Source organism: Ruegeria sp. K7 (genome assembly GCF_056531785.1).
Window position 1 is genome coordinate 1 of record NZ_JBQFMJ010000007.1, and the last position, 115343, is coordinate 115343.

Consider the following 115343-nt stretch of genomic DNA (forward strand, 5'->3'; position numbering starts at 1 on the left):
CTTCGGTTCGTGCGAATTGCGTACTCAGTTTCGCGTTCAATGAAGCAGATAAATTGTCAGCCTGCTTCCCTGAGATCGTGTCTCGCGGGTTTGCGGCTAGCACCAATTGATTGTCCTGAACCTATCACGGCGATACAGCGGAAGACGGCTGCCTCCGCTTAGCCAGCATTCGTTTCATACTTTGGCTTTTGACCGCCCGCTTTGATCCAATAACGGTCATCCACTTACGGTTTGATAGTGTTCTATGACGCTTCAACTCTCGCCAGCGGTCCGGGTTCTTCCCGTATTGGAAGATGAATGAGCCCTGCTAGCAAGCCAAGCGCGACTGCCGACCACCACATTGGCGTGTAGTCCTGGTTGAGGTCATAAATGCGGCCACCGAGCCACGCCCCCACGAAGCTGCCGGTCTGGTGGCTCAGGAAAACAAGACCAGCCAACGTTGACAAAAATTTCAACCCTTGTGTTTGTGCGACCAGCCCCATGGTCAGCGGAACTGTAGACAACCAGAGCAGGCCCATCAGAGCAGAAAAGACCAGAACGCTTGTCTCGCTAATTGGAAACAGAACGAAAAGGGTGATGACCAGGGATCGCGCAAAATAAATACCGCTGAGGACCTTCTTCTTTGAATATACTTGGCCAGACCAGCCCGAGAGAAACGACCCGGCGATATTGAACAATCCAATAAGTGCCAGCGACCACGCACCAACCCAAGACGCAAGGCCGAGATCCACGACATAGGCTGGCAAGTGCGTTTGAATAAAAGCCACGTGAAATCCGCAAACAAAGAACCCGAAAAAAAGACAAATATAACTGCGTTCGGAAAAGGCCATTGATATGGCGGTTCCAAAATCGCCTGCACTGCTGCCGGCGGCGCTGGGAACGGAGACGCGAGAAATGAAAACGAGAAATGGCAGGATCAGTGCAAAGCTGAAAGCGATCAAAATCAGCGCGGTTTGCCATCCGACCCCGCCAATCATGGCGGTGGCTGATGGCGCGGCCACGAACATCCCCAGAGAGGCAGCGGCGGTGCCCAGACCAAGAATGAAGCTCCGCCGCTCTGGTGTTACGACTTTTCCCAGTGCCCCGATGACAATCGGAAAGGATGCCGCGCCCGTTCCAATCCCGACAAGGACACCCGTAAGGATAAACGGAATCGGATCAGTAACGAGGCCCCTCAAAAGGAAACCGATCCCAGCGAAAACAGCTCCGAAACCAATTACGCGCGCTGTTCCATAGCGATCTGCAAAAGCGCCTGCGACAGGTTGAGCGATCCCCCACATCAAAGCCTGAACAGCAACCGACAACGAAAAAACTTCGCGACCCCACCCAAGTTCGGAAGACATAGGTGCCAAGAACACACCAAATGTCGCGGAGAACCCGAAGCCAAGAAAGGCAACCATGCATCCTGCAAAAACTGCGGCGTTCAACTGGCTTTTTGTAGGGGAAGTGCTTTCCACGTCGGCTCCTGGCGAGCAGTAAGAGATCTCAACTGCGAAGCTGGCACGATCCGTGCTCGCAATCAATTGCGAGCCGTCAACGTGAACAGAGTTTTCGGATCTCTAAAGCTGTCGACGCGCGGCGAAAGACGGCTTTGTGCGCAGGGATTACACTGCACCTACGAGTTGCTAAACTCCGCGTTACGGACAAAGTTGTTACTTAGTCGAAACTCGCTAAATGGAACTAAAGTTACAAAGCCGCTTTTTTTCCACGTTTCGATATTTTAAGTCGCCCAAACAGAGCCGGAGTCAGAGTAACGCCTCTGCCCGTTCGACCACCCAAACCATCGCGACCAGACTTGCACATGCCGCGACGGCGGCGCGGGAGCCAACCCAGATCCGCCCCGGCTGTTTGCGCAGAAACAGCACCAGCGGCCAGACCAATAGAACGATCATAACTTGCCCGGCCTCCACACCAACATTGAAGGCCAGCAAGCTGTGCCAAACGTTCGGTGCGTCGACGCGCAGGATCTGGTGCAGCATGAAGGAAAACCCAAATCCGTGCAACAAACCGATCCCTGTCGTGATTGCAAAGGCCTTCAGGTCACCGTGTCCCTTTTCCGGTGGCCAGACCGCCATCATGGCAGCGTAAATTATGGAAAGCGCAATCGCCAATTCAACAGTTGGGATGAACCATGCGCCACTGGGTGCGAAACCAAAAAAGCCAAGGATCAGCGTTACTGTATGGCCGAGGGTAAACCCCGTGACGCGCGCCAGCAGGCTATGAAGATTCAGAGCCCCGATGATCATGCAAAGCACGAATAGCACGTGATCGGGCCCTTCCAGAATGTGCCGAATACCTTCGACAAAGAAAGTCGAAGCCGCTGAGGTCGCTGATCCCGATACCTCGACCGGGTTATGCATCAGGCCCCTGGCACGGTAAGTCCGAACCTCCTGCCTGTTGTAGTCGAGGATCAGGTTCGCGGTGTCTTTCTGTCCCTCAAGTCCCGGATCAGAGGCATAGGACAGACTGTAGGTTCCCACTTGTCCTGTATTGAAGCGCAGATGCACGTCCACCATCACGGCACCCACATACGTCTCGTCGGTCGTGGGGAAAACATCGCCGGGTGCAAGTGCAGCCCGGGCTTCATCCAGCGTAGCAAATCCGGGCTCCTGCCCCAGCGGGTGCAACCTGATAGAAACGACATTTGCCTTTTGTTGCTGACCTTCGATTGACAACAACAGGCTGTCGGCAGCGATACGGGCCAAACCGCTTGAGTCACGACGCAAGGCGGCCTGATCCACGTAATGCATCAGCACGCCGTCTTCGATCTGATTGTATGTATAAGGTGCCGGAGCGGGCAGCCTATCGGCGCCTGTCGGTCCGACGAGTTCCGCGACCAGATATGGCATCGGCAAGCGCACGTAGACATCAAGACCATCTTCCGAGTGGGCAACATGATGAATACGGACATTCTGGTTCAGATTGAAATGCGCCTTGGCGCTTTCTGCACACAATGAGATCAAGGCTGACAGCAACGCAAAAATGAACAGCCGCACAGGTTTCACTATGTTAACCCCCTGCCTTTGCACTGATTATTGTCAACCCATCAAGCATCCATTGGTTGCCATGCCGCGAGACGTCGAGCACTCCGCGATAAAGGACCGCCTGCCTGTGAAAATGCCCCCAATGGCCGCCGCTGACACGGGCTGTCCAATTGGCGAGCGCCTGGTGTCGGTTCCTTGCATCACCGACCGCAAAGCTTTCGACGTTCAAATCAACAATTTCCTCTACGCGCGCCAGTGCGCCGGATGGTAACGTAACCGACAAACCTCGCTTCATCTCGGCTTGTACGTCATCGCGATTGCCCGCCTCAACGAATGGCTCAAGCGCTGCCGCAGTCTTGTCACTTTGCGTCTCAAGCATCGCAGTGCCAATGTTGCTCAGCAGTCCTTCCACAACCTGATGCGTGGCGATCTCATCCGGTTCCGTCGTCATCGCGAAGGGCATCGGGCTTTTTACGGGGTAGGCGACAATTGCGGCGGCCCCGAATGCACCGGTCAGGCTGATCAAAATTAAGCGCTGGCCCCCGGTACGTTTAGACGAAACCCAAGCACAAATGATACCCAGCAGACCCAGGCCAATGGCAAACAACGGCACCTGTGTCAGGCTCGCAGTTTTGACAACTACAGCGCTCGTTTTCGGGTCTGCCCAGGTCGTCAGGTGGTTATTCCAACTAACAACAGGATCGGACGCGTAAATCTGTGATGGTACCGCCCCGGCCGGATCGGTGAGGGTGATTGGTATGACGTCCAGATTGTCCGGGAACAATTCCCACGCCACATCAACACGATTGGGTAATGTCATGACCGGGTAGGACAGCACAACGCCCAGCAGCATCGTATTTCGGTTGGCTTCCGCCTCATCCGGAAGGACGCGCAAACCTTCGGCCCCAATCTGGATACGTGAGACCTGCACAGTATCAGGGTTCACTTGCTTGCCATCGATGGCGATCGGGTTTCTGTTCGCAAAAAACTGCGAAACCTCAGACTTAATGCCCGCGACCTGATCCGCCGTCAGTCGTTCTGTGTTTCCAAGGTTCAGATCTGCCCAACCTTCGAAGTCTTTCAAACGCAAGATGATCTCGTGCCGGACGACCCGCGGTTCCATGGCCAGAAACGACATCATCGGGGATTTGTGGTGACGGGTCAGATTGGGGTTTTCAAATGTGGTGAACCACGGGTCACTCCAATCCGGGATCATCGTCTCGGGCTGCGAAAGATAGCGATAGTCTGTAACCGGAACGCCCATATGTTCGGCCACCACGCCAATAGAAGCCAAAGGAATACCGTCAGCACTTAGCGGAGGGATAAACCTGATCCGTTCGGGCTTGCCATGAAACGGATATTCCATATCCACGTAGACGACGTTGTCACTACGCGGTCGCGGTCGATATTGCGCGCTGGCTGCTGTTTGCCGGGGTGTCCTGGGTCGCACATCGATCGTATTTGTTGAGCTGGTCAGATCTTCTCCGTCCGCCCAAATCTGAAGGTTTTGCCCCGTCCGCTCGGCCAAAGACAACCCCGAGCCGTCATCTGGAACGACAAATATCGGATAGTCACTCAAATCTATCTCAAGGATGACCCGCACATGGTCGGGCTCTACCGAAAGCTCGACGAAGTTTGGCGCGGTTTCGCCGCCGTAGGGTGAAACAAGATCAGCAACCGACTGGTATGCGCCGAACATAAGGCCCGCGATCATCGAGCTCAAAAAGACCCCAATGGTGCAAGCAGCGCCAGACTTAGAAATGAAACGCGACGGCAGCATAAATGCCATTCTGATCCACGTCATAGGCAAACTCCCCACCCGAACGGTTTGTGGAATAGTCAATTCCGTAGAATTGATAGCCAAACCGCAAGGACGTGTTCTCCCAACCTTTCCAGTCGAAGCCTGCAAGAAGCAGATATTGCAGGTCATCACCATTCACACCAAATCCGCTTAGTTCGGCGCGGCTGGCAAAGCTCCATTTTTCGTTGATTTCCACCGCATAGCGAAGCGCGATCATTGGCTCGAACCAGTCTTCGGTTCCGCCCAGCGTCATGCCCGGGCCAAGGCCGGAAATGTCGATCTCTTGCTTTAACCGGTTCCACTGAACACCGATTGCGGCGTCTGCCGCGTAGCGCCTGCCAGAGGCATTGACCCCGTTCGCAAATCGGTAAGCACCCTGAACATTGGCGAAGGTTTGCCGGACATCAACATCGACACCCACGCTTCCGCCGGGCAGGGTGCCGTCGCCGCCAAGCCTCACATAGTAGACCTCGGAGATGATCCCGAAATCTCCGTTCCAGCCTTCATAGCGCACCGAAGCGGCCCCTTGCAGCACATCCAGAACCTCACTCAGGCTCAGGTCCAGATCGACGCTTGTGCCATCAATGGTTGAGGTGCCCGTGGTGCTGAGAGGAAGGAACAGATAGGGCGTGATCGAGTGCCGCCAACCACCTTCATCATTCTCTGATCTGGCAAGGGACTGAGCGCTTGCGGTTTCCGCAAAACCTACGATCAGCCCGACAGTCAAGATCAATTTATTCGTGATACTTCGCATCGCAACGCCCCTGACAATTTTCAAAAAAACCGGCACGTGCTGCTCAGCACGCGCCGGTTATTCAGTTTGTTAGTTGTCGCCGGGATACGGGAACTCCTGCCCCAAGGCTTCCGAAGCTTCTTCGTAAATGGGTCTCAAGACGTCGTCGACATCATCAAAACCACCCTTTGTGAAATCGGAAAATTCCATAACCTCCGGGGCCAAGCCCACCTGCTCGGCATAAGCTGTTTTGTCTGCCGGGTCCGGCGCGATCGCTGGAGCGGCAAGCGGCGGCGACCATGTGCGTTCTTCAGTGGCCGCCATTCGAACGGTGATGTCGTCTTTAGTCACATTCCAGACCATGAAATCATCCGCCATGCTCAGGGGGCCGTCATACGTGGATCGAATTCTCTCATACACGCCATTAGCCGTGTCGAAGTCGTTAAAGAAGTGGTACGCGACAGCCATGCGAGGCTGGATATCGCTCATCACTTTGCCGAACGCCTCGGGCGCGGTGTGAACTTGTGTCCCGACTAACAAAGCCGACTCGGGCGTAAATTTCATCTTGGCGACGAGTTCTGGCACCGCAATGAAACACTCGTGGATCGCTAGATCGGCATTCTTTGCGTATTCCTTGAACCATGTGTTGGGATAGGTGTCCGAGCTGAATACGAATTTCAGGCCGTTCCATTCGAGCGCGTAACTGACTGCACCGTCGATCGAGTGAATGGCCGGGAAAGTGCGTATCTGGACTCCATTCTCGTCGTAGATAACCTCGTTTTCCAACTGGTAGTCGAATTCGTTAACTTCCATCGAATACCCACGAAAATCAATGTTACCAGCGCGACCGGCCAGATCCCAGGTCAGCATCTTCTGCATATGATCCAACGCATAGGCCGTGCCAAGTTCCTCGGCTGGCCCGCTCGGACCCCAGACGCGCAACGGCACATTTCGCCCCATCAGCGCTCCGCCTATGAACAGATCGTGCAGTGCTCCGAAATGGTCGGTGTGCAGATGCCCGATGAAGACTTTGTTCAGGTAATTGTACGGAATCTGCAGAGACGAAATCCGCTCGGCCGAACCCGAGCCAATATCGAACAGGAACTTGTCCCCGTTGCCCAATTCCACAAGGAAACACGCGGCAGCCTGCGCGGCCCGTGTTGTGGGCATTCCGGTCCCGCACGCGATGACCCGCATCTCATCTTCGGCCAGGTCTTCGGTGTTTGGATAGTACACATCCCGCGGACGGTCACGCACCATCGTCGGAGAAACCTCTTCCGTTTCCTGCGCATATGCCGCCGAAGGTGTAACAACACCAATTAGTGCTTCCGTAAACGCTTGCGGAGAAACGGCCCAGGCGCCGAAAAGCACACCAATTGCGAAATGCTTACTCAATCTTCTGTAGTTCGAATGATAGGCCATATACCGTCCTCCAATCGCTTAGCAGCGAGGTAGGCGGGCGTAGCGCAAAGGCGCACATCATCCCGCTGTTATGCTTATCAAACTGACACTTAGTGACTACGAATGTAAGTGACTCACGGTGACTATTGGCGTGACTCACGTTCCGATAATTGCAAGAATAAGAATATGGTAAGGCGTTCCGAAGAAATCCCGGATAATGACAAGCGTGCCGCCCTAAGCAGATTGCTTGCGGACGCGCACATGGATGGGTCCGAAAGACTTCAGGCCTTTTTGACCTACATTGTTGACGAAGAACTCGCCGGACGAGGCGAAAAAATTCGTGGGAAAACAATAGCGCAAGACGTCTATGGCCGCGACACCTCAGAAGGGACCGATCCGGAAAACGTTGTTCGCGTGGACGCCAGACGGCTTCGTCAATTTTTGGAACTGCATTACGAGGGCATTGGAAAAGAAGACCCGGTACGCCTGCATATCGACAGCGGCGGGTACAGACCACGTTTCGAAGCGGCCACCAGAGTGAGTTCGGCATCACCTTCGACTGACGCCAAACGTATTGGCCTTCCCATCGGCGCGTTCGCTTTTGGGGCTGTTGTTGGCGCATTGATCGCAGTCAGTCTTGTTCCGGACAGAAACGACTCGGCTTCGGCAGACTTAAGCAACCCACCTGTGACGGACACGAACGCGTATTTACAGCGCGCCGCAATTTACGAAAAATCCCCGGCCGCATTGCAAGCCTTCAATCTGGCGCAACAAGCACGGACAATGATTTTTCCGATCTTCGACCGGCAGCGCCAGTTACTGGTTCTTTCTGTGTTTGAAGGCGTGATTGAGATGGACCCTGATTACTTCGGTGGCTACGCGGGTGCAGCACAGGCATTAGCGTCGCTTTCAGTGATTTCTCCTCCATCAGACGCAAAAGCGGAATATGCCGATGCAGCCATGAAATTGGCAAACCAGGCCGTTAGCCTTGCGCCAGACCAAGCCTGGAGCCAGTCCGCCAAAAGCTGGGCCTATTTCGCCAATCGCGATTACGATGCTGCGTTACAGCTCGGCAGGCGCGCTTCACAACTTGACCCGAATGATGGCGCAGTCCTCGACTTTTCTGGGGCTGTCGCTTTGTTTTCGGGCGAGTTTAAGGAAGCAATCGCGACAGCTGACCGGCTTTCCCTTATGAATTCCAGCAACCAAAGGTTTGCCAATCGCAACATTTCAGGCGCGACCTACTTTCATCTGGGTGAGTATGAAAAAACGGTTCAGCGCTTTGAAGAGGCAAAGCAACTTGGGGATCCGCTGAGCGCACCTTCGCTGGCTTATGTCACGGCTGCCTTGTCAGCGATGGGACGCGATCAAGCTGCTCAGGCAAAGTTGGCAGAGCTTGAGCGCGCCTGGCCAAGCGCACCAATTGGTGCGATGCTGAAAAGTATTCATAGAGACGACAAAAACGCCGAAGCCGTGTTGCATGAACTGCGAAAGCAGGGCTGGGTCAGTCCCGCCGGACAGGAAGATGTTCAGCAATGAGTTGTCTCATTGCGCGTGTGGCAGACTATACTAGCGCAAGCCTTCTGAGCAAAAGTCAGTCATCATATTGTTCGGTGCGGACGGCAGGCTGGAAGTGATCAATTAACAGACAGTCAAAGGAGGGTCTGTCGCGTTTACCGTTCGAATTTGAAAGGGTGTGTTGAATGTTCAGTTTTAGTAGCCCGCGCGCCTTTCAGGACCGCTTTGCGCGTTCCATTGGCATCCCCCTATTGGTCGTTGCTGTATTGATTGCCACTGTATCTCAACCCCGCCTTACAAGCGCATGCACGGTGTGCATAACACTGCCGGACGCATCACTTGCTGATCATCTGATTTCGGCCGAAATCATTGTTCTGGCCGGACCTGCACAGGACAACCCATTCAGATTTGCTCCGAAAAAGCTGATCAAAGGCACATCTGAGGATCTTGCAGGATTGCCTGAGATTCCGTTTCTCGTCGACAGCGCCACCCGGGCAACATTTCGCAATTACCCGGACAAGAGCATTCTCTTTACCTATGGAGCGGTGGACAAGGACGCGGCCGGGCGCGGTTTCTCGCGCAGTTGGAAAAGGATATTCACTCTGAACCCGGACCGGGAACAGTTTCTGGCAAGTCTCGAGGACGCGGCAAAACACTGGTCTTTCGGCAGCAAAAACGTTGCGGAGCGTGTTGAGTTCTTCGGCGGGTATCTAAACTCTGCGGATCCCGTCCTGCGTGACACGGCGTTGATCGAACTGGATCGCGCGCCGTATCCAGCGGTTCAAGCCCTACGCCCAAAGGTTCAAACCAGCCAGTTGATGGAGGAGCTTCGTAACATCAACCGCATAAGCTTTGTTCCGATTGCTATTCGTCTCTTAGGTTTGCAAAAGGACGATGCGGAGGCGGTCGGGATCGTACGGGCACGTTACCCGCGCGCCGTAAGCAGCCGCAGCGGTTACCTTTACGATTGGGCTCTGGCCGGTTTGGAGGTGGACGGATCGGTTGCGGTGCAAACCATCGACAATGCGCTTCAAAAGTCAGGACGGAAATTGCAAGACAGGCAGAGCCTGGTACGCGCGTTGACTGACGCTGGCACGGCGTCTCCGAACCTCAGAGATCCGATCATCGACGTTTTTTCCAGAGCCCTGACCGACGACAGCGCGTTGGCATTGAACATCGCGATTGCGGCGCGTGACTGGCAGGAAAACCGTTTGGATCGCCAACTTAAGGCAGTATTGGAAAATGAAGAACCTGATCCCCTGACGCGGTTCGTCATTCAAACCAAGATTGCACCAACCGAGTGAAAATAGACGTCTTCAGTATCCAAACGAAGACGGCGTGCATGATGTCTCGGCAAAACTCATCCCTTCAAGTTTCACTTTGGTGCTTCACCAAAGTAGCCTCCAAAGAATGCAACCATTGCAAGCAATACGCCGACCAGTATTGCGATTACCCAAGGTGCTCCGCTGCCCTTGGCAAAATATCCCATCGAAAGCAGGCCAACTACGAATATTCCCACCAAGAAATACAGTATGGTATTGTCCACCTTATCCTCCCAAACGCTAAATCAATCTCGCAAATATCTATCTCGCTCGGAAGAAACTGATCCGACTGCGGTTCGAAAGGCCATGTCAAACGGCCCGCGGTGATTGTCGGATACCATTCAGCGTGGCGAACAAAACCGGGACGAGGATCATTGTGAGCATCGTGCCCACCGTCAATCCGCCCATGATCGTGACAGCAAGACCCACCCAAAACACGTCCGGCAGCTGCGGTATGACACCCAGAACCGTGGTTGCCGCGGCCAATACGACGGGGCGCAGTCTTGAGGCGCCGGCATTCAAACCTCGGTTCGGTGAAAGTAAGTCAGACGAGGGCAACACTGCTTCAGGCATGTTAAGTTCGCGCTGGCCTTGAGGTGGCGCTAAGACGGCTTAATACAATATGACGGTATGCTTCTATAATTGCGCTTTGGCTTTTTCGCAAATGCAGAAAATGACATTTTTCTGAAGGTTTTTCGCTGCGGGCAGAGGTACAAGTTTGCCGTTGGGCGCCGATGGCGGCCTGCGTTGACAAACTTCGTAAGGAGGAAACCGCGGGGTTCAGGATCAGGTCACGAGGATAGAGTGCGGACCTTAGGCAATTGGTGAGCGCAGAGTTTGCTGTCAGTCCAACTTCGTTTTCATACCTCTGTGCTCATCGACTGACCTTCTCTGCCTTATACGGGTCTAGGCTTTCCCTAAACTGTTCGATGAATTCCAAAGTCACCAGTGACGGTTGCTTTAAAATCGGGCGCACCAGCGAAAGGGTGTGCGGCAACAGTGGTTTGAATGGCCGATAGCTTAAGCCCCGAGATGTGTATTGGACGGCGTCAAGTTCACTCACGACAGATACGCCAACGCCTTTGACGGCCAACTCGCAGGCCGCCGTGAACTGCCTGACTTCAATATGGGAACTCAATTCGACATTGGCATTTTGAAACGCTTTCGAAAGCCGACCGAAAAAGTCGCTGTCGCGTCGCGTGTGGATGATTTTGCTATCTTCAAGGTCCGCAGGCGTAACTTCGGAGAGGTTTTCCAGGTCATGTCCGGTCGGGAATACGCAAACTGTCCGGACGTCGATATTTGTGCTTTCGACCGCCGGGTGACCATTAAAGCTGTCTGTGATTCCGAAATCATACTGCTCGCCGATCATCCATTCGAGAATGCGTTCTGGTCTGTCTGGTTCGATTGTCAGGGTGACACCAGGCCGATTTTCCAGAAATCTGGAGACGACATCGGGTAGGTGGCTGGTGGCAAATCCGGGCAGGCAAGCGACTCGGATGTGCCCTGCTTTGCGTTTTGTGATGTCCTGACTGACATCCGAGATTTGCCTCATAAGCTCGAGAACACGTTCGACGCTGGGCAAGAGGTAACGAACCTCCTGTGTTGGCACCAATCTACCTTCCCGGCGATCAAAAAGCTGGAACCCAAGTGACTTTTCAAGATCCGACAGCAATCTGCTGACAGCAGGCTGGCTTACCCCTAAATCGTTTGCGGCCGCTGTGACAGAGCCATTGGTGGTCACTGCCATAAGGGCTTCCATTTGCCGGACTCTCAGAATTTGACTCATTTCCGATCCTAGTCTGCTGCCTTTGTGCATAACATTGTGTTATTTTTTTATCCAGTAGATAAAGCTTGAATTATATTTCTGTAACGCTAACGTCGTGAAATCGTCATGTGTGCCGTTTACGCGTAGCGGTCGGTATTCAACGAAGCATCGAACCTGATGCATGGGAGGAATCATGAATAAGAATCTGCTAGGCGCTCTTGCCTTAACAACTGCCTTGTCCCCGGTGGCGGCAATGTCGCAAACCGAAGTTCAGTTCTGGCATGCCTTCACCGGTCGACTGGGTGAACTTGTGAAAGCGCAGGTCGAGGAGTTCAACGCCAGCCAGGATGAGTTTGTCGTTGTCGAAAGCCACAAGGGCAACTACTCGGAAACCTTGAATGCGGGGATCGCCGCATTCCGTGCCGGTGAACAGCCGCATATCCTGATGGTGTTTGAAGTGGGCACGGCAACGATGATGTCGGCCGAAGGTGCAATCAAACCTGTCTATGAAGTTATGGCTGAAAGCGGCGCTTCCTTCGATCCCGACGCATATATTGGCGCGGTCAAAGGATATTACACGACAACTGACGGTGACATGCTGTCGTTGCCCTTCAACTCTTCCACGCCGGTTCTGTGGGTCAATCGCGACGCCATGGAAGCGGCCGGCGTCGACCCGGATACGGATCTGTCCACCTGGGAAAAAGTTGGCGACGTTCTCGAGCAACTCAAGGCTGGTGGTGAAGACTGCCCGCTGGTGACTGCATGGCAAAGCTGGATCCATCTTGAGAACCTGTCGGCTTATCACGACGTTCCGTTCGCCTCGAAGGACAACGGTTTTGCCGGTCTGGATACCGAGCTGATGCTGAACGGTCCGGCGCAGGTCGCACACCTGACGGCAATGGGTGACTGGGCCAAGGATGGCAAGTTCATCTACACCGGGCGCAGGAACGAAGGTGGGGCAAACTTCCGGGCTGGCGAATGCGCGTTGTTCACGGAAAGCTCGGCCGGTTACGCTGGCATAAAGGCAGAGGCTGAGTTCGATTTCGATGTGCGCCCGCTGCCCTATTGGGAAGCTGTCACGAGCGAGCCGCAGAACACCATTATCGGCGGCGCATCGCTTTGGGTGATGGAAGGTCATGACCCTGAAGAATACAAGGGCGTCGGCGAATTCCTGAGCTTCTTGTCGTCGTCCGACGTGCAGGCCGCCTGGCACCAGAACACCGGCTATCTTCCGATCACGGCTGAAGCTGGCGAAGCCACCCGCGCTGCGGGTTTCTATGATGAAAACCCGGGGACCGACATCGCGGTGATCCAGATGACTGCGAAGGAGCCGACCGCAAATTCGAAAGGTTTGCGTCTGGGATCGTTCGACCAGATTCGCGGCATCATCGACGAAGAGCTTGAGGCCGTCTGGTCCGGTGAAAAGTCCGCTCAGGAAGCGATGGATAGCGCAAAAGAACGCGGTGACGCGCTACTGCGCCGGTTCGAATCCGCCAATCAATAAACAACAATCCGATGCGGGCTCTACAGAGCCCGCATTCTCTTTCTTCGGTGGACCATCAGGATGGAAAAACGCGTCACCTTTCGCGGCTGGCTGTTGCCATTGGCGCTGATCGCCCCTCAGGTCATCATTTCCGCTGTATTCTTTTTCTACCCTGCCGGTCAGGCCGTTTGGCAATCTCTGTTCATACCTGATCCGTTTGGGCTGTCGTCCCAGTTCGTGGGGCTCGGCAATTTTGAATTCCTGCTGAGCGATAAGTTCTACCGCGCCTCTTTCGTGACAACAGCAGTGTTTTCGACGCTCGTCACGCTGTGTTCGATGATCCCGGCCTTGTTTCTGGCGGTCATCGCGGACCGCCTGATCAAGGGATCGGGTGTCTATCGGACGCTGCTGATCTGGCCCTATGCGGTCGCGCCTGCGGTGGCAGGTGTACTGTGGCTGTTTATGTTCAACACGCGCGTAGGTGTCGTATCGTGGTACCTCGGCCAGCTTGGTTATGACTGGAACCACGTTCTGAATGGCACCGAGGCTATGGGGCTTGTGGTCGTCGCCTCTGCCTGGGGGCGCATAAGCTATAACTTCCTGTTCTTTTTCGCGGCACTGCAATCGGTCCCAAGGTCGGTGATCGAGGCTGCAGCAATTGACGGTGCGCGCTTCTGGCGCCGGTTCTTCACGATCGTTTTGCCGTTGCTTTCGCCGACGGCGTTCTTCCTGCTGGTGGTGAATGTCGTTTATGCCTTCTTTGAAACATTCGGTGTCATTCACACAATCACTGGCGGCGGACCACAGCAGTCGACGACTATTCTGGTCTACAAAGTCTTCTCAGACGGGTTCGTCGGACAGGATCTTGGTTCGTCTTCAGCACAATCTGTCATTCTGCTGATCGTCGTTGGCCTGCTGACCGTCATCCAGTTCAAATACGTGGAAAAAAGGGTGCATTACTGATGGCAGCCCAGCAACACGGAATGGTCGAAAAACGCGGTATGGGGATCTGGTTGACTCATGCCTTGATGATCCTTGGCGTCTTGATCATCTTCTTCCCGATCTGGCTGGCATTTGTCGCCTCTACTGTCACCCAGCCTGAGATCGTGTCACCGCCCATGCCGTTGGTGCCGGGTGATCAGTTCTGGGAGAACTACAAGGCCGCGCTGTTTTCCGGCGTGAATGTCCCGGTTGCGACGATGCTGTTCAACAGCCTCGTGATGGCCATTGGGATCGCAGTGGGCAAAATCGTGATTTCACTGCTCTCTGCATTTGCGATTGTATATTTCCGCTTTCCCGGACGGACGACTTTCTTTTGGCTGATTTTCCTGACGCTTATGCTTCCGGTCGAAGTCCGTATTGTTCCGACGTTTGAAGTTGTCGCCGGGTTCGGCATGCTCAACAGCTACTATGGGTTGATCTTCCCCCTGATCGCCTCGGCGACAGCAACCTTCCTGTTCCGCCAGTTCTTTCTGACGATTCCAGATGAACTTGCCGAAGCAGCCCGCGTAGATGGGGCCCGCCCGATGCGGTTCTTCATTGATATCGTTGTTCCGATGAGCCGGACCAACATCGCGGCGCTGTTCGTGATCCTGTTTATCTATGGCTGGAACCAATACCTGTGGCCGCTGCTGATCACGACTGATCCAGAGATGAATACCATCGTGATGGGCATCAAGCAGATGTTCCCGTCCGGCGATGATGTGGCCGAATGGCCAGTCATCATGGCGACGTCCATTCTGGCGATGATCCCGCCGGTCATCGTGGTGGTGTCGATGCAAAAGCTCTTTGTCCGCGGCCTTGTCGATAGCGAGAAGTAAGAAATGGCAACAGTATCCCTAGAGAATGTCAAGAAGAGCTTTGGCCCGACGGATGTGATCCACGGTATTGATGTCGATATCGCCGATGGTGAGTTCATTGTGATCGTCGGCCCCTCTGGCTGTGGTAAATCCACGCTGTTGCGGATGGTGGCGGGGCTGGAAACTGTCACGTCAGGGGAAATCCGGATCGGTGATGAACGGGCCAACGACAAAGAGCCTATGGACCGGGACATCGCCATGGTGTTCCAGAATTATGCGCTCTATCCGCATATGTCGGTGCGTCAGAACATGGGGTATGGCCTGAAAATTGCCGGGTTGCCCAAAGATCAGATCGATAAAAAAGTGACTGACGCCGCAAAGCTGCTGCAGTTGGAACCCTTGCTGGACCGTAAGCCCAGACAGTTGTCAGGCGGACAGCGTCAGAGGGTGGCGATGGGGCGGGCCATCGTCCGCGAGCCAGCGGTTTTCCTGTTTGATGAGCCGCTCTCGAACCTTGACGCCAAGCTTCGCGTTCAGATGCGTCTTGAAATCCGCGAACTTCAGGAAAAACTCGGTATTACCTCACTTTACGTTACACATGACCAGGTCGAAGCCATGACAATGGCGGACAGAATGATCGTAATGAATGGAGGCATCGCCGAGCAAATTGGAACGCCGCTGGAGGTCTACGAGACCCCTAAGACGCTGTTCGCGGCGCAATTCATCGGCAGCCCGGCGATGAATATTTTTGAAGCGCGGCGCGAAAACGGGACAATCCGAATCGGCGACATCGCGGTTGGCCCGTCTGCAGGTTCAGATGCCGCCATTAAGCTGGGCATAAGGCCAGAGCACCTGCTGCTGGATGAAAGCGGTCCGCTGGAAGCTGCGATTCAAATGGCGGAACCGCTTGGAGCAAATACGCTGTTGCACGGCCACCTTACGGGTTCTGGCAACACGATCACGATCAGCCTTCCGGGTGTTCACCCGATCGAGGGTCGTCATCCGAATATGCGGTTCTCGGTTGCACCAGAGAATATGCATTTGTTTGACCACGCAACGGGCAAAAGACTGGAAAACTAATGGTGTTCCCTCAGGTCGAAGCATTTCGCGGCGGCAAGGATTTGATCCGGGTCGTAGGTCATCGGGGTGCGCGGGGCGTTTTGCCTGAAAACAGCATGATCGGTTTTGACTTCACACTTTCCATTGGCGTCCCGCTTCTTGAGTTTGATGTCGTTCTTACGGCTGACGATGTCCCCGTCATCACACATAACCACCGGCTTCACGCGCCGACTTTTAGGGACGCCAGTGGCCGTTTCTTGGTAGGAGTAGAGCCAAAGGTTTCTTCGCTGACTGTCGAGCAGATCCAGCAATTCGACGTCGGACGGTTGAACGGGCAATCGGCTTATGGTCGTCGGTTCCCTGATCAGGCCCAACTGGACGGCATTCGCGTTCCCACGCTTTCGGACTTGCTGAAACTTGTTGGTGAACCGAGATACGGTGATGCCAATCTTATGCTGGAACTGAAATCTGACCCGGATTTGGCCCACGATTCATCTTACCGGCGGAAATTCGTAAAACGTGTGCTGCAGGAGCTTCGTACCATAGGCTTGGCATCGCGGGCTGTTTTGCACAGTTTCGATTGGAACCTGTTGGAAGAATGTCAGCGTCAGGCGCCTGATCTGCCGTCTTCCTACCTGACTCAGCTCCCGGAAAATGCCGACGATGTCGGCGAGGATTCCTCGAAAGCTGTTTGCCCGGATTTTCGGGGCCGTCGGGATGAAATTCCAAAACTGGTCAAACAGGCCGGGGGTGCGCTTTGGTGCCCCTATTTTGCGGATGTGACCGCAGAAAACGTGTCACTTGCGAAAGAACTGGGCCTTTGTGTTGCTGTGTGGACAGTCAATGACCCTGAAGAAATAAGCAGAATGATCGATCTGCGCGTGGACGCAATTGTGTCAGATTATCCAGGCCGGGTTCAAAGGCATCTGTCAGATTTGGGCATGGGATGGCACGTCGATACACCGGCACAACTTGACCGGACACAAACGTCATAGACACCTGGCAATTCTTGGATTCCAGAGAAACACAATCTGAATGGATTGGTTAGATCACCAGTTTAAATCGCCTTAGGGGCGAAACCCATATTGGCTAGGCAAACGAAACGGGCCTCAGCTTTGACCGTGCAACTTATTAGTGAAGGCCTCGAAGTCCCCTTCATCGCGTGTCGTGCTACGGAGCGTTAGATCATGCCGGGTGCTTGCCCATCAGGCGGTCGAAAAAGGCATCTTTCTCTCATTTTCAGATGATTAAGCTGGACCCAAAGCAGAAAACCCTGCCGGAAAAAGACGTAAATACAGCGCTCTAGATCAGCTTCAGGATGCGACATTCTGCCGCGCCCTTTGATTTAGGCAGGTATATCTATGGTAGTAACATTGCCGTGAGCGTTTTCATCTTAGGCGAGCGAGATAGATATGACAGATCAATCCATCAGCAGCTCGAAAGACGCAGCCAAGCGTGAATGGCTGTCCTTCTTGTTTATTACGTTGGTGTTTCTGCCCGGAATTACAGTCCTTGGGGTCGGGGCTTACGGGTTCACCATATGGATCCTTCAAATCATTTACGGCCCGCCAACTGGATCTCTCTAAACCCAGAAAATGAACCGAGGAGCACGTTCTTATGTCTCTGAAGTCTACATTGTCATCCTTCTGGAATACGGTATCCCGACCCGCCACAACGATCAGTCTGGGCGTGATCAGTCTGGGTGGCTTTATTACCGGGATAATTTTCTGGGGCGGCTTCAATACCGCGATGGAGTTTACCAACACGGAAAAGTTCTGCGTTTCCTGCCACGAGATGCGTGACAATGTCTATGTAGAGCTTCAGTCCACGGTCCATTGGGAAAACCGAACCGGGGTCCGTGCCACATGCCCAGATTGTCATGTGCCGCACGAGTGGACCAACAAGGTTGCCAGAAAAATGCAAGCGTCGAAGGAAGTCTGGGCGGCTGTATTCGGCACCATAAACACCCGCGAAAAGTTCGAGGCACGCCGCGCGGAATTGGCAAGACACGAATGGGCCCGGCTGGAGGCAAACAACTCGCTCGAATGTCGGAACTGTCATGATTACGACAGCATGGATTGGGACGCGATGTCGGCCGAAGCGCGGTTCTATATGAAACCGGCAGCCGCACTGAATACAGGCTGTATCGAGTGTCACAAGGGCATAGCTCATCACCTGCCTGACAATGTGGCCGTGGGCAGCCCAGCCATGGCCAAGCTTGAAAACAAAGCCAATTCAGGCAGCGTCTCGGTCGGCGAGGACTACTTCGCCATTCGTGACATCCCTGTTTATGACAGCGCCGAGGGTTCGGAGCCGGTGGGTAACCTGACACTCGGTGCTGCCGTCGAAGTTTTGGATGAAAGTGGGGGCCGTGTTCAAGTCGCACTTAAGGCGTGGCGCAAGGATAAGGGGTTTGGGCGCGTCATATTTGATGAATTCGGGCACAATATTCGGGTTGCCGTTTTGTCGAAGGACACGGCTCAGAACGCCGAACTGGTCGAAGCTTCCGCACCTCAGACGGATGATGCGACGGGGCTCGACTGGGCGCCTGTCACGGTAACGCTTTGGTCGGACAAACAGGGATATGTGGATGAGATTGACGAACTTTGGACGGTGGCTGAGGAAAGCTACACCGCCAACTGCTCCACTTGCCACGCACAGCCGGACCCGGATCACTTCGGGACCAACTCCTGGCCTGCGCAGTTTAACGGTATGGTCGGGTTTACCAACATGGACGAAGCCCAAGCCAATTTGGTGCTGACCTACCTGCAAAAACATTCCGCTGACTATGGCGGCTCTCATTGAGGAGAAAACCATGTCAACGCGTCGTGATTTTCTGAAAGGCACAGGAGCAACAGGGTTGTCCGCACTATTGGGGCCCAGCCTGCTTCAACCAGCGACCGCTCGTGCAGAGCAACTGACATCTGCCGGTATCTGGAAAACATCAGGCTCACACTGGGGTGCGATCGAGGCCCTTGTCAAAGGTGGTCAGGTGACCGAGGTTCGCCCGCTTGCCGACGATCCGCACCCGACCGATATGGTGAACGGCATCCAGGGCCTGATTTATTCACCGTCGCGCGTCCGCTACCCGATGGCCCGTGCAGAATGGCTGGATAACCGAAAGGACGCGGACCGAACCACAAGGGGCGACAACCGCTTTGTTCGTCTGACCTGGGATGAGGCTTTGGACCTGTTCTTCGAGGAAATGGAGCGTGTTCAAACTACGCACGGACCTTCGGGGCTTTACGCTGGGGCGACGGGCTGGCGGCAGACCGGCCAGTTCCATTCCTGCATCAATCACATGAACCGTGCCGTTTCGATGTACGGCGGCTATGTGAAAAAGGCGGGCGACTATTCAACTGGCGCAGGCCAAACCATCCTTCCTTACGTGCTTGGGTCCACCGAAGTTTATTCGCAGGGAACCAGTTGGCCACTGATCCTGGATAACGCCAAGACTATCGTTTTCTGGGCGAATGACCCGCTGAAAAACCTGCAAGTCGGCTGGACCTGCGAAACACACGAACCATTTGAGTATTTTGACCAGCTGCGGGACAAAATCGTGGCAGGCAACATCCGGGCCATCAGTGTGGACCCGGTGCGAACCAAAACCCAAAAGCACATTGGGGCCGAGCAACTCTACATCAACCCGATGACAGATGTGGCTTTCATGCTGGCACTGGCGCACACGCTCTATACCGAAGGTTTGCACGACGAAGAGTTTCTGAATGTCTACACGCTCGGGTTCGAGCCTTTCATGGCCTACGTCATGGGCGAGGCTGAAGATGGTGTCGAAAAGACGCCCGAGTGGGCAGCGCCGATTTGCGGTGTCCCGGTTGATACGATCAAAGAGTTTGCCCGATTGCTTGCATCGGACCGAACGCAGCTCGTCTTCGGTTGGTCCGTGCAGAGGCAACAGCATGGCGAACAGCCGTATTGGATGGGTGCGATCATCGCGGCCATGTTGGGTCAAATCGGGCTGCCCGGGGGCGGTATCAGCTACTCTCATCACTATAGCGGTATTGGCGTGGCACCATCTGGCGCCAGCATGCCCGGAGCTTTTCCTCTGAATTTGGATATTGGCGTTGATCCTGTACGGTCAGACGACAATTTCCTGGGTGCCAGCAGTACAATTCCTGTCGCCAGATGGATCGACTGCCTGATGAACCCTGGTGGAACAGTCGAACACAACGGGCACACAGTTACGTATCCGGACATCCGAATGGCAATTTTCACCGGATGCAATCCGTTCCATCATCATCAGGACCACAACAAGATGCGCGTGGCTATCCAAAAGCTGGAGACCATTGTTGCGATTGACTATGCGTGGACCGCTACCTGCAGGCACGCCGACTTGGTCCTGCCTGCCTGCACCCAATTTGAGCGGAACGACATAGACAGCTACGGTTCGTATTCCCGTTCCGGCGTAATCGCCATGAAGAAGCTGGTCGATCCGCTGTTCCATTCCAAAACCGACTTTGAGATTTTTTCGCTGTTCTGCCAACGCTTCGGTCGCGAGCAAGAATACACCCGTGGCTGGGATGAAATGGAGTGGGTTGAGAGCCTTTATGAGACGACCCGTAGCGCAAACGAAGGTAGCTATGAGATGCCACCTTTCGAAGAGTTCTGGGAAAAGGGCATGGTTCGGTTTGAACGGGGCGAACCTTGGGTCAGGCACGCCGATTTCCGCGAAGACCCTGAAATAAATGCGCTCGGAACGCCTTCAGGATTTATCGAAATCTCCAGCCGGACGATCGGCAACTATGGCTATGACGATTGCGGAGAACACCCCAAGTGGATGGAAAAAGTCGAACGGTCTCATGGTGGTCCTGAGTCTGACAAGTTTCCGCTATGGCTGCAATCCTGTCATCCGGATCAGCGCCTTCATTCGCAAATGTGCGAGAGCGACCCGTACCGCGCAACATATGCGGTAAAGGATCGAGAGCCTGTGTATGTAAACCCCGAAGACGCGGCCGACCGAGGAATTGAAGACGGCGATATCGTGCGGGTTTTCAATGATCGCGGTCAATTGTTGGCCGGCGCGGTTCTGAGCGATGACTATCCAAGAGGCGTAATCCGCATTCATGAAGGTGCCTGGTATGGGCCGGTCGATGCCGCGCCCAACGCTCTCGACACGTATGGCGACCCCAACACGGTCACTTTGGATGTGGGTGCCTCGAAACTGTCGCAAGCGACATCCGCAAATACCTGCATCGTCGAGATGGAGAAGTTTGAAGGAGAAGTTCCGCCGGTAACAGCCTTTGGCGGGCCCATCACCGTATGAAAGAAGCTTCTCCGGATCTGATGCGCTTTCTGTCGACGGGATTCGCGCGCGAACTTGACGTGGCAACCATCAATGCATGCCATGGCGGGGTCGCTGACGAGCTTTTGAGTGATGTCGTTGGATCAGATCAACTGATCCGGGAAATGAAAAAGTGGTCTGACCCGCAGACCACCCAAAAAGAACTCGCAATCAGTTACGGAAGCGTATTTCTGGCCGGTGGCAGGGAAGCCGCCCCACTATATGCCTCTGCTTGGCAAGGGTCGGGGAGCCTCATGTCTGCCCCACATTGCAGAATGCAATCATTGCTAAAGCAAGCCGGAACAGAAGTGGCCAATGGCTTCTCTGAACCGGCCGATCATCTGGCCATAATGCTCGAATATCTAGCTATGTGTCTGGAAGGGCGCCCCGGCGCAATAGACGCTGCGCGATTTGCTGCTGAAGACATCTTGTCCTGGTACAATGCCTTCGCGACAAAGGTTCAAGGGCATCATTTGTCTGCACCGTTTTACGTGTCGCTCGTTAGCCTCACCGAAGCGGTGGTTGAGGACTGCGCTTCATAGTCCATCCAATAATTCGACGGATTACGTAGACCTCAAGGGCCTGGTCCAAGGGGTTACTTCCGTGAGGGCAGCAGAGTTGAAAAATCCAGAGTTGGAATTTGAATATACATTATGTTGTAGTATCCTCCCCCTCAAGGGACAAATATTGATGGACGCCACGGGAGGGGATGGTGAAGTATTTTAAGTCGATGCTCGCAACGACGCTAACTGCAATGCTGTTGGTATGTCCAAACCTGAGTATTGCAAATCAAGTCTCGAAACAGATTGAAGCGTTTCTGGTGTCAAGCGACAACGCTGGTAGCGCACTTCCCAACAGCAAAAGCCTGAATGCGAAAATCCTGGTGCCGCGTTTTTACGGAGAACGGGGCTTTGCGCCGGTATGGACACGCGATGAACTGGTTGACGAACTTTTTGAAGAGTTGGATGGGGCCATTGATCAGGGGTTCAGACCCGATGACTTCAAACTAGACGAACTTCGAACCGCCTTAAAAACCTCACAGGGTGGGGATGCCTCGGATCAAGCTTACTTCGACATTCTGGCGACCGATGCCGCCGTTAAACTTGTGCACCATCTGGTGTTTGGGAAAGTTGACCCAAACGCACTGGACGGCGATTGGAACTTCTCAAAACCGGTAGTTCAACAAGATCCAGCCACGGTATTGAACCAGTTTCTTCAGGGGGAGGGCTTTAGCGCATTAATTGAACGCATCGACATCGACAACGCCCAATATGCGATGCTTGTTGACGCACTGAGAAAATACAGAGCCATCGCATCGCAAGGGGGCTGGACCAAAGTTCCCGAAGACACTGTTTTGAAGCCGGAAATGGTGGATCCGGCCGTTGCAAAACTGCGCGAAAGGCTTGTGGCAGAGGGTTATGCAGGAGCAGACGCTTCGTCGGATACCAGCCAAGATGGTGAAAACCCGGCTTGGGTTTACGACGATAACCTGGTCGAGTTGGTTAAGAGCTTTCAAAGTCGCCACGGGTTGGAAGCAGACGGGGTTATTGGCGGCAAGACGTTCGGTTCACTCAATAAACCCGTAGAAGACCGTGTAAACAAGCTGCGTCTCAGTCTGGAACGAGGCCGTTGGCTGATGCGGGAAATCGACGACGAGTTCGTGCTGGTGAACATTGCCGGCGCCCGCACATACATGGTCAAATCGGATGGTACGCTTTGGACCACCAGGTCGATTACGGGGTCAGCCTATAGAAAAACCCCGGTGTTCCGGGATGAAATCGAATACATGGAGTTCAACCCGACCTGGACCGTTCCCGCTTCGATTTTTCGCAAAGACAAGTTGTCTCGCATCCGCCAGGATCCGACCTATCTGTCGCGTAACAATTATGTGGTGCGGAACAAAGACGGGCAGACAATTCCTGCCAATATTGTGAATTGGGGGGCAAAGAACCCCGGCGTCACGCTTGTTCAGCAACCGGGCCCGGACAATGCGTTGGGTTTGGTCAAGTTCATGTTTCCCAACAAGTACGCGGTGTACTTGCATGACACCAACGACCCCAGTCTTTTTGACCGAAACGAAAGGAACCTCAGTTCCGGCTGCGTTCGCCTTGAGTATCCGTTCGAATTCGCAAGTCTTCTGATGGAAGGTGAGCCGGACTGGAGCAGACAAAAAATGCAGTCCATTCTGGATAGCGGAAAGACAACCCGCATCAACCTGCCCGAGCCGATGCCGGTTCTCCTGACTTATTGGACAGCGTGGGTTGAGGACGGGGTCGTTCACTTCCGCGAAGACCCATACGAACGGGATGCGCGCATCCTTGCGGCTTTGGACCGCTGAGTGCGCAAAGCGCGGCACAAGGAAACCTTGTTTTCGGGCCAAACAGCCAGAATGGTTGGAGATTTCCGTTTTCGAGGTAGACTGGCCTATGTGAGCGGCGACAAGAGAACGCATGAGGACTTGGCTATTTAGAATATTCGGCATTGTCGCGTTTCTCGTTTTCGCAGCAATCGCCTTTGTCTGGTTGTTGCTGGCTGCGCCGTTGTTTTCAGACATGCGGCGCGGCCTTGTTGAACAAGTTCTTTCGGAACAAATCGGGCGACCACTTTTGGTCAACGACGATGTGAGCGTCGCGCTTGGGCGTATCACGCACATCTATGTCGGCGGCGTGGTAATCCCGAGCCTGACAATGGCAGATACATCGCTTGCCGAACTAAGTCGCCTGGAACTGGAACTGGATGTTGCGGCTTTGGCCAACGGTCGAATTCAGTTTGATAATCTCGTGGTGGACGGCCTCCAGGCCAATTTTCTTACGTCGTCTGACGGCACGACAAGCTGGCAAAAGGGTCAAACGCCACCAAAGCCAAAACCCGCAAGCGATCAGTCAGAGGACAATCAAGACGCTTTGGCCGAGGTCGAGGAGCCCGCCGAGAGTGACGCGGAAGGCAGCGGAATCCTCGCATTTCTCAGCGACAAGAACGTGAGTTTCAGTTCGATAGGGCTGACCATTGATGACCAAGTCTCGGGCTTTTCGTTTGTGTTCGACCTTCAGTCGCTCGGCCTCGAACAGGTGGATGACGGACAAAGAACAAAGGTCTCAGGGGCAGGTGCCGTCAATGGCCAAAGCTTCCAGATAGAGGGCGACTATCCGCACGGCGCGCCGTTTACGACCCGTGCCAATTTCGGGGGGATGACGGTCAACTACGACGGCGAGCCATTGTCAGAGGGCGCAGGCGGAGGCTATCGCGCTGTTCTGCAGATGGACACTGGTGAATTCGGTGATTTTCTTGAAGTCATCGGGCTGGAGCGCGTTCTAGAGGGGAATGGCCAACTTGAAGCCGAGCTTGTGTCACAGGACACTCTTAAAGTTGAGAGTTTCAAGACCACGATTAGCCTCGCGGAGGGACAGCAGCTTTCGGCTGAGGGGTCCATTGAAGACCTCTACGCAGCCCAAGGCGTCGACCTTCTTTTTGACGCGCGGCTTCACCCCGAAGGACAGCCCCCGCAAGCAGCCAAGAGTATTCGGGAACTGAAGTTCACGGCGTTTGAAATGCACATGGTTGGATCGCTGGAGTCATTCGAGTTTGAAGAGCTTCTGTTTCAAACCAACGCATTTGATCAAGGACTGGACGTTATCGGGCCAGCCTCCATCGAACGCATTCGCCGTATGCCAGATGGTCGGCTTGCGATGTTGGGCATTACCTTGCAAGCCGGGCCAGTCGAGGATCCGGTTCTCAAGGCGGAAGGTGAAATCCTCGACCTGCTTCAACTTCAGGATGTGACATTTGAGGGAACCCTGGAAGGACCTGCCAGATTGATTCTGCCAAATCTGGATGAAGATTTCGTCGACCAGTTTGGTGGTATCAACGCCGACTTCAGCCTGTCCAACAAGGGTGGGCCGGTTTCTCTCGACAGGTTCAACGCAACCACCTACGGCACTGATCTCTGGGCGCTCGATCTAGAGCTGTCTGTAAACGAGATCAAAGGGTTGGCAGGTCTCGATTTCGACGTGGAACTGGATGTGGGTGACGGCGCTGAGTTTCTGACCGCGCTCAATCTGGAACCTGTCCCAGTTGGTGCGCTGGCCATTGATGCAGAAACCTCGAAACAGGGCGACGATTTCGATGCCTCGATCGTGTTTGAAGCCGGGTCGTCACACCTACTGGCCGCATTGGGCGCAAAGTTTCCCGAGGGCGCTTCTGTTGTTCGTGGCAACGTTACAAGCGAAAGGCTCGATCTTGGCGACCTGAAGAACCTGACTGCGACGCTGAACCAACTTAAGAGCCTGGTGGGCGAGGCCGCGAAGAAAGTTGAAACCGACGTACAGCCCCTGGTTCTGCCGAAGGAAACGGATGTCCAGCCGTTGGTCTTGCCCAAGGAGAAAGGCAAGCCTGCCGATCTTCTGGATGTGCAGCGGGTGCTGCAAGAGGCTGATCTTGAGGTGCAGATCGAATTCAAAGAGATTGTAGGCCAAAAAGGGGTAACATCTGTTTCAAGCCAGTTGTCCGCAAAGGAAGGGACGGTCGATTTTGGCCCGCTCCAGATGGCCTATGGTGGTGGAAACTTCAGCCTGCGGGCGGTGATGGACCTGATTGACTCACCTGATTGGCTTTCCCTGTCCGGTTCCACGTCAGGATGGGAATTCGGTGAGATCCTTGACGAACTGGGTATCGGAATCGATGCCTATGGGCGTTTGAGCGGTGAGTTCAACGTTTCGGGCAGTACGGCGTCCGGCAAAGCCTTCATCAATTCCATGCGCGGCGACGCCTCTTTGTCGATGTCGCAAGGCTATGTCAGCACCAGCCTGCTGGAACTGGCAGGGCTTGGTATTTTCCCGTGGCTGTTCTCCGAGGAGTTTCGTCAAGGGTACACCGACATCACCTGCGTGGTGGCACCGGTACGCATTGAAGCCGGGCAGGTAAGCTCGAACTCCATAGTGGTTGAGACGGGCTCGGTCCAATTGGTGGCCAGGGGGCAGGTAGACTGGTTGAACGATACAATCGCGATCAGGGCGGAGCCGCGCCGGGTTGGCAAACCTTTGTCCCGAAGCGCATGGCCGTTCGACGTGACCGGTCAGCTTTCGTCGCCAAAATTCAAACTGGATGTGGGTGGATCAAGAAGTGAAGCACCTGATGGTGCAGACGAAATGCCGGCGGACAGGCAACCTTGCGTTCCGGATATTTCCCAATTGGAATAGCTTGGCGTGGTCTTATTCGTTTAGCCGTTGCGGCTGTTCGGCCTGACACGCCAGAACGGCCTCGATGGCTTTTGCGGACCCACTCAAATCGAGTTCTACCTCGGCTCCGCTTTCACCAATGATCGTGACGCTTTGGCGCTTTCCGAATTCACCTACAAATGCAGGGTTATCGAAATAGGCGTAACCTCCGGGGACGCCATTCTTGAAAACACCGACCGCTTCGCCTTCGAACTTCGCGTCACCGAAATCGAACTTAACAATCCCCGTCGCCCCATCCTCGATCTGAACCCAGGCCGGATTGTAGGCTGCGAAAAAGCCACCACCCTGCTTGGGGGCGGCCCCTATTTCGACCGTCATATCGTTTTCAAAGGGTTTCCAGGCGAGACACCCGTTGCCTTTCTCAGGATCAATCAGGATTTTCCAGTCTCCGGACTCACCCCATTGTTCCATACCGGCAGCGAAAGCAAAGCTCCCACTAAGCACGAAAGCTGCGGACAGTGCCCACTTGATCATCTGAAACCTCAAATCGTTCTGAAGACTACATCTGTAACTCTACCTGTTGCGCGGCCCCGATCCAACTGCTCCAATAGTGGGCAAGGTCACTTGGTTTGTTCGGCTGTACTCGCGAGCTTTCCGTCCCATTCCTCTGTCGGAACTTTCGGTTCTGGCGGGTCGGCAATGTAGGACGGCGTCATTATCTGCGTTCCGTTTTCATTGAACACGTCGACAATGTTCTCATGAAGATCGGACAGTATCTTGGGCAGGCTCGATCCACGAGACGTGTATGCATTGATTTCATAGTTGATTGCGTAGTCGGCCAACTGGGTCCAAAGCACAAATGGTTCAGGGTTCTTTTTCAATCCTTGCGTGCGATGGGCTGCTTCCACAAGCATCGCCTTGATCTTCTTTGGTGGCTCTTCGTATCCAATTCCCACCGTCGTATGCACCAATATCCCGCGACCATCCACTTTTCGCGAGTAATTTATGACTTCGGAATTGAGAAGCTGCGCGTTTGGAATACTTATCATTTCGTTTTTGACGGATTTGATAAGAGTTTCCATCAGCTTTATCTCGGTGACGTCCCCGATCTTGTCGCCGACCTTAATGCGATCACCAACGTTTGTACTGCGCCTGTAGATAACGAACAGACCAGCCATCATGTTTGAAACAACGGTGTTCGAGCCAAGCGAAACCATGATGCCGGCCAGAATTGTCAGACCCTGAAAGGCACGGGAGTCAGATCCCGGAATATAGGGGTACGCAAACACAAGTGCGATCACGATGATCAATGCCCTGACCAACATGTTCGTGGGTGCAATCCAGTGATCTTCAAAGTCCTTGAGCTCGAACACGCCGCTCTCAAGGTTTTCAAAAAACAGGTCGATGCCGCGAATTGCCATCCGCGTCACAGCGGCAATGATCACAAGCATGATCAGATTTGGGATGTACCCCACGATAGCCAACACGACACTGATGAGCGGCTCGCTGATGTATTTCAAAAGGATCTGGGCGATGTCCTGTGTTTCCGCGAAAGACAGCAGCACCAATGAAAGGTAGTAGTAAAAGAAGAACAGAAACAGGACCCACATCAATATGTGGATCGAGTAAACGATGATCGAGGCAATTGCCCTGCTTCTCAAGATCGACTTGGTGGCTTCCTCGACGCCTTCTGCTCTCTTCTCCAGGTTATTTCTGATATATCTCAACAGCTTTCGCCGCTTTGCAAAAAACCCATAAGACGCAAGGGCAAAGATCACCGTCCAAGCAAATGCAGCCATCGCGCTGTCGACTCTGCCCTCATTGGACCTGGCATCCCGGTATTGCAGGATCGCAGCCTCGATCGCCTCTGCTTGCAGCCCGGCCAGGACTTCAATCGCCATCTGTTCATGCTCGGCATCCGCTTGGGTGGTTATCGTAACCATTTGCCCGTCGGCGCGGATCAGCTTCCCGAATTCAGCGTCCGAAATCAACAATTGGACAGTTGATTTGTTGGAAGCATCAGCGACCTGGGCTATCCGTTCTTCGATTTTTCTGGCTCGTTCCGTGGCAGGCAAAGCGCTTGAGCCTCGAACCACGAACAACTCCTCACCGTCGACAACGACCGGAGCTACGAATTCAGGATCTTCTCTTTCTTCCTGTGGAGTAAGTGCTTCTTCTGACTGGGCAAATGCGACACCACACACAAGTAGAAGGGACGCGAACCAAAGCGATACAGCTCTCATGACTTTGCTCCCTCTACGGGTATCAGATGAACATCCCGTTGTGGGAAGGGGATCGAAATGCCCTCTTGGTCGAACTTCTCTTTCGCTTGCCCAGTGAGGTCCCAATAGACTGTCCAATAGTCTTCGGACTTGGACCATGGGCGACAGAAGATATTGACCGAACTGTCTCCCAGCTCTCCTACAAAAACCTCGGGTTCTGGCGTCTTCAGACATAGCTTGTGCTGCGCCACCAGATCTTTGAGAACCTCAATTGCCCGGGCCGCGTTGTCCGAATACGCGATGCCGAAAACCAGATCGACGCGACGTTCTTCCGACGCGCTTACGTTGGTTATCACGTCGCCCCAAATCTTGCTGTTCGGAACCACGATAATCTGGTTGTCGAATGTTCTGATTTTCGTTGAAACCACGGACATCTCGTCCACAAAGCCCGATGAACCGCCGACCTGTATATAGTCGCCAGTGTCGAACGGTTTGAGGACCATGATCATCAGGCCGCTTGCCAGGTTGCCCAACGTTTCTTGCAACGCAAAGCCCAGGATGAAGGACAAACCGCCCAGTATTGCAAACAGGGGTGTAACGTTAACGCCAAACAGCGCCAAAACGACCAATATGCCAAGGACAAAAACAGCCCAATAAACGGTTGTGGCCACGAACCTTTTCAGCATCCTCGAAATCGTCGGAATTTTGTTTAGCCCACGCTCGGTGACGCGTCGCACCATTCGGGCGATGAACATCATGGCCCAGACGGCCAGCAAGACGCCCAGACCAGCCATCAGCAGACCGATGCCCCCGTCCCAGGAAATCAGCCAGGCCCAGGCGTTCTGGAAAAGCGTTTGAAGATCAGTTGTTTTTAGCGCGCCGGCTTTCAGAGCGAGAATATAGTCGGTGTGCGGCGTCAGATCTTCGGCCTTCGCACCTTTCAATGTCCATGCCTCGAGCACCACGCGATAGTTGTCCAAAATTTCGGATCCGGTGTCATTCAAGGATGACAACTGCGATCTCAAGCCATCCTCCTGAGCTTCGCTTGCTGACCGGAGTTTCAGATTAACCTGAGCGATGTCTTCGAGCTGAGAGCGCACATATCCCTGCCAAGTGGTTGCGACCTCGCTAAGCTCCTCAGCGGTCAAGGGGACAAGCAGGACTTCCAAGTCATCCGCCGATATTGACTGATCGACGACCTCATCCAGAAGATTACTATTTTCAACTTCAACGGTTTCCGGCTCGGCCGTCGTTTCTTGCGCGCTGGCAGGAAACGTAGTTGAGATCGCTGCGAACCAAAGGAATAGCCAAATAAGCCCGGCTCCGAGTGATCGTCTCATTTATCTGTCCCCTTCCTCTTTAACGGTTAAAAAGAGCACACAGAGACGCAACAAATCTACACTCATGTTCGAAATCGAATGTTTTGGTGTGATGAACTTGTTGCACGTGGGCCCTGTCGAACCAAAATGATGCAGCTCTGGAAAGCTCCACAAGATAGCTCCATGTGACTTCAATAGTGCTAGTTTTGGATGAGCTTCCTAGAAAGGCGTATCCGTTTGCTTTCAAACAGTAAAATTAACTGAAGATGAACGGGGCGTTTTCAGTGCGTTCAAAGCTGGTCAAGCATAGTCACCTTGAGGCTGTGAAGCTAAGTGAAATGCACGTGTTTTGAGGGGAGAAACAAAACGTTCGAAGAAGGCTGGATTGGTGGTAAGATACGGTCTTCGACCTCTGCCTCGAACTTCCAGGGGGCTAACTACAGGTTTGAACGTCAGAAGTTTCTCCGGGCCTCAATGGAAGCGAGTTCAACTGGCTAACAGAACGTTGGGCTATGAGGCTGAGCCGCGTGTCCGGTGCCATGTTTGAGTATTGAGTTTGTTGATAATGAGTAAAGTGGGCAATAAGAAACCTAAGTTCGAAAAGCTGCCCGAACGGATGTTCTGGGCTTGTCTGTTCATCACCGTTGTATTTTCTTCGGTGCTTTTCGGGATAGTCGCGCAAAGAAAGAACTGGCCGCCTGTTCCACAGCTCCGCTCAGTTTACAAAGTCCTGTTCGTGGACAAATCGCTGACACGAGAGGCGCGGGCATACCATAAACATCTTCAGCCGACGCGCAAACAAGGCAGCGGTGTTGTAATCAATCGTCAGCCGGGCCGTCAGGACACCATTCTGCTGATGGGTTTCTTTGACGGTGAGAACCAGGCCAGGCTTGTGAACCGTGACGGCAGCGTCATCCGCAAGTGGTCGTTGAATTACACTGAGCATTTTCCCGATGCCGACACACGCCCTTGCGGTCATCTCAACAACCCTTTGATGACGGACGTTCATGGCGCATTGCTGACCGAGAAAGGCGAGCTTGTCTTCAGTTATGAGTATTGCGGGGCTGTCAAGCTGGACCGATGTTCCGGGGTTCTCTGGACGCTCAACGAAAAAACCCACCACTCGATAGTTACATCGGAAAACGGAGGATACCTGACGCTTGGCCGGGACGAATGGATGGCATCTGAAGTCGTTGATCGCTTTCCACCCTTTTCGACCCCCGCAACAAACGAGACGATACTGGAAGACACCATCCTGAGACTCGATCAACAGGGTCAGGTCCTTGAGCGCATTTCGATACCAGGCATCATTATCGACAGCGGGCTGTCCGCGTTGCTGACTGCCAACGGACGGGAGATTAAGCCATCGCATGTGGCGCGTAATGAGTTGGTTCATGCCAACAAAATTGACGAGCTGCCTTTGGAATTGGCGGACAAGTTTCCATCGTTCAGCGCAGGAGATTGGGTGATCTCTATGCGGGGGCTCAATCTTGTGATGGTGGTTGATGCGACCACCCGGAAAGTAAAGTGGCACCAGACGGGTCCCTGGGTCCGGCAGCACGATCCCGAGTTCCGCTCGGACGGGAAAATTTCGATCTTCAACAACAACGCTTACCTAACGTCCTACACGCCAACCGAGAAAACCCGGCTGGATGCGCCCCGCGAGACCAATATCATGGCGATTGATCCGGTAAGCCGCGAAACGGAAGTCGTATTCGGAAGCAAACCGGGGCAGGAGATGTTGTCGGTCGTACGCGGGCAGCATGAAATTCTGGAAAACGGCGGTATACTGATCACCGAGTTTGACGCCGGGCGCGTCCTGGAAGTGGACAGAACAGGCAAGGTGATCTGGGAATATGTAAATGAATATGATGACGAATTTGTTGGTGAGATCACCAATTCAAAACTCTATCCACCGGACTATTTTGAAGTCGATTGGAAGGAATGCACATAATGAACCGGCTTAGCAAACACACGCTCGTAGGCCGCATCGCCCAGCCTATGTTGGTTATCTGCACCGTCTTGTTACTGCTGCCGAGCCCGGCACAAGCCTATATCGGCCCCGGAGCAGGGTTGGGCGCGATAGCCGTTACGGTTGCTGTCATTCTGGGTGTGATTTTTCTGATCGTCGGTCTGGTCTGGTTCCCGCTCAAGCGGTGGGTCGGGGGGCGGAAGAAAAGGGCCGGTTCCGAAAACGACTCCGCACCATGACGTCAGCGTTAGCCGTTTCTCTTTTGGCGGTTGCAGGGTTCATTCTGGCCCTGTGGCTAACAAACATTGCAGGCACGGCCCAAAACGTTGTGAGCACCTGCATGGCGGGTGTCACTGCATTGTTTGACAATCAGCTTTCGGACGACGCCAAGGAAAAGGCTGCAAGGCAGGCGGGGTTGAAGCTGTTGGCGGGTGGTCTGAATCTGACATGGCGCATCGCGCTGGCCCTGGCTGCGGCGGGTCTGCCGATTGCATCAGCGGATTGGGCGGGCGTTGTGGCAGGTGAAGCGGTACTTGGGCTCATGCTTCGCCTGGATTACATCGTTGTGGTATCGGTTGTTGCCTTTGCGGGCGTCAAGATTGTCAGCTGGCTACGTCGTGCCGATGCTTCGGAAGATACTGAAGGGGGTCAGTACTCTTCGATCGACCAGTTTGTGCATAATCTTGCATTTTCAGGCCCGGCGGTGCTGAAACTGGGCGCGCGGCTAGAAGATCGCCTGGTAAGGCGGTCTTCCACTTCTGATGGGCAGCGACCGGTATTCGTAACCTCTCTCGCTCGCGGCGGCACAACGGCAGTCCTCAACGCACTGCACGATGCGCCCGAAGTAGCTACGCATATGTACCGGGATATGCCATTTATTACGGCTCCTGTTATGTGGAACAAAATAGCCGGCGGTCAGCAGCGCGGCGTCCGGCGGCAGCGGCGCGCCCACGGCGACGGGATGGAGATCGACCTTGATAGCCCGGAAGCGTTCGAGGAAGTGCTTTGGAAAGCGTTCTGGCCAGAGCGCTACCGGGGGACTTCGATTCCACTTTGGGACGTTGGCGACACAGACCCTCGGGCAGACCAGTTTTTGCGACAGCACATGAGCTGCATCATCAGAGCGCGGAACTGTCAGGCGGGTCCAAATGACGTGCCGAAAACGCGCTATTGCTCCAAGAATAACGCGAACATTGCCCGAATTCCCTATCTGCTCAAATCCTTCCCGGATTGCCGGATCGTGGTTCCGGTTCGGCGACCGGAATGCCATGCCGAGTCTCTGCTTCGCCAGCACAACAATTTCAGCAAGCTTCAGGCTCGGGACAGTTTTGTAACCCGATACATGGCCGATATCGGACATTTCGAGTTCGGGGATCTGCATAAACCCTTCTTGTTCAAGGACTTCGATCCGGTCGGCAAAGACACACATAGTCTGGACTATTGGCTGGACTACTGGATCTGCGCCTTCAAGGCGCTTCTGAAGCATAAGGATCAGTGCATTTTGTTGTTTCAGGACGACCTGCGCAGCGCCCCACAGGCAACCATGGAAACCTTGTATGACTTGCTTGGGCTGTCACCCGCCGCCCAAAGCTTTGAACAGTATTTTCATTCAAAACCCGACCTGGTCAGGACCGATAACTTTGAACTTTCGCGACTGCGAGATGCCCATGAAATCTATGCTGCTCTTAGGGATCACTCCATCACCACCGGATCGGCAGTTGCATCCAATCGAGCTTGAAGCAACTGGTCTAAGCACCAAGGGCTAACTAAGCAAATTCGAATTTTACCCGTTCCCGTAAGCTGGACCGCCATGCTTCAACTGGCGCCAGCATGAGAACCCAATGGGATCACGATGCTGCACCTCAGACCACCGAGTTCTTCCGACCTGCCCAGATCAAGACTGGCACCATATGCCGTGAGCAGATCCACTGCGATTGCCAGCCCCAAGCCGCTGCCGGTAACGGAGGTGTCGAGCCTCCCCCCGGACCGAAGCGCTTCGCGTCGGTCATTTTCGGGAATTCCGGGTCCGTCGTCTTCGATCCGAATTTCGATAAACTTGTCCTGCCGCGTCGTTGTCACCTGCACAATCTGCCGGCACCATTTCATTGAATTGTCCAGAAGGTTGCCCAGAACCTCTTCGATGTCCTGCTTGTCCATTCGAACCCACAGGCCGGGAATGGTCGCCACCTTTAATGTCTTCTGTTCACGCTCGGCCATCAGGGAAAACAGCTTTGCAAGCCGGTCGATGGAATTTGACAGGTCTGTACGGGAATGGGTCAGTTCGGCAGTGTTCATCGCGCGCATTCGCGCCAGAGAGCGGCCAAGTTGCGCATCGATCCGGTCTAGAGATTCTTGTGCGGTTTTGATGTCCACCCCGGCCTCGGACAAACTATCCAGTTCATTCTGCAAAATCGCGGCCGGTGTCTTCAGCGCATGTGCAAGATCAGCCGCCTGCCTGCGGGACCCGGAGACGATGTCGCGGTTGCGTTGCAATAGCTGGTTGAGGTCCTGGACAAGCGGCGACACTTCCTCGGGGTAGTCTTCCGGTCTGAGGTCTTCGTCCATGTCCCAACGCTGGGCCACATCTGACCGCAGTTTGCGAAGCGGCCCAAGAATGGCCGACATCAGCAACAGCGAACCGGCGATGCCTATCAGGCCAACCAGCCCAAAAACCGGGATTAGGCTGCGTTGTGCGGCCCGGCGTTCCGCGATGAGCTTGTCGCGGTTTTCAGCGACGCTGATGCCCCAGATCGTGCCATCTTCATAGGTGATCTTCTGATATATGCCGCGGACCGCTTCATTCTCCGGCCCATCGGTGTTCCACAGCATAACTGTGTCGGGTGCATCTTGCGGCTCGGCGAGGGTTTCATCGAAAAGGGAAGCCGAGGAGTAAACTTCGCCTGCCTCGCTTGTCACCTGCCAGTATCGCCCGGAATATGGCGTACTGTATGCCGGATCGAAAATCAGATCACGCAGTGCTTCGGGATTGTCGGTGGTGACACTCAGTCCAACGATCAGTTGTGTGTGCCGGTCCCGAAGCGTTGTATCGAACTGCTGGGAAACCCGGGAATCGATGTAGGAAAAAACCGCCAGCGTGCCCACACCCACAGACATCGCTCCGGACAATATTCCGCCCAGCAATGCCCGTTGTCGCAGCGAAAGCATCAGGCAGAATCGATCATGTATCCGCGACCCCGAACCGTTGTGATCAGGTCCGGTCCCAGCTTCTTGCGCAGGCGCGTAATAAATACGGCAATTGTGTTGGAATCCCGATCCTTGTCATACTCATAGATATGTTCCGACAATTCAGTGCGCGAGATCAGGCGCCCGGGGTTATGGGCCAGATAGGTGAGGACGGCGATTTCCTGTGCGGTCAGATCAACCGGAATTCCGTCCACGGAGACACGTCCGTTTCTTGTGTCCAAAAGGACGCTTCCCATTTCGATGACCGGGTTCAGCTGTCCGCTCTGTCGCCGTAAAATCGCACGGACGCGAGCCGCCAGTTCGGGCATGTGAAAAGGCTTGGTCATATAGTCATCCGCACCTGCATCCAGACCGTCCACCCGCTCGCTCCAGCCGTCTCGGGCGGTCAGGATCAGAACAGGCGTCTTTATTCCGGCACTGCGCCAATCTCGCAAAACGGAAATCCCGTCACGTTCCGGAAGGCCGATGTCCAAAATGATCATGTCGTAGGGTTCAGTCGACCCCATATGCAGAGCATCAACCCCGCTATGGACTACATCGACGATCCGACCTTCGGCGCTCAGTAGTTTTTTGATCTGCTCGCACAGGCGCGGTTCATCTTCTGCAAGTAGGATTCTCATGATTTGAAACTACAGGCGAATTGATGACGGATCATCAGTTATTTCTTGCCACCGCCATTGCCGTTGCCGCCGCCATTACCGCCGCCGTTGCCGCCGCCATTACCGCCGCCGTTGCCGCCCCCTTTCCCGCCCCCGTTCCCGCCCCCATTACCGCCGCCGTTGCCGCCGCCATTACCGCCACCGTTGCCGCCGCCATTGCCGCCACCGTTGCCGCCGCCATTACCGCCACTGTTGCCACCGGCGTTTCCATTCCCGTTGCCACCAGCGTTTCCATTGCCGCCGCGATTGTTGCCGGAATTACCTCTGCTGTCGCTGTTGGCACTTTTGCTATTGGTATTCTGCACGCTTCCGCTACCGGAATTGGCCGAATTGCCGGGTTTCGCCCGCGCTGCATTTGTAATCTCGCGGCTGACGCGAGACCGGTTGGACACGACGACACCCGTCTGGGCGTCCACGATGACGCTGATGATCTTCCCGTCAGGTTTCTTGACCAGGATACGATAGTAAACCTTATCGGATTCAAAGGCGCGGGCGTCGACGGGGGTTCCGCCGAAAACCTTTTCAACGCCTCTGATAACCCTCTTCAGGCGAATGGCACCACCTGATGTTGTGGCGTGCCGCAATTCGGATTGTTTAAGCTCGCGCACAGCAGCGTTGCCATCACCTGTCAAAAAACAGGTAATCAATCCCGCAGTTGCAAGCAGGTTCCCCAATCCTGAAAGTCTTAGCCGCACAAACATACTCAAACTCTACCGGCTTCAATGTGAACTGGTGATGAACCAGCAGTTAGGCGTGAGTTCAACCATAATATGGTCAAATGGGGTCAAATACATTTGCGTCCAACATAGAATGTTGACGCCTGAAGCAACACTGAGCCCGTGAGGTCCGTTATGAAAACCAAATTTTCCGGTCTGCTGAAAGCCTCCGCAGTCGCGATCTCCCTGATTGGGTCAACCGCGATCGTCGCGACGTTCACGTTTCCCGACATTGCTTATGCGAAAGAAGGAAAAGGTGGTGGAAATGGCGGCGGCAAAGGAGGAGGAAAAGGCGGCGGAAACGACGGCGGTAAAGGTGGCGGCAAGGGCAACGACAGCGCCGGAAAGGGGAACAAAGGTGCCGGAAAGGGTCAAGACGCCAAAGGCAAAGTGACTTCCAAAGGCGGCAGCAGGAAGTCCGCCGGGAAGACAGGTGGCAGAAAGTCCGCTTCCGGAAGCGGGAAATCGAACACGTCAAAGAGCAGCAATTTCTCTCTGAAAGATTTGTTCACGGGCAAGAAATCCAGCGACCGAACAGAAAAACCCAAGCGGAAATCGCAGCGCGTGGCGCGGAGCACCGAGTCTACCGTGCAGGTTGCAAAATCCGTTCGGCCTCTGTCCCGCAAAAAAGACGAATCATGGGCTGAAATTCTGGGCGCACACCCCTCTGAACTGGGTGCGTTGAATGCTGCTCACGCCAGTGAGACCGCTCTGAAAAACGCCGCGCCCAACTCGCGTGTCGGTCGTATTGCAACATACCGCGATACGGTTCTGGAAGGAGACGAACTGCGCGACGACCTGCAAGATGCCCAAGATCTTCTGGACGGGCTGGAACCGCCTTCACGTCCCATAGGTGAAATCGAAGATGATCTCGAAGCGGCCGAAGCTGATGTGCGCGCGGATGAAGAGCGCGTGGCGGAATTGGAACAGGAACTTGCCGACGCCGGGGGTACAGACCCCCATATCGAAGCGCAGTTGGACGAGGCGAATGCCGAACTGCAGGAATCCAGGGACACCGCTGCCGAGCTAGCTGCCGAACAGGAAGCTGCAAGCAATTACGACGACGCTGTTTCTGAAGTTGAGGACCTGCAGGGCCAGCTGGAGGATCAGACGCTTAGGGAACGTGAGGCGTTGGAGAATGCGGCCAACAAGCCGGTCACAGATGAAGTCGAAGCGGCGGTCAAGGCGTTGCTGGGGTTGTAAATCAGGAGTTTCGCGCCTTTCCGAATTCGGAGGCGCGAGAGGTCGGGCCAGCCAAATCATTTCCAACCCCTTGGCTGGCCCATCACCTACTGAACGCCAAGACATAACTCGGATCACATCTGAATATGCAAAGAAAAAGCCCGCTCTGGCGCAGAGCGGGCTTTAGCTTCGTATTGTTCCCGGGGAAGACGACACCCAAGGGAACCGAGAGATCGTCTGCGGTAACTCAGACGTCCCTCATCGCCTCAATCAGTCGCTTGTTATTCACAATATTGATGAGTGCGTTTTCAATAGGAGGGAAGCGACCGCTGCTCGAATCTTTGTTTTTCGACACGCCGCTGCAGACGACAGCGCTGGATGATTGCTTTGCCGCGGGGGGGGTGTGCATCGCAATCGCTGTGGTAGTTTTTTCCATGCATGTTCCCTTCCATAAAACCGGACGCATTTCTTTCCGCCCGACTTAGTGAACCCACTATGGTCGAAAACGGTTGAACACATAGAGAATACATTGTTCACTTTCAGTTAATGTTGTTGTTAGGTTGTAAACAAAGAACCTGAGGTAGTTCTTTTCGCTCGCAATTTTGTTGTGCGCAGACGGCTTTTTTCGAGAAACCGAGTTCCCTTACGACTGTTACAACCCGCCCGTTAATAACTCGTAAGGGTAATTGAAACACAGTTCAGCGCGAGGTCGCCTATAGTGAAGCTATCATCTCCGACCGTGTAGTCTCCGTTTCGATAGGGGTCCGACACAGGCGGAAAGTTCCGCCAGTGCTATTGCCAGAACCGTGCCTTGGACCGAGACTCTATTCTTGACGCGTTGCCCGACTGATCAAAACCGCAGGGACAGGCAAGACATGCCGCCGTCCAGCTTGGCGCAATCGGTGTTGTCGATCTGGAAAACCTCATATCCCGCTTTGTCCAACATCTCTGCCGTGCGCGGAAAACCAGCGGCCATAAGAACAAGGTTGTTGAATCGGATAGCATTTGCGGCGGCTTCTTCACCATCGGCCACATGCAGGACTCTGTAGCCTTCGAAACAGCCTGACGCATCAAGGCGCCTGGTCGACAGGATCGTCTCGGCATCCATCAACGAACAATCCGTTTTGAAATGCAAGACGCCGTCCGGCGCGAAGACTTCGCGCAGGACGTGGCCCCATTCACTGGCGATCTCGGCCAGTTCTGCCACGCCTGCAGCATCTGTGCGGTCGGAGCGGCCGACAAGGATTTCCTGTCCGGTCACCAGAATATCGCCGCCTTCGACATGGCCGGGGCCTTTGATCTCGCGAACATCGTCATAGCAGGCGCGGATTGTCGGTGCCATTTCAGCCACCTCGCCCAGCCGCGAGGGCGCGCCGGGTCGCATCAGGATGGCACCTTGCGGCAGGCACAGCGCAGTGTCTTCGACAAACTGGGCGTCCGGGAACGCGTCGAGCGGCTCAAGCTCAATCACCTCGGCCCCGGTGCTGCGCAGGGCTTCGACATAAGATGAATGGGCAGCCAGCATACCGTCAAGGCTGGGATTGCCGATGTCTTCGGCGCGCAGACCGTCGGCAATGGTCGAGGCGGGCCGACGGGTGATGGCCCGGGTAAATTCAAAGGTCGGATTTCGCATTGGTCACTCCTGATCCGGATTGCTTCCGGCAATGTCAATTTCCAGAATGGAGGGGCAATTCTGTGCGCTGGCTACTGCCAGAGCAGTCGCAATGGCACTCGGGTCTGGTGATACGCGTGTGTAGGGTATGCCGAACGAGGCAGCCGCGGCGGAAAATTCAGGCGGGGTCGGGTCGCACCCGATCACCTTCACATCCACGGCTTCCATCGAGGTGGTGATTTCGCCGTATCCGTGATTGTTCCACAGAACAAAGGTGATGCGCAGGTTTTCGTCCACTGCGGCCATGACCTCGGGCAGCGAGAACTGAGCACCGCCATCGCCAGCGATACAAATGACATGGGCGTCCGGGGCGGCGATCGCAGCGCCGATGGCGGCAGGTATACCATAGCCCAGCGCGCCATATCCGGTGGCCGCATTAAACCAGCCGCCGGGGCGGTCGTGGTCGTAATAGAGGTTGCCCGCATAGATCGGCTGAGTGGAATCTCCAATCATCAGCGCGCCCGGCACCGAATTGCGCATTTCGTTCAGAATTTGGACCTGAGCACGATAGTTCGGACCGATCTCTTCATACGCGGCGGCGCGGGTCTTTTCAGCGCGGGCCACCCCTGCGTTTTGGTTTGATTTGCCGGGCAGGGCTTTCAACAACGCGATCATAGCTTCGTCAGCGCGGCCTTCGATAGCAATCGCGGCATTGTGACGAGCCAACTGATGCGGGCAAATGTCAACGCGTATAAGCCGGGACATGGCCGCAGTTTTCCCAGTTGCATACATATCATAATCGGTGGGGCCCAGCTCGGTCCCCACAGCGAGGACGCAATCGGCATCTTCGATCAGTGCTTGGACGGACTTCAGGCTGGGGCTGGCGGGTACGGTAAGCGGATGACCATGCATCAACCCGCGGGCATTCACGGTTTGCACGACCGGCGCATCGAGGCGTTCTGCCAGAGCCTGCAACTGCGATCCGGCCGATTTTGTTCCGCCGCCAGCAAGGATGACCACTTTCTTCGCCGCCGATAATTGGTCTGCCGCGTCTTGAACCCGTGTTGGGTCCAATGCCGGGCAGTCCTTGGCACTCGGGGCCACGGCGCTCTGCGCAGCGAGGCCTGCGACATCCAGCGGGATCTGGATATGAGTTGGGCCGGGTCGACCTGCGGAGTAGGGGGCAAAAGTGCGGTCCAGAGCGGTGCCCAGGTCGTGAGCCTGCTCGACATGCTCGGAAACCAGCGCAACAGTTTTGGCCAGCGCGTGCTGATCGGGCAGTTCGTGCAGATGGCCAAGTCCCCGATTCAAGGTGCTGCGTTCGTTAACGCCTGAAACCACCAGCATTGGGACTGAGTCCGCCCGGGCCTGGGCCATTGGCGTCAGCGTGTTTGTCAGGCCAGGACCCGTGATCACAAAGGCAACGCCCGGTTTCCCCGAGACACGGGCATAGCCGTCAGCCATGAAGCCAGCGCCCTGTTCGTGTCGTGGTGTCACGTGACGGATGCCAGAGGCTGCAAGACCGCGATAAAGCTCGACCGTATGCACGCCGGGAATGCCAAAAACACAGGAGACACCCCTTTGCTTCAACTCGGCGACCAGCGCTTCGCCGACAGTTTGGTTGTTCATGCAACGCTCCGTTTCTTGCGGTTTGCGTGGGCGACGATGCGGTCCAGTGCGGTGACAAAACTGTCGTCGTCAATGGTGAGAGCAACCCGAACCCAGTCCCTGAGGCTTTCGCCAAAGGCAGAGCCGGGCATGACCGAAACACCATGCTCCAGCAGGTCCCAGGCATAAGCGTCGCCGTCCAATCCGCTGGCCGAGACGTTGACCAAGGCAAACATGCCGGCATCGGGCCGGTGGACGGTCAGCCCGGTTTCGGTGTGCAGACGGCTTTCCAGCAGTGCAGCACGCGCCGCGAAGCGCGACGCCATACTGGCAGCCACCGATGACCCCTTGCGCACGGCTTTTTCTGTCATGTCAGCAATGAAGGGTTGGTTGCCAAACAGCATAGTTTCCGAGACTGGCAGCAGCGCGGTGCAGAACTCGGCCGGGCCCACACACCAGCCGCTGCGAAAACCGGGGGCGGCGTGTGATTTGGAGATCGAAGAGACTGCAATGACCCGGTCTGCCAGCGCCGGATCAGAGAGGGGAGAAGCAAACTCTGCACCCTCAAAGATCAGATGCTCATAGACTTCGTCGGATATTATCCAGAGATCGTGTTCTATCGCGAGTTCACCAATCTTCCGAACGTCCTCGGGCGTCAGGATAGCGCCTGTCGGGTTGTGCGGAGTCGTGAGAAGAATGGCGCTGCTGCGGGGCGTAATGTGCGCGGCAATGTCTTCTGCCTGCAACCGAAATCCGTTTTCGAGGCGTAGCGGCACCGGCACCGGCTCGGCACCTGACGCTCGGATCACGCCCTCATAGGTGGCATACATTGGATCGCCTACCAGAACCTCGGTGCCAACTTCTGCGACGCCCTGCATGACAGTGAATAGGGCAGTCTGGGTGCCGGGAAAGCAAAGGATGTTCTCTGGCAGAAAGCGGCGTCCGCGGGTTACGGTGTAGGCCTCGGCCAGGGCTGCGCAAAGTCCGGCTTCGCCGCGTCCGTTGGAATACCCTGTGCGACCCGATTGCAGCGCGGCCGCTGCCGCGTCGCACAGTTCAGTTGGGGTTGGAACATCTGGTTCGCCAATGGTCATTTCCACGATATCGGCCCCGGCGTCGACCATAGCGCGTGCTTTCAGATGCACTTCCCATTTCCCGCCGCCCAAACCGGCCAGCCGTTCGGTAATTGCTGTCAGCCTCATTGGCGCTCACTCTCCTGCGTTAGATCCAAATCAATGATGGCGGAAACGGATTGCAGCCCGATTTCGACCAGTTCGCTCGGCGCAAAAGCATCGGGAAGGGCGCCGCCCTCAAGCCAGAGGCCGTCAATAACCGCGTTGCAGGCGATGGCCAGTTGACGCAGGCGGGCGGGAGAGGGGGCGCGGCCCGCTTCGTTCATCGAAGCGGCGATCAGCCCTTCCAGTTGGTCGCGAAAATAGGCGTATGTGCGTTCGTGCGTCGCCTTCATCTGTGGGTCGCGCTGCACCTTGTTCAGAAAGCTGGCCCACAGCGCGATTGCCCTTGGGTCGACAACCGGGGCTGTCAAAGACGCCGTCACAAAAGCGATCAACCGGGCGCGTGCGCTGGCCGCCGCGCCGTTTGCCGGGGCAAAGGTTTGATCCGTCATGGTGTTCATGTGGTGCTCGTAAGCGGCGACGATCAGTTCCTCTTTGGAGCTGAAGTAATGCCGGATCAGTCCCTGGGTGACATCTGCGCGCTCGGCGATTCCCCGTACCGTCGCCCCGCGCACGCCTTGTTCGGCCACCAGCTCAAGCGTGGCCAGAATCAGCGCCTCCTGCCGGGATTCAGCCGATTTCCGGCTGAATTTTTTGCGCTCTTCGCTCACGACAGTTCCTTTTTTCTGGCGGCTATAATTATACACTTGCATAATTACTGGGTTCGCGGCTTACTGCAATCAGAATTTTGGGGTCACGGAAAATGGACACTGCCACTGCATCAGTTCAGCAGACTGACACGCGCCGCGAGGCGATCCGGGTCGAGGATTTGCACAAGTCCTTTGGAAATCTGGAGGTGCTGAAAGGCGTGGATCTGACCGCGCATCAAGGTGATGTCGTGGCGATCATCGGCGGCTCGGGGTCGGGCAAGTCGACCATGCTGCGCTGTATCAATTTTCTTGAGACGCCGAGTTCGGGCAAGATTGTGATCGGCGGTGAGGAAGTGGCGATGCGGGCTGATGGCAGCCCGGCCAGCCAGAAGCAAATTGAACGGATCCGAACCAAGCTGGCGATGGTATTTCAACAGTTCAACCTGTGGACACATCGAACCCTTCTGGAAAACGTGATCGAGGTGCCGGTACATGTCCTGAAGGTTCCGAAATCCGAAGCCATCGAACGCGCACACGAATTGTTGCGTCGGGTAGGGCTGGGCGGCAAGGAAGACACGTTCCCCGCCTACTTGTCCGGCGGGCAGCAGCAGAGGGCTGCAATTGCCCGGGCATTGGCGGTGGACCCTTCCGCCATGCTGTTTGATGAACCGACCTCGGCGCTGGACCCTGAACTTGTGGGCGAAGTTCTGACAGTGATCCGCGATCTTGCCGCCGAAGGGCGCACCATGCTGCTGGTCACCCACGAAATGAAGTTCGCGCGCGAAGTCGCGAACCATGTCGTCTACCTTTACCAAGGTCGTATTGAAGAGCAGGGGAAGCCTGCTGAGATCTTTGGCAACCCGCAATCCGAACGACTGAAACAGTTCCTCAGTTCCGTCGGGTAGCACACAAAAAACCAAATAATATCAACAGGGAGAATCCTATGAAACTCAAAGCACTTCTGACTGCGGCCTCTGCCGTGGCTGTTCTGACTGCAGGCGCCGCTGCCGCTGAACAGGTCAAGATTGGCATCGCAGCCGAGCCTTATCCTCCGTTTGCCTCGCCCGACAGCTCGGGCAATTGGGTCGGCTGGGAAATTGAGGTGATTGGTGCCGTCTGCGCTGCGGCGGAACTGGACTGCGTAATCACACCTGTCGCATGGGACGGCATCATCCCGTCGCTGACCGGCCAGCAGATCGACGCCATCATGGCTTCGATGTCAATAACCGAAGAGCGCCTGAAAACCATTGATTTCAGCGACCCTTACTACAACACCCCGGCGGTGATCGTGGCGGACAAGTCGATGGACATTGAACCGACCCCGGAGTCGCTGGCGGGCAAGATTGTCGGCATCCAGGCCTCGACCATTCATCAGGCTTACGCGCAGGAATACTTCAAGGACGCAGAGCTGAAGGTCTACCAAACGCAGGACGAGGCCAATCAGGACCTGTTCGCAGGCCGCATCGACGCGACCCAGGCGGACAGCATTGCCATGGCCGACTTCGTGAACTCGGACAATGGAAGCTGTTGCGAGATCAAGGGGGCCGTTGCGGATGACCCGGCGATCCTGGGCCGTGGTGTTGGTGCCGGTGTGCGCAAAGGCGATACCGAGCTATTGGAGGCGCTCAACAAAGGGATCGCGGCGATCCTGGCAGATGGAACCCACGAGAAAATCACCGCGGGCTATTTCACGACCAGCATCTACTAAGGCGCTGCTGTGACCGGACTGTTCGAGACACTGGGCCTCGGCGCCAGCGCCGAGTTGCTGTCGCTGTCAAGCTGGGGAGGCAACCTGCTGCGCGGGCTTGCCAACTCGCTGCAGATCGCCTTCGGCGCATTTGGGATGGGGCTGGTAATCGGGCTGTTCGGAGCTTACGGAAAGCTATATGGCGGGAAGGTCACACGCGACCTTCTCGCTATCTACACGACTGTGATCCGGGCGGTACCTGAGCTGGTGCTGATCCTGATCCTCTATTACGTCGGCAGTGATATCATCAACAAGATTTCTGAGGCGGTCGGCGGAGGCCGGGTTGAAATCAACGGTATCGCGGCAGGCATCTGGGTGCTAGGCGTGGTGCAGGGGGCCTATGCCACCGAAGTTCTGCGCGGTGCCATCAAGGCTGTACCGGTGGGTCAGATCGAAGCGGCAAAATCTTACGGGATGCCAGCTTTCATGATCATGCGTCGGGTAACGATACCCGCGATGATGGGGTTCGCGGTGCCGGGACTTGCCAATTTGTGGCTCATCGCGACCAAGGACACGGCGTTGCTGGCCGTTGTCGGATTTAGTGAATTGACCCTGGAAACAAGGCAGGCGGCAAGCAGCACCCGGGCCTATTTCACTTTCTTTCTGGCGGCCGGCTTCCTGTATCTTATGGTGACCCTGTTTTCGGGTGTGGTTTTTGCCCGAATTGAGAAATGGGCACGGCGCGGTCAACCTTCGCTGAAAGGGGACGCCGCATGACAACATTCAAAGCCCTGATGCAACCGCACCGCATCGTTATGATATTTCTGTTTGCGGCATTGGTGATCTGGTGCGCGTTGTCGCTGCGCTGGGACTGGATCCCAAAATATGCGCCCTTGGCACTGCAAGGTCTTTGGACCACGGTTTGGCTTCTGGTTGTTACAACTGTTCTGGGCTTTCTTTTGGCTGTGCCGCTTGGATTAGCGCAGGCGGTCGGGCCTTGGTATCTGGCCACTCCAGCTCGGGTATTCTGTACCATAATTCGCGGCACGCCGCTGCTGCTGCAGATTTGGCTGCTGTATTATGGGCTGGGCTCTCTGTTTCCCCAGTTTCCCTGGATCCGCGCATCGGAACTGTGGCCGTACCTGCGCCAGGCGTGGCCCTATGCAGTGCTCGCGCTGACCTTGTCATTCGCGGGCTATGAGGGCGAAGTAATGCGCGGCGCGTTTTCCGGGGTGGCGAAAGGGCAGCTTGAAGCCGCAAAGTCATTTGGCATGCCACGTTTCACCATGTTCCGCCGGATCTGGTTGCCGCAGGCAGTCCGCAACGTGCTGCCGACTTTGGGTGGCGAAACAATTCTGCAACTTAAGGCAACCCCACTGGTGGCGACCATAACAGTGGTCGAGATCTATGCAGTTTCTTCCCGGGTTCGGGCAGACACTTTCATCGTGTACGAACCACTGCTGCTGCTTGCGCTCGTTTATATGGCGATTGCGGGCCTGATTGCTCTGGCATTCCGGCGGTTCGAAGGGGTTTGAATCGCTTTGACGCTTTTCAGATAAACTCGACTTTAGGCTAGGTGAGCGTTTTGCCTGCTACAGTTTTCTTGCCAAGTCTTGTCCGTTAAAGATCTGCCAAAGAAAACAATCGCTCACTTCCAGGCGGCTGTAAAGAACCGAACAATGGTCAACTCTTTGAAGAATGACGGTTGTTGACCCAGCGGCAACACGGCATTCGAGTAAGCGTTTGGACGCAGAGCGCATCAGGGGCTTTTGTGTTTCGCGACCATTGCCGTATTGACACAACAGCCATGGCAAATTTTCTGGATTTCAGGGTCCCACATGGAACATTACGTGGCATCTGCGCTAAGGTAAGGTGTTAATTCAGTTGCTATGGATATGATCAAAATGACTATTCGCACCCAAGCCGTCGCCCTTGTCCTTGCTGCGATGTACCCGGCAGCTTCAATGGCAAGTGATTCAGAAGTTTCCCGTGTCATGGCGCCGTTCCAAAAGCCAGCTGTACTCCCTGCATCAGGCGTCGACTGGACAGGTTTTTCCGTTGGTTTGGAACTTGGTTATGCCCCCGACGTGGAAGGCTCCAGCGGTCCGATCTACGGCGCGAAATTCGGCTGGGACTACGATTTCGGCAAGGTCATAATCGGGTATTTTCTGCAATACACCCGGACGAATCTGGACATTGACCCCGGTTTCGAACTGGGTTCGTACAAGCGTTTTGGCGCGCGCGGCGGCATCGACAGCGGGTTGAACATGTACTACGCCAGCGCCGGCTATGCTGAACTCGACACGCACGCCAGCGGCGATATTAACCCTGGCGAAGGCGATGGTTATTTCGTGTCTCTTGGTTATGAACGTTTCATCCGCGAGGAGATCACGCTTGGCGCCGAGTTGGTCTATTCTGAGTACTCGGATTTTGAACGTGACTTTAAAGACTTGGGTGTAACCACACTTTCGTTTTCCTTGAACTACAGGTTCTGAATCGGAGCGGGCCACTGGCCCGTATTCGATCATGCGGCCCGGGCAGCGCGGCAAGGGCGTCGCGTGGATTTCCCATTAGTTAGGCGCGGCACATGGTATCTGCATGATACCGATATGCTTTTCTTGCCACCCGTCGGAGTGTACCATTGGTCTTGCGCATGTTGCGCGAGTCCTTCGGAGCACTTGCGCCCCACGCGTTGTCTGCAAGGAGGCGTAGCAATTCGGTGCCAATCTATCCCACGCTAAAGACCGTATTCATTCATATTCCAAAAACTGCGGGATCGACGGTTTCAACAATTTTGCGCCGCCCGAACCTCCTGAATTTTACGAAACATGATCCTTCTCCTGCGATCGACAAGCACTCGTCTTTATTTGCGCATCTCGAGCAGTTGGGGCCGGAGGCGGCAGACTATTTCAAGTTCAGTTTTGTTCGGAATCCTTGGGACAGGTTGGTCTCGGCCTATCACTATATCATCGCGCGGCGTCAGGAACTGGAACTGGTGGCCAGTCACCCCAATTTCGAGAGCTTCCTGTCTTCATTCACGGAAGAACCTTCAAAGTACCTCGACATACCCTACTTCAAACCCCAATCCAGTTTTCTCGTAAATGACGACGGTGAAATGCCGTTGGATTTCCTGGGCCGCTTCGAAACCCTCGATAAAGACTTAAAAGTCGTGCTTCGGGAAATTGGCAGCAGGCGTATGTTCTTCAAGCATCGAAAGAAATCGAAAAGGCGAGATTACCGGGAATACTATTCCGATGAAAGCAGTAAAGCGGTTGGTGAGGTTTACATCCGCGACATTGAGAATTTCGGGTATGATTTCAACGACGGCCTGGTTCGCAAGAAGAACTTCTCTCTTCGAAAGTTGTAGCCCCAAGGGGTGACTGATGGTAAAATAGAGTTGGTTTCTACCCGGGCATTGAGTTCGCGCAAAGCGCACGAATCCTCCGCCTCGATGCCTTAATTTAGGCAGGTTCAAACCCGACCGTAGTCAACACGATCAAACAAATGGCTCGCGAGAGCCTTGCGTCTGGATCCCGCCGTCATGGGAGTGCCACGAGACCAAGATGGGTCCAAACTGGTGCCATTAATTCGCTAAGCCCTGGAAATTGGTTGGCTTCAAACGACCCTCTGCAAATCACTTTTGAAACAAATCCTTGCGCAACGTCGTAAGGGCTTCGGCGTCGATCTTGGCGTGAATAACAGTTGTTGCCCCGCTGGAAAATGCGCTGGTCAGGGCTGGCCCCAGATCCTCCGGCGACTCTATCCAGATTCCTTTGCCGCCACACAACTCAGCGAACCGGTCGAACCCGGGCGAGGCGATTTCGGCACCAAGCAGACGGCCTTCGAAAAACTCCTGTTGATAAGCTTTTTCCGCTCCCCATGCCTCGTTATCCAGGACCACGATCACTATCGGCAATCCATATGAGATTGCTGTCTGAATTTCGATCATAGTGTATCCGATCGCGCCGTCGCCCATGATTGCCACGACCGGTCGATCCGGGGCGGCGGCCTTGGCGCCAATTGCCGCCGGAAGACCAAAACCGACCAATCCGAAGTCCAGCGGTGTGATCAGGGACCTGGGTGCATAGTGGGCTAGCCTGTCTGCTGCCTGAAGACACGTGTTGCCGGTATCCAGCGTTACAATTGCATTCTCGGGCAGTACTTTCCGAATTTCCGCCAAGGCGCGTCTGGGGTGCATAGGCCGCGTGGCGATCCTGGCCTCTTCGTCACGTTCGGCACGTAAGGTTTTCATGTTGTCTTGAAAAGAAATACGCCATGGATCAGCGGCGGGCTTTGAACATTTTTCGATCAACGCGAAGGCCGTTTGGCAGGCGTCTGCCTGAACTGCGATCTCAGCCGGAAAATAGCGACCAACGGCGGACCCTTCGATATCCACTTGGGCAATTCGGGTATCGGCTCCGACATAGTCATTGCTGTGAAAGGTCGAGTTGAACCCCAACCGCGCGCCCAGAACGACCATAACGTCTGCCTCTTTGGTCAGGCGCGAGGCAACGCGATTGCCACGTGGCCCCGCCTGTCCTGCGAACCAGGGATGACCATGCCGCATGACATCCGCATGACCCGTCGACGCGACCACCGGAATCTCGAGCGTTTCGGCAAGCCTTGTCAGCGTGTCACACCCGGCACTCCACTTAAACCCGGCACCTGCGAAAATCACCGGGCGCTTTGCGCCGGACAGCAGTCTGGCCATCGCGGTCACATCCTCGGGTGCAGGCGGGCCGGGGCGGGCTATTTTGACGGGCTCCGGCGCAATGGGCGGAACCTGGGCCGCGAAAAGATCGCGCGGGACATGCAATACCACCGGCCCGCGTCTACCCGAAATTGCAAAGCGGATCGCATCTTCGAGCATTGGCGCCAGTCGGCTAGGATCGGTCACAATCACCGAACGCTTGCAGATCGGAGCAAACAACGCGACCTGGTCGACTTCCTGAAACGTATCCTTGGCCTGATCGGATCGGCTGATCGCCCCTGCTATGACGACAAGCGGCGAATAGGCCAGATGGGCCTCGGCCACTGCAGTTACAATATTGACCACGCCGGGGCCGGCCTGCGCGCCAAGGACAACCCCGGGTTTGCCCGTCATGCGCGCCCAGGCATCCGCCATGTGCCCAGCTGCGCGTTCATCGCGGGCGCCGACATAGGCGATATCGCCGCCGCGATACATTGCGTCGTAAAGTTCCAGCATCGAGCCGCCGAGTAATCCGAATACCGTGTCGATCCGGTTGGCCTTCAAAACGCGATAGACGGCCTCACCGCCATTGATCGTGGTCATCATTTACTCCTCGGATCGGGGGCGCAGGTTCTTTGGGTCGAAAAGCGCTTCGTCATGGACTGTAACGGGTATGTCTTGATTCAGAATCTGCACCGAAAGCCCACTTCGCGCCGTACCCCTGCGCACGAACAGCCAGCCCAGAGATTTTCCGATCGTGTAACCATATCCACCCGACGTTGTCAGGCCGACAACAACGCTGTTATGCAGGACGGGTTCTCCGCCATGAATGTCGATACGATCTGAGTGCAGTTCGCAATAAAGCAGTTCCCATTCCGGTACGCGTGCCAACAAGGCATTCCGCCCAATGAAATCGCGCCCTTCTGCACGAACGAAACGGTCCAAACCGACATCCAGCGGACCGACATCGGTGGTCAGTTCGCCCGACGCGCGATAGGCCTTCTCCATTCGCATGCCGTTGAAGGCGTAACTGCCAAGATCAATCAGGCCGTGCCCGGCACCTGCCGCGTGGAGCGCATAATAGATTTCCGCGATCCGGTGCAGCGGCGCGTGAATCTCCCAACCCAACTCTCCAACAAAAGATACTCGCAGGGCATAGACTGGCACATCCGCGGCGGTGATTTCCTGCCCCGACAACCAGGGGAAGGCGGCATTCGACAGATCCGCGTCGGTAAGTTCACGCAGGATTTTGCGCGAGTTCGGACCGGACAGGGCCAGCATCCCCCAGTCCGAAGTTCGGTTGATCATCCGCACGTCCTCGCCTGGCCGAATGTGCGATCGGATCCAATCAAAGTCCGGTTTGGCGCGGGCTATTGCGGAGCCTGTGAAATACCGATCCCGGGCAATGCGCCAGATCGTCATCTCGGTTTCGAACCGTCCATTGGGCGTTAATAGGTGGTTCAGGCTTATGCCTCCGTCGCGGGAGGGGATTGTGTTTGCAGACAACCTGTCCAGCAGATTGTAGGCATCCGGGCCGGTAATTTCGAACTGAGAAAATGCGCATAGATCAATTACGCCAGCAGACGCACGGGTTGCTTGCGCCTCGGCCATCGCGTTGGTGTGCCATGGCTGGTGCCCCCAGCCTATCTGCTCGACCTCACCCGGCATGCCAAAATACCGTGGGCGTTCCCACCCTGCGGTCTCGCCGAAAACCGCGCCTTTGGCGGCCAACCGATCATACAGCGGATGTCGCTTGATCGGGCGAAGGGACGTGAACTGCTTGCCAGGGCAGGGCGTGTCATGGCGGCGCATGAATTCATCTTTGGTGCGTTCGACGATAAAGGTGTCACTGGCAAAATCGCCGTAACGGCGCGGGTCCATCGTCCTTGTGTTGATCTGCGTTTCGCCGTGAACCATCCAGTCGGCCAGCACCTTGCCCGCACCGCCGCCCCACGCGAGGCCGATAGACGACCCACAGGACAGCCAGACATTCGGCGCACCCGAGGGCCCAACCAGCATCCCCCCGTCGGGTGTGTGTGTGATTGCACCCCGTACCACTCGCTTGATGCCCAGATCAGCAAGGACAGGCATTTTTTCAAAGGCGATCATCAAGAAGTCGCCAATCGAGTCGTAATCGGCCTCGAACAGTTCATTTTCGGCCTTCCAGGTCGCACCCTGCGGCATTGTCCAGACGGTCGGGCAAACATGGCCTTCGTATATTCCGATCAGGCCGGACTTCTGTTCCTGTCTGATATACCCGCCAAAGGCGTTGTCGCGCATAACCGGCAGTTCCGGGCGGTTTTCGAATTCAGGCACGGCATCAGTGACCAGATAGTGATGCAGGCACGAGACCGAGGGGATTTTCAAACCAAACCACTCGCCAACCTGATTGGCATAGCTGCCTGCGGCGATCACCACGTGTTCGGCCAGTACTTCACCATTTTCCGTGCGCAGCAGCCAAATGTCCCCTCGTCGGCTTGCGCCCAGAACCTGATTGCGGCGGTCAATTTTGGCCCCACGCGCGCGGGAAGCCGCTGCCAGCGCCTGGGTCACGCCGGACGGGTCGATATGTCCGTCTTCGAACGTCCGGACTGCCGCCTTGACGTTGTCGACCTTATAAAACGGATTGCCTTTTGCAACCTCATCCGGCCCGACCAGTTCCATCGGCAGATCGAGCATCTTGCCCACACCCATGATGGATTTCATCCAGTCAACCTCATCATCGGTTGTGGCAATGCGAAAACCGCCGACTTCATGCCAGCCGATGCTTTGGCCCGTCTCTTTTTCAACCTGCTTGTAGGTTGCGATCGAGGTCTTGTTGATCCATCCCGCGATACGGCTGCTCAAGGCGTGAGCGATCTGCCCCGCGGCGTGCCAGGTCGAGCCACTTGTCAATTCCGCTTTCTCGAACAGAATCGTATCTGTCCAGCCGTTTTCGGCCAACTGAAATTGCGCAGCGACCCCCATGATACCGCCGCCAATGATGGCGACACGGGTGGTGCGCGTCACGTCCGTCACGAAAATGCTTCCTTCGCGGGTTTCAAAGTGGCCTGCGCCGAAAACCGCACACAGGCGATTTCAACTTCAACAGGCAGCGTGCCATCCGCAGTCCAGGATTTCTCTTCGAAAGACCGCTGGATATCGTGCACAACTGCCAAGGCCACAGATCGGTTGAACCGATAACTCCAGGCCGACGACGTTATCTGCCCGATGGCGCGCCCGTTCAGATAGATCGGCTCATCGTGGATCGGTATCGCGGCCGGATCATCAAACAGCAGCGAAACAATCCGTTTTGTCGTTTCCAGTTCGAGCAGCGCATCTTCACCAACAAAACCAGAGCCAAATGCGCAGAAGGCCGCAAGCCCGGCTTCAGCGGGTGTGGTGCCGGGGGTCAGTTCGTGGCCAAAGGCCCGAAAGCCGCTTTCAATCCGCAAAGAACCACTAGCAAAGAGACCAGCATGGGTCGCCCCGGCCCTCACCAGCGCCTCATGCGCGGCCATCGCCATTTCTGCTGGGATATAGAGTTCGAACCCTTCTTCGCCGGTAAAGCTCAGGCGGCCGACCCAGCTACGGGCGAGGCCGATTTCAGCGGGCCTGAATTGAAATCTCTTGAGATCGGGCAGGGGAGTGTTTGTGGTCGCTTGAAGAACATCGCAGGCCCTTTGTCCGGCGAGACCCAGGATGGCATATCCGCTTGTTACATCAGTAAACTCAACACGATATACGCCCCGCGTTTCACGCATCCTTTTCAGGTTACGCACAACTTCACTTGCACCCGTGATCATCAGGAAGGTTTGCGGGCCGTGCCGCTGAACCGTCACGTCGCTCTCGATCCCGCCACGTTTGTTCAGGATTTGCGAGTACACAATCCGACCCTCGGCAACATCTATCTGCGCCGCACACAGCCGGTTCAGAAAGGCGCAGGCATCGGGGCCTTGGATCATGATCTTGCCGAACGCACTCTGGTCCAGAATGGCGGCACCCTGGCGGCAGGCGGCCACTTCGCGGCCGACCTGCTCGCGCCATGTGGGCACACTGAAGGTCAGCGGCAAGTGGGCGGCTTCACCGCCGAAATGCACTGCACGTTCCCATCCGCCGCGGTATTCAAATCGTGCCCCTGCGGCCACCAGCCCCTCGTGAACAGGCGAGCGACGCTGCCCCCGCGCAGTCTCCATCGAGCGCCCGGGGTAGGGATTGTCGTAGTGGCGTCCCAGAACTTCGGGAATGCGTGCCTCCAGCGCGCCCAGAACGTTCATCTCCGGGCTGAACCGCCGGATATCGGCTTCGGCAAGTTCCATCGTCGGCTCGCCGGCAATGATCCACTCGGCCATTGCCATGCCCGCGCCCCCGGCCAGCGCGATACCGGTGGAGTTCATCCCACCGATCAGAAACAGTCCAGGAACATCCGGGCTTTCGCCCAACATGAACTGGCTGTCGAGGGTGAAGCTTTCGGGGCCGTTCAGCAGCATCCGCACTTCGGCACGCTCCAGCGCGGGAATGCGTCGCAGCGCGTTTTCCATCATTGGCGTGAAATGATCCCAGTCTTCGTCCAGCAGGTCGAAGCTGAAATCAGCAGGCAGGCGATCCAGCGGCAGGCCCTTTGCATGGGGTTCGAATGAACCCACCAGAAGCCCTTCGACATCGTCGCGGGCGTACAGGAACGCATCCTGATCGTTGAGTGTCGGCAGATGTGCGCCCGTCCCAAGCGCCTGCACTTCGGGCAGCGGCTTGGTCAGCATGTAGAAGTGCTCGCAGGCGTAAAGGGGCATGTGCGCGCCGGCCATGGCCGCCACTTCGCGGGACCACAGTCCACATGCGATCACCACCTCCTCAGCTTCTATCAGGTGGTCACCGACTTCGACGGCTGCAATCCGACCGCCTTTTTTTTGCAGACCCGTTACCTTGGTGTCCTCGAATATTTGCACACCACGCGCCCGGGCCCCTTTCGACAACGCCAGCGCTACATCGGTTGGATTGACCCTGCCGTCGGCGGGTGACCAGACTGCCCCCAGGACGTCGTCCACTTTGATCAGAGGCCATAGGTTGTGCGCGCGGGCCGCATCGACCACTTCGGCCTCAAGCCCGAACGCACGGCCCAGCGAAACCTGACGTTTGATGTTGGTCAGGCGATCACCGTTCGTGGCCAGCGTAAGCGACCCGGTTTGAACCCAGCCCGTCGCTTGCCCGGTCTCACGTTCGAGTGCGCCATATAGGTCAATCGAATAGTTGATCAGCTTTGTCAGAGTGGCCGACGGGCGCAAGCGACGCACCAGACCCGCCGCATGCCATGTGGTGCCCGAGGTCAGTTTGGAACGTTCGAGCACGATGATGTCTTTGCGACCCTCACGGGCCAGATGGTAGGCGACCGAGCACCCGATCACGCCTCCGCCTATCACGATGGTGCGTGCATGGTGGGGCAGAGTCATGCAGTATCCCCATGGAATGTTCTTGTTTCGAGCGCGCTGAAAGCGCCGGCGGTACGATCGGTCATGGCTCTCTCCCGATCCGGCGGCGGCTCAGTCGAATGTCGAATTGCTGTCGCACATCGCGATCGACCGCATCCGGAATGTGTGAGGGGAAGTGATTTTCAAGCAACTCACGCGCCTTGGCTTTCGCAACTTCACCGACTGGACGCGCGCCGTCTTCCTGCCAGTCAACCGGTGTGCGCCTGTCGCCAACATGAGGATAGAAATAGTCCGATTTCATTCGGTCGTAGGTATGAACCTCACCCAGGTAGTGACCCGGACCCCGACACACATCGGCGATCACCTGCGCTGCAATGTTGTCGGTCGTAACTTCGATCCCACGGATTGTTCGAAGCACATTGCCCAAAAGGTCGTTGTCGCTGACATAGCCTTCCAATGAAACGCCCAGAAGACTGGCATGACTGCCAGCGGCCTGCGTGACAATGTTCGATCCCGCATGTGCCGCCATGGCGACTGCCAGGCATTTCTCAGCCCCGTATTGGGAATCCAGTGTCTTGGCGTCGGTAATCCCGGCTATGGACGAAGTCGGCAAGTTGAAATGCCGCCCCATCTGCGCCGCACCGGCCATCAGGATCGCCTGTTCCCCTCCGCCACCAGACATCGACCCGGTGCGCAGGTCGGCGACCAAAGGTTTGGGTGCAATAATCGCGCGAACCTGCGGATCGACGAGGCGGGCAAAAACCAATCCGGCGAGCGTTTCAGCCACGGCCTGTACAAGTGACCCGGCCAAGGTGGCCGGGCTTGTGGCCCCGGCCTGTCCCGCGCTGATCAATTGTACCGGAAAACCCGCAAGAATAGCGGCCTCGAGCACTTCACAAGCCTCTTCCGCGAAGCGCATGGGCGGCACAACATGACAGACCATGACAGTCAGGAACGGTCGCGCGCGAAAGGCGGCCTCGTCACCTGCGATCCTGTAACAAAGGCGGGCAATGGCGGGGACGTTTTCGGGTCCGGTGATCGAGACGGAAACATGCTTGGACGTGCCCATCAGGCAGGCATAGGCAGTGTTGAGGTCCATTGCCGCAGCAGGGTCAACGTCACGCGCAACGACCGGACGGCTGAAATGATGGATGTTCTCCATCCTGTCGACCAGTCGGGCGGCATCATACAGGTCGGCCAGGGTTGAAGGGCGGTAGTGGCCCGTATCGATGTCGAAGACACCCGGCGCGGCGCCGCCGGTTGACATATAGACCCGCGTGCCTTCGATCCGCAGATCGTTTTCAGGAACTTGCCCGCAAAGGACGAAATTCCGCCTTGCCTGCTTGATCGACTTGCGCACAAGGGCGCGCGGAAACAACAATCGTCCGTCATCGCCCAGCGTCCCGCCCGCTGCCGTCACCTTGTCGACCATGGATGGGGTCGGCTGACTTAGTCCGAGGGTCTCAAGCAGCAGCAATGCGGCTTCCTCGGTCTGAGCGACTTCATTCGGGGACAGCGGTTTCAGGCACCCGCCAACCACACCCGGCCATACCGCAGGGCTGGCCTCGTCGCTGTTATCTTGTGTCAGACGGTCCTTGCGACCGCGCCGGCGCGTAGACATGGGCCTAATATCATGAGCTCAGCTTCATTCAAAGTCAGCCTACACAGCCATAGGGCTTGTTTACAAAAGCCGTTTTCTCAGCAATTGATGAGTAAAACTTACATTAGGGAAATTCGTGACCGCCTCTCTTCCCGCCCTTCGCGCCTTCGATGCAGCCGCCCGCCAGGGCAGTTTTCGCATTGCGGCCGAGAAATTGTCGGTCACACCCACGGCGATCAGCCATCATATTCGAGGGCTGGAAGAGCAGCTGGGCGTCAAGCTGTTTGAACGGGCCGGGCGCGAGGTCGCGTTGACCGAAGATGGCAGGCGTCTGGCCGCGGCAACGGCTCAGGCATTTGAAATTCTGGATGACGCGGTGCGTTCGGTTCGCCGCAGCTCCCGCAAGGTGGTCCGACTTGCTGCGGGGCCGATTTTCACTGCCCGCTGGCTGATGCCCCGGATCGGTGATTTTTGGGACGACCACCCCGAGATCGAGCTGGAGGTGGTTCCTTCTTATCAACCCGGCACGCTGAACCGGGCAAACATCGACATCGTGATCCGCTGGGAACGAATGGCCGAGATGCCCGAAACCGCGATCAAGCTGATCGAGCTCGCCCCCGTTGCCATAGCGTCGGAGGCATTTGTCCTGAAACACGGCCCGGTGAATGAGCCCCAAGACCTGTTGCAGCTTCCCCTGTTACATCAAAGGAACCACTGGGGTTGGCTCGATTGGTTCCGGGCGATGAATGTCACGGTCGATGGCCCTTTGCGTGGTCCGATCTTTGAAGATGCCAATGTTCTGCTGCGGGGTGCCGCAGAAGGGCAGGGCGCGATTGTCGGCTGGCTGCCCTTGATCGATCAGGATCTGGCCGAAGGTCGCGTCGTGCGTCTGTTTGATGAAAGCATCACACCCACTCATGGTTACTTCGTCGAGAGCACAGGACCTGGCCGATCGCGACGCGAGACGCGAGCCGCGATTGAATGGCTGCAGGTTCAAAGCCTGGGCTTGCAGGCTGATCTGCCCTGATCCCGCCAGTTGAGAAGCATCCTTCATGCCAGTGAAGCGTGAAGGGCGAATTTGGTTGAAATTGTTTCGACATCACCCTAATCACGGCCTCACCTCGGGGTGCGCGGAATGCCGCGCTGAGACGCCCATAGCGAACCCGTTGAACCTGAACCGGCTAGAACCGGCGGAGGGAAAGGTGACGGTTTCATCCATCCTTGCCCTCTCGCCGCAATGGAGGATGACATGAAACATCTGCTGATTGCTGCGGGAATTCTGAGCGCAACTTCGGCTATCGCCGCCGACAAACCTCAGCTGACCGTTTATACTTATGACAGCTTCGTCTCGGATTGGGGTCCGGGTCCGCAGGTCAAGGAAGCATTCGAAGCGGTCTGCGACTGCGAACTGAACCTTGTTGGTGTGGAAGACGGTGCCGCCCTGTTGTCGCGCATCCGTCTGGAAGGTGAAAACTCGGATGCAGACGTTGTCCTGGGTCTGGACACAAACCTGATTGCGGCAGCAAAGGAAACCGGCCTGTTTGCGCCCAGTTCGGTCAGCGCCGAATACACTTTGCCCGTAGAATGGAACGATGACGTATTCGCGCCTTACGACTGGGGGTATTTCGCGTTTGTCCATAATGCCGATGCAGCAGCACCGGCCAATTTCCGTGAGCTGGCCGACGGTGATACCAAAATCATCATTCAGGATCCGCGTTCATCCACACCAGGGCTTGGCCTGTTGCTGTGGGTCAAAGCCGCCTATGGTGACGAAGCCCCCGAAATCTGGGCAGGACTGGCTGATAATATCGTGACCGTCACCAAGGGCTGGTCCGAGGCGTATGGACTGTTTCTTGAGGGTGAGGCTGACATGGTTCTCAGTTACACCACATCACCTGCCTATCACCTGATCGCTGAAGAAGATGCAAGCAAGGCGGCGGCGGCATTTGACGAAGGTCACTATATGCAGGTCGAAGTAGCCGGGAAACTGGCCGGAACCAATCAGCCTGAACTGGCGGACCAGTTTTTGCAGTTCATGGTTTCGGACGCTTTTCAGCAGATCATTCCGACAACCAACTGGATGTATCCGGCGGTAACGCCTGCGGCGGGCCTGCCCGAAGGGTTTGATACACTGACCGTACCGGAAAAATCTTTGCTGCTGGATTCTGATCAGGCGGCAGCCGTGCGGGACGAGGCGTTGGCGGAATGGCTGGGCGCGCTCAGCCAGTAAATCCGACGCCGGGTATTGGCGCGGCGACACTGATTGCCGTGCTTATTCTTGGTACGCTCGCCGCAGTTGCCCTGCGCGCCGACTCCGCAAGTGGGTTCGGACCGGCCGATTGGTCAGCCCTTCGGTTCACGCTGGTTCAGGCGGTGTTGTCCGCCATTTTCAGTGCAGGGCTTGCCGTTCCTGTCGCCCGCGCGCTGGCCCGGCGGCGTTTTCGCGGGCGGGCGGTTCTGATCGCGCTGCTGGGGGCGCCGTTCATTTTGCCGGTCATTGTCGCCATCATCGGCTTGCTGCAGGTTTTCGGCCGAGCGGGCTGGATTTCAGACGTTCTAGCGGTTTTTGGGCTACCGCCGATCCGTATCTACGGGCTGCATGGCGTGGTTCTGGCGCATGTCTTTTTCAATCTCCCCTTGGCCACGCGTCTGATCTTGCAGGGGTGGCAGGAGATTCCGTCCGAAAGGTTTCGATTGGCCGCCCAGTTGGGTTGCAACGGATGGGCCATGTTCCGGCTGATCGAAATGCCTATGCTGGCGCGTATCCTGCCCGGTGTTCTGGCCGTTGTTTTTGCCATTTGCCTGACCAGTTTTGCAGTTGCCCTGACTTTGGGTGGTGGACCACGCGCGACCACGATAGAACTCGCGATTTACCAGGCCTTTACCTATGATTTCAACTTGGGTCGCGCCGCGCTTCTGTCCGGGGTGCAGCTGGTTCTGACCGCGACTGCGGCCCTGGCAGCGCTCAGGTTCTCCAGGGGTGACGGGTTTGGTGCCGGGCTGGATCGTTCCATCCGACGCTGGGATGAAGGGACGCGGGCGTTTGATGCCTTCTGGATCAGCGCAGCGGCGGTCTTTCTCCTGCTGCCGTTGACCTCGGTCGTGATCTCCGGACTTTCGGGAGTGTTCGAGATATCGGTGCTGGTGTACCGGGCGGCCTTGATATCCGTTTTGGTCGCGGCAGCCAGCACCGTCGTTCTGCTGCTTCTGGCCTTGCCGATGGCGATGACGGTTGCAACCGGGCGATACGGGATCGTCGAACTCTGCGGTATTCTTGGATTGGCAGCGTCACCTCTGGTCATCGGCACCGGGCTGTTCATCCTGATCCGCCCACTTGCCAACCCTACTGTTCTGGCCCTGCCTGTAACGGCTCTGGTGAATGCCGTCATGGCGTTGCCCTTTGCCCTGAGGATACTTGTTCCATCGACGCGCGAGGTTGTTGCGCAATACGGTCGTCTGGCACTGTCACTGGATATGAGCAGATGGAGTTTTGTGACACGCATTCTGCTGCCCCGCCTGCGACCGCAAATCGGATTTGCCGCGGGTCTGGCGGCGGCACTGTCCACGGGGGATCTGGGGGTCATCGCGCTATTTGCCGATGCACAAATTGCTACGCTTCCGCTTCAGATTTACCGGCTGATGGGAGCCTATCAGATGGAGGCAGCGGCCGGTGGCGCCCTGTTGCTGCTGGCGCTTTCGATGGGGGCATTCTGGCTTTTGGATCGAGGAGGGCGCTGGCATGCTGAAGCTTGATGGCTGTGCGATTTCAAATGGCGATTTCGTATTACGCGCGAACCTGCAAATCGAAACCGGATCACGGGTTGCGATCATTGGTCCTTCCGGTGCGGGAAAGTCGACCCTTTTAGAAGCGATCGCTGGGTTTCGCGATCTGGCCGCGGGGCAAATTTACTGGCGCGGCGGCGATATTACCGGATTACCGCCGGGGCAGCGCCCGCTGGCGATGCTGTTTCAGGATGGGAACTTGTTTCCTCATCTGACCGCTGGCCAGAACATCGCCCTGGGTTTGCATCCGAACGGCCGGTTGTCAGCCGATGAGCAGGCACAGGTGCATTCCGCGTTGGATCGTGTTGGCTTGCCCGATATGGCGGACCGGCGACCGGCACAATTGTCGGGCGGTCAACAAAGCCGTGTTGCCCTTGCCCGCGTGCTGGTACAACAGCGGCCTTTGCTTTTGCTGGACGAGCCGTTTGCCGCTCTGGGGCCGGCGCTCAAGGCGGAAATGCTGGATCTTGTCTCCGCCCTGACGACCGAGGCCGGAACGACAATGATGATGGTCAGCCATGATCCACAGGATGCAAGACGAATCGCAAGTCATTCGGTTCTGGTGGCGGATGGGCTGGCGCACCCGGTCACCGAGACATCCACACTTTTTGATAACCCGCCGCCTGCGCTGCGAGACTATCTTGGGTGACACGTCCGCCGTCAGTTGGCCCCGGCGACCAGATTCCACAGGAACAGATCCAAGGAGCGTGAAATCTTGTTGCGGTCAAAATTATCCGAAAAACTTCGCACAAGGATTGAATCGTGACCCTTGTGGATCTCGATCGTGAGCTGCTGCAGAAACGCCAAGGTGAGTTGGTCCGAACTGTTCATCTGATCTGACAAGTGGACGAAAATGCCATAGCGCTCTTCAGAATAGACCTGAGCGTCCGCACGGGCCTGACAATCCGGGTTTCTTTCAATGTAGGATTTCAATGCCAGCGTCACGATCTCAAGATCGCCAACCGAGTAATAGATTTGCCCGTCGCACAGCGCTTGCGCCAGTTTTTCATGGTTTGGGTAACTGCGGACAACATAGGCAGCGTCAGGATCTGTATCGGCCGCATCGGCGCTGACATATTTAGCAAGCGAACCCACATCCCACGTCAACCCAGCCACGGCATCCGGGCAATCGGTCAGGCGTTTTTTCTCATCGTCGCTGAGAACAACCTTGTCTACATCCGGATGCATTCTAACGATTTCCGAGAATGTCTCGCCGAAACCGTATTTTTCTGCAATCAGCCTAATAGAGCGCGGTGCCGTGGTGCCTTCCACGATCCCTGCGACCGGGCCGATACAGGGCCAGTGACCAGCCCACTGGTCACGCGTCGTCTCCGCCCTTCCGACACCAGACAGATAGACCGGCGGGGAAACAAGCACGCCGGGATAGGACAAACGCTCTTGGGTAATGGTGGCCGGATCGCAGAGAATGTTGATTTTGCCGCTTTGCAGGTCGGTGAACCGGTCCCGCGCCTCGACAGCCTTCCATTCAACGGTGAAATCGCGGGACTTCTGCAGTTCTTCAAGGACCGTGGCGCAGATATTGACCATGTAGCCGGTGAACACCTCACCCGACGCAAGAGGCGGCGTATCGCTGGTCAAACGTCCTTCGCGATCACGCACCGCGAGATACGAAAAAGGCGGGGCGTCCGTTCGCACGCCAACGATCAGGTCCGCTTCGGCCGTGACAGAAGAGGCAGTGCCTTGCCAGGCCAAAGCCGCCAAGGCGAACGCCAAAACAGCAGGGCGTGTCATGAGCGGCCATCCGATCTCTGGGGCTCGCGGATGCGGGTGCCGACAACTGACAGGATTTTCTTCATCGACCCGGTTTCAGCCAGTTCGGCGGCAATTGCGTAAAAGACCAGAAAAATGGAATAGGGAAGCGTTACCATGATTGCGATGTCCAGCAGGCCAAGGCCCGTCGCCGGGGGGACTATATTGAACAGGCTTGCGGCCAGATTTGCCACCATCAGAAGGAATGCCGATACCACCAGGGCGATACCAACTGTCACGAACCAGCGCATCCGGTCATGCTGATCCGCAACGAACAATAGGGCGCAGGCCGTCACGTAAGACAGCAAAAAGATGCGCGGCAACTGTTCGATTTCATCCTTCAGGAAATTCAGGCCTGTTGTGATCATCGCGCTGCCGTCACCGTCCAGCGCGTGTCGAACGACACCATCCGCGCCGATGCAGGTTATCGCACCATAGAGAACCGTGGCCAGGAAGGCGGGCCAGAAAGCAAGCTTGGCATAGTCCCAGAACGGAATCTGTATATCGTCACTGCGGGGCCAGCTGCCCTGATCCATCCTGAGATGCCGCAGCAGTATGGTAAGAAACGCCAGCAGGATAAGTGACGGGATCAGGGGGATCAGCATGGCGGCGCAGATTTCGCGCAATTCGGTCGCATCGTTTACGTTACTGCTGAACATGGCCACCTGTTCAACCAGGACATAGCTGAAAACCGCCCCGAAAATACTTGCAAGCGTGATGTCGTGCAGGGATTGCGCGGTGTCTTCACCAGTCACTTTTTCGATGATCTGTGCCGTTGGCGTGTTCATCAGCGCTTCGGGCACTTTGCGCGACCTGATCGAATAAAGCGCAAACAGACACTGCATCGAGTCCGCCAGTTTTGCGGTTTCATCCTGCAGGCTTTGCAAGGTGTCTTTTTCCAGCTTGAAGTTGGCAATGCGGCCCAGAATGCTGGCGTACCGTGATCGCAGGTCGTCGATCCGCGCCAGAGGGGTATCTTCGTTGAACAATTGCCGGAAGGCCGAGCTTTGCGGCCCGATGATTGGCGGTTGCAGCAAATCGATACAGCGCAACGAGCTTTCGATGCTTTGCACCATTCCATCCATGATCGGGTCAACCTTGCTTGCCGCGATCTTCTCACGAAAAGCTTTCCACAGCGGCAGGGTCTCGCCATCTCCATAGCTTCCGTAATTCAGATCTTCGAGAGATTGCAGCACCCGAAAAATGTTTCTGGGTACACCGGCAAAGAAATAGGCGATGGCGCGGATTTTGCGCTCGATGACCTGAAAGGTGGGTGAAGCGGCCCCAAAGGTGATGGCGATGGCCAGCCAGAACGGCAGAGTACGCGGATCAACGGCAGGCCCCGCACCAGCCTCCGGGTTAACGATGGATCGGGCCACAACGTTGGACCCGCCTGTCGCGGCCGTCGCTTCCTTGCTGCCCATCACAAAGGTCGCGATCAGTTCCGGCGACATCAGCATCACGAAGTAGATGCCGACAAAGAACACCATATATATCGCCAGACCACGGCGGTTTTCGGCCTTGGTGGTCAGTGCCGACATTCGGACGTTTTCAAGTTCTTTACGAGATGCCTGGTTGTTGGATTTCAAATTGTCCACGGCGTCAGAGGTTGTGTATTCCTTGTACGCCTCGAACAGCAGTATCAGCCCACCCAGGCCGATGGCCCAAACAGCATAGTTGCCCATGTTTTCGGTTCCCCGACTCTGTTGCGTCAATCAAAGAGTTTCGCGTAACCGCACTACCAGCCGCATTTTTCATATTTGGGATTGCAGGAAGTATTGGCGTAGGCCGCAGACTCTTTGATCACCGCGTTCGCGGCAACCAATATCAAAATGATAACAACAAGATACCGCATCAGTCACTCCATAAAAAACTAAAAAACGGCTGCGCCGATCAAATGTTCATACTAAATATCTAAAAACGTAACATAAAACTTGCAATTACGCAACCTGAGGGGGAGCGTTCCGCCTGATTACACCGATGCCGTCACAAGCCGCTATGGTTGTCCGCGTTCAATGGCACAGGTTGTGGAAGTGCCAAAAAAGTTATCCAGGTAGCCGGGTGGCGAATCCGGCGTGATCCCATATGGCCATTAAAATGGTCAGGAAGTACCCGGAAACCAAACAATATCAACTGCCTTGGCCGGGCGCAGGCTTCCACTGAAAACCCACGCGAATAATCCCATGATCCGTGGTTCCGCTTTCTTTATGATCGTCATGGTTCAGGTGGTCATTCTGCACCAGCATCTCGTCAAAGGCCCAAAGGCGCTTCTTCGAATTGTCGTAGAATTCCTGACTGAACATGATGTGGTCCAAGCTTTCGCGCTGTCCTTTGAACACATGCGTGTAATATACGTCGCGCGTCGAACGGTATTCCTGCATGGTTTGCGCGGTATAAAGCGCGTTGTCGGCTCCTCCCGAAGACAGAGGCGACAGGTAGGTTGGCTGTTCTGACAGAATATTAAGCGTGTTGCTTTCCTTGCCGTCATTCATATCGCCGATCAGAACCACAGGGGTATCCGTTTTCTTTGTCAGGTTGGTTATGATCACGCGCAAAGCGGCCGCTTCGGCGGTCCTGCGCACGGTCGAGATAGCATAGCCCAGTGACGTGATATGCGGGCCGTGAACGTCCCTGTCATACCAACCCCGCTCGCGCCAGATCTGGGCCGGGCGGCGAGATTTGAAATGGCAGACGAACACATGAATAACCGGTGTCCGAGGATCGGGGCGGACCTGAAAATGCATGACAGGGCGGGAAAAGCCATCCAGCGCCACGGAAATATCAGGTTGCTGCGGATCATCGCCTGTCGACTGCAAAACGCATTCCTTGGGAAAATCTTCGATCCATTCTGGTTGATCCACCAGAATGTCCGAACGCACAGCGGCGGCGCATACGATCTTCTTGTCATTGTGATCCTCGGGCACCAACAGTGTATGGGTTCCCGTCAAGGACGAGTTGTCCAGCGCCGCTTGCAGCGCGTCCTCGGCCCAAAGCTCCTGCACGCCGACCACGTCCGAATCAATTCTGCTCAGCGCCTTCGCGGTGAACGCTATCTTCTTTTCATAGGTGGCCTGATCCCATCCATCTGAGTCGCCATAGATGGCCTGACCAGGCAGGTGAAGGTTCAACAAATTGAAACTGGCAAATGAAATATCTCGCGCGGTCATTATTCCCTCCAAGGTATTTAGATAGAAATTTCTTTGGAACAGATCCCTCTCGAATACTCTTATTCCCGGGCAGTCGGGTCCTGGTGTCAACTCTGCGGCCAGCTGTCCGAAATTCGCAGGCTTCGGGTCAGTTGCACGGTTACATAGTATCAGAAGTTCTCCAATATTTTGCCAGAAACGCTTTTCTGTGGCAGATTTTATGGATTGGTTAAAAGGAGTTCACAGGATGGCTTTGTTTTTCTCCCGGCGCACTTACAACGCTTCAAAAAAGAAGTTCACGATAAAACCTGCCGCGAAAACCCGGTACGTCTCGATCTCACATACAAGTTCCGACGGGCGTATCCGGAAAGGAGGCATCATCAAGCAAAAGAAGTGGCTTGAGATGGTGCAGAAGGCAGGAGGTGACAAAGACGTCCTGATTTACGTTCACGGTTTCAACACGTCCCAGAAGGAAATGCTGGACCGGCTGGCCAAGATCGAAAAGGGTGTGAGATCACAAGGATACAAGGGTGCGGTCGTTGCGTTCGACTGGCCAAGCGACGGTTCTGTTCTCAGCTATGACAAGGATCGTTCCGACGCCAAGGCAGTGGCCCCTCATCTTGTGGGCGACGGAATACTGCCGTTGCTGGCCATGTCGCCGCGCCCAAAAGTTCATCTTATCGCGCATTCCATGGGGGCATTTGTTGTTTTGCGCGCCTTCTCTGATTTTGGTGACTCGGCGGGTTCTGGAAGCGGCAACTGGGGCGTCGATCAGGTCATGTTTGCATCGGCCGATGTGGATTCCGCCTGGCTGGAGAAAGGCGCGTGGGGGGGGCTGGTTCTTGGCAATCGCAGTAAACGCTTCACGAATTACTACAGCGGTCGGGACAAGGTGTTGGCACTGGCCGGCGGGCTAGTCCACGGCGGACGCGACCGCGCAGGCCATGTTGGGATGCCAACGCTCACTACCAAAGGCCATTGGGACATTTACTGCAATGAACAATACAAGCGCGACGTTCCGAAGCCAAAACGAACCAAAGTCTATTCCCATCGCTGGTGGTTCGACAGTAAGGGGTTTTTCAAAGACCTCACCCTGACCATTGGTGGCAAGGACGCCAAGTCCATGGCCACGCGCAAAAAAACCACCGGCCATGACCTGGCGTTACTGGCTTGAGTGAGCAGGGCATGCCAAATAGGCACATTCGCGATACAGTTTCTGCCGTCGCTGGTCGATAGAATGATGAACGACTCCTTACCAGTCCCCCGCTCATAACGTGAGTCTGTGCATCTGAATTTGTCAGTCATCAGTTTTGGGAAGGCGATCAAACCGGAGTACTTGATTGAGGCAAGCAACACCCTTGGATTTGCAGGAAGGTTCTGGAAACCTCCCTAGACCAATGTAGCCTGACCAATGCGGGCAAGATCGCGCAAAACGCCTGGTTCCGGTCTTCGTTTTCGTGAACGCGAGTCGGCAGTTCCTTGCTACTGATCACCGACTTGGCTTCCTTTCTGCTTGATCCTTTACCTTGTGGAATGCGGTACTTGGCTTTCGTGTTGAGTGTTTTTTCAAGGGGCGATCGAAATCCCACGACCGACACAGTCTGCCGCCTTGCCCAGAGTGCTCTTGAGAATTACGGCCCGCTTTCGACAGGCTTTCGTACGGTATTGCTTCGGATTTGAGACAACCAGATGTCGGGGAACGCGACGCAGACGCGCTTCGCAACCACGAATACGGTTATGTTGAGCAAACATGGCAGCTTCCATGCGCTTGGCAGTCCCTTGTCTGTTGTGAAGTCCCCAACTTTTTTCCTCCCATACCGGCGTATCTCGTTTCCTTTGTTAATCGGGATTGCACAGGTTTGCTGTCAAGCGAATGGCTGGAGATGGGGCAAAATAAGTCGCACCTCCTGCGAGTGTCAGTGTCAGGTTCGATTTGATCCTTTTTAGGAAATTTCCAAGCACCCCTATTTCCTGCTCGTCCAGCCCCGACAGAAAACAATCGCGAATGCTTTCGCCCGACGATTTCAATTCTGGCAAAAGCGCAAAGAATTTGTCGGTCGCAAGGAGGCGGTGCGCTCTCCGGTCGCCGGGGTCGGGTCGACGTTCGATCAGCCTATCAACAAGCTTTCCAGTTGCGGCTGTCTATAGTTCGAGCCTTTTTTCCAATCCCGTCTGGGTCAGTCCTTCATTCTGAGACAGTATCCTGATCGCGAACCATTTCAGGCGGGTCAAGTCATATGGTTTCAGTGTCTCATCAATCCGGAGCTGGATGAGATGAGCGATGCTGGAAAACATGGACCCGACAATATCGTCTTTCTTTCGTATCATGGGTGACATGTCAGCACGCAGGCATAATATCTGCTGGCAAATATTATGTGCTAACTTCTTATAGGGAATATGCGCCGTGCGGAGCTCGCTGCCGGTTTTTAAATGGCGTATGGTGGCTGGTTTACCAAAGTGAACTAAATTACAGGTTGTTGGCGCAATATCTTTGAGCATGGGATATTAGGTGCCATTGTCGGTGCCGCAGCATTGCTCGCCCGGCCGCGTCGTTCACGCCCTTAGAATCGATTATCGGCAACGGTTTTCTTGTGATAGGCCCAAAACCAGATTTACCGATTTGAATGCGGGCACCTTTGGCTCTGGTGGGGCTCTGTGTCACCGCGTTTTTTTTCGCTGTACATAGCGAATGGCGCAAAAGACCTAGCATCCGCTTCGCCACGGATAGAAAACACAGTCTGGGAACTCGGCGATTTCAGGATTTACCCTCAAAATTGTTGCGGGCATAAAAGGCGGCATTGCCGAAGGACCGGGGGAGCGCCTTCGACGATCCGGCTGATTTGCTCCGCCTCAACACGCATTTGGCTACCGAGGTAAATTCGCTCGCGCAAATGCTCAGAACTTGGGTCGCAAAAACTGGAAGTTTTCAGGATCCGAGGCCGGCGGCCAAAACAAAACCATCGCATAAACCGTGATCAAACCCGCCAAGATGAACTCCGTCGGTTCACAAGCCCGGTTCACCTGGGTTCTGGCCCGAAAGGTCAAACACAAAATCACATGCCTCGGCAAACTCATGACGTGGAGTTGTGGTGTTCAACCCGTGCAGTCAGAGCTCAGGTTTTCTGGGCGACATAGGTATAGTTGTTGCACGCTCCGAAGAATGTCTCCTCGTTACTGGCCCGGTGCTGCGCGGACAACCAGTCGGCGGCCTCACCTTCGCACATATCTCCATTGCGCACGACCAGCGGAATATAGCTATCGGCCAGGTTCAGAAAGAATGAACCATTCCGGGCTTCAGCGAAAACCTCGGGCAGGAAATGCGTCAGTTTCAAGCCATGCCGCGCAAGGACTGCGGGCATCCTGCGCAGGACCAGAGGATTGGCAACCACGGCATTAAGTATCATGTTGACGACTTCACTATTGCGCGCCGCATTTCCGGCTCCGAAGGTCAGGTAGGCGTAGTCGCCGTCGAAGACAGCGACCGCGCCGCCAGGGCGCACAACCCGGGCAGCTTCTGCGATCACCGCATCTGGATCGCTGACATGGCTGACAAGTGTGTGGGCGAGCACCACGTCATAACTGTTATCAGGATCGGGCAGGGCATGGGAATCGCCGGTCCGGAAATTGACCCGCCCTGCAAGGCCTTCTTCGGCGGCAAGGCGAGTCGCAGCCTCGACCAATTCCGGGCTGTAATCTATTCCAGTGATCTCAGTGACGAGCCCTTCACGTGCTGCCAACGCGCGGGCGACTACCCCGGTGCCGCAGCCAAGATCAAGCAACGTCTTACAGAACCCGAGGTCGATGTGTTGTAGATATGCTTCGCGCATTCTGACAAAGACCGGGTCGCGTCCGCGAAATTCCAGCCGGTCGACAATTTTTTGGACCCCTTCAGGGCCGAGACTTCCGATCGACTGGAAGATATCGTTGCCGCTCATAATGCTTTCATCATAGGCGATTTCTCCAAAAATGCACCCCAAGGCTGATTTTGGCAGGCTTGGAAAAGACCGATTTCCCAACGCCAGCCATGCCGGATCACGGCGTTCGGTGGGCCCGGATTAAGAGAGCGCCCTAATAGGTATGCGGCTTTGGGCTTCTGTACTGCTTGCCGTAGTGTTGACGGCCAATCACGTTACAGTCGAGTAGGGCCAAATTGTCCTGCCAAGAAGGTGCCTTTCGTGAAGCCAGGAAGGTGAACGGAAATTGTTGGGTTTGCCTGCGTACAGTTCGGCCGGTGCATAAGATGCGAGCCGGGATGATGGGTGCAAACTAACTTGTTCAGATACGCAATATCCATTACTTGGCCAAACCAACACTCGACGAGCGCAACTCACTAGGCTTTCACATACGCGCGATCAAAAAGGGAACACCCAGCATGACAGAGTCAATCAAACTACTTCTTGAAGGCAACAAAGACTGGGTAAATCGCATCAAAGATGAAGACCCTGGCTTTTTTGAGCGATTGGCCGAAGGCCAGTCACCGGAATATTTGTGGATCGGATGTTCCGACAGCAGAGTGCCCGCTACAGAGATTACAAATTCTCTTCCCGGATCAATTTTTGTTCAGCGCAACATTGCAAATCTTGTGGTTCACACCGACTCCAACCTGCTGAGCGTTGCCTATTTTGCGGTTCACTATCTGAAAGTGAAACACATTATTGTCTGCGGGCACTACGGATGCGGCGGAATCAAAGCAGCAATGAGCAATGAATCGTATGGTTACTTGGACAATTGGCTTTTGCATCTAAAGGATGTCTATTCGCGCAATCGATCTATTCTGGATGGGATTGAATCGGAAGAAGAACGCTTGGACCGTTTCACCGAACTCAACGTCAAAGAACAGGTTTCGAATCTGGCAAAGCTGTCATTCATTCAAAAGGCGCGGGAAGGTGGTGAGTACCCCCGGCTGCATGGATGGGTTTATTCGGTTGGTGATGGACTTATCAAAGACTTGAAGGTTAGCCCTGGAGCAATCGAAAGCCTCGAGCCAATTTACAAGTACAACAGTGACGCCTGAGTTTAGACACCCGCAACGTCGACGTTCACGCTGCAACAGCGGCGACTGATAGCCTGATCCTCGGCAATCAGGGTTTCACCGATCAGTATCATGACTTCGAAATCAAGGCTGGCACCGCAGGTCGCACCGCCATGCACGGATCTCGCGTCGGCCAGCGCGAAGACGGTTGGGGCGCAGCCTGTTTGACGCCCCCGCCCGAGCTACCTGGGCGGCAAAACAGGTGCGGTCTCAACCCCCACGCTTCCAGTAGGATAGGTTGCCGCAGCCGTTACTGTGCCTTAAAGCGCCGAAAACCCAACAACCCCATAAGCCCGCCGATCAGCAACAACCCGCTGGCGGGCAGGGGTACGGCGGATAAGCTGACATTCAGATTGTCTACCCAGAACTCAGAACACCATTCCTCACACCAGACCGTATCAGGCCCAACTTGGTCATAGTCGGTAAATCGAAGGGCGCTCGGAATGTTCAGCGACAGCTTCAGGCTGTCAATGTTCGCAAATGAGCTTGTGAAATTCAACACGCTCCACAGGGTAGGTCCGACCGACTGAGTAGCCACTACCGCGCCGTTTCTGATCCCGTCAAATGCTAGGTACGGAAGTGGGGCTGTGCCAGTATAAGCCCAGGCTGTGTGGGCTCGGTAGTCATCTACAGGGGCAGGTCCAGAGCCGGACTTGTTCAGCAGCGACCAGCCGCGAACGTCAATCTGATTGGGCGTAAAGGACGCGCCGTTAAGAGCGCTGATCGATGACGATAGAATCCCGCTGTCATCGTGCAAGGCGAGATGATTTCCGGTCAGGTAAACGGTGCTGTAATCATAGATGAACCCGTTTGAAGTTGCTTTGCTTCCGCCCGCACTTGGATAAGGCGGGTTATGGTCGAATGTGACGGTTAAAGCACTAGCCGCGTTTGCAAGGCACACGGCGGCAGCCGCAAATATCATTTTCATGAAATTTCCCCCCTAATAATGCAATTAGCCTAGCCGGGTTTTCTCATTTCGCAACTTCTTGGGTGTGCAGTCTGAATCCGGGGGTTTTCGTTACTTGTAACAGAAACTCTGGATTTTCGAGAGGCGCAAAATCAACACAAGTGTTTGATTTTATTGGTCGGAGTGAGAGGATTCGAACCTCCGACCCCTGCCTCCCGAAGATCGGTGCAGGTGGCCAAGTTATTGATTTTTGGTCAAAGGAGCCCTGTTTTTCAGGCTGCTTTGCCAAGCAAACCAACTAAGACACGGTTCGACAGGTTCATTGAACCTGAGAGCACTGTCTACATGCGCGTTAATCCTGCAGTTCCCGTAACAGCCGCTGCGTTTTCGGCATGCGGTCCAGGCTGGCCTCAATCCTAGAACGCCACTTGGGGCCACGAGAGAGTGCATCTTCGTAGGCGTCATTCAATTCATCAGGCCGATCCTGAGCAAGCACCTCGACTAGAAACGCGGCCTGTCGTCTGTCCTTTTCTGCTTTGAGGGCATTTTCACCGGGACGGCGACGGTCCGCGACGATCAACTTGTGGATGGCATAGCGTTCTGGCTGCGGGATTTGCACCAAAACGCCACTCCGGTAGGTTACAGCAGCGTTGATAGGCTCCGCGATGAGGTAGTTCAGATGGTGCAGTCCTTGCGCATCCACTCCCAAAGCGGGCAGTTCGCGCACATCCTCATCCTCACCAAATGATGGAGTGAGGAATTCTATCAGCGTGTCGCCTCGTGTCTGTTTCCAACGCCAGGTGCGTCCGGCCGTGAGACTGGGCTGCGCCATGAAGTCGAAATCGCGGAACACATCTTCCAGCGGTGGTGATGCAGTGTCCTCCAGCACCAGCGACAACCTGGAAAAGCTGGCGATGTCGATGTCATCCGTGTGAGCGGTCATATCCATGTCGAAACGCACACCCAATTCACCTTCGTAAAGGCGGAAGGCGTGCGTCCCCACTATGGTGCCGCCTAGACGAAATACGCCAGACGTTGCCATCGCAGAGAGCAGGCTGCCCGTGGCAGCGTCCAGACCCAGGAAACCTTCTGCTCTTAGGAGCCGCACGAGGCGCGCCCGGTTGCGGCGGCGGTCTTCCTGTTGGGCTTTCAAAGTTTTGTGCAGTTCCAGCCTGCCGTGCAGTTCCTCACAATCCTCTCCTAAGTAGTGCTTTTTGACATCGGAACCGACCCGGTAGGTGTCATACCAGTAGGTCCTGTCGTTGCGTTCGACTCGTGTGGGGGTGCCTCGGATGTCCGAAACAGAATCGTCCCGCAGTGAACGCAGGAGATCGTGATAAGCGGCATGTGCTATGGATGAATGGCGCGTGAACATCTTGGCTTCCACTGTGCTCAACGGATTTTAATTTTGTTGAACATTGCGTATGTTCAACAAAAAGTAAAGATGTTGAACACCACGCTTTTAAGGGATATTGTTTGGCTCTGTCACGCCAATTCTCAGACTACCTGCGCGCTCGTGTTCACGTTCCACTTGCTCCATAGATATCCAACAATAGGTCAGGATTCGAACCTTCTCCCGCCAGTTCTGACTTAAGGTCTTGGAGGATAGGCAAGAACTTCAACCGCCGCCTTTGGAAATTAGTATTGGCCCCACGACGGGCCTTCAGGTCGCGCTCTGTTTTCTCAATGATAGCCAAGAGGTCATCCGCCAACGGGTCGGCCCCGATCACCAATGCTGTAGGATCAACGAGACGCCATCTTACCAGGCCTGCAAGTAGGAAAGGCGCGTAGTTGAACATTGTATATTGACCGCCAATATTACGTTGGAAGTCCGCAATAGTCCTCTTGGTCAGCTTCTCTACGTCTTCTCGTTTCAAGTAAGATGGAGCGGTGTCAGAACGAGACAGCATGAACGCCATGGCCGCGCTTTGTCGGTTCCAGATCCAGTCCTCAATTGACGAAGTCAGAAGCAACCGCATTGCTCTCGCTTCGTCCTCTTCACTTCCTACGATGCGGCCAAGGCCCTGATATACGAGAACCCAACTTGCTTGATGTTTGACGAACGGGTGGTTGCGCCCGGACGCTTCAATACAGTCCATCAGCCACGTCGCGACATCGCGCGGGCATCGGCGGAACTGCCAACTCAAGAATTTGAGAGCCTCGTTGTCTTCCGTTCCGTAACCGCTTTCGCCCCTCAGGCGCTTTTCAGTAACCTCAAGCGCTTTGCTGGTCAGAATTTCAAACCGCTCAAGGGTTTCTGCCGCGATCTCAGGAGGCACGTCGCCGTCACTTGAGATGCAGTATTTGCCAAATGGACGCTGTGAAAGTTTTTGCCGAAGGGTCGCCCAATCCGTGCGGCTACGATTAGGTTCGGATTCGAGCAAAGTTAGCATACCCGCGGAACGGTCGCTGTCATGCCATGCCTCCATGCCGCAGGGAAGAACCAGACGTTTGGGAATTGATACTTGCGTATCCAAACTCTCTATGATCTCAGACCAGGGCCTTTCCTCTTCCAGTGCTTCATCCCAATCCACCACGAAATTCCGCCCCAAGTCCGGCGCTTCCATGAGGATTCGCGCTCGCCCGGCGGCCGGCTGCTGTTCTACCCAAAGCGAAACGGCGGCTTGATGCTTCAGGGGAGTTCCAAGCGATACGCTTGCCTTTCGAGGCCAGGGAGCTTCTTCTTTCCGCAGGAATACTGAGACGCTCTCCTGCCCTGCCGGAATTGCGAGAGATGCTGCTTCAGGGCTTCTGTAAATCCGACCTGCTTCGAGCGTTTCTTCTTTCCGTATAAGATCGAAATTCTTTGCGCCGTCCGATCCGAACACGATGGTGGACAACCGTGGTAGAAAGTCGAAGAAGATCGGTTCCCCGTCCCCGGCTCGGCGTGCTGCTTCCAACGCACCTTCCGCAACAGCCGTTGCGGGAAGTGAATGCACCTCAACTGGCGACGCTTCTTGGATAGCATCACTTAAGCGTTCCTTGAGCCTACCTTCCGCCAGTGTCTCAAAGAGAACGATGTCGCAATCGGCCAGACTAAGCTCTGAACACGGGATACTGACCGCTTCAGACGCATCATAATTGGTAAGGTCCAAGAGTTCCCAATCACCGTTGGGCACGCGGAGCATCTCAGGATAGCAATCCATCCCTAAGCCAGCTTTCCCGACCGAATTTGCGATCGCACGATGAGCTGTTCGCGCCGAAAAACCCTCGGTTCCAACAGCGGCGTGGCGGGCACATTGGAAAAGGGACTCGTATCCAGCGTCGCACGGTATTTGCGCAGCGGCTTCGCGTCTCTCCGGAGCGAGAACATTCCTGGCGCTTCGAATACGCAGTTTTTGAACAGACAAGCCTCGGCGCTGATGGGAGACGACGCCTACAAGATGCCCTTCAGTAACCTGATCGCGATGAATGGCGAACAACGCGGTAAGAACAGGCCGCCAGACCAATGCGCCATTGCGGAACTTCCCTCGAGCAACTGCTTCGAGAAGGTGCTCCTGGATGACCTCATCGCCATCCGGGCCCTCATCGATCGAAACGACCGTGTTTGCTGAACCGCTAGCAGATCCCAAAAATGCCTGAGCGAGTTTTTCGACACCGTCATCCTGCATTTCCAGCAGTGACCGAACGGGAATGCGTCTTCCTTCTGACCCGACATCCCCCCAACCACCACCGCGACCATGCGGAGCAATGTCAGCCTGCGGTCCTCCGATCCAACCTGCGAGGCGGCTTTCTCCGATCCGCACAATCGACGAAAGCGGGCCACTTGGGACGATGTCGGTAGGCCCAATGATTTCGTCTTCACCCGGAACAGAGTGCCAATTCTTCGCGACGAAATCCCTCCATCCGTTGAGGTCGAAACCGCATAGTTTTCGGTCGGTCATGTTGCGACCTCGTATAGCTCACTGCGAATAAAGTCGCGCACCGCTTGGAATCCCTTCGAGAGGTCTTCACCGGCAGGGCCTATGGCGATTGCCGTAGCGCTCGCTCTCCCATAAGCTGCGCTCTCTCCAGCTGCGACTCCACGTGCTGGGGTCATGATCAGCCCATTCCGTAAAATTTCCGTCTGAGCGAGGGGCTGGATTTGGTGAAGCAGTTGAGCTGCCCCCTGCACAGCATCCTTGAGGTCAATTCTACGCATCGCATGTGGCGTCCATACCGCGACCCTGCGCGGAAGGTCAGCCCGTTTTGGATCGGAAATTCTGAGGGCGACGTGCGCTTGTGCCGCGCTCAACATGATTCCTGGTCGCTCAGGGCGTGCTTGGACTTCAACAATGCGGTTAGTGTCGCGAAGCCAAAAGACGGCGATTGGCCGATCCTGATTGAACCAGCGTCCAACTGTTGCCTCACCGCTCCACGAAATCGGCGACTGAGCGACAAGTTCTGCCTCTTCCAATTCGTCGATGGCAAGGATGATCGACAGAACAGAAAAATCCGTCCAAGTTTCGGCCTGCCAAGCCCAAAGATCATCTTCAATTTTTCGGCGTAAAAGAAGCCTAAGCCATCCCTCATGAACCTCTCGATAGTTGCGATCTTGAATGAGCACATAGTTTGGCTGGACGCCGGCCGACGCGATCATGACACCAAGGTCACTGAGTGTTCGCGACAATACTCGACAGGCCTTTCTAAAAGCCTCAACCTCTTTGTAGCGAACACTGTCCTTTGCACGAGGGTGCTCACGGGTCCATTCGCGTGCAACATCTGCGGCAAGACGCGTGTAGGCATGCAGCACACGGTTCTCGAGCGTATCGAAATTCTCACGGCGAACCGTCGCAAGAATTCGTTGCGAAGAACCTGCACGTTCCGCAATGTTTCGCCCTGGCTGTCGGCTAAGCCACACCATCGAGGCCCGATCCATCTCCTGCACCCGATCAAGGGGAGTCAGCTCCCTGTGCCTACGTAGAACCCGGCGGATGCGTTTTTCCAGATCGCGAAGCACCGGAAGCATGCCGCGCGCCTGCCGAACGATCTCTGCCATTTTGGGCTCGGCTTCATCCTCGGCACGCTTCCAAGCATCCCTCAGGCGCCCCCATGTGTCGCTCGGGTCTTCAATCGCTTCTTCCAGCTCTTGGATGCGCGCAAGAACTTCGTTCATGTGCCGAAGGGCCTCTGCGCCTTCTTCTTCATCCGGAGTGGCAGGATCGTGCCCCGACCTTGGACGCACCGGGAAGCCCTTACGCGCAGGCCCGACAGCTTCCTCACGCTTTGGATATGGAAACAAAACTGTTCCGGTATCGTTACCTCGGACGTTTCCTCTCAAGAGCGTCACGTATTCATAGCCGCCTGGGTTCGCCCCTTGGTAGCTACCGATCAGACTGTCCTCGGGACCAAAGGCTTCGTCCTCTCCAAAGGCTTTTGTTGCCCATGGACGGGCCAGAAACCGCATCAACGCGTGACCCCACTCCACACGAACTGTCCGGTTGCCTCGGCGAGGGACATTGACTCACCGATCGCTTGCGCCAGGGCGTCGTCCCTCAGATCGCGTTCCACAAAGTTTATCAATTTTGAGAATTGGGGACCGGCCATATCTGTTTCCACACCCCGGAGTTTCGGGAGAAGGCGCATCTCGACCTGATCCGCGAGAGCGTCGTCGACACCACGGCCGCCTTCCACCTCTGGATAATTCGCTGCGTAAGCCATGATGGCACGTCCAAGCCGATGCCCGAAAGGCCGTTTGAAGTCCCGCATCAGATCAACCATTTGTTCGATCCGGCTTGTGACACTCCGGTCACCATCGACAGACACACTCGACCGCCCCCAGCTTTCCCATGTCTGTTGAGAAAGAGCCAACGTAGGCTCGACCGTTCCTTCTGCCCGTCCGTCCTTGATTTTCCTCGGGGCGGAAAAACGAATGATATTCGCACGGTCGACAACTTTGTCGGACAGCGACTGCGTGCTTTCATCCTCATTCATCGTTCCCGCGAACAAGAGGTTGTAACCCGGAAAAATCCGGGGTGGCCGTTCCATGTTCGGAATTTCCAGCTCGATCTCAGCGTCCTTGCGTTCGTTTGCATCGCCGACATCTTCGGGGCGGGGGCGGCTTTCCAGCCTGCTGAGGAAATCCGAGAAGTAATATTCGACCCTTGCAAGGTTCATCTCGTCCAGCAGGATCATCATCATGCGATCCTGTTCCGCGTCGTCGTTGTTCAGCTCGTCGAGCGCCCAAAGAGCGCGCGCCATGTCTGTGGGTCGGAACTTGCCTTCAATGTAGTTGTAGAAGCCCATCAGGTCCTGCGGACTGTCCCAACGAGGCTGCACCGGAACTTGCAAAAACCCGATGCCCATACCGGCCGCGTATTGACGTGGGAGCTGGCTTTTGCCGGTCCCAGAAATGCCGGCAAGGACTGCCATCTGGGTCGTCTCGTTGACTTTCATAGCTGTATGGAAGGCACGAAGCGTGCGAGCAGGATAGTCGAGACCTTTTGCGCGAAGGCGCCGTTCGACGCGTTTGATGGCATCCGCCTCGTTCTCTCGGGGCGCTTTGTCCCACGTCCTCATTGCCGTGATGACTGGTGGCGTTTCTTTGAGTTCGCGGAGCGAATCCGTTTCTCCGGTTTCCCCGTCGACAGTTCGACCTTCTCGGCGAGCTATCTCGGCCTTGAGGTGCGCCAATCGAGCGTCAAGCGCGCTCCTCGTTTCTTGGAGAGTTTCAATTTCCCCCTTGTAGCGACGCGTCTCTTGGTTCATCGCGGCTACTTCGGCATCCAACCGGGAATGTTCGGTATGGGTCGCGGCCAATACTTCGTGTTCCGATGCTATGCGGCTTTCCAATTCCGCCAACTGGCTTTCTTGAGACGCTTTCCGACCTTCCAGCCGCGCATTTGACGCCTCGAGTTCGAATAAGCGCTCTTCGAGACGAGAGACCCTTTCTTCTGCTTCTTCGAGCTTCTGCTGTTGGTTGCGAAGCTCTTCGACACGCTTGGAAATTCGGTCATGATCTCTCTTCAAATCATCAGTGCGCTCGATAAGCTCTTCTGCTTTTTCCAGACGTTCCTTAACCTCCAGATACTCCGCCCGCAGCGGAGCGATCTCCGTTTCGAGTTGCTGGCGTTCGACAACAGCGTCCTCTGTTTCCTTGCGAACAGCTGCAACTTCGTCCCGGCGTTCTCGGAGGCTCTCCCATTCTGTGAGGAGCTCCTCCTTCTGACGCCGCAGACCGTCGACCTCAGCCTGGATATCGGTGACGATGGCCATCGCTTCTCGGCGTTTCTCGACTTCTGCTTCGAGGTCGTCCATGAGCCGCTGCTTTTCTTCAAGCCGCTTCTCGTAAACGGCAAGCTCCTCAATCGGGCCTGCTGCCGTTACCGCCCGGTCGTGGCGGGCGGCCAAAAAAAGTTGAACCACGGCGAGCAGTATCAGGACACCCGCAATCGCCAGCACAAGTATTGTATTGTCCGTAAGCATTCTCGGTTACCTCATTGATCGTTGCTCGATGGATCAGAGTTGTCAGACTGAGCGTTTTCACCGGTGCCAGCGCTTTCACTCATGGTTGATACTGGTTCCTGGTCCACTGGCTGTCGGTTCAACAGTTCCGCTCGTGTCTCGGAAAGTTCATATTCGGCAGCAGCGAGAGCCTCTCTCAAACGCCTGAGGTCAGCAGTCCGCGCGTCCGAAAGTGCCTCGATTTCCTCAAGTTGAGTGCGCTCGGCTTGAAGGGAGGCTCGGGCGGCCTGCGCCGCAGTCGCGGCGGTCTGCGTCTCCATCTGGAGTTCGTCGTGTCGCTGTTTGAGGCGGTCGACTTCGGCCTTCAGACTGGAAGCTTGTCCTGTGAGATCAGCAACACGCCCGAGCTCTGTTTCCGCTTCTGTCGTGATCGAGCCCAAGTTGGCCCGATTTTCCTGAACCCGCCTCTCGAGTTCGGGCAGCACTTCCTCAAGTGTCGCTCTACGTGCTTGCAGCTGATCTACCTCAGCCTTCAATTTGCTGAATTCCGCACGTTTCTCGGAAAGTTGGGCCAGCTCTTCATCTGCCGATGCGATCTGCGACTGAAGTGTAGAAAGCCGAGCGCTTCGCGTCGATAACAGTTCCTGAGCGATGTTAAGTGCTTCCGTGGTTTCAGCGCGCTGAGCTTCAGCTCGCGTCACCGCGTTCTGTGCGACCTCCATTTCGTTTTGCAATAAAGAAAGTCGCGTCTCTGCACCCAAGACACTTGCCTGCATGTCGGCTTTTCTAGCCTCAAGGTCATCGAGTTCTGAATTCAGATTTTCACGTTGAGCTTCTGCGGATGCTACCTGTTCTTGACGCGCGCGTAGCCTCTCCTCGGCAGCAACGGCCTCGTCTACCCTGGTCGCCAATTCAGTTCGTGCACTTGCTATATCCGCATTCAAATTGGCGCGGCTCTGTTCGAGACGATCCGCGTCATTTCGCATTTGTTCGATTCGACGCTCCTGCGCACGAAGGTCTTCAACCGCGGGCGCAAGTCTATCCACTTCACGCTGGAGATCAGTCCTTCTCTCTTCAAGGCGATCGACAACCAATTGCGTTTGATCGACACCCGCAGACAATTCTTGCTCTCTCTCTTTGAGGGTCTGCACCTGGCCTTCAAGGTCGACCACCTCTGTTGCGAGGCTATTTCTTCGCTGCAAAGCCTGATTAGTTTCGCGCTCAATTCGTTGCGCATCCGCAATCGTTTTTTGTGCTTCGGCCAAACGGTCTTGCACTGCAGTCAATTGGGCCTGGCTTTCTTCGAGACGAGCCTGCGCATCCGCCTCTCTCTGAGCCGCGCTTTGCCGGCTGCTTTCGGCGCTCGCGACTTCTTTAGACAAACTTTGCTTCTGGTCAGAAAGCTCGCGAAACTGCTCACGAGCAAGAGCCAGTTGCTGTTGCGCGGATTGTAGTTCCCCGGTGTAGTAGCCGAGATTTTCCTCGATACGGCCATATCGACGGTCGAGGGAGTTTACTTGCAGGACGAGAAAGCCCGAGGCAAGGATGGCCGCCCCACCCAGCCCCAACGCAACTGCGGTGTTCCTGCTCGACTTATGATAGGTCTTGTTCGACTCGGTCAAGACACCCCTCCATATCCCTTGAAAGTTCATCCACCCAGAACCGGCGCACCCGCCAACCCATGGACTTCAGTTGATGATCGCGCCAGAGATCGGACGTCTTTCGACGTCCGTCCGGGCTTTCGTGCCATCTGCGTCCGTCGACCTCGAGGTCGAGCTTTACACCATTCGCTCCAAACAACGCGAAGTCGAGCCTTCGCCCAGCTATTTCGTGCTGGGGCTGCGGATCCAGACCGCGGTTCTTCAGAGCATGGTAGACTTTGCGTTCCCAATCGCTGTCGAAGACACCTTCGCCTCGTTTAGTTCGTGCTTCCGTCGCCCTCGAAGCGAGCTTGGCCAGCGCCTTCGATTGCCCTGAACGTGCAAAATCGAGATCGCCGAAGATCATCGCAACCGCCCGGGCCCGCGAAATCGCAACGTTCAAGCGACGTGTATCTCGCTGAAAGAAGGTCAAGCCAGATTGCGGGCTGCGTGGACCGACGCACGGCGAGAACATGATGAGATCCCGCTCCTGTCCCTGGAAACCGTCGACTGTGCCAACCTTAAGCTCGCAGGCAATGCGCTTGGGTCCATCCAGAACGGCATCGACCGCGCTCTCTATAGCGGCCACTTGGGCGCGAAACGGCGTTATTACCCCGATGCTTCCCGTGTATTTGTCTTCAACGATCAGCTTTTTTAGGTGGCGAACAATCGCGGTCACTTCCGACGAATTGACGTTGCCCATTTGCGGGACCGCGGGCGCAGGAACATGTTCCCATGCGAGGCCTGCGCGCACCCCTTCTGGCACTCTCAGACGCCTCGGGTCATACGAGGTCTGCAGCTGGTTGCCGTAGAAGTTCTCGCTGATGTAATCGACGATCGGGCCCGCCGAGCGATACTGGTGCTTCAACGTAATCCTGTTTTCGGCAACAGACACGCGCGATGCGAAATCGAATAGTGAACGGCGGCTTTGTGCGAAGCGCCCCATTTTGGTAACCGGCAGACCTTGAGCCTGCATCAGATTGCGATCCTGAGCCTGACCGAGTTGCGGGATGAATGACAATTGTCGATCGTCCCCAACAACGACCGCCCGCTTGGCGCGCGCCAGCAACGGAACGGCCGTCGCGATGTCGCATTGGCTCGCCTCGTCGAAAATCACGAGGTCGAACAGCCCGTCATCAAGGGGTATGCGTCGAGGCGTTCCCAAGATTGACGCAAGCCACAAGGGCCGATGTGAAATGAGGACGCGGGAAAGGTCTGTGGGGGGATGTCCCCGCCCACCGTCGAATGTCCAATCATCGTAGAGTTCTGCGATTTCGCGTCGCTCGTCCTCCGGGAGATGTGTCCGGGCAGACAGAATGCCAGGCAGGAGTTTCTCGGTCGCTTCCCGAATCTTCTCGCCTAAGGCGATCGGGTCGTCAGGCGTCCCAAGCGCATCGCGTTCAGATCTTTTGTCGGCCAGTGCGCTTTGAAGTTCTCTGAGGCTCATCCCGGGACGAGACGAAGCACGGTCTGTCGCCGACGTTTCTTTGGCGAGGCGCTTGGCGAAAAACGAACCAATCCAAGAGACAAAGCGGAGCAGGGGACTTTGTCTTGGTCCAACGTCTTCAGGGTCTTGGTTGTCGGGTCGCCCGCGATCCTCTCGGACTTGAATGCGGTCCAGAATATCGGAAATTTCGCATTCCAAATCCGTGATCTTGTCGATAATGCTGACCATTTCGCTTCTTGCGATCGCGTCGCTTTTTAGCTGGCCCAATGCAAAATCGTCAACAGGTGCGTTGCGCGTCACATTTTCGCTGTCGATGAGCTGTTTGAGGGCGTCCTTGAAACCCGTATCCGTCTCTTCATTCGGGTTCAGTGTCCGGATGGCGAATGGGACGTCCGGAGCAAGAGAGCCAAGACGGTCTTCCACAGCATCAAGCGCCTGATGGTTCTTGGAGGCGACGAGAACACTGCCGCCATCTGCAAGCACTGACGCGGCCATAGATACGATTGCTTGGCTTTTGCCAGTCCCAGGCGGACCGGTCACGACAGTCAAAGTTGCTTGGCACGCTGATCGAACCGCGCGCAACTGTTCCTGGTTTAGCGGAACTGCGTCGATTGCAGCAGCCTTGTCCGTGCCGTCTTGAACGTCCAACCCGAATACCGCGCCAAGCGCAGTCCTCTCAAGGCGGTCCTTCGGCCATGTCGCAATCGCATCCAGGTCACGAGCAGCCCCCGCGGTGAAAGAAGAGTCAGTCGGAAGGAAGATCGCAGCACTGTCAAAAATCCCTTGAGCCGAGGCATCGAGCTGAGTGGCGAGGTCCGCGCCGACAACGCGACCACGTATCTGACTGGCAACGGCAATCCTTACCTTCTCCACAAAATCGTGAGCCCGCAGCCCCAGCCCATCGTCCGCAAAAAAAAGGTCAGCGAGGTCGTCGCGCTTCCAACCGCTGGCACGAGCGGCACTTTTAACCCAATCAGGGTTCACGAGGACATCATCGGCATCAATTGTCAGGATTAGCCAGTCATCCTTCCGGTCCCAAGCTGCAGCGAACATGCCAACGGGTTGGAAGACAGGAATTCCGCCACGTCGTCCGACCGCCATCGGCCAGCCCACTGCGAGCGCGTTCTCGTGACCTTCCCTTCGCACCAGAGCCTCTCGAAAGACAGGATCAATCGCGTCGAGTTCGATTGAAACAGTTAGAATTCGCCCTTCTTCGGGAATGATAGGGCCACGCCCAGAGATCAACGCCCACTCGATTCCATGTTTGTCGAGAACCTGGGTCGTGGCTCCTCGTGGGTCGGCACGCAAGGCCGAGCGCCAATATCTCAGCAGCGCCTGCGGATCGGGAGCATCTGAACTTTCGTCCTCTTGATCAGGAAGTTCGACAGCCGTCGGTTCCGAGGAGAATGAAGCGTTGGCAGCGTGAATGACATCAACGAAGCCCTCAGGTCCTCCACCTTTCGAAGCCGACACGCTCTCATGTCTGGGATTGAAACCATCGACCTTTGCACGCCAACGACCGTCCCTGCCTTTCGCTATCAAACCATCGCGAAAAAGAGTCTCCAGTTCGCTCAGAGTCGCAAGCCGCTTGTCATGTGAGAAAGCCGCGCCAACGAGAACAAGCAATTCTTCTGTCGTCCGACCTCGCGGAAAAGCCCGAACCGTCTTCAAAACCAGTGACATGCTTCAGGCCTTCTACCAAGCTGGAATCCTTCGGACAACCGAGACAGGATGTTTGAATAGCGTCTGCTGCACTTAATACTACAACTGACAACGAAAAATTAGTTTCAAAGCCCAACTCTCAAACCAGATAGACATCAATTCTCAATACTTTTCAACCGACTGGGCGCACATTCACCTGAATCCGAATCAACAATCGACCGTCTCAGTTAGATTTGTTGCAGAATGCATACCTGTGTAGAAGTAACATCGCCACCGCGACCAAGTCTGTTGCGGCATACTTGGGTAGCCTCCTTGATCTCTTGCATATAAGCGACGGCGCTTTAACGGTTTCGACAACTTACTCATTTAGTTCGTGAATACACACAGAGGGGCATATATTTCTCGCGATGTCGCAGAGATGCACGTGATGAGTCAGATAGATCACCTGACCGCTTTTGCTCATCTCAGCTAGCAGGCCGAAGGCCTCGGCGGTGCGGTCGTCGTCGAAGCTTTCCATGATGTCATCGGCAATGAACGGCACTGGGCCGTTGTTGCGAGCAAACTCGTGGTAGCCTGCAATGCGTAGCGCAAGGTAGAGTTGAGCCCGGGTGCCGTCTGAGAGTTGGTCAGCCTGCTTCGAGCCGCTCCCGGCCTCCAGTGCCACCAATACCTCGCGTGAGCCATCCGGCTGTGCTGCAAGGCCAGAATAGCGGTCCCGCGACATGATGCGGAATGCCTCTGATGCGCGTTCGAGCATGCCGCTGCGGTGAGTGTCGCGATAGCTCCTGAGAGCGGCGTCGACCGCCAAGAGTCCCAACCGCTGTCGTAGGTGGCGCCGAGCTCCGTCCTCAATCTCAAGCAGTAATGTCTGGCGCTGCTCTTCCAAACGAGCAACTGCGTCATCTCCACCGACTGCTTCGACGGCGTCTTCTGCTTTGCGGAAGCCGTCCTGCGCCTCTTCCTGTGCTGTTCGCAAGGTTTTCAAGTCGGTCCGCAGACTGTCGGCGCGGGCGGCGAGCGCATCGACGTTTAGGTCACGCAATTGCTCACGAGCTTCTTCAACTGTATCGCATTGCATCCCTGCACAGAGGTCTTCGGTCAGTTCGCGCTGAGTTTCACGCAGCTTTGACAATTCGCCTGCTTTCGTAAGCGCATCGCGCGCTTCGGTCCAAACTTCGACCCCAAAGTGACGGCAGAACTCCACGGTCCGATTGCGATGAATCTTGGCCTCCCCTTCCAGCTCCGAAAGGGAATTTCTTGCCGTCGTCAAGCGTTCTGATAGGCTGGCTCGTTGAACTTCGCGGCTCTCCGCTGCGCGCTGCCTTCTGGTAATGTCTCGCCACAGATCGGTCACTGGCAGACCGGAAAGCATGTCAAGGCGACCTGCCAAATCGTAAGCCGCTTGTTCAAACCTCTCGCGGTTGGATTGCATCGCCGTTATCCGGTGGGTCAGTTCAACAATGCGTCCCTGATGTTCACGTAGTTGGTCGAGCTCTTCAAGTATCGCGCGCATCTCGTCGACAGCGGGCGGAGCACCAACCATCCAGGTGTCGGCACAGGCGGCCTCCCACTCCGCCTGCCATGCTGTGCGCGCGTCGTCAGCCTCGAGCTTGCTGCGCTCGCGCCTATTCAAGTTTTGGCGGGCTTCGGCCTCAGCCTCGCTTAAAGCCTCGACCTTGGATACTTGGTCTAACAGTGATTGAGCCGTTTCAACACAGAGGGCTAAGCTCATATCATCTGGTATTGCGCGGCCCGCCAGTGCCAACGCGTTCGAAAGATCCAAACGCGCTTTGGTAACGGCCTGCACACGCCGGGCAAGATCTCGCGCTTTGTCATCGCGCCTAATCAAAGCATTTTTTGCTGCGTCGAGCTTGGCGAGCCAGGCTAGGAAGGTAGGCAGGTCGATGTCGACAGGCAACGCAGAGGAGACCTTGGCTGCGATATCGGTAAGCTGTGTTGCTAGGTTTTCGCACAGCTCGCTAGCCTCGGCCGATTGCACTTTGGAATCGTCAACTTGTCGTTCGGCTTCGATCAACGCGCGATCAGCCTCGGAAATCTTTTCCAGTTGGGCGCGCTGATCCGCAAGGGTGGCTGTCACCTGGTCGTCGAGGCGCATCGCCGACTCGAAACGCTCTGCCGTTTCATCCGTGAGATTTGCTCGGTGATGGGACCATTCAGATTCCCGGCATTTTCGCACGTGAGCTGCCTCTTCCAGAGTAACAGCTGCGCTTGTGCCGATGGCATCGCGTCTAGTGCGCGCCTGGGCCGCAGTATGTTCCAGTTGCACCAGCCGATCATCCGCCCTGTCGGCCGCCCTTTCAGCCTCGGCCATGCTCGCGCCGAGTTGTTCCAAGTCAGCGCGATCTGGGGGTGTCAAATTCGCCAGCTTGTCCTTGTTTCCGGTCCAAGGGGAGAGCGCTGCCAAGGCCGACTCCAATTCCGCTTCCATCTCTTCGAGCTCGGTGCTTGCTCGGTCGTGCGCGCCTAAAGGGTCTTCGCGGCGAAGGTTTTGCACCAAACCGGCCAACCCACCCAAATCAGACACGCTTCCCCCTGCCTCACGTAAACGCCGCTCAGCGCGCGCTACGTCATCTTGGGCAACCTGCAATTCCCTGGTCGCAGCATCGCAAGCGGTTTCCACACCTGAACTTTGCTCGATCAATGCGCGCAGGCGCCCAAGGGTTCCTGCTTCTGGCAGTAGCGTGGTCGGATCCGCCTCGACTTGCCCCAGTCGAGACAGACAATCGTTGACTGCTTCTGTCTTGGCTTCCAGCTCTCCGCGCCGCTTGGGCAAGTCCTCCAGCGCCGAGTCATGGGCCGATTTCAACAGATCCGCCGCTTTGATGTCGTCGCTTGCATTCAGAACAGGCTCGTCGGTTGGGAGGTCGTTCAATTCAGCTTCCAAGCCTGCCTCAGTCTTTTTCGCGGTCTCGAGTCGAGTAGCAATGGCGGTTTCCGTGCGGTCTAGTTCCGGAAGCTCGGCCAGCCATCCCACGGGAGGTTCTGGTAGCGCTCCGTAGCTAGCGATCTGTGTCTCCAGGCGGTCCAGCCGCGGTAAGAGCGGCATGGCGGCGATCCGGCGGTCGGTTTCGATCACATCGGCTTGAGCGGCTTCAGACGCCTCGCGCGCCTGGTGCCAGGTATCTTTGGCGCGGTCGCGTTCAGTTGAAAGGCGGGCATACTCGGCAGCCGCAGTGTCCAATTCCTTAATCTGCCTTCCCAAATCGTCGTAGGCTGCACAAAGATCTCGCAACGCACCCTTGCGTCCGGTCCTGTTCAAGAAACCCTCCGCCTCTGCATTCAATTCGTCCAACTGTGCCGCCAAATCGGTCATCCCGGCGCTTGCCTGAAACAGCAACTCACCGAGATCCCCCTTGCTGGCGAGGATGCTTTCGCCTCCTTCGTCCAGGGTTTGCCGATTGAGCGAGAACATCGCTGCATAGGATGTGCGGTCGAGTCCTCGCAGACCGCCATGCAACAATGCTTCACCTAGCGGTTTACCGCTTGCGTCAAGCAAAGAATTGTCACGTTTCTTGACCCGAAGCAGTTCATGCGTCTGCCCGTTGATGTCTAGCACGGCCCCTAATTGCATCGACGGGTAAGGGTGAAGAAAGTCCATGCTGCTTCGAACAGGGATCTGGAAGAGCATGTCCAGCCAGCCTTCAAGCAGGGTGGATTTTCCGGCCTCGTTTGCACCGTAGATCACGTGCAGGTCGGGGCTTCCGGGTGTTGGAACGGGAAACGACAGGCTCAAATCAGTGAACTTGCCAAAACGTGTGAGGTCGAGCCGGTTCAACCGCATTGTTCAACCACCAGTCTCTTCGAGGCGCGCAAGCACTTCCATTGCACCCTGCTGCATCGCATCGACAATAGTTGCGGCCGTTTCTTCCTCGCTATCACCCAGGAGCCCTCGCAACTCGCGCGGAAGATATTTTAGCAGTCGTTCCACGTCTTCCAAAACAGCCGGATCAACCGGGGGAAGACTTCGCTGAGCGATTATCTGAGCTAGTTCCTCTACCGCGCCTCCAGTGGACGCATTGCTGGCGGCGGACAACGCAAGCTCGATCTTGTCGATCCAAAGCGACCCGATCGGCTCGGTGACATTCTGTGCTTCCGCGAGTAGAAGGTCGAGGTCACGTCCCGCTCGCCAGGCCAGTGGTGTCGCTCCAGTCAGCACAGGCCGGACAATCAGATGTTCGCCAGCATGTTCCCGCCGTGCCGAGCGCAAAGCATGCTTCAGTGACTCGATAAGGTCAGGCCAGTCAGACAATTGGTGGCAGTCCACCTTGAGCCGTTCGAACTGGGCCACCGCAATGTGACGCTCCTCCAGTTCGACCGAACCGTCATCGGCGACAGAAACTAGCGTCACCGACTTGTTGCCTGCCTCGCCGATGTCGCGCCCCTGAGGAATTCCTGGCATGACGACAGTAGTTGTGCCGGCGTCAACAGATCGTTGGTGGATGTGTCCCAGCGCCCAATAGTCGAACGCCGTAGCTTTTAGGTCGGCCAGCGTGCAAGGTGCGTATGGATCATGTCCCTGAGCCCCGCCGAGGGACGTATGCAACATTCCGATATTGAAAGCCCCCATCACCGGCGCTCCAAAATGGTCCAACAGAGTGTTTGGTGCATGGGGGTCACGAAATGAAATTCCGTGAACAGCAACTGAATGATCGTTCCAGTAAGTCTCGACGACCTGGGCTTTGCCTGGGAAAACCGTCACGTTTTCCGGCAGGGCCAGCTCACGTGTGATCTTAGATGCCGCGTCGTGGTTGCCACGGATAATGAAAACCGGAATGTCCGCTGCGTCTAAGCGCTCCATCTCTAGAGCGAGGAAACGAGCGGTTTTCATTGATGTTTGACTGCCGTCATACAGGTCGCCGGCAATCAGCAGCGCCTGGACATCTTCAGACACGCACAGATCGACCATCCGCCTGAATGTGGTTCGGGTGGCGTTCCCGACTACTTCGGCCAGTGCTTCGTCGCGCATGGCTAGAGACTTTAGCGGTGAGTCCAAATGAATATCAGCAGTGTGAACGAACCGGAAGGCCAACATATTCCCCCAATAAACACTAAACCTATGAGAGAAATTGAAACTACGACGTCGTGACCGTCAAGGCGGAAGTATTGAGCTCGCTTTCTATTAACGAGAATACGGGAACACAAACGGCGTATCGTTTCCCTCGGAATCCCCAATCATCCCTTCGCTATATCGAATACATGCAGCGAGTGCTGCGTCAATTCTGAGAGGATAGCGATGACAAAGAAACCGCACTTAGACACCCGGATGGCGATGTATGTCGAACGCCGGGTGCTCGAACTGAAGCCGACCAAGAGCCAGGCGGAGATCGCGGCGCAGGCCGGTTATGTGAACCAGAACATGATCACGATGATCAAGCAGGGCCGCTCCAAGGTGGCACTTGATCGCGTTCCGACGCTGGCTGTTGCCCTAGAAGCGGATCCTGCTTTCGTGATGCAGCTTGCCCTGGAGCAGGCGATTGGCCGGACGGCTGCCGAGGCAGTCGTCGAGGTGTTCGGTGAACCTGTCACTGCAAACGAAGTTGGTTGGTTGCAGGCGATCCGCAAGGCTTCCAGCAACACCGATCCCAGGCTGACCAGCAGGTCAAAGGCCGCGATCAACGCGATATTCGGGAGATAAGATCCATGTGTGACCAGAAAGACGACCTGACATTGAATGAGCGCGCCTGGTTGCGGTTCCTCCGTGACGTGAGCAACGGAAGCGATCCTGAGCCTACGTTGCGGCGGGTGCAGCTTCTACGTCACCTCTGTGCAGCTCGGAGAGCTTAGAGTTAACCTGTAACAGCATGGCGGCGAGGAATGGCTGGTTCGTCCTACCTCCCCGGATCCCGCGATAACATCAAAAGGTTGCATAGGGTTGACAAAGGTTTACATCGCGCCGGCCGGGATAGAAGGAATGTAAACCTTATACCTCTCAAAACAGCCGATTTAGGGCCAAAAGGTTTACACTAAGTTTACATTAAGTTGACAGGTTTCACCCGAAATCAGGATTTTTCCGGAGAAATGTAAATCTTTGAACCAGAGAAACCCAATAAAACATGGCTCTCTGAAAACAACACATCCGAAGACAGGCCAGAAAAGCGCGCGCAGTGACGAAACTCGGGCTGACGACACCTGCCACACGGAAGAGAACGAACGCAACTCAGGCTAGCGCACAGCAAGGCTCAGCATAATCCAAATAGAGAACTAACGCGCTCGAACAAGCCAGGTAGACTATTGAGCGGCCCTAGCGATGAAAAACCGACGATCAGTCCTGGAGCAAAATTACATGTCCCTAGAGAAGAAGTCGCTCAAGATGACCGGGGTATGCCTAGGAGGCGATGGTTTTTCTTTGATCCCTTAATCGGCGCGGTGATCTTTAGAATTGAGAGAGAATAGGTCGTCGGTAGGAGTGCTGGCTGCAGACGACCCGGCCACGTTCACCTGATCCTTGTGCAGGTCAAAGCTCCCTATGCCGCCCAAGCGGTTTTTGGCGAGCCGCTGAAGCGCGGTCGACGGCGTGTAACGGGAACTTCCGGCTTGAACCGGAATCTTGCGGGCTGGGTAGGTGACGCGTAGCAGCGTCCGAAGTGGTTAAAGCTCTATCGTTGCGTAACTCGGTCTAATCTTACTCTTGGTATGGCAATTCCGACTGTTTTCGACCGATCAAAAATATGCTCTGCTTACTTGTCGCGTTGCAGCCTAAATATTCCAATTATTGAGAGAATTCCAACAAATGACCTCGCTTAGAGAGATGTTTCCGAAATTCAGTCATACTCTGCCCACTACGGTTTTATGGGAGGCTGAATTTGAATGGAGCTGCGAAGCTGGTTTGCAGCTTGCGCATACTCTTTATCAAGACTCTGTTTCATCGCAGAAACTTGAGCAGAGCGTTTTTCTTGAACGTGGATTGATTTTGAGAGATGACCTTTGCGCCCTGACGGCCTCTACGAGCAGGGAACAGGATCTGTTAATCATTGACGCTATTAAATTTGCCATTTCACAACCGTTCATCCACCGCCTCCGCAACATCGGAGAGATGGCTCAGGCGTATGATTGGATACTTTGGTCAATATCACGAAACCACATAATCGAAGGTGGAGGAGGCGAAGCCGATTATTCTCTTCCACCGTTTGATGGTGCGGGTAGTGCGATAAACGAATTTGCTACGCAGTTCCTTACTGATTGGACGTCATCTGCCTACTATTTAGCGGTGAAATTCGGTGGATTGGATGAGCTTGCAAGAAATCACTTCTACTATTGCTTGGGATACGCAATGTCTGAAGTAGGCGGCCCAGATACTGCTTCCGGAATAGACGCCGCGATTTTTCTTATTAACTGGGCCGCGCATGTCGATCATGAATCCCTTCCCGATTTGATAGATACAGTCGAGAGCTGGCTGGAAATGCCGTCCACAACGGAGCAACAAAGAATTCGGTTGGCCACCTTGTTGATCGGCCCTGGGTCAAAATACGCAAAAAGGCCTCCAGAGGATATTGCGGCACACTTCCTTGCAGCCTACCCAGCAGGGTTTCGTGATCATGAGCGCCTTCAATTCTTGACGGTCGCTACAAATTGCCAAGAAAAGTGGCTGGAGAATAAAGTAGAGATCATCAACGAGATCCAGAAGTTTCGAGCCGTCATAGAGAGTGACCAAGGCAACAAAGTCAGGTCAGATATAGTGATGGAGGCGCGCATTACGCTGCTTTATCCGTTACTTCTCCTACTGAGCAAGATCCCCGATCTGGACGCAGTGATAGAGGTGCTCAGCTCATGGTATGGGAAGCCATACGATCCGAGGATGGCTCATCAAACACTTCTCGTTATGCCTAACAACGGCGACGGTGTTACCTGGGTTGGGCCTGGCATAACGTGGTCGCCAGACGACCAAGACGTTGTCTCGAGCCTTGAGCAGATGCTTTGTGTTACCTCAGAAGCGTTCAATGATTATTTTCGCGGACCCGGCGGTGACAGAAATCTAGAAATTGATTTCAGGCTCCGCGGCGCTCCAGCTCCAGAACACGGCCCGGAATTGGAGAAACAAGTCTTGGACCATTACAGGATTGAGGATGCCTCAAGGGTTATTTCCGATCACGCTAATCTCAAGTATCTAATTGCCTTCCCAAACCATCACGTCCCATTAACTCCCTTAGTGGACAGAGACGTCATTCAGGGGCTGTCTCAAAGCATTTCCCTTTCATCCCGTTTCACAGATCCCAAGATTCAGAGAGTTCTTATATGGCCTGGAGAAACGCATACAACTGCGGTCGAAGTTGATGCGATTTCGCGTATAGGAGCGGAGGTAGGTATAGATGTCCAAGTTTGGGCTAATCCTACCGACAAAGAGAATTTTCGGGAATTTTGGTCGTCCACGGACTTTGAAATCCTGTGGATAGCAGGTCACGGGAGTCATGACCCTAACGACGTGCTTAAATGTGGCCTGGTGCTCGGCAATGATCAGATTTTTAGCATAGACGATTTCTCGTCTCTTTCGGATCCAAGTGATCCTCGGGCGGTCGTTGCTAATATCTGTAGCGGTGGAGCGGCGAGAATGATTGGTGGCATCGGGTCGACCGGAATCGCCAGTGCCATTACATCAGATGTTCAGGCGACAGTTACTCATAATTGGCCTATTGATACCTATGCGGCGCTGGCATTCGGCGTCGTGTATTTCTCTTGCTTGCGTGAAAGAGGTCTGATCGGCGGCCTAAGCCAATCGCGGGAAATACTGCGTTCACAAGAAAAAATTGTATCCCATTTGAGAGAGCGCTTCCGAGACCACGACGTTGTAAACATTTTGAGTTCAGATCATGCCAAGCCGCGACTGGAAAACATAATGTCATGGGGGGCTGCAACCCTCTATTGCTGATGATCATAGCCGACTCGAGTTTTCACGCGCTGTGTCTGTCCAAGATGTAGCTACGACTTGAGGGCTATTTATTCTTGGCCTCGATGCTGCGAATGATCGCTTGCGGTTCACAACTGACAAACGGAAGGCGGGAACCGGTGATTGTGACAACACAATTCTCGGTCGCTTCTTGGGAGGGCAACTACAATGAAGGTCTGCTCATTTGCTTGATCCAGTCAGGACGAGTAATGGCTCGAGTTGTCGCAACGGTCTCTCCGCCAGATCCCTTCAATATCGAAGTCCTAGGTTTCCCCATGCATGATGAAGGGGATGGGTTCTGGTGCCACCGCGTCCGGATGTTCCAAACCTCCTGTAGCCATGGTGGAATGGTGGTCGAGCAACCAAGCGCTGAGAGCGCTCAGGGCGAGCGTTTCTACTTACGTGCTGTCGTATATCGAAAACTGCGTTGGACGCTGCCAGTGAACGCTCGATGCAGCCTGGTATTGTGCGTAGTTTTCAAGCGGTCACAGTGTGGTTCATTTCAAATTAGCGGCTGACCAACCGGTTGTTTTGTAGACCAACCATCGTTCTTGCGCTTCTTGTTTTAAAGCAACATCTTATGCGGGATTAGACGTGTTCACAAATGAGCGGAACTTACGAAAGATGCTTCGGCATTTTTCACGCAGTATCAGAAACATGTCCGAAGCAACGTTGGGCAGATCAAGGCAGGGGTAAACCGTGACAAATGACAACACTCAAGAAGACGCGGATTTCTATTTCGACATTATCCAAAGGGTAGGAGCGGAAAAAATCAACGATCTCGCATTCGGTGTGCTTTGGCGTATGCGGAAAGTGCCGTTTCAAGATCTCACAGGAGACTATTTCCCTTGGCCTTACTCGGGCGAGAAGAAAGATTTCTCCGTTGTGGACGAGCTGATCTGGGTCATGCACGAGGACGCTCATAGGCTTTTTGAAGACAATTACCGACCTGTTATTCGTCCACATTGTAAGAACGGGGTGGCAACTCTGCGCGACGGTGAAGAGGATCTCCTAATTGTTGCCACCTCAGACGGAGGTGACGATGGCCTGACGCACTTCGAGACCCTTGAGCGAGTCCAACTCGAAATTGAAGATGCAGTTTTCAGAATAGTTAAAAACCACGATCCAGCCACTCTAAATGAGGAGTTCGAAGCCCTAGGATATCAGTCGTGACGTCGAACGTTTAATGCTATTAGTAACTAAAACTAAGACGAAAAAGGACAAATGAGCAAGAAACGCATTGGCCCAAAGCGCCGCAAGGGTGGTAGTGGTATGATCGGGATGGGCAGAGGAGATTTGTCTCAAACCGGCGGCTCCATAACGCGGAAGATACCACCCACTGAGGTTGTCCAAGGCAATAGGGATAAAGTTGGGCTCAAAACCGTCAAAGTTGATCGGGCGGCTGCGTCATTTGCATCCAGGGTAAGCGTCGCAAAATCCAATAAGCCCTAAGGCTCAAGTTGAATTGTTTCTTGTGTTGTAGAGGGGTGGGTTTCTGGCGCAAGTAGCCGGTCAACACGATGCCGCTCTCTCGCTCCAACTGACCTGACGCTGGTTAAATCAAGCGCGAGATCCAAAGAAACCAAATGGTCATTGCGTCCCAGTTTGCATCCGAAGTGCATACTTTCTTGATTAGGTAACAAGTTTTTCACACTTTTTGTGACCGACACCTTTGGCCGCCGGGCGTATAAGTGCCTTTTCCACACGGCTTAGGCCGAGCGCTTCACGTTCCAGGCCTAATTACTTGTTATAGAGCTAGACCTAAACTTCTACGCCTTCCTGTATGCACCATCAAACGAACTCCATGCCCTAGATTCCCGTTCACTCAAATGACGAAGTGCTATTTCGACCTGCTTACTTAGATCGGTATAGGACAAGTATGTCGAAGTCGGCCCCAGCCCGACGCGTGTTGGAGGCATCTTCAGTTCTTTTTCTCGCAGAACGCGCCTCACCTCAGAGGCCTGGTCTTTCTTGTGTTCAGCCCAAACCTCATCTCTCTTCATCAATGCAAGAACGCCCGACTTAAGGAATATTTCCGCACGCTTTCTTTCTTCGTGCCCCCACACAGCTTGAATAGCACTTCCGGGTGCTTGTTTCGGATCTCTGAAAGTCGGTAGCATGAACTGAAAATATCTCTTTTGAAGTTTTGTGAATCTGAAGGCTTTTAAGTCTGTCAAGTTTCGGAGTTTCAGTGCGTCGAGGTCAGATTGTTTGATTGTCACCTCCACACGTGCTCGTTGCTGCCGGAGTGAGAGCTGTTCGAAGCTTCCCGTCTCCGGGTTTTGCTTGTCTCGCGTCTTATTCTGTATACGGATCATTCCGCTACTGTTTCGTTCGCCAAGATACATTGTGCCATCAACGAATGGGCTTCTGAATTCGTCAGGCTCAGGACGCACAGTCAGCGCCTTGTGGCGATCATCACCCATTTTTGGAGCCAAGTAACTTGAAACGACTTGGCTGCTAAACCCGTCCGGGACCCCTGTAACAGATCTTGGTTGGTCCATCCCATTGCGCCATCGGTTTAATGACGCAAAATACGTTCTCTGAAGCAGCCCCACCATCATGTTCCTAGCGTCCTCAGAACCGCATCTGGAATACACGTCCAAGCTCACTTCAAGCTCGTGGATTTGTGGCGGTTGACGCTCTCCCTTTTCAGCTCCTATGGCGGCGACAATTTCGGAAACTTTGGTGACGGATCCGGGTTCTTGAAACCTAATTATGAAATCGTCCGCAACATCTCCAGCACCAGCCTTTTGAGGCCAAATCTTACTGTTCCGGGTTAGAAAACTTCGGAGGACTTTCTGTATCCACTGCACCTGTGTTCGGTTCGTAAATACACGAACGTCAATAAAATCAATCTCTGCGCGAAAACGATAGTCTGACAAATCAATCTTTGGCTTGAGCAACCTTCTTCCACGAAAACGCGCTTGCTTGCGACCTGTGTCTTCTTCGGTGAAGCAAAGCCCGGCACATACGAATGAGGAGTAAGGATCATCAATTCTAATGGAAGTGGGCAAACTCATGACCGATGCTCAGGTGGTAGTATATTTGATGGCGCTGATAGCACGTCTGTCGGTCTCTGCAATGTGATCGTCGTGGACATACGACGCATCTAAGTGAAGTCCGGACAATTCTTAGTGGCTTGTTCGGGTAGACTCATCAGTATTGAACTTCTAATGGCGTTTTAATGTCGCGACCCATTCTTCTTAGTTGATTAGGGGTGGTAATATTGGCGTCTAGTGCAAACGAACGCTAAGCAGCAGCCGAGGCGTTCAACCTCTTCACGATTTGGATAATGCGCTTGGTTTGTTCGGCGGGAAACACGCCGGAAATTCCTTGATCGTCGAAATCTGTATATGGACTTTCATAAAACCGTTTGGGTTCGACGAACCCGGCTTCAGTAAGGTGGTCGATAATCAGATTGAGAAACTCCATCTGGTTCGCAGTCGGGTTTGCTTCGCCGATAAACTCGTTGAAGGCTGCTTTGGCAGCAGAGCGTTCCATTCCAATCAGCGACCTTAAAAAGATCCCAAACCCATGTTCCTGGGTTACTTCATTCAAAGTTTTCTCATCCGCGACGCCTTCGGAAAGGAACATTCGTTCAAGTTCACGAAGATCCTGTTCGGTCAGTTGTTCTGCCCGTTTTAGTTTCAGGATAGTGATGTGGTCAGAATGGTCTTCTAAAAACCTCCGGACCTTCATGTTAAAGCGTCCTTTGTCGACGCCGGAGCCGACATCTGGCAGGTTGATCGCGCTGCCATGTCCAATTTCGTCCTCGAAATCTGTCACTACAACTTTGCGTTCTGTTGGTTTGATCAGTTCTACCAATCCTCGCAATTTGAGACGCACGCTCTCAAGCATCTCCAACGTCACATCTTCCCAAAATGCTTCATCTTGAAGTTCAAGAATGAGCTCCATTTCCTTAGCTACAACGGGCACATTCGAAAGTGTTTCAAGTGATGAAGCCACCTTCTGGATCCGTTGTTGCAGAGGGGAAAATGCAGCCTCACCGTTGAGAAGACAGAGTTGCGCATTCAATAAAAGGAGGTCGAATTGCTTGGCTGGCAGATTGTCATCCTTGAAGGATGTTGGAAGTCCGGCAACTCGCTCCGTAAGATCAAGCTGCGCGTCGAGATCAAGATGTTCCCAGTTCTCAGGCTTTTGAAACTTCTCGACGGGCCTACGGTTCTGCCTAACCAGAAAGTTCTCGAGGTTCATACCCGAAACTTCGTCGATCAATCGCGTTTTGATTGCCTGGGACAGTTTTTGATGATCCTCTTCGCCTTCCTGCAATGCACTAATGAGAGACACCCTGGTCGAGAACAGTCGTTCTCCGATTGGCTTTGCAACGGCACCATCTAAAGCTTCGGGATTTTCTTTGAAGAACTCCAGATTTTGGCAGAAATCGAAGATCAGGAATTCTTGTTTGTCCTCTCCGGAACCAAAAAGATCAGGACATAGTCGCGTTCCACGCCCGACCATCTGCCAGAATTTAGTTTTGGACCGCACCACCTTGAAAAAGACGAGGTTTACCACCTCCGGAACGTCGATTCCAGTGTCCAACATGTCCACCGAAACAGCGATATGTGGTGATTTTTCTGCTTCAGAGAAATCGTCGATCAACGAGCCAGCGTAGCTGACGGAATAGTCGATAAGCCGGGCAAACTCTCCTTTGAGATGAGGATAGTTGGCATCAAAACGTTCAGTGATGAACTGGGCGTGTCGACTGTTCTTGGCAAAGATAATTGTCTTTCCTAGCCGGTCGCCGCCAGCCACCTTGATCCCGTTAGCCATCAAGTGTTCCAGAACCTTGTCGACAGTATCCTTGTTGAACAGCCACTTGTTGAGGTCGCCGGACTCAACCCGGTCAGGCGTGGAACCTTCTTCATCCCATTCTAACGCATCCCACTCTTCCTTTTCCTCCTCGGAAAGGTCGTCATAGGAGATACCATCTCGCTGGAATTTGAGTGGAACGGAAATGGTTTTAGGCGGCACGAGAAACCCATCCCGAACCGCGTCTTCCAGATCGTATGCGTCTGTAGGAACACCTTTTTCGAGTTGGAAAAGGGAATAAGTATCCCTGTCGATCTCATCGCGCGGCGTTGCGGTCAAACCAATCAACATTGCGTCGAAGTATTCAAAAATCGCCCGGTATTTTCGATAGACAGACCGGTGGGCTTCGTCGATGACAATCAGATCGAAGTGGCCCGGACCAAAGCGTTTTTCACCCTCCTTGGCCTCGTCGATCATCCCCATCATCGTTGGGTAGGTAGACAACAAAACACGCGCACCGGAATGGTCGTTGTTTGTGGCGTCATGGCGCTCTAATAGGTTCGCACTGGGCGCCGAGGACAAATGTGTCTTGAAAGCGCCATGGGCCTGTTTAACAAGGGCAACCCGATCCGCTAAGAACAGAACACGACGCACCCAATTGGCACGCATTAGCTGGTCAATCAGCGCGACGACGGTTCTGGTTTTTCCTGATCCAGTCGCCATGACCAACAGAGCCTTGCGCTGTTTGTCTTGTTCAAAGGCTTCCCCGACCCGGCGAATAGCGCGCTGCTGATAAAAACGCCCGGCGATGTCTTCATCCACGGACACGTCATCAAGCACTTTCCGAGAAGATCGGCGTTGGTGAAGGAGAACCAATTCGTCTTTTTTCAGGAACCCCGAAATCGGGCGGGGTGGATACGTCTGGTCATCCCATATCCAGTGCTCGTATCCGTTAGTGCAAAAAATAACAGGCCTGGTGCCATACATCTTTTCGAGACAATCAGCATACAGCTTCGCTTGCTGCTGGCCGACGCGTGCGTCCTTCTTGGTTCTCTTCGCTTCCACGACAGCCAGAGGTTTGCCATCGTCCCCCCACAGGACGTAGTCGACGAATCCCTCTCCGGTTTGGTTCGGCATGCCCACCACTGGAAACTCGCGGTCACGTGAGGTGTCCAGAGGCCAACCAGCTTCTGACAAAAGCAGGTCGATGAAGGCGTCCCGTGTCGTCGCCTCGTCGTAGTCATGCTCATCGGGTCGGGACTGGTTGGCGGCGCGCGCGGCGGCCATCTCAGCGCGCAGGCGAGTCAGCTCCTCTTCCAGCGCCTTCCTGCCTTCTTCAGACGTTTTGCGCTCTTCTTCAGCCTTCTTGAGCGCTTCCTGAGCGATCGCGTGTTTGTCGCTTAGCGCTTTGATCTGTTCGACTGTGCTTGCCGTGATGGTCAGTGTCTTTTCCAGCTTTCCGGCGTCGAATTTTAAGGCAGGATCTAACTTACCATTTTTGGAATAAGTGCGTGCGATCCAGTAACAGACATGGAACAGCTCACGCACGGTCGCTGCAGCATGGTTGGCTCTGATCCTTTTGCCACCCTCATGCGCTGCCCGGTTGCCTTGCACGCGGATAAAGTCAGCCTTGGCAACGATGGCTGGACCGGTGAGCGTCGCCAGCGATGGTTCTGCAATCAGAGCGTTCAGGTTTTCCGAATAGGGGCTCTTCAGCATTGGGTCGCGCCGATATAGCCATTTAAGTGCCGTTTCCAACGTCAGTCGGGCATAGAAGCAAGCGCCTCGCGGATCAGACAAAGCCGCTTGCTCGGCATTCTGGGCGTGCAAAAAGAGATCTGGAAACTCTTCAGATAAGAAAGCAAATTGGGTCAATCTCCAACAACGCTCCCTAGTTGTTGTTCCAACGATTGCCGAACTAAACCCACTGCGTAATGAAGGTCATCCGCATTCTGTAGCTTGTATTCGACTTTTCCATTGCCCCATCTCCCCATGTTGGAAACATCTCTGGTTACACTTCGCGGATCGCGAAGCTCTGATGGATCAATATTCAACGACAGCAAAAGGCCTGATGCTTGCGGAATAATGTCTACGAAGTTGGTTTCAGCTTTGTAGGCTACATACAGTTTCAAAAACTCTTCGGTAACGCACGGATCGAGCGCCATCACTTCTGTTCTTAGTTGATCGAACAGTGCACGCGCGTGACCGCCGACTAAATGGGGGTGATCATTAACGGAATACGAAGGCCTGTCCAAAATTGGTTTTTGGTAATCAGACAGGATCTCGTCGGAAAGTGTGGGTGAAACCCAAACCTGTAAGGCACGTTGTGAAAGTGCCTTTGCGCGCTGCTGAATAGTGTCTTCGTTCCATTCCGCGTGCTGGCCCAGCCCTTCGTTGACTTTCAGCGGGCTTTCCGCAAACCCGCCTTTCATGTCCCGCTTTTCGCTGAAAGGTCTGTCGCTGTATTCAGAATTGTATCCTGTCAGCGTCAGATTCCCCAAGGAGTGCAGCCATTTTTCCTGAACGCGTTTCCAGTCGCCGCCGAGTGCATTTTGCCACGACTGAGATAGGTTTTCGTTTTGGGGCATGATGTGTTCGATGGTGTAGTCATCGACGGCCACACGCTCTTTGCGACCATGATTTTCGAATTTCCGCAGCCAATAGCTTCTGTTTCTGAAGTTGTAGAGATCGCGCGTTTCAAGGTCTTTCCTAAACTCTTCGTCACCGGGAAAACGACGGTATGACGGCAGTCCTAGGAAGTGGGCCTTCACGCTCTCCAGATACCGGTTCTTGCGAAGCGCCTTGCTGAAGGTCGAAAACGTTTTGTTCATCGAATTAGTTGGAATGCTACAGACGGCTCTCCTGAAAACATACGCCTCGATAAGGCGCACGATCTCGTGAAAATCTTCGCCTGAAAGCACTTCGTCACGATAGTCGGTGTAAAGCTCGAGCAGGAATGGATAGGCAACATCCACGCGCAGCTCACGCAAATCACGAAAGGCTAGGCTGAGTTTCGGATCTTGTTCCTGCCGCAACGCAATAGCGCAAAAGGAACGGGCATAGTCTCGAACTTCTCGCACCAAAGCTTCAATATCAACGCCCTGCGCCTCACTTTTGCGCGCATAGTCTTTGTAGGCCTCGTAGACATCTCCTAGTCTAGGAATGTCGCCGGTCCTTACTGTCAGGTAGTGTCGCATGAAGCCGTCGAAATATGTGCCATATGCTTCCTGACCAAAGCTCTTTTCCATCGGCCGCCAATAGTCTCTGTAAAGCCGCGTCTGCAATTCCGGCTCCAGCCCCATCAATACGAAATTGCGGATCAGGTCTGCTTGGCTGAGCTCGCGACCTGTCGAGTTCATGCTCTCGAAAATCAGCTGTGGATTGTCGTGTTCCCTGCTTAGGGCAATATCGACAATCATCAATTTCAAAAGGCCCTCGCAAACGATCTCGAGATCGCTCTCATTGGCAGTCAGCCACTTCTTGAAATTCTCGTAGTTCTCTTTGATCCGCAGCGACGGCGCGTCTGGCAGCTCGTGTTCCCCCACAATCGCGGTCAGTGTTTCCCGATCAGTCTGAGACAGCAGCAGCTTGTAATACGCGTCCCCGTCTTCCTCGGCATTCACAAGGTAGTAATTCCGCGTTTTGCGTTCAGTAAATCCGCCAACCGGATCACGACCTTTCAGGATTTCCGCCAGCGCTCCCAGCAACAGGGTCACCGTGGTCAGGCGCTGTTGTCCGTCAATCACCAGAAGGGGCGATTGGTTGGTGACGGTGCTAAGTCCCTGTTCTACGTAAACCACTGACCCGATAAAGTGCACCGGTATACTCTGCTCTCTCCCCGCGCGCAGTATGTCATCCCACAACTGCTGGCATTCCTTTTCCGTCCATGAATAGGTGCGCTGGTATATCGGAATGATGAATTGCGGCGAGTTCTTAAGGAATGTGAGAAGCTTGGCTTGGGAAGCTTTCATGGTCTGTCTTTCAAATCAGATTGTGCGTAGATCGGGGAACACGTCGGAAAAATGGCTTTTGACTTTCTGCCACTCTTGCGGGTCAAGCGGTCGTCGGCAATGCACATTATTTAAAACATTGTATCCACAAGCCTTAAGATTGTCGGCCAGTTTCTTTTCCAACGCAGCCACAATGTCACGCAGTGGCTTGTGCGCGGCGAAGTCGTCCGCTTCATCAAAGATTGGGCCATAAAATACGAAGTCGTAAGAGGTAATTATGTCAGTTGTAAGTCCGCGAGACTCAAGATTTCGGCGCAGGGCATTGGCGTGTTTGTTGCGACCCAGATGCTGTCCAAACCGGTCATAAGGGGCCGAGGCGTTGGGGCTGCTTTCATCACCCGTGCGCCCGACATAAAGATAGATCTGCCCCTGCGCGTGAACCCGCCAGACATACAGCCAGAAACCGCGCTCGAGCATCGCCCCCGGCAGGCTGAGAGAATGGAGCACGGCGGTCACTTCAGAGTTCCCCGTGGAAAGCGCGGTGCTGGAGAGAGGCAAAAAGGTTATCCAAACACTTATGAGCATTTTCCTGAGCGATGCTCGATCGGCTCAGTGCTAGCAGCTTACTTTCAAAGAGGTTCTGCCGCTCGAGTTCTGGCAAAATTAGATCAAAATCCTTCATTATTGACGTGTTAAGATTGGGCTGTGTCCCATCTGGTGCAATCCGACGAAAGTGATCAGTCGCAAAATTGATTAGTTTCAAAAGGAAGATTTTGTTGAGCTTGGTCTCGGGTATATCTTCCAGCGCGAGCCAACCATCGTGGATGCAGCCATCGAGATCGATGATGCGCGCGAATCCAAGGCTAACTCCGCAATTTGCAAAAATTAGCGAACCTTTCTTGAGGTGAACAGTCTTGTTCAAGCCATCCGAAGAAATCTTCTCAGCAGTAGAGCGAATGTAAATCGGATCGCCCTTCGTGCCATCGCTAATCTTGATCCAAGGGATGTCGCCCCCTAGATAATTTTTGATGGGCCGAGGGGATCCTCCCCGCCGGATTTTGACTACATCTCCCAGCTTCTGCGTCGACCAACCTTTCTCATTTCGGATCGGATCCCCAAACATCTCATGAAAGATCGCCTGGCCGAGGGTGCCGAGTTTGTCCAGCGCGCGGGAGCGGAGGCGGCGCAGGGCGTCCGCCTGATCCAGTATCCCCGCAATCCGCTTCTGCTCCTCCAGCGGCGGGACATTGATCTGCAACTCCTTTAAGTCACTAAGGGCTACATTGCTCACCAAAGCGTGCCTTCCCATGCTTGCAATTCGGGCCATTGCTTCTTCTAAGGCATAGAAAAGCCATCTCGTGTCTGTGTCAGCGTGGGCCGAGACTTTGACAATTCTCTGGTTTAGAAGAGCGTTTGGGCCAGTCCAAACAACGGTTCTGAAACTGCCTGACAGCGTCAACAATAGATCGCCGCGAGAGATCACGAACCTATCGGCGTATGATTCAGGCCAGTATTTGAAATCGGTGGACGCACCCGCTCCCACGTTTTGAATCCGAATAATTGGCATTCCGATGGGGTCATCGGAAAACTGCTTAGCTTTCCATGCAAATCCGGACAAAAAATCAGCAACGTCCCCAAGCGGTCTAAGCATAGAAAAGCTCATCCTAACATTTCCTCGAGTCGGTGCAGCCCTTGGACAATCTCCTTCTCAATCTCTCGGAGCTCCGCGATGATCTCGACAGGTGCTTGATGCTCTACCTCCTCGTGCTCGATCTCCTTGTAACGATTGATTGACAGGTCCCAGCTGCCAGTGGCGGTAATGTCCTTGGCGCGAACCGTAAAGCTCTGAGCGGTGCGGGGCCGATTGGCCTCACACTCCAAAGCCTCCCAACGACTTAGGATGTCGGGCAGGTTGTTCTTGGCGTGCTCTTCTTCACTCAGCTCGGCCAACGGACCCAGCTTGTCCGTGTCTAGGAGCGGCGTTCGCTTGTCGTCCAGTGAATAGCCGTCCGCTGTCATGTCGTAAAACCAGACGTCCTCGGTTCCGCCGACACCAGTTTTGGTAAAGACCACGATGGCGCAGGACACGCCAGCATAGGGACGGAAAACGCCCGAAGGCAGCTTGATGATCGCTTCGAGCTTGTGATCCTCGACCAGCATCCGCCGGATATCCTTGTGCGCCTTGGAGGAGCCGAAGAGCACTCCGTCGGGCACAATCACCGCAGCCCGCCCGCCGGTGCGCAACAGTCGCAGGAAGAGGGCGATGAAAAGCAGCTCGGTTTTCTTGGTCTTCACAACCTTCAGCAGATCCTTGGCGGTGGTGTCGTAGTCGAGGGACCCAGCAAAGGGCGGATTGGCAAGGATCAAGGAATAGCGGCCTTCATCCTCGCCATGTTCCTCGGCCAGGCTGTCGCGATAGGAGACATCTGGGTTCTCGACTCCGTGCAGAGTCATATTCATTGCGCCAATCCGCAACATCGTGCCGTCGAAATCAAAGCCGTGGAACATACCGGAATGGAAATGCTGGCGGCTATCCTTATCCATCAGCATCTTCGGGTGGCTGTTGCGCAAATACTCTCCGGCCTCCACAAGGAAACCGCATGTGCCTGCAGCCGGATCGCAGATGACGTCCTTGGGTGTGGGAGCCATCAGGTTTACCATGAGTTGGATGATGTGGCGTGGCGTGCGAAACTGGCCATTCTGCCCGGCACTGGCGATCTTACCGAGCATGTATTCATAGACATCGCCTTTGGTATCGCGGTCATCCATCGGGATGTCGTCGAGCTGCTGAACAACCTTGGCCAACAAGCTTGGGTTCGAGAAGCCAAGACGCGCGTCCTTCATGTGCGTGCCGTAAGATGAGCCTTCCTCGCCCAGTTCACGTAGGAACGGGAACACATGCTCATCGACGATGCGCATCATCTCCCGGGATTCAAAGTTCTTGAAGCGCGACCAGCGGAGGTTCTCGTATGGCTCACCCTTGGAGTCATTCCCGGCCGGAAAGATGCGACGCTCCATCTCGACGTCGAGCATCTCGGCCTTGCTTTCCTCGACAGTGTGCAGATCGTCCAGCCGTTTGATGAACAGCAGGTAGGTGATCTGTTCAATCACTGAGAGCGGGTTCGAAACACCACCTGACCAGAAGGCATTCCAGATTTGATCGACTTGGGAACGGATGGGGCCTGTGAGCATGTTGAAATCGTCTTTTTGTTGTCAGTTGGGCGCAGGATAGCGAGATCAAAAATGAATGGTAGGTCGAAATGAGAGTTGTTGCTTCGACCGGGTCCTAAACTTCAATTTTGACGCGGTAGAAAGGGATACAAGTGGATCACGTGCCATTGGCAGAAAATCACAAGAAAATGGCGCAAGACCAAGAAAGATTGATCATTCAGCGAATTGGTCACGCCTATGCTGAAGTTGGAGATTTGGAGCAGAGAGCCAAACTTTCTTTTGTTTACTTTCAGTGAGTTAAAAGTTTTTCGAAAATCCCAAGCGCATCCGACGTCTAGACCGCTATAGAGTAAATGATTTTGTCAAAATAGAGGAGCGCACTTTGTCACCGCCTTACACACCCAAGTCTCTCGCAGAGCGCTGGAGCTGCAGTTCCGAGACTGTGCGTCAGCTCTGCAAATCAGGCCAGCTCGAATACTTCAGAGTTCGCCGTCAGTTTCGCATCCCGGCACACAAAGTAGAGGAATATGAGCAGTGCAGGAATACAGCATCGGTCGACTCAAAAACCGCTTCGTCGTTGTCTGGCATGAGGAAGATGGACGCAGACGCAGGTATCGTCTTGACGCGGACACCCTCGAAAGCGCGGAGGCCGAAGCCCGTGACGTCCTCCTCGCGCAAACAGCCGGAAAGGATGAACTGACCGTTGCAGCGATTTGGAACGCTTATAGCGTGACAGTCGAGGGCCGGCCGGTGCATGAAAGCATGAAATACACTGGCCGTTCCGTGCTGCCTTGGTTTGGCACTTTTCGTCCGGAACAGATAAGCGTGCGGGACTGTAAAGCCTACATCGCCGATCGACGGCAGGCAGGCATTCAGGACGGCACGATTTGGACGCAGCTTGGCAAGCTAAGGACCTGTTTGAATTGGGCTGAGAAGACTGGGCTGATTGATAGGGCACCCTACATCGAACGACCCAGCAAACCGGCTCCCAAGGAGAGGTATCTGACACGCCCGGAGATTTCACAGCTCCTAGCCGTCGACTGCGCACATCACATCAAGTTGGCTATCTGGCTGATGCTGTCAACGGCAGCTAGAGTAACAGCCGTGTTAGAACTCACGTGGGATCGGGTCGACTTTGAACGCCGTCAGATCAATCTCCGCACTGGCGACGGACAGAGGAAGGGCAGGGCCATCGTCCCGATGACCGAGAGCCTGTATGCTGCGCTTTTGAACGCCCAGAAGGCCGCATTATCTGACTATGTCGTGGAGTGGGCCGGCGGAGCAGTTAAGTCAATCAAGAAAGGCTTCAAGGCGGCCGCTGTCGCGGCAGGCCTACCTGACGTATCACCGCACGTCCTTCGGCACACGGCGGCTGTTCATATGGCCGAGGCAGGTATCTCGATGGAGGAGATTGCACAGTTTCTCGGTCATTCAGACTCGCGGATCACCGCATCCGTCTACGCGCGCTATAGCCCGGAGCATCTGCGTAAAGCAGCCAGTGCGTTGGAGTTTGACTAACGCTCAGGTTCAACGAACCTCGGATCACTGTCTTAAAAACAACAAAGGCGCCCTTGGGCGCCTTGTTTACTTGGTCGGAGTGAGAGGATTCGAACCTCCGACCCCTGCCTCCCGAAGACAGTGCTCTACCAGGCTGAGCTACACTCCGACCGTGGCGGGTGATCTATACCCGGTGAACTGGATGCGCAAGAGGGATTCTAAGGTGGTCGTTCGGAAAAATACTCGAAAAAACCGGTAAAAAACTTCGTCTGAACAATTCACCTGTCGGACAGATAGCATCAGGTCAGTGGATCCGTGCGATACAGGCGAATCTTTGTTCCGCCATGGTCCACTATGGGTCCCGGTGGCAACAGCGGCAGCCGGGTTGCGCGGGCCAGCGACTGGCTGCTGGTTACAATGCCGACTCTCCAGCCGGCAAATCGTGACATCAGCACTTTTCCCATGCTGCCATAAAGGGACCGCAACCGCTTTTCATCGCCAATCCTGCCGCCATAGGGCGGATTGACTATGACCAGTCCCGACGGTCCTTCAGGTGCTTTGATGTCGCTGATTGCGCGGTGCTGAAACCGCGTAATCTGCGCGACGCCAGCGCGTGATGCGTTGGTGGATGCGGCCTCGACCGCCCCGGCGTTTCGATCCGATCCGTGGAACGTCGGAACAGAATCGTGCGGAGGAGCAAGTTGGCGCAGTTTTTCCCATTCGTCGGTGCGGAAAGTTGCAAGCTTTTCAAAGGCAAAGTGCCGCGACCGCCCCGGTGCCAGACCTAAGGCTACTTCGGCCGCTTCGATGACAAAAGTGCCTGAGCCGCACATCGGGTCCAAAACGGGCTCCGTCCCGTCAAATCCGCATTCCCGCAGGAACATGGCCGCCATGGTTTCCCGCATGGGGGCCTTTGCAATCGCTGGTTTGTGGCCGCGCTTGTGCAGCGGATCGCCTGAACTGTCGATCGAGATTGTGCAAATGTCCCTTTCGATCCGCAGCAACACACGTATGTCCGCGTCCGAGGAGATCGGAGCCCCAAGAGTTTCCGAGATCGCTCTTTCGATGCGCTGTCGGGCCGCTCCGGCATGATAAATGCGTGACTTTCGGCTGGTAGCTTCAACCCGGACGGGGAGATCGGGCAGCAGGACGTCAGCCCAGGGAAATTTGCGGGCCCGTTTGTCGAGCTGCGCCAGGTGGATGGCCGGGAAGCTGCCGATCCGCACCAGAACTTTATTGGCGCCTCGAAGGACAAGATTGGCGCGCCATACCTTGACCCAGTTGCCCCGGCAGCTGACGCCGCCCGGCACTTTGCGCGCGTCTGCGAATCCCTGTTCCAGCGCCTCGGCGCAAAGCGGCGCTTCAAGGCCCGGAGTGGCAACCAGAAAGATGTCCAGATCGTCGGAAGTGTTCATATCGGCTGCTTACACCGGAAGAACGGGCAGGGCGATATCCTATTTTTTGGACTTGTTCCGAAAAAACACAGGTTTGTTTCGGTATTGTGACCTGAGAACTTTAATTTAGGCGGTAACAGGTTTGCGTTTGTGGTATTCCCCGCGTAAAGGGACCGGGACCGAAGTTATGCTTACGGAATTCAACCGGTTTCTGGCGCTTTTGCGACAATAATCGTATGAATATCCGCGCTATCCTGTGCCAACCTGATTAAGGTCGGTGATAGCGGGCGCAAATAAGAGGCTTGGAAGAACGTAGCAACATGCAAACTTTCAAACTTAAAAAAGGGTTGGATCTGCCGATAGAGGGAGCGCCCGAACAGAAGATTCAGCCGGGGCCCGAGTTTTCGACGGTTGCCGTTCTGGGCAGGGACTTTGTGGGGCTGAAGCCCAAGATGCTGGTTCAGGAAGGTGAAGTAGTACAGCGCGGCGCGCCGCTGTTTTGCCATAAGGATGCGCCTGATGCGATGATGGTCGCACCGCTCAGCGGTAAGGTCATTGCCATCAATCGCGGCGCCCGGCGCGTGCTCCAAAGCGTCGTGATTGAGGTTTCGGATGTCAACGACACCGGCATCGATTTCTCGGGCACGGGTAACACGGACAGCGCCGAAGGTGTTGCGGCAAAGCTTTGCGCCGCAGGTCTTTGGACCGCATTCCGAACCCGCCCGTATTCGAAGATGCCTGAACCGGGCACCAGACCCGCAGCGATTTTCGTAACCGCAATGGACAGTGATCCGCTGGCAGCGGATGCAGCACTGATCATCGCCGATGCCGGTGATGCCTTTGCCGCCGGGCTCGGCGCGATTTCACACCTGACGGACGGCAAAACCTATCTGTGCCACAAGGATGGTGACACCTTGCCCGGCACCGAATTGCCCGGGGTTGAAGCGGCGGGTTTTTCCGGACCGCACCCCGCAGGCCTGGCCGGAACGCATATCCATTTCCTCGAGCCGCTGGCAGGGGACAAGCGTGTCTGGACGATCGGCTATCAGGATGTGATCGCCATTGGCCGTCTGATGCAGACCGGCCATTTGGACCCGAATATTGTAATTGCGATGTCAGGTCCCGGGGCACGTCAACCGCGCCTGATCCGCACGGTCATGGGCGCATCGACCGATGATCTGACCCGTGACGAGGTCAATGTTGACGGCAGCGCCCGGATCATTTCCGGGTCGATCCTGTCCGGTCAGCACGCCGAGGGTCCGACCGCCTATCTGGGCCGCTTTGCGCGTCAGATTACAATCATTCGCGAAGACGCGGACCAGATCCCGATGGGCTGGATCCGACCGATGCCCTCGAAATTCGCGGTGCAGCCTGTATTGGGCTCGGCCTTTGCCAAAAAGCTGTACGCGCTGACGTCGAACCTGAACGGCGGTCGCCGGGCCATGGTTCCTACCGGCACGTTCGAAGAGTTGATGCCGCAGGATTACCTGCCGACCCAATTGTTGCGTGCTTTGCTGGTGATGGATACAGACACCGCACAGGCGCTGGGTGCGCTGGAGCTGGACGAAGAGGACTTTGGCCTTGTCGGCTTTGCCTGTCCGGCGAAATATGAATATGGGCTGGCGCTGCGCGACTGCCTGACCAAGATTGAAAAGGAGGGCTGATCCGAATGGGTTTGCGCAACTTCTTTGACCGGATCGAGCCGAACTTTACCAAGGGCGGCAAGTACGAGAAGCTTTTCCCCATCTACGAGATGGTCGAAAGCTTCATCTACACTCCGAAAACAGTCACCTCCGTCGCCCCCCACGCGCGGTCTTACGTGGATATGAAGCGGATCATGACTTATGTCGTGATCGCGACGATCCCCTGTATCCTGTGGGGCATGTGGAATACGGGCTATCAGGCCAATTCCGCGATTGCGGCCCTTGGGCCGGACTCAGCCACGGGCTGGCGGATCGCTCTGTTGCAGATGTTTGGCATTTCGCTGGACCCGTCCAGCCTGTTTGCCAACGTGATGCACGGATTGCTTTACTTCCTGCCGATCTACATCGTCACACTTGTCGCAGGCGGTATCTTCGAGGTCATCTTTGCCACAGTGCGCGGCCACGAGGTGAACGAAGGTTTCCTTGTAACTTCAATGCTTTACACGTTAATCATGCCGGCAACCACGCCCCTGTGGCAGGTGGCTTTGGGCATCATCTTCGGTGTCGTGATCGGCAAAGAGGTGTTTGGCGGCACTGGCAAGAACTTCCTCAACCCTGCGCTTGTGGGCCGTGCTTTCCTGTACTTCGCCTATCCGGCGCAGATGTCGGGCGATGCGGTGTGGACACCGGTCGACGGCTTTTCGGGCGCAACGGCGCTGGGGGTAACAGCGGCTGAAGGCGTTCAGGCCCTTGCGGCCGAGGGCATCAACTGGTCCAGCGCGTTTTTCGGAACCATCCAGGGCAGCTTTGGCGAGACATCGACGTTGGCCTGTATCATCGGGCTCGCCTTCCTGCTGATGACCAAAATAGCCAATTATCGCCTGATCGTGGGCTGTTTGGCCGGGACGATCGCGTTTACATGGCTATTGAACCTGATCGGTTCTGACACCAACCCGATGTTTGCGATGCCTTGGTACTGGCATGTTGTGCTGGGCGGATACGCGTTTGGCCTGGCGTTCATGGTGACCGAACCCGTTTCGGCAAGCCACACCAATCTGGGCCGCTATATCTACGGTGCGCTGATCGGTGTCATGGTTGTTTTGATCCGTGTAGTGAACCCCGCTTTCCCGGAAGGCATGATGCTGGCCATCCTGTTCGGTAACGTCTTTGCACCGCTGATCGATCACTTCGTCGTTCAGGCCAACATCAAACGGAGGGCGCGTCGCCATGTCTGATACGCAACCCCAAGAACCCAAGGGGGCAATTGCCCGGTTCCTGGCGGCCTCGCCGGACTCGGTTGGCAAGACGATCTTTGTTGCCGTCGCCGTTTGTCTGGTAGCTTCGATGGTCGTTTCCGCTGCAGCCGTCAGTCTGCGTCCGGCACAGGAAGCGAACAAACTGAAGGACAAGCAGGTCAACGTTCTTCAGGTGGCAGGTGTTTACGAACCCGGCATCAACGTGACCGAGGCCTTCGCTGCGTTTGAGCCGCACGTTCTGGAACTGGCCACCGGCGAATTCGTCGATGACCAGTTTGACCCAGCGACCTTTGACGACATCGCTGCTGCCAGCGATCCCGAACTGAGTGTCGCACTTGATGATGACCCAGCGGGCATTGGCCGCAAGTCCAAGTACCGAGTGATCTACCTGCTGCGGGATGATGCTGGTGAACTGGATAAGGTCATCCTGCCGCTGCACGGCTATGGCCTGTGGTCCACGCTCTATGGCTTTATCGCTCTGGAAAACAACGGCAACGATATTTTCGGCCTGCAGTTCTATCAGCACGGCGAAACTCCGGGCCTTGGCGCGGAAGTGGACAACCCGCGTTGGAAAGCGCTGTGGAATGGCAAGAAACTTCGCGATGACGCGGGCGATCTGCAAATCACCGTCGCCAAATCTCAGCCTGCCGCCGGGCCGGACTTTTATGTCGACGCGCTGGCCGGTGCCACGCTGACCTCTGTTGGCGTCGATAACCTGGTGAAATTCTGGATGGGCGATGCGGGCTACGCTCCGTTCCTGGCCAAACTGCAAGCAGGAGAGTTCTAATGTCTCAGACCAAGAAAGAGATGCTGGTCGACCCGCTTGTCGACAACAACCCGATTACCCTGCAGGTGCTGGGCATCTGTTCGGCGCTGGCGGTGACCTCTTCGCTGCAGGTATCCTTCGTGATGGCGCTGGCGGTGACGTTCGTGACCTCGTTCTCGTCCTTCTTTATCTCGTGCCTGCGCAACCAGATCCCGGGCTCGATCCGGATCATTGTTCAGATGGTGATCATCGCCTCGCTGGTGATCCTGGTGGATCAGGTTCTCAAGGCCTATGCCTTCGAGATTTCGAAAACGCTTTCGGTCTTCGTCGGTCTGATCATCACCAACTGTATCGTGATGGGCCGCGCCGAGGCGTTCGCTATGAAAAACCCGCCTGTCGCGTCCTTCATCGACGGCATGGGCAACGGAATGGGCTATGGTCTGATCCTGCTGCTGGTTGGTTTCATCCGCGAACTGTTCGGGAATGGGTCGCTGTTTGGCGTCACCATTCTGGAGACCGTCAACAATGGCGGCTGGTATGTGCCCAACGGCATGTTGCTGCTGCCGCCGTCCGCGTTCTTTATCATCGGTCTGATTATCTGGGCCTTCCGCACGTGGAAGCCGAACCAGGTCGAAGAACGTGAATACAAAATCCAGCAGGTAGAGGCGCACTGATGGAAGGGCTTATCTCTCTGGCCGTAAAGGCCATCTTTGTTGAAAACCTCGCGCTTAGTTTCTTCCTCGGCATGTGTACCTTCATCGCCGTTTCCAAGAAGATCTCGACCGCGCTGGGTTTGGGTATTTCGGTGATGGTCGTCCAGGCGATCACCGTGCCGACAAACAATCTGTTGCTCAGCTATCTGTTGAAACCGGGCGCCTTGGCCTGGGCCGGGTTCCCGGATGTGGACCTAACCTTCCTTGGGCTGATCTCGTACATCGGCGTGATTGCGGCGATGGTTCAGATCCTCGAGATGATTCTGGATAAGTACTTCCCGCCGCTTTACAACGCGCTGGGGATCTTCCTGCCGCTGATCACGGTGAACTGTGCCATCCTCGGTGGCTCGCTGTTCATGGTCGAGCGTGACTATAACTTTGCTGAGGCCGCCACCTATGGTCTGTCTTCCGGCTTTGGTTGGGCGCTGGCGATCACAGCGATGGCAGGCGTTCGTGAAAAGCTCAAATATTCGGATATTCCGGACGGTCTGCAGGGGTTGGGCATCACCTTCATCACCGCGGGACTGATGGCGATGGCCTTCATGTCCTTCTCTGGCGTGAAACTGTAAGGAGGGCGCAATGGAAACTTTTAGCCTAGGCGTAATCCTTTTCACGATGATCGTTCTGGCGCTTGTCGCCATCATTATGGCGGCACGCTCGCGGTTGGTGTCCACCGGCAACGTCAACATCACCATCAATGGCGAGAAAACCATCTCGGTTCCGGCGGGCGGCAAACTGCTGCAGACGCTTGCGGCCGAGAAATTGTTCGTTCCTTCCGCCTGTGGTGGTGGCGGAACCTGCGCGCAATGCCGTGTGCGGGTGCATTCGGGTGGTGGTTCGATCCTGCCGACTGAAGAAAGCCATATCACCAAGCGTGAAGCTGCTTGTGGTGACCGGCTGTCCTGTCAGGTCGCGGTCAAGCAGGACATGGACATCGAAGTTCCGGAAGAGGTCTTTGGCGTCAAGAAGTGGGAATGCACCGTTCGTTCGAATGACAACGTCGCCACCTTTATCAAAGCGCTGACACTGGATCTGCCGGAAGGCGAGGACGTCAATTTCCGTGCTGGCGGCTACATCCAGATCGAGGCCCCCGCGCACCAACTGGCCTATACCGATTTCGACGTGCAGGACGAGTACCGCGAAGATTGGGACAAGTTCAATCTGTGGCAGTACAAATCCGTCGTGAACGAACCGATCGAGCGCGCCTATTCTATGGCCAACTATCCGGACGAAAAAGGCATGATCATGCTGAACGTCCGTGTCGCTTCACCGCCTCCGGGGTCCGACGGTATCCCACCGGGTCAGATGTCGTCTTACATCTTCAACCTGAAGCCGGGTGACAAGGTCACGATCTCGGGTCCGTTTGGTGAATTCTTCGCCCGCGAAACCGAGAAAGAGATGGTCTTCATCGGCGGTGGCGCTGGTATGGCGCCTATGCGCAGCCATATCTTCGATCAGCTCAAGCGCCTTGAGAATCGCAACCGCAAGATCACCTTCTGGTACGGTGCGCGTTCCAAGAAAGAGATGTTCTTTGTCGAGGATTTCGACCAATTGGCCGAGGAGTTCGACAATTTCGAATGGCATGTGGCCCTTTCGGATGCGCAGCCCGAGGACGATTGGAAAGGCTACACCGGCTTCATCCACAACGTCCTGTTCGAGGAATACCTCAAGAACCACCCGGCACCGGAAGACTGCGAGTTCTACATGTGCGGTCCGCCAATCATGAACCAGTCCGTCATCAACATGCTGCTGGATCTCGGAGTTGACCGCGAAGACATCATGCTGGACGACTTCGGCGGTTAAGAAGAAACCGGCGCAATTAGCGCCGGTTTTTTTGTCCCGCATTTTCAGTCGGCGGGAATTTTATAGTACTGCCGATACCATTCAACGAATTTGGCCAGACCGGTACGAATATCGGTCTGGGGTTTGTAACCGGTCAGGTTTTGCAACAAACTGGTGTCGGCCCAGGTCGCCGGAACATCTCCCATTTGCATCGGCATGTAGTTCCGGATCGCTTTCTTACCCAACGCGTCCTCGATAGCTTCGATGAAATCCATCAGACGGACTTTGTCCGAGTTGCCGATGTTGACGACACGGAAGGGCGCAACCGGTGACAGGCTGTCTCCCTCGGCGATCTCATCTTTGCTGTCAGGCCGCACAGGGGCGGCATCTATCAGCAGGCGAATGCCCCGTACCAGATCCTCGACATAGGTGAAGTCGCGATACATGTCGCCGTTGTTGTAAATGTCGATGGGACGGTCGTTCAGAATGGCATCGGTGAACTTGAAGTAAGCCAGATCAGGGCGGCCCCACGTGCCGTAAACTGTAAAGAACCGGAACATCGTGGTCGGCAGGCCCCACAGATGGGCATAGGAATGACCCATCGATTCATTGGCCTTCTTGGTCGCGGAATAGATGGTCAGTTGCCCGTCGGCCTTGTCGGTTTCCCGGAACGGCATGTCTTCATTCGCTCCGTAGACTGAAGACGTCGAAGCCATTAGAAGGTGCTCTACCTGATGGATCCGGGCAACCTCCATCACATTGAATGTCCCGACGATGTTGGATTCAACATAGCTGCGTGGCGCTTCAAGGCTGTAGCGCACGCCGGCCTGGCCAGCCAGGTGGATGATGACCTCGGGTTTGAAGTCGTCTGCGACCTGCATCAGTCGCTCGTGGTTTTCCAGCATGTCTTCGGTGACCGAAAAGCCCGGCGTTTGCAGCAACATCTGATGGCGACGCTGTTTAAGCGCCACGTCATAATAGTCGGTCATGCCGTCATAGCCATGCACTTGGAACCCTTCGGCCAAGAGGAGTTTTGCCAGATGAAATCCGATAAACCCGGCAGTTCCCGTTACCAAAACTCGTTTCATTAAATCCCCAAAAACCTTTCAAACTACATGGCCGCCTGCGATAAGATCGTCTTTGAACCTGCCAGGCCCAGATCTAACTTTAGCTTGTCATATCAAACGCCCGGCACCGACGGTCAAGTACTGAGCGGGCGGCCCGGGATTGTCGTTGCCAACGGGTCGGGTTAGGGAACGTAGAACATGGTTACGAGCTGGATCAAAGGGTTTATTGGCCGGGCACGGCCCGATCGGGAAACATCCGTTCCCGGAATCGCTCCCGATGAACGGTTTGTCGTAATTGGCGACATTCATGGTCGGCTGGACCTGCTTCAGGCCCTGCTGATGAGGGTTGAGGACGACTGCCCTTTGATCTTTGTCGGGGACTACATTGACCGGGGTGACTACAGTGCACAGGTCCTGCGACATCTGCAGCACTTCGACACAGCAGCAAATAGGCCAGTCGTGTGCCTCATGGGCAATCATGAAGACATGCTGCTGCGATTTCTGGACGAGCCCGGACGCTATGCACATCATTGGTTCCGGAATGGCGGATTCCAGACACTGGCTTCATTCGGGATTACCGAATTTGACCTTCACCCAACAAATGAAATTGCCGAAGCGGTTGCTGGCAAGTTGAAGCAGGTCATGGGCGCGGGCCTGCTGTCATGGCTACGGGACAGACCACTAATCTGGTCAAGCGGAAACGTAACTGTCGTCCATGCCGCGCTGGATCCCGACCTAACGGTGGATGACCAGCAGCGACAGGTCTGTTTGTGGGGGCACCCGATGTTTCCAAGACGACGCAGGGCAGATGGCCAATGGGTTGTGCACGGACACACAATCATAGACCGCCCAAGGGTCAACAATGGCGTTGTCTCGGTCGATACCGGGGCATTTGCAACGAACCGCCTGACAGCAGCTGAAATTTACAGAGGCGGCGTTCGCTTTGTTTCGACCTGATCTGCGTAACTCGGGACGCGGGCCAGTGAAAATGCGGCCCGCAACCCGGAAAGTCACTTGGTCAACCGACGATCATCTGCTTCATGCGCAGCGCTTCGTATTCCAGTTCCTTGAGACGGAAGTGAACAACGTCGCCAATCGTGATGACACCGCGCAGGTGGCCATCACTCAGAACCGGCATGTGGCGGAAACGTCCATCGGTCATTGTCTTCAGAACATCGTTCAGCAGGTCTTCGGGCGAACAGGTCTTGACGTCCTTGGTCATAAGATCTTCGACCGACTGCGGCAAAGTCTGACCGGGGGTATCCGCCATGCGCCGTACGATATCGCGTTCTGACAGAATGCCTTGCAGGGTTCCGTTCTGATCGGTCACGACCACTGCGCCGATTCTTTTTTCCTTCAGCAGTTCCACTACCGAATGAATCGTATCGGCGGGACGCACCGCAAACACCGCATCACCTTTACCCTCAAGCAGCTTGGCCACGGTCGTTTGCGTATGCGACAGGTTCGAATCCGCTGACTGGCTATAGGTCGCAGAACCAGATTTGTCGCCGCGTGTGGGGGGCTGATAAGAGCTTGGGGCCATGGGCAATCTCCTCTTTTTATCCGAGATGGCTGTCTTTTCACCTTACCGCAGCGAACCGACCTGTATAGGGTGCA

General features: G+C 55.2%; 87 protein-coding genes, 1 tRNA gene, 1 pseudogene and 1 riboswitch. Of the genes and pseudogenes, 42 read left to right on the plus strand and 47 right to left on the minus strand.

Annotated elements, in window-relative coordinates:
• Positions 1-242: 242 nt before the first annotated feature.
• The 5 genes from ACR0FE_RS12730 to gntH all read right to left on the minus strand — a co-directional run bounded on the left by ACR0FE_RS12730 (position 243) and on the right by gntH (position 6913).
• Positions 243-1400: an MFS transporter gene (locus tag ACR0FE_RS12730; RefSeq protein WP_480913016.1), complete on the minus strand. Its 1158-nt coding sequence runs from the start codon at positions 1398-1400 to the stop codon at positions 243-245.
• 345 nt (positions 1401-1745) lie between these two features.
• Positions 1746-3005 carry a HupE/UreJ family protein gene (locus tag ACR0FE_RS12735; RefSeq protein ID WP_480913017.1) on the minus strand — a complete coding sequence of 420 codons (1260 nt, stop codon included), beginning with the start codon at positions 3003-3005 and terminating at the stop codon, positions 1746-1748.
• Between the two features lie 4 nt (positions 3006-3009).
• Positions 3010-4698, minus strand: coding sequence for a hypothetical protein (locus tag ACR0FE_RS12740; RefSeq protein ID WP_480913019.1), 1689 nt, complete (start codon positions 4696-4698; stop codon positions 3010-3012).
• A gap of 40 nt (positions 4699-4738) precedes the next feature.
• Positions 4739-5539, minus strand: a complete 801-nt coding sequence (locus ACR0FE_RS12745) for a hypothetical protein (protein WP_480913020.1) — start codon at positions 5537-5539, stop codon at positions 4739-4741.
• A gap of 69 nt (positions 5540-5608) precedes the next feature.
• A complete protein-coding gene (gene gntH / locus ACR0FE_RS12750; RefSeq protein ID WP_480913023.1) occupies positions 5609-6913 on the minus strand; it encodes a guanitoxin biosynthesis MBL fold metallo-hydrolase GntH in 1305 nt (434 codons plus the stop codon).
• A gap of 267 nt (positions 6914-7180) precedes the next feature.
• Between gntH and ACR0FE_RS12755 the strand changes: the two genes are divergently transcribed.
• On the plus strand, positions 7181-8458 hold the full coding sequence (locus tag ACR0FE_RS12755) for a tetratricopeptide repeat protein (RefSeq protein ID WP_480913025.1): 1278 nt from the start codon (positions 7181-7183) through the stop codon (positions 8456-8458).
• A 164-nt stretch (positions 8459-8622) separates the two neighbouring features.
• Positions 8623-9741, plus strand: a complete 1119-nt coding sequence (locus tag ACR0FE_RS12760) for a hypothetical protein (protein WP_480913027.1) — start codon at positions 8623-8625, stop codon at positions 9739-9741.
• 71 nt (positions 9742-9812) lie between these two features.
• On the opposite strand, the gene ACR0FE_RS12765 is transcribed toward ACR0FE_RS12760, so the two are convergent.
• The 3 genes from ACR0FE_RS12765 to ACR0FE_RS12775 all read right to left on the minus strand — a co-directional run bounded on the left by ACR0FE_RS12765 (position 9813) and on the right by ACR0FE_RS12775 (position 11548).
• Complete coding sequence (locus ACR0FE_RS12765; protein ID WP_480913029.1) at positions 9813-9983, minus strand: hypothetical protein; 171 nt, start codon at positions 9981-9983, stop codon at positions 9813-9815.
• Positions 9984-10068: 85 nt separating this feature from the next.
• Entirely contained in the window at positions 10069-10245 is a 177-nt protein-coding gene (locus ACR0FE_RS12770) for a hypothetical protein (RefSeq protein WP_480913031.1), read from the minus strand.
• 388 nt (positions 10246-10633) lie between these two features.
• Positions 10634-11548: a LysR substrate-binding domain-containing protein gene (locus tag ACR0FE_RS12775; protein ID WP_170617196.1), complete on the minus strand. Its 915-nt coding sequence runs from the start codon at positions 11546-11548 to the stop codon at positions 10634-10636.
• A gap of 172 nt (positions 11549-11720) precedes the next feature.
• On the opposite strand from ACR0FE_RS12775, the gene ugpB reads away from it, so the two are divergent.
• The 11 genes from ugpB to ACR0FE_RS12830 all read left to right on the plus strand — a co-directional run bounded on the left by ugpB (position 11721) and on the right by ACR0FE_RS12830 (position 26362).
• Positions 11721-13031: a sn-glycerol-3-phosphate ABC transporter substrate-binding protein UgpB gene (gene ugpB / locus ACR0FE_RS12780; protein WP_480913033.1), complete on the plus strand. Its 1311-nt coding sequence runs from the start codon at positions 11721-11723 to the stop codon at positions 13029-13031.
• A 60-nt stretch (positions 13032-13091) separates the two neighbouring features.
• Complete coding sequence (gene ugpA / locus ACR0FE_RS12785) at positions 13092-13973, plus strand: sn-glycerol-3-phosphate ABC transporter permease UgpA (protein ID WP_170617192.1); 882 nt, start codon at positions 13092-13094, stop codon at positions 13971-13973.
• Between the two features lie 20 nt (positions 13974-13993).
• A complete protein-coding gene (gene ugpE / locus ACR0FE_RS12790; protein ID WP_170427154.1) occupies positions 13994-14830 on the plus strand; it encodes a sn-glycerol-3-phosphate ABC transporter permease UgpE in 837 nt (278 codons plus the stop codon).
• Positions 14831-14833: 3 nt separating this feature from the next.
• Positions 14834-15889 (plus strand): sn-glycerol-3-phosphate import ATP-binding protein UgpC, encoded by a 1056-nt coding sequence (locus ACR0FE_RS12795; protein ID WP_480913036.1) that lies wholly within the window; start codon positions 14834-14836, stop codon positions 15887-15889.
• Positions 15889-16863 carry a glycerophosphodiester phosphodiesterase family protein gene (locus ACR0FE_RS12800; protein ID WP_480913038.1) on the plus strand — a complete coding sequence of 325 codons (975 nt, stop codon included), beginning with the start codon at positions 15889-15891 and terminating at the stop codon, positions 16861-16863. Before ACR0FE_RS12795 ends, ACR0FE_RS12800 begins: the two co-directional genes overlap by 1 nt.
• A gap of 417 nt (positions 16864-17280) precedes the next feature.
• Entirely contained in the window at positions 17281-17454 is a 174-nt protein-coding gene (locus ACR0FE_RS12805) for a periplasmic nitrate reductase, NapE protein (RefSeq protein ID WP_480913040.1), read from the plus strand.
• 31 nt (positions 17455-17485) lie between these two features.
• Positions 17486-18673: a pentaheme c-type cytochrome TorC gene (gene torC / locus ACR0FE_RS12810; RefSeq protein ID WP_480913042.1), complete on the plus strand. Its 1188-nt coding sequence runs from the start codon at positions 17486-17488 to the stop codon at positions 18671-18673.
• Between the two features lie 10 nt (positions 18674-18683).
• On the plus strand, positions 18684-21149 hold the full coding sequence (gene torA, locus ACR0FE_RS12815) for a trimethylamine-N-oxide reductase TorA (RefSeq protein ID WP_480913043.1): 2466 nt from the start codon (positions 18684-18686) through the stop codon (positions 21147-21149).
• Positions 21146-21709: a molecular chaperone TorD family protein gene (locus ACR0FE_RS12820; protein WP_480913045.1), complete on the plus strand. Its 564-nt coding sequence runs from the start codon at positions 21146-21148 to the stop codon at positions 21707-21709. The genes torA and ACR0FE_RS12820 overlap by 4 nt, the downstream gene beginning before the upstream one ends.
• Positions 21710-21987: 278 nt before the next feature.
• On the plus strand, positions 21988-23505 hold the full coding sequence (locus tag ACR0FE_RS12825) for a L,D-transpeptidase family protein (protein ID WP_480913048.1): 1518 nt from the start codon (positions 21988-21990) through the stop codon (positions 23503-23505).
• 112 nt (positions 23506-23617) lie between these two features.
• Positions 23618-26362, plus strand: coding sequence for an AsmA family protein (locus ACR0FE_RS12830; protein WP_480913050.1), 2745 nt, complete (start codon positions 23618-23620; stop codon positions 26360-26362).
• 12 nt (positions 26363-26374) lie between these two features.
• Here the strand turns inward: ACR0FE_RS12830 and ACR0FE_RS12835 are convergent, their stop codons facing one another.
• From ACR0FE_RS12835 to ACR0FE_RS12845, 3 genes are all read right to left on the minus strand, one after another.
• Complete coding sequence (locus tag ACR0FE_RS12835) at positions 26375-26875, minus strand: hypothetical protein (protein WP_170617178.1); 501 nt, start codon at positions 26873-26875, stop codon at positions 26375-26377.
• 86 nt (positions 26876-26961) lie between these two features.
• A complete protein-coding gene (locus ACR0FE_RS12840; protein WP_480913052.1) occupies positions 26962-28584 on the minus strand; it encodes a mechanosensitive ion channel family protein in 1623 nt (540 codons plus the stop codon).
• Positions 28581-29903 carry a mechanosensitive ion channel family protein gene (locus ACR0FE_RS12845; protein WP_480913054.1) on the minus strand — a complete coding sequence of 441 codons (1323 nt, stop codon included), beginning with the start codon at positions 29901-29903 and terminating at the stop codon, positions 28581-28583. The genes ACR0FE_RS12840 and ACR0FE_RS12845 overlap by 4 nt, the downstream gene beginning before the upstream one ends.
• A gap of 544 nt (positions 29904-30447) precedes the next feature.
• On the opposite strand from ACR0FE_RS12845, the gene ACR0FE_RS12850 reads away from it, so the two are divergent.
• Genes ACR0FE_RS12850 through ACR0FE_RS12860 form a run of 3 tightly spaced genes read left to right on the plus strand, consistent with a single transcriptional unit; the run spans position 30448 to position 33592 of the window.
• The gene (locus ACR0FE_RS12850; protein ID WP_480913057.1) at positions 30448-31836 is read left to right on the plus strand and encodes an arylsulfotransferase family protein; all 1389 of its coding nucleotides are present in this window, start codon (positions 30448-30450) and stop codon (positions 31834-31836) included.
• Complete coding sequence (locus tag ACR0FE_RS12855; RefSeq protein ID WP_480908849.1) at positions 31836-32093, plus strand: hypothetical protein; 258 nt, start codon at positions 31836-31838, stop codon at positions 32091-32093. Before ACR0FE_RS12850 ends, ACR0FE_RS12855 begins: the two co-directional genes overlap by 1 nt.
• Positions 32090-33592, plus strand: coding sequence for a sulfotransferase (locus ACR0FE_RS12860; RefSeq protein ID WP_480913059.1), 1503 nt, complete (start codon positions 32090-32092; stop codon positions 33590-33592). Before ACR0FE_RS12855 ends, ACR0FE_RS12860 begins: the two co-directional genes overlap by 4 nt.
• Before the next feature lie 77 nt (positions 33593-33669).
• Here ACR0FE_RS12860 and ACR0FE_RS12865 read toward each other — a convergent pair whose 3' ends face one another.
• Positions 33670-35019, minus strand: a complete 1350-nt coding sequence (locus ACR0FE_RS12865; protein WP_480813278.1) for an ATP-binding protein — start codon at positions 35017-35019, stop codon at positions 33670-33672.
• Positions 35019-35678 carry a response regulator transcription factor gene (locus ACR0FE_RS12870; RefSeq protein WP_170808303.1) on the minus strand — a complete coding sequence of 220 codons (660 nt, stop codon included), beginning with the start codon at positions 35676-35678 and terminating at the stop codon, positions 35019-35021. Before ACR0FE_RS12870 ends, ACR0FE_RS12865 begins: the two co-directional genes overlap by 1 nt.
• 23 nt (positions 35679-35701) lie before the next feature.
• On the opposite strand from ACR0FE_RS12870, the gene ACR0FE_RS12875 reads away from it, so the two are divergent.
• Together ACR0FE_RS12875 and ACR0FE_RS12880 are read left to right on the plus strand one after the other, a co-directional pair.
• The gene (locus ACR0FE_RS12875; protein ID WP_480913061.1) at positions 35702-36283 is read left to right on the plus strand and encodes a hypothetical protein; all 582 of its coding nucleotides are present in this window, start codon (positions 35702-35704) and stop codon (positions 36281-36283) included.
• Positions 36284-36568: 285 nt separating this feature from the next.
• Positions 36569-37636, plus strand: a complete 1068-nt coding sequence (locus tag ACR0FE_RS12880) for a hypothetical protein (RefSeq protein ID WP_480913063.1) — start codon at positions 36569-36571, stop codon at positions 37634-37636.
• A 226-nt stretch (positions 37637-37862) separates the two neighbouring features.
• On the opposite strand, the gene ACR0FE_RS12885 is transcribed toward ACR0FE_RS12880, so the two are convergent.
• From ACR0FE_RS12885 to ACR0FE_RS12905, 5 genes are all read right to left on the minus strand, one after another.
• The gene (locus ACR0FE_RS12885; RefSeq protein WP_170617162.1) at positions 37863-38051 is read right to left on the minus strand and encodes a hypothetical protein; all 189 of its coding nucleotides are present in this window, start codon (positions 38049-38051) and stop codon (positions 37863-37865) included.
• A 414-nt stretch (positions 38052-38465) separates the two neighbouring features.
• A complete protein-coding gene (locus tag ACR0FE_RS12890) occupies positions 38466-39248 on the minus strand; it encodes an arginine deiminase family protein (protein WP_480913066.1) in 783 nt (260 codons plus the stop codon).
• Between the two features lie 3 nt (positions 39249-39251).
• Complete coding sequence (locus ACR0FE_RS12895) at positions 39252-40856, minus strand: 5-guanidino-2-oxopentanoate decarboxylase (RefSeq protein ID WP_480913067.1); 1605 nt, start codon at positions 40854-40856, stop codon at positions 39252-39254.
• A complete protein-coding gene (locus ACR0FE_RS12900; protein ID WP_480913069.1) occupies positions 40853-42037 on the minus strand; it encodes a pyridoxal phosphate-dependent aminotransferase in 1185 nt (394 codons plus the stop codon). The genes ACR0FE_RS12895 and ACR0FE_RS12900 overlap by 4 nt, the downstream gene beginning before the upstream one ends.
• Positions 42034-42681, minus strand: a complete 648-nt coding sequence (locus tag ACR0FE_RS12905; protein WP_480913072.1) for a TetR/AcrR family transcriptional regulator — start codon at positions 42679-42681, stop codon at positions 42034-42036. Before ACR0FE_RS12905 ends, ACR0FE_RS12900 begins: the two co-directional genes overlap by 4 nt.
• 92 nt (positions 42682-42773) lie before the next feature.
• On the opposite strand from ACR0FE_RS12905, the gene ACR0FE_RS12910 reads away from it, so the two are divergent.
• The 6 genes from ACR0FE_RS12910 (at position 42774) to ACR0FE_RS12935 (ending at position 47714) form a co-directional block, all read left to right on the plus strand.
• The gene (locus tag ACR0FE_RS12910; RefSeq protein WP_480913074.1) at positions 42774-43565 is read left to right on the plus strand and encodes an ABC transporter ATP-binding protein; all 792 of its coding nucleotides are present in this window, start codon (positions 42774-42776) and stop codon (positions 43563-43565) included.
• Positions 43566-43603: 38 nt separating this feature from the next.
• On the plus strand, positions 43604-44368 hold the full coding sequence (locus tag ACR0FE_RS12915) for a transporter substrate-binding domain-containing protein (protein ID WP_170678949.1): 765 nt from the start codon (positions 43604-43606) through the stop codon (positions 44366-44368).
• 9 nt (positions 44369-44377) lie between these two features.
• Positions 44378-45124 carry an ABC transporter permease subunit gene (locus ACR0FE_RS12920; RefSeq protein WP_170617150.1) on the plus strand — a complete coding sequence of 249 codons (747 nt, stop codon included), beginning with the start codon at positions 44378-44380 and terminating at the stop codon, positions 45122-45124.
• Positions 45121-45882, plus strand: a complete 762-nt coding sequence (locus tag ACR0FE_RS12925; protein WP_480913076.1) for an ABC transporter permease — start codon at positions 45121-45123, stop codon at positions 45880-45882. The genes ACR0FE_RS12920 and ACR0FE_RS12925 overlap by 4 nt, the downstream gene beginning before the upstream one ends.
• Before the next feature lie 354 nt (positions 45883-46236).
• Positions 46237-46842: a hypothetical protein gene (locus tag ACR0FE_RS12930; RefSeq protein WP_480913078.1), complete on the plus strand. Its 606-nt coding sequence runs from the start codon at positions 46237-46239 to the stop codon at positions 46840-46842.
• A gap of 158 nt (positions 46843-47000) precedes the next feature.
• Positions 47001-47714 carry a sulfotransferase family 2 domain-containing protein gene (locus tag ACR0FE_RS12935; RefSeq protein WP_480913080.1) on the plus strand — a complete coding sequence of 238 codons (714 nt, stop codon included), beginning with the start codon at positions 47001-47003 and terminating at the stop codon, positions 47712-47714.
• Between the two features lie 267 nt (positions 47715-47981).
• Here ACR0FE_RS12935 and ACR0FE_RS12940 read toward each other — a convergent pair whose 3' ends face one another.
• The 4 genes from ACR0FE_RS12940 to ACR0FE_RS12955 all read right to left on the minus strand — a co-directional run bounded on the left by ACR0FE_RS12940 (position 47982) and on the right by ACR0FE_RS12955 (position 56063).
• Positions 47982-49640, minus strand: coding sequence for a thiamine pyrophosphate-binding protein (locus ACR0FE_RS12940; RefSeq protein WP_480913083.1), 1659 nt, complete (start codon positions 49638-49640; stop codon positions 47982-47984).
• Between the two features lie 3 nt (positions 49641-49643).
• Complete coding sequence (locus tag ACR0FE_RS12945; RefSeq protein WP_480913085.1) at positions 49644-52055, minus strand: FAD-dependent oxidoreductase; 2412 nt, start codon at positions 52053-52055, stop codon at positions 49644-49646.
• Entirely contained in the window at positions 52052-54463 is a 2412-nt protein-coding gene (locus ACR0FE_RS12950) for a GcvT family protein (protein WP_480913087.1), read from the minus strand. The genes ACR0FE_RS12945 and ACR0FE_RS12950 overlap by 4 nt, the downstream gene beginning before the upstream one ends.
• 61 nt (positions 54464-54524) lie before the next feature.
• On the minus strand, positions 54525-56063 hold the full coding sequence (locus tag ACR0FE_RS12955) for a trimethylamine methyltransferase family protein (protein WP_480913090.1): 1539 nt from the start codon (positions 56061-56063) through the stop codon (positions 54525-54527).
• Between the two features lie 115 nt (positions 56064-56178).
• Between ACR0FE_RS12955 and ACR0FE_RS12960 the strand changes: the two genes are divergently transcribed.
• From ACR0FE_RS12960 to ACR0FE_RS12975, 4 genes are all read left to right on the plus strand, one after another.
• Positions 56179-57069 (plus strand): LysR family transcriptional regulator, encoded by an 891-nt coding sequence (locus ACR0FE_RS12960; RefSeq protein ID WP_480913092.1) that lies wholly within the window; start codon positions 56179-56181, stop codon positions 57067-57069.
• An 85-nt stretch (positions 57070-57154) separates the two neighbouring features.
• A riboswitch (TPP riboswitch) is annotated at positions 57155-57259 on the plus strand.
• Between the two features lie 32 nt (positions 57260-57291).
• Positions 57292-58272 (plus strand): thiamine ABC transporter substrate binding subunit, encoded by a 981-nt coding sequence (gene thiB / locus ACR0FE_RS12965; RefSeq protein ID WP_480913093.1) that lies wholly within the window; start codon positions 57292-57294, stop codon positions 58270-58272.
• Positions 58248-59795: a thiamine/thiamine pyrophosphate ABC transporter permease ThiP gene (locus ACR0FE_RS12970; protein ID WP_170617129.1), complete on the plus strand. Its 1548-nt coding sequence runs from the start codon at positions 58248-58250 to the stop codon at positions 59793-59795. The genes thiB and ACR0FE_RS12970 overlap by 25 nt, the downstream gene beginning before the upstream one ends.
• A complete protein-coding gene (locus ACR0FE_RS12975; protein WP_480913096.1) occupies positions 59782-60474 on the plus strand; it encodes a thiamine ABC transporter ATP-binding protein in 693 nt (230 codons plus the stop codon). The genes ACR0FE_RS12970 and ACR0FE_RS12975 overlap by 14 nt, the downstream gene beginning before the upstream one ends.
• 11 nt (positions 60475-60485) lie before the next feature.
• On the opposite strand, the gene ACR0FE_RS12980 is transcribed toward ACR0FE_RS12975, so the two are convergent.
• The 3 genes from ACR0FE_RS12980 to ACR0FE_RS12990 form a co-directional block, all read right to left on the minus strand.
• Positions 60486-61577, minus strand: a complete 1092-nt coding sequence (locus ACR0FE_RS12980) for a transporter substrate-binding domain-containing protein (RefSeq protein WP_480913098.1) — start codon at positions 61575-61577, stop codon at positions 60486-60488.
• The gene (locus ACR0FE_RS12985; protein WP_480913100.1) at positions 61574-63280 is read right to left on the minus strand and encodes a hypothetical protein; all 1707 of its coding nucleotides are present in this window, start codon (positions 63278-63280) and stop codon (positions 61574-61576) included. Before ACR0FE_RS12985 ends, ACR0FE_RS12980 begins: the two co-directional genes overlap by 4 nt.
• A 444-nt stretch (positions 63281-63724) precedes the next feature.
• Positions 63725-64762 (minus strand): endonuclease/exonuclease/phosphatase family protein, encoded by a 1038-nt coding sequence (locus tag ACR0FE_RS12990; protein ID WP_480913102.1) that lies wholly within the window; start codon positions 64760-64762, stop codon positions 63725-63727.
• A gap of 226 nt (positions 64763-64988) precedes the next feature.
• Here ACR0FE_RS12990 and ACR0FE_RS12995 point away from each other — a divergent pair, with 226 nt between their 5' ends.
• Complete coding sequence (locus tag ACR0FE_RS12995; protein ID WP_170617119.1) at positions 64989-65915, plus strand: alpha/beta fold hydrolase; 927 nt, start codon at positions 64989-64991, stop codon at positions 65913-65915.
• Positions 65916-66883: 968 nt separating this feature from the next.
• Here the strand turns inward: ACR0FE_RS12995 and ACR0FE_RS13000 are convergent.
• Both ACR0FE_RS13000 and ACR0FE_RS13005 read right to left on the minus strand, forming a co-directional pair.
• Positions 66884-67240 (minus strand): hypothetical protein, encoded by a 357-nt coding sequence (locus tag ACR0FE_RS13000; protein ID WP_480913104.1) that lies wholly within the window; start codon positions 67238-67240, stop codon positions 66884-66886.
• 614 nt (positions 67241-67854) lie between these two features.
• Positions 67855-68676, minus strand: coding sequence for a methyltransferase domain-containing protein (locus ACR0FE_RS13005; protein ID WP_480913106.1), 822 nt, complete (start codon positions 68674-68676; stop codon positions 67855-67857).
• Positions 68677-69113: 437 nt separating this feature from the next.
• On the opposite strand from ACR0FE_RS13005, the gene ACR0FE_RS13010 reads away from it, so the two are divergent.
• Positions 69114-69755 (plus strand): carbonic anhydrase, encoded by a 642-nt coding sequence (locus ACR0FE_RS13010; protein ID WP_480913108.1) that lies wholly within the window; start codon positions 69114-69116, stop codon positions 69753-69755.
• Positions 69756-69757: 2 nt separating this feature from the next.
• Here the strand turns inward: ACR0FE_RS13010 and ACR0FE_RS13015 are convergent, their stop codons facing one another.
• From ACR0FE_RS13015 to ACR0FE_RS13060, 10 genes are all read right to left on the minus strand, one after another.
• Positions 69758-69892 carry a hypothetical protein gene (locus ACR0FE_RS13015; protein WP_480913110.1) on the minus strand — a complete coding sequence of 45 codons (135 nt, stop codon included), beginning with the start codon at positions 69890-69892 and terminating at the stop codon, positions 69758-69760.
• Positions 69893-70023: 131 nt separating this feature from the next.
• Positions 70024-70701 carry a hypothetical protein gene (locus tag ACR0FE_RS13020; RefSeq protein WP_480913112.1) on the minus strand — a complete coding sequence of 226 codons (678 nt, stop codon included), beginning with the start codon at positions 70699-70701 and terminating at the stop codon, positions 70024-70026.
• A 331-nt stretch (positions 70702-71032) separates the two neighbouring features.
• Positions 71033-72055, minus strand: coding sequence for a nucleotidyltransferase family protein (locus ACR0FE_RS13025; protein WP_480913293.1), 1023 nt, complete (start codon positions 72053-72055; stop codon positions 71033-71035).
• A gap of 145 nt (positions 72056-72200) precedes the next feature.
• Positions 72201-74564, minus strand: a complete 2364-nt coding sequence (locus ACR0FE_RS13030) for a hypothetical protein (RefSeq protein ID WP_480913114.1) — start codon at positions 74562-74564, stop codon at positions 72201-72203.
• Positions 74561-75775, minus strand: a complete 1215-nt coding sequence (locus ACR0FE_RS13035) for a hypothetical protein (RefSeq protein ID WP_480913115.1) — start codon at positions 75773-75775, stop codon at positions 74561-74563. The genes ACR0FE_RS13030 and ACR0FE_RS13035 overlap by 4 nt, the downstream gene beginning before the upstream one ends.
• A 290-nt stretch (positions 75776-76065) precedes the next feature.
• On the minus strand, positions 76066-78084 hold the full coding sequence (locus ACR0FE_RS13040; RefSeq protein WP_480913117.1) for an McrB family protein: 2019 nt from the start codon (positions 78082-78084) through the stop codon (positions 76066-76068).
• Between the two features lie 11 nt (positions 78085-78095).
• Positions 78096-79685: a coiled-coil domain-containing protein gene (locus ACR0FE_RS13045; protein WP_480913118.1), complete on the minus strand. Its 1590-nt coding sequence runs from the start codon at positions 79683-79685 to the stop codon at positions 78096-78098.
• Positions 79657-82833 carry an AAA domain-containing protein gene (locus ACR0FE_RS13050; protein ID WP_480913120.1) on the minus strand — a complete coding sequence of 1059 codons (3177 nt, stop codon included), beginning with the start codon at positions 82831-82833 and terminating at the stop codon, positions 79657-79659. Before ACR0FE_RS13050 ends, ACR0FE_RS13045 begins: the two co-directional genes overlap by 29 nt.
• Before the next feature lie 337 nt (positions 82834-83170).
• Entirely contained in the window at positions 83171-86614 is a 3444-nt protein-coding gene (locus tag ACR0FE_RS13055) for an AAA family ATPase (RefSeq protein ID WP_480913122.1), read from the minus strand.
• Between the two features lie 3 nt (positions 86615-86617).
• The gene (locus ACR0FE_RS13060) at positions 86618-87865 is read right to left on the minus strand and encodes a metallophosphoesterase family protein (RefSeq protein WP_480913125.1); all 1248 of its coding nucleotides are present in this window, start codon (positions 87863-87865) and stop codon (positions 86618-86620) included.
• A 201-nt stretch (positions 87866-88066) separates the two neighbouring features.
• Here ACR0FE_RS13060 and ACR0FE_RS13065 point away from each other — a divergent pair, with 201 nt between their 5' ends.
• The 3 genes from ACR0FE_RS13065 to ACR0FE_RS13075 all read left to right on the plus strand — a co-directional run bounded on the left by ACR0FE_RS13065 (position 88067) and on the right by ACR0FE_RS13075 (position 92887).
• Positions 88067-88468, plus strand: coding sequence for an XRE family transcriptional regulator (locus tag ACR0FE_RS13065; protein WP_480913127.1), 402 nt, complete (start codon positions 88067-88069; stop codon positions 88466-88468).
• 1095 nt (positions 88469-89563) lie between these two features.
• Positions 89564-91696 carry a CHAT domain-containing protein gene (locus tag ACR0FE_RS13070; RefSeq protein ID WP_480913129.1) on the plus strand — a complete coding sequence of 711 codons (2133 nt, stop codon included), beginning with the start codon at positions 89564-89566 and terminating at the stop codon, positions 91694-91696.
• Positions 91697-92413: 717 nt separating this feature from the next.
• On the plus strand, positions 92414-92887 hold the full coding sequence (locus ACR0FE_RS13075; protein ID WP_480913131.1) for a hypothetical protein: 474 nt from the start codon (positions 92414-92416) through the stop codon (positions 92885-92887).
• A 596-nt stretch (positions 92888-93483) separates the two neighbouring features.
• On the opposite strand, the gene ACR0FE_RS13080 is transcribed toward ACR0FE_RS13075, so the two are convergent.
• The 6 genes from ACR0FE_RS13080 to ACR0FE_RS13105 all read right to left on the minus strand — a co-directional run bounded on the left by ACR0FE_RS13080 (position 93484) and on the right by ACR0FE_RS13105 (position 103629).
• The gene (locus tag ACR0FE_RS13080) at positions 93484-94737 is read right to left on the minus strand and encodes a hypothetical protein (RefSeq protein ID WP_480913132.1); all 1254 of its coding nucleotides are present in this window, start codon (positions 94735-94737) and stop codon (positions 93484-93486) included.
• Positions 94738-94966: 229 nt separating this feature from the next.
• Entirely contained in the window at positions 94967-98362 is a 3396-nt protein-coding gene (locus ACR0FE_RS13085; RefSeq protein ID WP_480913134.1) for a DEAD/DEAH box helicase family protein, read from the minus strand.
• Complete coding sequence (locus tag ACR0FE_RS13090; protein ID WP_480913136.1) at positions 98359-100458, minus strand: GmrSD restriction endonuclease domain-containing protein; 2100 nt, start codon at positions 100456-100458, stop codon at positions 98359-98361. Before ACR0FE_RS13090 ends, ACR0FE_RS13085 begins: the two co-directional genes overlap by 4 nt.
• 15 nt (positions 100459-100473) lie before the next feature.
• The gene (locus ACR0FE_RS13095; protein ID WP_480913138.1) at positions 100474-100953 is read right to left on the minus strand and encodes a hypothetical protein; all 480 of its coding nucleotides are present in this window, start codon (positions 100951-100953) and stop codon (positions 100474-100476) included.
• Between the two features lies 1 nt (position 100954).
• On the minus strand, positions 100955-102100 hold the full coding sequence (locus ACR0FE_RS13100) for a restriction endonuclease subunit S (RefSeq protein WP_480913140.1): 1146 nt from the start codon (positions 102098-102100) through the stop codon (positions 100955-100957).
• Positions 102097-103629, minus strand: a complete 1533-nt coding sequence (locus ACR0FE_RS13105) for a type I restriction-modification system subunit M (protein ID WP_480913142.1) — start codon at positions 103627-103629, stop codon at positions 102097-102099. The genes ACR0FE_RS13100 and ACR0FE_RS13105 overlap by 4 nt, the downstream gene beginning before the upstream one ends.
• A gap of 361 nt (positions 103630-103990) precedes the next feature.
• Between ACR0FE_RS13105 and ACR0FE_RS13110 the strand changes: the two are divergent.
• Positions 103991-104125 (plus strand): annotated as a pseudogene (locus tag ACR0FE_RS13110) (excisionase family DNA-binding protein); the annotation flags it as partial.
• A gap of 17 nt (positions 104126-104142) precedes the next feature.
• Positions 104143-105126 (plus strand): tyrosine-type recombinase/integrase, encoded by a 984-nt coding sequence (locus ACR0FE_RS13115; protein WP_480913146.1) that lies wholly within the window; start codon positions 104143-104145, stop codon positions 105124-105126.
• A 71-nt stretch (positions 105127-105197) separates the two neighbouring features.
• Here the strand turns inward: ACR0FE_RS13115 and ACR0FE_RS13120 are convergent.
• Together ACR0FE_RS13120 and ACR0FE_RS13125 are read right to left on the minus strand one after the other, a co-directional pair.
• Positions 105198-105274 (minus strand) — tRNA-Pro (locus tag ACR0FE_RS13120).
• A gap of 130 nt (positions 105275-105404) precedes the next feature.
• On the minus strand, positions 105405-106520 hold the full coding sequence (locus tag ACR0FE_RS13125) for a THUMP domain-containing class I SAM-dependent RNA methyltransferase (protein WP_480913148.1): 1116 nt from the start codon (positions 106518-106520) through the stop codon (positions 105405-105407).
• Between the two features lie 299 nt (positions 106521-106819).
• Between ACR0FE_RS13125 and ACR0FE_RS13130 the strand changes: the two genes are divergently transcribed.
• The 6 genes from ACR0FE_RS13130 to nqrF are packed head-to-tail and all read left to right on the plus strand — an operon-like array spanning position 106820 to position 112680.
• Positions 106820-108163 carry a Na(+)-translocating NADH-quinone reductase subunit A gene (locus ACR0FE_RS13130; RefSeq protein ID WP_480913150.1) on the plus strand — a complete coding sequence of 448 codons (1344 nt, stop codon included), beginning with the start codon at positions 106820-106822 and terminating at the stop codon, positions 108161-108163.
• 5 nt (positions 108164-108168) lie between these two features.
• Positions 108169-109377, plus strand: coding sequence for an NADH:ubiquinone reductase (Na(+)-transporting) subunit B (locus ACR0FE_RS13135; RefSeq protein ID WP_480913153.1), 1209 nt, complete (start codon positions 108169-108171; stop codon positions 109375-109377).
• Positions 109370-110185 carry a Na(+)-translocating NADH-quinone reductase subunit C gene (locus ACR0FE_RS13140; protein ID WP_170678859.1) on the plus strand — a complete coding sequence of 272 codons (816 nt, stop codon included), beginning with the start codon at positions 109370-109372 and terminating at the stop codon, positions 110183-110185. The genes ACR0FE_RS13135 and ACR0FE_RS13140 overlap by 8 nt, the downstream gene beginning before the upstream one ends.
• The gene (locus ACR0FE_RS13145; RefSeq protein WP_170614094.1) at positions 110185-110838 is read left to right on the plus strand and encodes an NADH:ubiquinone reductase (Na(+)-transporting) subunit D; all 654 of its coding nucleotides are present in this window, start codon (positions 110185-110187) and stop codon (positions 110836-110838) included. The genes ACR0FE_RS13140 and ACR0FE_RS13145 overlap by 1 nt, the downstream gene beginning before the upstream one ends.
• Positions 110838-111446: an NADH:ubiquinone reductase (Na(+)-transporting) subunit E gene (nqrE, locus tag ACR0FE_RS13150; RefSeq protein ID WP_170614093.1), complete on the plus strand. Its 609-nt coding sequence runs from the start codon at positions 110838-110840 to the stop codon at positions 111444-111446. Before ACR0FE_RS13145 ends, nqrE begins: the two co-directional genes overlap by 1 nt.
• 10 nt (positions 111447-111456) lie before the next feature.
• Positions 111457-112680 (plus strand): NADH:ubiquinone reductase (Na(+)-transporting) subunit F, encoded by a 1224-nt coding sequence (nqrF, locus tag ACR0FE_RS13155; protein ID WP_170808102.1) that lies wholly within the window; start codon positions 111457-111459, stop codon positions 112678-112680.
• A 44-nt stretch (positions 112681-112724) separates the two neighbouring features.
• On the opposite strand, the gene ACR0FE_RS13160 is transcribed toward nqrF, so the two are convergent.
• Positions 112725-113747 carry a GDP-mannose 4,6-dehydratase gene (locus ACR0FE_RS13160; RefSeq protein ID WP_480913157.1) on the minus strand — a complete coding sequence of 341 codons (1023 nt, stop codon included), beginning with the start codon at positions 113745-113747 and terminating at the stop codon, positions 112725-112727.
• 177 nt (positions 113748-113924) lie between these two features.
• Here ACR0FE_RS13160 and ACR0FE_RS13165 point away from each other — a divergent pair, with 177 nt between their 5' ends.
• The gene (locus tag ACR0FE_RS13165) at positions 113925-114683 is read left to right on the plus strand and encodes a metallophosphoesterase family protein (RefSeq protein ID WP_480909399.1); all 759 of its coding nucleotides are present in this window, start codon (positions 113925-113927) and stop codon (positions 114681-114683) included.
• A gap of 61 nt (positions 114684-114744) precedes the next feature.
• On the opposite strand, the gene ACR0FE_RS13170 is transcribed toward ACR0FE_RS13165, so the two are convergent.
• Positions 114745-115269 (minus strand): CBS domain-containing protein, encoded by a 525-nt coding sequence (locus tag ACR0FE_RS13170; protein WP_170614089.1) that lies wholly within the window; start codon positions 115267-115269, stop codon positions 114745-114747.
• Positions 115270-115343 lie beyond the last annotated feature (74 nt).

Coding starts and splice junctions, on each gene's coding strand:
- ACR0FE_RS12865 (WP_480813278.1), bottom strand. CDS start 35,019: ATGCTTTCGCTGCGACAACGGGCATTGCTGGGCGGAATATTGTCCGGA.
- ACR0FE_RS12745 (WP_480913020.1), bottom strand. CDS start 5,539: ATGCGAAGTATCACGAATAAATTGATCTTGACTGTCGGGCTGATCGTA.
- ACR0FE_RS13055 (WP_480913122.1), bottom strand. CDS start 86,614: ATGCGGTTGAACCGGCTCGACCTCACACGTTTTGGCAAGTTCACTGAT.
- ACR0FE_RS12995 (WP_170617119.1), top strand. CDS start 64,989: ATGGCTTTGTTTTTCTCCCGGCGCACTTACAACGCTTCAAAAAAGAAG.
- ACR0FE_RS12895 (WP_480913067.1), bottom strand. CDS start 40,856: ATGAACAACCAAACTGTCGGCGAAGCGCTGGTCGCCGAGTTGAAGCAA.
- ACR0FE_RS13160 (WP_480913157.1), bottom strand. CDS start 113,747: ATGAAACGAGTTTTGGTAACGGGAACTGCCGGGTTTATCGGATTTCAT.
- ACR0FE_RS13065 (WP_480913127.1), top strand. CDS start 88,067: ATGACAAAGAAACCGCACTTAGACACCCGGATGGCGATGTATGTCGAA.
- ACR0FE_RS12935 (WP_480913080.1), top strand. CDS start 47,001: ATGTTGCGCGAGTCCTTCGGAGCACTTGCGCCCCACGCGTTGTCTGCA.
- ACR0FE_RS12915 (WP_170678949.1), top strand. CDS start 43,604: ATGAAACTCAAAGCACTTCTGACTGCGGCCTCTGCCGTGGCTGTTCTG.
- torA (WP_480913043.1), top strand. CDS start 18,684: ATGTCAACGCGTCGTGATTTTCTGAAAGGCACAGGAGCAACAGGGTTG.
- ACR0FE_RS13025 (WP_480913293.1), bottom strand. CDS start 72,055: ATGTTCACGCGCCATTCATCCATAGCACATGCCGCTTATCACGATCTC.
- ACR0FE_RS12805 (WP_480913040.1), top strand. CDS start 17,281: ATGACAGATCAATCCATCAGCAGCTCGAAAGACGCAGCCAAGCGTGAA.
- ACR0FE_RS13060 (WP_480913125.1), bottom strand. CDS start 87,865: ATGTTGGCCTTCCGGTTCGTTCACACTGCTGATATTCATTTGGACTCA.
- ACR0FE_RS12885 (WP_170617162.1), bottom strand. CDS start 38,051: ATGGAAAAAACTACCACAGCGATTGCGATGCACACCCCCCCCGCGGCA.
- ACR0FE_RS12795 (WP_480913036.1), top strand. CDS start 14,834: ATGGCAACAGTATCCCTAGAGAATGTCAAGAAGAGCTTTGGCCCGACG.
- ACR0FE_RS12850 (WP_480913057.1), top strand. CDS start 30,448: ATGAGTAAAGTGGGCAATAAGAAACCTAAGTTCGAAAAGCTGCCCGAA.
- ACR0FE_RS13100 (WP_480913140.1), bottom strand. CDS start 102,100: ATGAGCTTTTCTATGCTTAGACCGCTTGGGGACGTTGCTGATTTTTTG.
- ACR0FE_RS12925 (WP_480913076.1), top strand. CDS start 45,121: ATGACAACATTCAAAGCCCTGATGCAACCGCACCGCATCGTTATGATA.
- ACR0FE_RS12990 (WP_480913102.1), bottom strand. CDS start 64,762: ATGACCGCGCGAGATATTTCATTTGCCAGTTTCAATTTGTTGAACCTT.
- ACR0FE_RS12830 (WP_480913050.1), top strand. CDS start 23,618: ATGAGGACTTGGCTATTTAGAATATTCGGCATTGTCGCGTTTCTCGTT.
- ACR0FE_RS12820 (WP_480913045.1), top strand. CDS start 21,146: ATGAAAGAAGCTTCTCCGGATCTGATGCGCTTTCTGTCGACGGGATTC.
- thiB (WP_480913093.1), top strand. CDS start 57,292: ATGAAACATCTGCTGATTGCTGCGGGAATTCTGAGCGCAACTTCGGCT.
- ugpE (WP_170427154.1), top strand. CDS start 13,994: ATGGTCGAAAAACGCGGTATGGGGATCTGGTTGACTCATGCCTTGATG.
- ACR0FE_RS12730 (WP_480913016.1), bottom strand. CDS start 1,400: ATGGTTGCCTTTCTTGGCTTCGGGTTCTCCGCGACATTTGGTGTGTTC.
- ugpA (WP_170617192.1), top strand. CDS start 13,092: ATGGAAAAACGCGTCACCTTTCGCGGCTGGCTGTTGCCATTGGCGCTG.
- nqrE (WP_170614093.1), top strand. CDS start 110,838: ATGGAAGGGCTTATCTCTCTGGCCGTAAAGGCCATCTTTGTTGAAAAC.
- ACR0FE_RS13140 (WP_170678859.1), top strand. CDS start 109,370: ATGTCTGATACGCAACCCCAAGAACCCAAGGGGGCAATTGCCCGGTTC.
- ACR0FE_RS12955 (WP_480913090.1), bottom strand. CDS start 56,063: ATGTCTACGCGCCGGCGCGGTCGCAAGGACCGTCTGACACAAGATAAC.
- ACR0FE_RS12775 (WP_170617196.1), bottom strand. CDS start 11,548: ATGAGTCAAATTCTGAGAGTCCGGCAAATGGAAGCCCTTATGGCAGTG.
- ACR0FE_RS12985 (WP_480913100.1), bottom strand. CDS start 63,280: ATGGGCAACTATGCTGTTTGGGCCATCGGCCTGGGTGGGCTGATACTG.
- ACR0FE_RS13030 (WP_480913114.1), bottom strand. CDS start 74,564: ATGACCGACCGAAAACTATGCGGTTTCGACCTCAACGGATGGAGGGAT.
- ACR0FE_RS12800 (WP_480913038.1), top strand. CDS start 15,889: ATGGTGTTCCCTCAGGTCGAAGCATTTCGCGGCGGCAAGGATTTGATC.
- ACR0FE_RS13040 (WP_480913117.1), bottom strand. CDS start 78,084: ATGCTTACGGACAATACAATACTTGTGCTGGCGATTGCGGGTGTCCTG.
- ACR0FE_RS12900 (WP_480913069.1), bottom strand. CDS start 42,037: ATGAGGCTGACAGCAATTACCGAACGGCTGGCCGGTTTGGGCGGCGGG.
- ACR0FE_RS12835 (WP_170617178.1), bottom strand. CDS start 26,875: ATGATCAAGTGGGCACTGTCCGCAGCTTTCGTGCTTAGTGGGAGCTTT.
- ACR0FE_RS12875 (WP_480913061.1), top strand. CDS start 35,702: ATGACGGATCATCAGTTATTTCTTGCCACCGCCATTGCCGTTGCCGCC.
- ACR0FE_RS12980 (WP_480913098.1), bottom strand. CDS start 61,577: ATGACACGCCCTGCTGTTTTGGCGTTCGCCTTGGCGGCTTTGGCCTGG.
- ACR0FE_RS12950 (WP_480913087.1), bottom strand. CDS start 54,463: ATGACTCTGCCCCACCATGCACGCACCATCGTGATAGGCGGAGGCGTG.
- ugpB (WP_480913033.1), top strand. CDS start 11,721: ATGAATAAGAATCTGCTAGGCGCTCTTGCCTTAACAACTGCCTTGTCC.
- ACR0FE_RS12740 (WP_480913019.1), bottom strand. CDS start 4,698: ATGATCGCGGGCCTTATGTTCGGCGCATACCAGTCGGTTGCTGATCTT.
- ACR0FE_RS12855 (WP_480908849.1), top strand. CDS start 31,836: ATGAACCGGCTTAGCAAACACACGCTCGTAGGCCGCATCGCCCAGCCT.
- ACR0FE_RS13145 (WP_170614094.1), top strand. CDS start 110,185: ATGTCTCAGACCAAGAAAGAGATGCTGGTCGACCCGCTTGTCGACAAC.
- ACR0FE_RS13125 (WP_480913148.1), bottom strand. CDS start 106,520: ATGAACACTTCCGACGATCTGGACATCTTTCTGGTTGCCACTCCGGGC.
- ACR0FE_RS13050 (WP_480913120.1), bottom strand. CDS start 82,833: ATGTCACTGGTTTTGAAGACGGTTCGGGCTTTTCCGCGAGGTCGGACG.
- ACR0FE_RS12940 (WP_480913083.1), bottom strand. CDS start 49,640: ATGACCACGATCAATGGCGGTGAGGCCGTCTATCGCGTTTTGAAGGCC.
- ACR0FE_RS12975 (WP_480913096.1), top strand. CDS start 59,782: ATGCTGAAGCTTGATGGCTGTGCGATTTCAAATGGCGATTTCGTATTA.
- ACR0FE_RS12970 (WP_170617129.1), top strand. CDS start 58,248: ATGGCTGGGCGCGCTCAGCCAGTAAATCCGACGCCGGGTATTGGCGCG.
- ACR0FE_RS12870 (WP_170808303.1), bottom strand. CDS start 35,678: ATGAGAATCCTACTTGCAGAAGATGAACCGCGCCTGTGCGAGCAGATC.
- ACR0FE_RS13165 (WP_480909399.1), top strand. CDS start 113,925: ATGGTTACGAGCTGGATCAAAGGGTTTATTGGCCGGGCACGGCCCGAT.
- ACR0FE_RS13170 (WP_170614089.1), bottom strand. CDS start 115,269: ATGGCCCCAAGCTCTTATCAGCCCCCCACACGCGGCGACAAATCTGGT.
- ACR0FE_RS12840 (WP_480913052.1), bottom strand. CDS start 28,584: ATGAGAGCTGTATCGCTTTGGTTCGCGTCCCTTCTACTTGTGTGTGGT.
- ACR0FE_RS12860 (WP_480913059.1), top strand. CDS start 32,090: ATGACGTCAGCGTTAGCCGTTTCTCTTTTGGCGGTTGCAGGGTTCATT.
- ACR0FE_RS12890 (WP_480913066.1), bottom strand. CDS start 39,248: ATGCGAAATCCGACCTTTGAATTTACCCGGGCCATCACCCGTCGGCCC.
- ACR0FE_RS13020 (WP_480913112.1), bottom strand. CDS start 70,701: ATGAAAATGATATTTGCGGCTGCCGCCGTGTGCCTTGCAAACGCGGCT.
- ACR0FE_RS13035 (WP_480913115.1), bottom strand. CDS start 75,775: ATGAACGAAGTTCTTGCGCGCATCCAAGAGCTGGAAGAAGCGATTGAA.
- ACR0FE_RS12755 (WP_480913025.1), top strand. CDS start 7,181: ATGGATGGGTCCGAAAGACTTCAGGCCTTTTTGACCTACATTGTTGAC.
- ACR0FE_RS12930 (WP_480913078.1), top strand. CDS start 46,237: ATGGATATGATCAAAATGACTATTCGCACCCAAGCCGTCGCCCTTGTC.
- ACR0FE_RS12880 (WP_480913063.1), top strand. CDS start 36,569: ATGAAAACCAAATTTTCCGGTCTGCTGAAAGCCTCCGCAGTCGCGATC.
- ACR0FE_RS12910 (WP_480913074.1), top strand. CDS start 42,774: ATGGACACTGCCACTGCATCAGTTCAGCAGACTGACACGCGCCGCGAG.
- ACR0FE_RS13090 (WP_480913136.1), bottom strand. CDS start 100,458: ATGAAAGCTTCCCAAGCCAAGCTTCTCACATTCCTTAAGAACTCGCCG.
- ACR0FE_RS12760 (WP_480913027.1), top strand. CDS start 8,623: ATGTTCAGTTTTAGTAGCCCGCGCGCCTTTCAGGACCGCTTTGCGCGT.
- nqrF (WP_170808102.1), top strand. CDS start 111,457: ATGGAAACTTTTAGCCTAGGCGTAATCCTTTTCACGATGATCGTTCTG.
- ACR0FE_RS13000 (WP_480913104.1), bottom strand. CDS start 67,240: ATGCTCAAAGATATTGCGCCAACAACCTGTAATTTAGTTCACTTTGGT.
- ACR0FE_RS13005 (WP_480913106.1), bottom strand. CDS start 68,676: ATGAGCGGCAACGATATCTTCCAGTCGATCGGAAGTCTCGGCCCTGAA.
- ACR0FE_RS13080 (WP_480913132.1), bottom strand. CDS start 94,737: ATGAGTTTGCCCACTTCCATTAGAATTGATGATCCTTACTCCTCATTC.
- ACR0FE_RS13130 (WP_480913150.1), top strand. CDS start 106,820: ATGCAAACTTTCAAACTTAAAAAAGGGTTGGATCTGCCGATAGAGGGA.
- ACR0FE_RS12845 (WP_480913054.1), bottom strand. CDS start 29,903: ATGAGACGATCACTCGGAGCCGGGCTTATTTGGCTATTCCTTTGGTTC.
- ACR0FE_RS13070 (WP_480913129.1), top strand. CDS start 89,564: ATGACCTCGCTTAGAGAGATGTTTCCGAAATTCAGTCATACTCTGCCC.
- ACR0FE_RS13135 (WP_480913153.1), top strand. CDS start 108,169: ATGGGTTTGCGCAACTTCTTTGACCGGATCGAGCCGAACTTTACCAAG.
- ACR0FE_RS13105 (WP_480913142.1), bottom strand. CDS start 103,629: ATGCTCACAGGCCCCATCCGTTCCCAAGTCGATCAAATCTGGAATGCC.
- torC (WP_480913042.1), top strand. CDS start 17,486: ATGTCTCTGAAGTCTACATTGTCATCCTTCTGGAATACGGTATCCCGA.
- ACR0FE_RS13010 (WP_480913108.1), top strand. CDS start 69,114: ATGACAGAGTCAATCAAACTACTTCTTGAAGGCAACAAAGACTGGGTA.